The 115,343-nt window shown below is 60.7% G+C and carries 94 protein-coding genes, 1 other RNA gene and 3 pseudogenes (2 of these 98 only partly in view); 38 read left to right on the top strand and 60 right to left on the bottom strand.

Translation table 11 applies throughout. The annotated features are described in order from the left end of the window. From ACDH77_RS07535 to ACDH77_RS07510, 6 genes are all read left to right on the top strand, one after another. Positions 1 to 497 carry the 3' end of an ABC transporter transmembrane domain-containing protein gene (locus ACDH77_RS07535; protein ID WP_218558087.1) on the top strand. The gene continues 1,273 nt to the left of window position 1, outside the view, so the window shows 497 of its 1,770 coding nt (coding positions 1,274-1,770); its start codon lies beyond the left edge, outside the window; the stop codon is at positions 495 to 497. Positions 498 to 737: 240 nt separating this feature from the next. Continuing rightward, complete coding sequence (locus tag ACDH77_RS07530; protein WP_011346962.1) at positions 738 to 1,637, top strand: hydrogen peroxide-inducible genes activator; 900 nt, start codon at positions 738 to 740, stop codon at positions 1,635 to 1,637. 89 nt (positions 1,638 to 1,726) lie between these two features. Next, positions 1,727 to 3,415, top strand: coding sequence for an ABC transporter ATP-binding protein (locus ACDH77_RS07525; protein ID WP_011346961.1), 1,689 nt, complete (start codon positions 1,727 to 1,729; stop codon positions 3,413 to 3,415). Then, complete coding sequence (locus ACDH77_RS07520; RefSeq protein ID WP_011346960.1) at positions 3,399 to 4,484, top strand: efflux RND transporter periplasmic adaptor subunit; 1,086 nt, start codon at positions 3,399 to 3,401, stop codon at positions 4,482 to 4,484. Before ACDH77_RS07525 ends, ACDH77_RS07520 begins: the two co-directional genes overlap by 17 nt. Further along, positions 4,481 to 5,884 carry a TolC family protein gene (locus ACDH77_RS07515; RefSeq protein ID WP_011346959.1) on the top strand — a complete coding sequence of 468 codons (1,404 nt, stop codon included), beginning with the start codon at positions 4,481 to 4,483 and terminating at the stop codon, positions 5,882 to 5,884. Before ACDH77_RS07520 ends, ACDH77_RS07515 begins: the two co-directional genes overlap by 4 nt. Before the next feature lie 446 nt (positions 5,885 to 6,330). Continuing rightward, a complete protein-coding gene (locus ACDH77_RS07510; RefSeq protein WP_008577231.1) occupies positions 6,331 to 6,525 on the top strand; it encodes a hypothetical protein in 195 nt (64 codons plus the stop codon). A gap of 174 nt (positions 6,526 to 6,699) precedes the next feature. On the opposite strand, the gene ACDH77_RS07505 is transcribed toward ACDH77_RS07510, so the two are convergent. The 6 genes from ACDH77_RS07505 to hrcA all read right to left on the bottom strand — a co-directional run bounded on the left by ACDH77_RS07505 (position 6,700) and on the right by hrcA (position 14,254). Next, on the bottom strand, positions 6,700 to 7,821 hold the full coding sequence (locus ACDH77_RS07505) for a prephenate dehydrogenase (protein WP_122273089.1): 1,122 nt from the start codon (positions 7,819 to 7,821) through the stop codon (positions 6,700 to 6,702). After that, positions 7,818 to 8,726 carry a pyridoxal kinase gene (gene pdxY / locus ACDH77_RS07500; protein ID WP_008577235.1) on the bottom strand — a complete coding sequence of 303 codons (909 nt, stop codon included), beginning with the start codon at positions 8,724 to 8,726 and terminating at the stop codon, positions 7,818 to 7,820. Before pdxY ends, ACDH77_RS07505 begins: the two co-directional genes overlap by 4 nt. A gap of 524 nt (positions 8,727 to 9,250) precedes the next feature. Beyond that, positions 9,251 to 10,378: a molecular chaperone DnaJ gene (gene dnaJ, locus ACDH77_RS07495; protein WP_008577236.1), complete on the bottom strand. Its 1,128-nt coding sequence runs from the start codon at positions 10,376 to 10,378 to the stop codon at positions 9,251 to 9,253. Between the two features lie 160 nt (positions 10,379 to 10,538). After that, complete coding sequence (dnaK, locus tag ACDH77_RS07490) at positions 10,539 to 12,464, bottom strand: molecular chaperone DnaK (RefSeq protein ID WP_011346955.1); 1,926 nt, start codon at positions 12,462 to 12,464, stop codon at positions 10,539 to 10,541. Between the two features lie 141 nt (positions 12,465 to 12,605). Further along, entirely contained in the window at positions 12,606 to 13,124 is a 519-nt protein-coding gene (gene grpE / locus ACDH77_RS07485) for a nucleotide exchange factor GrpE (protein ID WP_003483633.1), read from the bottom strand. Between the two features lie 98 nt (positions 13,125 to 13,222). Then, a complete protein-coding gene (gene hrcA, locus ACDH77_RS07480; RefSeq protein ID WP_008577240.1) occupies positions 13,223 to 14,254 on the bottom strand; it encodes a heat-inducible transcriptional repressor HrcA in 1,032 nt (343 codons plus the stop codon). Between the two features lie 137 nt (positions 14,255 to 14,391). Between hrcA and recN the strand changes: the two genes are divergently transcribed. Then, entirely contained in the window at positions 14,392 to 16,056 is a 1,665-nt protein-coding gene (gene recN / locus ACDH77_RS07475) for a DNA repair protein RecN (RefSeq protein WP_031421941.1), read from the top strand. A 467-nt stretch (positions 16,057 to 16,523) separates the two neighbouring features. On the opposite strand, the gene fur is transcribed toward recN, so the two are convergent. Further along, positions 16,524 to 16,934 (bottom strand): ferric iron uptake transcriptional regulator, encoded by a 411-nt coding sequence (fur, locus tag ACDH77_RS07470; protein ID WP_005988392.1) that lies wholly within the window; start codon positions 16,932 to 16,934, stop codon positions 16,524 to 16,526. Between the two features lie 104 nt (positions 16,935 to 17,038). On the opposite strand from fur, the gene ACDH77_RS07465 reads away from it, so the two are divergent. Then, positions 17,039 to 17,434, top strand: a complete 396-nt coding sequence (locus ACDH77_RS07465; RefSeq protein ID WP_008577244.1) for an outer membrane protein assembly factor BamE — start codon at positions 17,039 to 17,041, stop codon at positions 17,432 to 17,434. Between the two features lie 268 nt (positions 17,435 to 17,702). On the opposite strand, the gene ACDH77_RS07460 is transcribed toward ACDH77_RS07465, so the two are convergent. Continuing rightward, positions 17,703 to 17,990: an RnfH family protein gene (locus ACDH77_RS07460; protein WP_008577246.1), complete on the bottom strand. Its 288-nt coding sequence runs from the start codon at positions 17,988 to 17,990 to the stop codon at positions 17,703 to 17,705. Between the two features lies 1 nt (position 17,991). Continuing rightward, positions 17,992 to 18,423: a type II toxin-antitoxin system RatA family toxin gene (locus ACDH77_RS07455; RefSeq protein ID WP_008577248.1), complete on the bottom strand. Its 432-nt coding sequence runs from the start codon at positions 18,421 to 18,423 to the stop codon at positions 17,992 to 17,994. Between the two features lie 60 nt (positions 18,424 to 18,483). Here ACDH77_RS07455 and smpB point away from each other — a divergent pair, with 60 nt between their 5' ends. Then, positions 18,484 to 18,987 carry an SsrA-binding protein SmpB gene (gene smpB, locus ACDH77_RS07450; RefSeq protein WP_005913721.1) on the top strand — a complete coding sequence of 168 codons (504 nt, stop codon included), beginning with the start codon at positions 18,484 to 18,486 and terminating at the stop codon, positions 18,985 to 18,987. A gap of 164 nt (positions 18,988 to 19,151) precedes the next feature. On the opposite strand, the gene ACDH77_RS07445 is transcribed toward smpB, so the two are convergent. Next, complete coding sequence (locus ACDH77_RS07445) at positions 19,152 to 21,599, bottom strand: S8 family peptidase (RefSeq protein WP_031421935.1); 2,448 nt, start codon at positions 21,597 to 21,599, stop codon at positions 19,152 to 19,154. 135 nt (positions 21,600 to 21,734) lie between these two features. Between ACDH77_RS07445 and ssrA the strand changes: the two genes are divergently transcribed. Continuing rightward, positions 21,735 to 22,131: a transfer-messenger RNA gene (ssrA, locus tag ACDH77_RS07440) on the top strand. Between the two features lie 308 nt (positions 22,132 to 22,439). Next, the gene (locus ACDH77_RS07435) at positions 22,440 to 23,765 is read left to right on the top strand and encodes a site-specific integrase (protein WP_372353895.1); all 1,326 of its coding nucleotides are present in this window, start codon (positions 22,440 to 22,442) and stop codon (positions 23,763 to 23,765) included. A gap of 427 nt (positions 23,766 to 24,192) precedes the next feature. Here ACDH77_RS07435 and ACDH77_RS07430 read toward each other — a convergent pair whose 3' ends face one another. Then, positions 24,193 to 24,567, bottom strand: coding sequence for a hypothetical protein (locus tag ACDH77_RS07430; protein ID WP_372353808.1), 375 nt, complete (start codon positions 24,565 to 24,567; stop codon positions 24,193 to 24,195). Positions 24,568 to 24,961: 394 nt separating this feature from the next. Next, a complete protein-coding gene (locus ACDH77_RS07425; protein ID WP_372353807.1) occupies positions 24,962 to 26,605 on the bottom strand; it encodes a MobA/MobL family protein in 1,644 nt (547 codons plus the stop codon). A gap of 489 nt (positions 26,606 to 27,094) precedes the next feature. On the opposite strand from ACDH77_RS07425, the gene ACDH77_RS07420 reads away from it, so the two are divergent. The 3 genes from ACDH77_RS07420 (at position 27,095) to ACDH77_RS07410 (ending at position 30,670) form a co-directional block, all read left to right on the top strand. Further along, the gene (locus ACDH77_RS07420; RefSeq protein ID WP_372353806.1) at positions 27,095 to 28,909 is read left to right on the top strand and encodes a protein adenylyltransferase SelO family protein; all 1,815 of its coding nucleotides are present in this window, start codon (positions 27,095 to 27,097) and stop codon (positions 28,907 to 28,909) included. After that, a complete protein-coding gene (locus tag ACDH77_RS07415; RefSeq protein ID WP_372353805.1) occupies positions 28,899 to 29,330 on the top strand; it encodes a toxin-activating lysine-acyltransferase in 432 nt (143 codons plus the stop codon). The genes ACDH77_RS07420 and ACDH77_RS07415 overlap by 11 nt, the downstream gene beginning before the upstream one ends. A 62-nt stretch (positions 29,331 to 29,392) precedes the next feature. After that, the gene (locus ACDH77_RS07410; RefSeq protein WP_372353804.1) at positions 29,393 to 30,670 is read left to right on the top strand and encodes an ABC transporter permease; all 1,278 of its coding nucleotides are present in this window, start codon (positions 29,393 to 29,395) and stop codon (positions 30,668 to 30,670) included. A 100-nt stretch (positions 30,671 to 30,770) separates the two neighbouring features. Here ACDH77_RS07410 and ACDH77_RS07405 read toward each other — a convergent pair whose 3' ends face one another. The 9 genes and pseudogenes from ACDH77_RS07405 to ACDH77_RS07365 form a co-directional block, all read right to left on the bottom strand. Continuing rightward, a complete protein-coding gene (locus tag ACDH77_RS07405; protein ID WP_372353803.1) occupies positions 30,771 to 31,355 on the bottom strand; it encodes a hypothetical protein in 585 nt (194 codons plus the stop codon). A gap of 116 nt (positions 31,356 to 31,471) precedes the next feature. Then, on the bottom strand, positions 31,472 to 31,996 hold the full coding sequence (locus ACDH77_RS07400; RefSeq protein WP_372353802.1) for a hypothetical protein: 525 nt from the start codon (positions 31,994 to 31,996) through the stop codon (positions 31,472 to 31,474). A 37-nt stretch (positions 31,997 to 32,033) separates the two neighbouring features. Next, entirely contained in the window at positions 32,034 to 32,849 is an 816-nt protein-coding gene (locus ACDH77_RS07395) for a hypothetical protein (protein ID WP_372353801.1), read from the bottom strand. Positions 32,850 to 32,955: 106 nt separating this feature from the next. Then, a complete protein-coding gene (locus tag ACDH77_RS07390; RefSeq protein ID WP_372353800.1) occupies positions 32,956 to 35,172 on the bottom strand; it encodes a peptidase domain-containing ABC transporter in 2,217 nt (738 codons plus the stop codon). Continuing rightward, a pseudogene (locus ACDH77_RS07385) lies at positions 35,169 to 36,466 on the bottom strand (HlyD family secretion protein). Before ACDH77_RS07385 ends, ACDH77_RS07390 begins: the two are co-directional and overlap by 4 nt. Positions 36,467 to 36,769: 303 nt before the next feature. Further along, positions 36,770 to 39,709 (bottom strand): peptidoglycan-binding protein, encoded by a 2,940-nt coding sequence (locus ACDH77_RS07380; protein ID WP_372353894.1) that lies wholly within the window; start codon positions 39,707 to 39,709, stop codon positions 36,770 to 36,772. Positions 39,710 to 40,449: 740 nt separating this feature from the next. After that, positions 40,450 to 40,911, bottom strand: coding sequence for a hypothetical protein (locus ACDH77_RS07375; protein WP_115676829.1), 462 nt, complete (start codon positions 40,909 to 40,911; stop codon positions 40,450 to 40,452). A gap of 39 nt (positions 40,912 to 40,950) precedes the next feature. Then, a complete protein-coding gene (locus ACDH77_RS07370) occupies positions 40,951 to 42,654 on the bottom strand; it encodes a type IV secretory system conjugative DNA transfer family protein (protein ID WP_372353799.1) in 1,704 nt (567 codons plus the stop codon). Positions 42,655 to 42,819: 165 nt separating this feature from the next. Continuing rightward, complete coding sequence (locus ACDH77_RS07365) at positions 42,820 to 43,161, bottom strand: helix-turn-helix domain-containing protein (RefSeq protein ID WP_372353798.1); 342 nt, start codon at positions 43,159 to 43,161, stop codon at positions 42,820 to 42,822. A gap of 150 nt (positions 43,162 to 43,311) precedes the next feature. On the opposite strand from ACDH77_RS07365, the gene ACDH77_RS07360 reads away from it, so the two are divergent. Both ACDH77_RS07360 and ACDH77_RS07355 read left to right on the top strand, forming a co-directional pair. Further along, a complete protein-coding gene (locus ACDH77_RS07360; RefSeq protein WP_115676827.1) occupies positions 43,312 to 43,623 on the top strand; it encodes a hypothetical protein in 312 nt (103 codons plus the stop codon). A gap of 48 nt (positions 43,624 to 43,671) precedes the next feature. Further along, complete coding sequence (locus ACDH77_RS07355) at positions 43,672 to 44,064, top strand: hypothetical protein (RefSeq protein ID WP_115676826.1); 393 nt, start codon at positions 43,672 to 43,674, stop codon at positions 44,062 to 44,064. 224 nt (positions 44,065 to 44,288) lie between these two features. Here ACDH77_RS07355 and ACDH77_RS07350 read toward each other — a convergent pair whose 3' ends face one another. The 4 genes from ACDH77_RS07350 to ACDH77_RS07335 all read right to left on the bottom strand — a co-directional run bounded on the left by ACDH77_RS07350 (position 44,289) and on the right by ACDH77_RS07335 (position 47,435). Next, positions 44,289 to 45,179: a MobA/MobL family protein gene (locus ACDH77_RS07350; RefSeq protein WP_372353797.1), complete on the bottom strand. Its 891-nt coding sequence runs from the start codon at positions 45,177 to 45,179 to the stop codon at positions 44,289 to 44,291. Positions 45,180 to 45,283: 104 nt separating this feature from the next. Beyond that, the gene (locus ACDH77_RS07345; RefSeq protein ID WP_372353796.1) at positions 45,284 to 45,784 is read right to left on the bottom strand and encodes a hypothetical protein; all 501 of its coding nucleotides are present in this window, start codon (positions 45,782 to 45,784) and stop codon (positions 45,284 to 45,286) included. A gap of 31 nt (positions 45,785 to 45,815) precedes the next feature. Further along, positions 45,816 to 46,940, bottom strand: a complete 1,125-nt coding sequence (locus ACDH77_RS07340) for a DUF4062 domain-containing protein (RefSeq protein WP_372353795.1) — start codon at positions 46,938 to 46,940, stop codon at positions 45,816 to 45,818. Positions 46,941 to 46,997: 57 nt separating this feature from the next. After that, positions 46,998 to 47,435 carry a hypothetical protein gene (locus ACDH77_RS07335; protein WP_179465965.1) on the bottom strand — a complete coding sequence of 146 codons (438 nt, stop codon included), beginning with the start codon at positions 47,433 to 47,435 and terminating at the stop codon, positions 46,998 to 47,000. Between the two features lie 632 nt (positions 47,436 to 48,067). On the opposite strand from ACDH77_RS07335, the gene ACDH77_RS07330 reads away from it, so the two are divergent. From ACDH77_RS07330 to ACDH77_RS07315, 4 genes and pseudogenes are all read left to right on the top strand, one after another. Beyond that, a complete protein-coding gene (locus ACDH77_RS07330) occupies positions 48,068 to 49,318 on the top strand; it encodes a tyrosine-type recombinase/integrase (protein WP_372353794.1) in 1,251 nt (416 codons plus the stop codon). 381 nt (positions 49,319 to 49,699) lie between these two features. Further along, positions 49,700 to 50,275, top strand: a complete 576-nt coding sequence (locus ACDH77_RS07325) for a hypothetical protein (protein WP_372353793.1) — start codon at positions 49,700 to 49,702, stop codon at positions 50,273 to 50,275. Positions 50,276 to 50,688: 413 nt separating this feature from the next. Further along, positions 50,689 to 51,432, top strand: a complete 744-nt coding sequence (locus tag ACDH77_RS07320) for an NYN domain-containing protein (protein ID WP_372353893.1) — start codon at positions 50,689 to 50,691, stop codon at positions 51,430 to 51,432. Between the two features lie 97 nt (positions 51,433 to 51,529). Continuing rightward, positions 51,530 to 51,778, top strand: a pseudogene (locus ACDH77_RS07315) (integrase); the annotation flags it as partial. Positions 51,779 to 51,843: 65 nt separating this feature from the next. On the opposite strand, the gene ACDH77_RS07310 reads toward ACDH77_RS07315, so the two are convergent. Next, a complete protein-coding gene (locus ACDH77_RS07310) occupies positions 51,844 to 54,552 on the bottom strand; it encodes a hypothetical protein (protein ID WP_372353792.1) in 2,709 nt (902 codons plus the stop codon). A gap of 342 nt (positions 54,553 to 54,894) precedes the next feature. On the opposite strand from ACDH77_RS07310, the gene ACDH77_RS07305 reads away from it, so the two are divergent. Together ACDH77_RS07305 and ACDH77_RS07300 are read left to right on the top strand one after the other, a co-directional pair. Further along, complete coding sequence (locus tag ACDH77_RS07305; RefSeq protein ID WP_372371863.1) at positions 54,895 to 56,211, top strand: radical SAM protein; 1,317 nt, start codon at positions 54,895 to 54,897, stop codon at positions 56,209 to 56,211. Positions 56,212 to 56,385: 174 nt separating this feature from the next. After that, on the top strand, positions 56,386 to 56,622 hold the full coding sequence (locus tag ACDH77_RS07300) for a hypothetical protein (protein WP_372353790.1): 237 nt from the start codon (positions 56,386 to 56,388) through the stop codon (positions 56,620 to 56,622). Positions 56,623 to 56,675: 53 nt separating this feature from the next. Here the strand turns inward: ACDH77_RS07300 and ACDH77_RS07295 are convergent, their stop codons facing one another. Further along, positions 56,676 to 56,891: a hypothetical protein gene (locus ACDH77_RS07295; RefSeq protein WP_372353789.1), complete on the bottom strand. Its 216-nt coding sequence runs from the start codon at positions 56,889 to 56,891 to the stop codon at positions 56,676 to 56,678. 311 nt (positions 56,892 to 57,202) lie between these two features. Here ACDH77_RS07295 and ACDH77_RS07290 point away from each other — a divergent pair, with 311 nt between their 5' ends. After that, positions 57,203 to 58,030, top strand: coding sequence for a DUF6216 family protein (locus ACDH77_RS07290; protein ID WP_372353788.1), 828 nt, complete (start codon positions 57,203 to 57,205; stop codon positions 58,028 to 58,030). 174 nt (positions 58,031 to 58,204) lie between these two features. Here the strand turns inward: ACDH77_RS07290 and ACDH77_RS07285 are convergent, their stop codons facing one another. Continuing rightward, positions 58,205 to 59,275: an ankyrin repeat domain-containing protein gene (locus ACDH77_RS07285; protein WP_372353787.1), complete on the bottom strand. Its 1,071-nt coding sequence runs from the start codon at positions 59,273 to 59,275 to the stop codon at positions 58,205 to 58,207. Positions 59,276 to 59,854: 579 nt separating this feature from the next. On the opposite strand from ACDH77_RS07285, the gene ACDH77_RS07280 reads away from it, so the two are divergent. Beyond that, positions 59,855 to 60,898 carry a hypothetical protein gene (locus ACDH77_RS07280; protein ID WP_372371862.1) on the top strand — a complete coding sequence of 348 codons (1,044 nt, stop codon included), beginning with the start codon at positions 59,855 to 59,857 and terminating at the stop codon, positions 60,896 to 60,898. Between the two features lie 71 nt (positions 60,899 to 60,969). Here the strand turns inward: ACDH77_RS07280 and ACDH77_RS07275 are convergent, their stop codons facing one another. From ACDH77_RS07275 to ACDH77_RS07250, 6 genes are all read right to left on the bottom strand, one after another. Then, positions 60,970 to 63,075 carry an N-6 DNA methylase gene (locus ACDH77_RS07275; RefSeq protein WP_372371860.1) on the bottom strand — a complete coding sequence of 702 codons (2,106 nt, stop codon included), beginning with the start codon at positions 63,073 to 63,075 and terminating at the stop codon, positions 60,970 to 60,972. After that, positions 63,072 to 64,214 (bottom strand): 5-methylcytosine restriction system specificity protein McrC, encoded by a 1,143-nt coding sequence (locus ACDH77_RS07270; RefSeq protein WP_372353892.1) that lies wholly within the window; start codon positions 64,212 to 64,214, stop codon positions 63,072 to 63,074. The genes ACDH77_RS07275 and ACDH77_RS07270 overlap by 4 nt, the downstream gene beginning before the upstream one ends. Positions 64,215 to 64,369: 155 nt before the next feature. Then, the gene (locus ACDH77_RS07265) at positions 64,370 to 66,154 is read right to left on the bottom strand and encodes an AAA family ATPase (RefSeq protein ID WP_372353783.1); all 1,785 of its coding nucleotides are present in this window, start codon (positions 66,152 to 66,154) and stop codon (positions 64,370 to 64,372) included. Continuing rightward, positions 66,151 to 67,071: a DNA adenine methylase gene (locus ACDH77_RS07260; protein ID WP_372353782.1), complete on the bottom strand. Its 921-nt coding sequence runs from the start codon at positions 67,069 to 67,071 to the stop codon at positions 66,151 to 66,153. Before ACDH77_RS07260 ends, ACDH77_RS07265 begins: the two co-directional genes overlap by 4 nt. Positions 67,072 to 67,428: 357 nt before the next feature. Beyond that, the gene (locus ACDH77_RS07255) at positions 67,429 to 68,919 is read right to left on the bottom strand and encodes a DUF6538 domain-containing protein (protein WP_372353781.1); all 1,491 of its coding nucleotides are present in this window, start codon (positions 68,917 to 68,919) and stop codon (positions 67,429 to 67,431) included. Between the two features lie 528 nt (positions 68,920 to 69,447). Next, positions 69,448 to 69,669: a hypothetical protein gene (locus ACDH77_RS07250; protein ID WP_008577251.1), complete on the bottom strand. Its 222-nt coding sequence runs from the start codon at positions 69,667 to 69,669 to the stop codon at positions 69,448 to 69,450. Positions 69,670 to 70,001: 332 nt separating this feature from the next. Here ACDH77_RS07250 and ACDH77_RS07245 point away from each other — a divergent pair. Beyond that, positions 70,002 to 71,477: pseudogene (locus ACDH77_RS07245) on the top strand (asparagine synthetase B family protein); the annotation flags it as partial. A 112-nt stretch (positions 71,478 to 71,589) separates the two neighbouring features. Continuing rightward, complete coding sequence (locus tag ACDH77_RS07240; protein ID WP_230201288.1) at positions 71,590 to 71,967, top strand: asparagine synthase-related protein; 378 nt, start codon at positions 71,590 to 71,592, stop codon at positions 71,965 to 71,967. A 171-nt stretch (positions 71,968 to 72,138) separates the two neighbouring features. Here ACDH77_RS07240 and ACDH77_RS07235 read toward each other — a convergent pair whose 3' ends face one another. Together ACDH77_RS07235 and ACDH77_RS07230 are read right to left on the bottom strand one after the other, a co-directional pair. Then, positions 72,139 to 72,315: a hypothetical protein gene (locus ACDH77_RS07235; protein WP_008577255.1), complete on the bottom strand. Its 177-nt coding sequence runs from the start codon at positions 72,313 to 72,315 to the stop codon at positions 72,139 to 72,141. 78 nt (positions 72,316 to 72,393) lie between these two features. Next, positions 72,394 to 72,642 carry a hypothetical protein gene (locus ACDH77_RS07230; protein WP_008577256.1) on the bottom strand — a complete coding sequence of 83 codons (249 nt, stop codon included), beginning with the start codon at positions 72,640 to 72,642 and terminating at the stop codon, positions 72,394 to 72,396. A gap of 199 nt (positions 72,643 to 72,841) precedes the next feature. Here ACDH77_RS07230 and ACDH77_RS07225 point away from each other — a divergent pair, with 199 nt between their 5' ends. Continuing rightward, on the top strand, positions 72,842 to 74,497 hold the full coding sequence (locus ACDH77_RS07225) for a diguanylate cyclase (RefSeq protein ID WP_033479294.1): 1,656 nt from the start codon (positions 72,842 to 72,844) through the stop codon (positions 74,495 to 74,497). A 192-nt stretch (positions 74,498 to 74,689) separates the two neighbouring features. On the opposite strand, the gene ACDH77_RS07220 is transcribed toward ACDH77_RS07225, so the two are convergent. Beyond that, positions 74,690 to 74,995, bottom strand: coding sequence for a hypothetical protein (locus ACDH77_RS07220; protein WP_057681589.1), 306 nt, complete (start codon positions 74,993 to 74,995; stop codon positions 74,690 to 74,692). 94 nt (positions 74,996 to 75,089) lie between these two features. On the opposite strand from ACDH77_RS07220, the gene ACDH77_RS07215 reads away from it, so the two are divergent. Next, on the top strand, positions 75,090 to 76,064 hold the full coding sequence (locus ACDH77_RS07215) for a sensor domain-containing diguanylate cyclase (RefSeq protein ID WP_005919921.1): 975 nt from the start codon (positions 75,090 to 75,092) through the stop codon (positions 76,062 to 76,064). 254 nt (positions 76,065 to 76,318) lie between these two features. On the opposite strand, the gene ACDH77_RS07210 is transcribed toward ACDH77_RS07215, so the two are convergent. From ACDH77_RS07210 to ACDH77_RS07185, 6 genes are all read right to left on the bottom strand, one after another. Then, positions 76,319 to 77,743: an efflux transporter outer membrane subunit gene (locus ACDH77_RS07210; RefSeq protein ID WP_031421916.1), complete on the bottom strand. Its 1,425-nt coding sequence runs from the start codon at positions 77,741 to 77,743 to the stop codon at positions 76,319 to 76,321. Next, positions 77,737 to 78,468, bottom strand: a complete 732-nt coding sequence (locus ACDH77_RS07205; RefSeq protein ID WP_057681590.1) for an SDR family oxidoreductase — start codon at positions 78,466 to 78,468, stop codon at positions 77,737 to 77,739. Before ACDH77_RS07205 ends, ACDH77_RS07210 begins: the two co-directional genes overlap by 7 nt. A 42-nt stretch (positions 78,469 to 78,510) precedes the next feature. Beyond that, positions 78,511 to 81,687, bottom strand: a complete 3,177-nt coding sequence (locus tag ACDH77_RS07200; RefSeq protein WP_372353780.1) for an efflux RND transporter permease subunit — start codon at positions 81,685 to 81,687, stop codon at positions 78,511 to 78,513. 178 nt (positions 81,688 to 81,865) lie between these two features. Continuing rightward, positions 81,866 to 83,056 (bottom strand): efflux RND transporter periplasmic adaptor subunit, encoded by a 1,191-nt coding sequence (locus ACDH77_RS07195; RefSeq protein ID WP_029819072.1) that lies wholly within the window; start codon positions 83,054 to 83,056, stop codon positions 81,866 to 81,868. Beyond that, the gene (locus ACDH77_RS07190; RefSeq protein WP_372353779.1) at positions 83,053 to 83,826 is read right to left on the bottom strand and encodes an SDR family NAD(P)-dependent oxidoreductase; all 774 of its coding nucleotides are present in this window, start codon (positions 83,824 to 83,826) and stop codon (positions 83,053 to 83,055) included. The genes ACDH77_RS07195 and ACDH77_RS07190 overlap by 4 nt, the downstream gene beginning before the upstream one ends. Next, positions 83,823 to 84,050, bottom strand: coding sequence for a hypothetical protein (locus ACDH77_RS07185; RefSeq protein ID WP_031421913.1), 228 nt, complete (start codon positions 84,048 to 84,050; stop codon positions 83,823 to 83,825). The genes ACDH77_RS07190 and ACDH77_RS07185 overlap by 4 nt, the downstream gene beginning before the upstream one ends. Before the next feature lie 128 nt (positions 84,051 to 84,178). Between ACDH77_RS07185 and ACDH77_RS07180 the strand changes: the two genes are divergently transcribed. Further along, positions 84,179 to 85,213 (top strand): LysR family transcriptional regulator, encoded by a 1,035-nt coding sequence (locus ACDH77_RS07180; RefSeq protein ID WP_005925689.1) that lies wholly within the window; start codon positions 84,179 to 84,181, stop codon positions 85,211 to 85,213. Positions 85,214 to 86,043: 830 nt separating this feature from the next. Here the strand turns inward: ACDH77_RS07180 and ACDH77_RS07175 are convergent. The 9 genes from ACDH77_RS07175 to ACDH77_RS07135 form a co-directional block, all read right to left on the bottom strand. Further along, positions 86,044 to 86,769: an OmpA family protein gene (locus ACDH77_RS07175; protein ID WP_372353778.1), complete on the bottom strand. Its 726-nt coding sequence runs from the start codon at positions 86,767 to 86,769 to the stop codon at positions 86,044 to 86,046. A gap of 272 nt (positions 86,770 to 87,041) precedes the next feature. Continuing rightward, the gene (locus ACDH77_RS07170) at positions 87,042 to 88,460 is read right to left on the bottom strand and encodes a cryptochrome/photolyase family protein (RefSeq protein WP_218488395.1); all 1,419 of its coding nucleotides are present in this window, start codon (positions 88,458 to 88,460) and stop codon (positions 87,042 to 87,044) included. Between the two features lie 105 nt (positions 88,461 to 88,565). Continuing rightward, a complete protein-coding gene (locus ACDH77_RS07165) occupies positions 88,566 to 89,996 on the bottom strand; it encodes a replicative DNA helicase (RefSeq protein WP_014089789.1) in 1,431 nt (476 codons plus the stop codon). Between the two features lie 221 nt (positions 89,997 to 90,217). After that, complete coding sequence (locus tag ACDH77_RS07160; protein WP_014089788.1) at positions 90,218 to 90,772, bottom strand: NADPH-dependent FMN reductase; 555 nt, start codon at positions 90,770 to 90,772, stop codon at positions 90,218 to 90,220. Positions 90,773 to 90,942: 170 nt separating this feature from the next. Beyond that, a complete protein-coding gene (gene asnB / locus ACDH77_RS07155) occupies positions 90,943 to 92,883 on the bottom strand; it encodes an asparagine synthase (glutamine-hydrolyzing) (RefSeq protein WP_014089787.1) in 1,941 nt (646 codons plus the stop codon). Between the two features lie 190 nt (positions 92,884 to 93,073). Further along, a complete protein-coding gene (locus tag ACDH77_RS07150) occupies positions 93,074 to 93,712 on the bottom strand; it encodes a glutathione S-transferase family protein (protein WP_218488394.1) in 639 nt (212 codons plus the stop codon). Positions 93,713 to 93,838: 126 nt separating this feature from the next. Next, on the bottom strand, positions 93,839 to 96,400 hold the full coding sequence (locus tag ACDH77_RS07145; protein ID WP_031421900.1) for a DUF3857 domain-containing protein: 2,562 nt from the start codon (positions 96,398 to 96,400) through the stop codon (positions 93,839 to 93,841). 61 nt (positions 96,401 to 96,461) lie between these two features. Further along, a complete protein-coding gene (locus ACDH77_RS07140; protein WP_014089785.1) occupies positions 96,462 to 97,637 on the bottom strand; it encodes an acyl-CoA dehydrogenase family protein in 1,176 nt (391 codons plus the stop codon). A 143-nt stretch (positions 97,638 to 97,780) separates the two neighbouring features. Then, positions 97,781 to 98,572, bottom strand: coding sequence for a glycine zipper 2TM domain-containing protein (locus tag ACDH77_RS07135; RefSeq protein WP_011346932.1), 792 nt, complete (start codon positions 98,570 to 98,572; stop codon positions 97,781 to 97,783). Between the two features lie 145 nt (positions 98,573 to 98,717). Between ACDH77_RS07135 and ACDH77_RS07130 the strand changes: the two genes are divergently transcribed. After that, positions 98,718 to 98,933, top strand: coding sequence for a DUF6116 family protein (locus ACDH77_RS07130; RefSeq protein WP_011346931.1), 216 nt, complete (start codon positions 98,718 to 98,720; stop codon positions 98,931 to 98,933). After that, positions 98,933 to 99,700 carry a TatD family hydrolase gene (locus tag ACDH77_RS07125; protein ID WP_014089783.1) on the top strand — a complete coding sequence of 256 codons (768 nt, stop codon included), beginning with the start codon at positions 98,933 to 98,935 and terminating at the stop codon, positions 99,698 to 99,700. Before ACDH77_RS07130 ends, ACDH77_RS07125 begins: the two co-directional genes overlap by 1 nt. A 56-nt stretch (positions 99,701 to 99,756) precedes the next feature. Here the strand turns inward: ACDH77_RS07125 and ACDH77_RS07120 are convergent, their stop codons facing one another. Then, positions 99,757 to 100,587, bottom strand: coding sequence for a ThiF family adenylyltransferase (locus ACDH77_RS07120; protein WP_011346929.1), 831 nt, complete (start codon positions 100,585 to 100,587; stop codon positions 99,757 to 99,759). A gap of 74 nt (positions 100,588 to 100,661) precedes the next feature. On the opposite strand from ACDH77_RS07120, the gene ACDH77_RS07115 reads away from it, so the two are divergent. Together ACDH77_RS07115 and ACDH77_RS07110 are read left to right on the top strand one after the other, a co-directional pair. Continuing rightward, positions 100,662 to 101,090, top strand: a complete 429-nt coding sequence (locus ACDH77_RS07115) for a cytochrome c (RefSeq protein WP_011346928.1) — start codon at positions 100,662 to 100,664, stop codon at positions 101,088 to 101,090. 132 nt (positions 101,091 to 101,222) lie between these two features. Beyond that, a complete protein-coding gene (locus ACDH77_RS07110) occupies positions 101,223 to 101,702 on the top strand; it encodes a glycine zipper 2TM domain-containing protein (RefSeq protein ID WP_007966687.1) in 480 nt (159 codons plus the stop codon). 138 nt (positions 101,703 to 101,840) lie between these two features. On the opposite strand, the gene ACDH77_RS07105 is transcribed toward ACDH77_RS07110, so the two are convergent. Next, a complete protein-coding gene (locus ACDH77_RS07105) occupies positions 101,841 to 102,056 on the bottom strand; it encodes a cold-shock protein (protein WP_003483561.1) in 216 nt (71 codons plus the stop codon). A gap of 227 nt (positions 102,057 to 102,283) precedes the next feature. Between ACDH77_RS07105 and ACDH77_RS07100 the strand changes: the two genes are divergently transcribed. Both ACDH77_RS07100 and ACDH77_RS07095 read left to right on the top strand, forming a co-directional pair. Beyond that, entirely contained in the window at positions 102,284 to 102,769 is a 486-nt protein-coding gene (locus ACDH77_RS07100) for a DUF456 domain-containing protein (protein ID WP_008577289.1), read from the top strand. Positions 102,770 to 103,028: 259 nt separating this feature from the next. Beyond that, entirely contained in the window at positions 103,029 to 104,162 is a 1,134-nt protein-coding gene (locus tag ACDH77_RS07095; RefSeq protein ID WP_008577290.1) for a phospholipase A, read from the top strand. 381 nt (positions 104,163 to 104,543) lie between these two features. On the opposite strand, the gene ACDH77_RS07090 is transcribed toward ACDH77_RS07095, so the two are convergent. The 3 genes from ACDH77_RS07090 to ACDH77_RS07080 all read right to left on the bottom strand — a co-directional run bounded on the left by ACDH77_RS07090 (position 104,544) and on the right by ACDH77_RS07080 (position 107,764). After that, positions 104,544 to 105,182: a carbonic anhydrase gene (locus ACDH77_RS07090; protein ID WP_029819060.1), complete on the bottom strand. Its 639-nt coding sequence runs from the start codon at positions 105,180 to 105,182 to the stop codon at positions 104,544 to 104,546. A 187-nt stretch (positions 105,183 to 105,369) separates the two neighbouring features. Beyond that, complete coding sequence (locus tag ACDH77_RS07085; protein WP_011346924.1) at positions 105,370 to 106,005, bottom strand: glutathione S-transferase family protein; 636 nt, start codon at positions 106,003 to 106,005, stop codon at positions 105,370 to 105,372. Positions 106,006 to 106,246: 241 nt separating this feature from the next. Next, positions 106,247 to 107,764, bottom strand: coding sequence for a fumarate hydratase (locus ACDH77_RS07080; RefSeq protein ID WP_031421890.1), 1,518 nt, complete (start codon positions 107,762 to 107,764; stop codon positions 106,247 to 106,249). A 298-nt stretch (positions 107,765 to 108,062) separates the two neighbouring features. On the opposite strand from ACDH77_RS07080, the gene ACDH77_RS07075 reads away from it, so the two are divergent. Both ACDH77_RS07075 and ACDH77_RS07070 read left to right on the top strand, forming a co-directional pair. Next, positions 108,063 to 109,943: an ABC transporter ATP-binding protein gene (locus tag ACDH77_RS07075; protein ID WP_008571412.1), complete on the top strand. Its 1,881-nt coding sequence runs from the start codon at positions 108,063 to 108,065 to the stop codon at positions 109,941 to 109,943. Between the two features lie 198 nt (positions 109,944 to 110,141). Next, positions 110,142 to 110,921, top strand: coding sequence for a ferredoxin--NADP reductase (locus ACDH77_RS07070; RefSeq protein ID WP_008571411.1), 780 nt, complete (start codon positions 110,142 to 110,144; stop codon positions 110,919 to 110,921). Positions 110,922 to 111,069: 148 nt separating this feature from the next. On the opposite strand, the gene ACDH77_RS07065 is transcribed toward ACDH77_RS07070, so the two are convergent. Continuing rightward, a complete protein-coding gene (locus ACDH77_RS07065; RefSeq protein ID WP_008571409.1) occupies positions 111,070 to 111,555 on the bottom strand; it encodes a glutathione peroxidase in 486 nt (161 codons plus the stop codon). A 373-nt stretch (positions 111,556 to 111,928) separates the two neighbouring features. Here ACDH77_RS07065 and ACDH77_RS07060 point away from each other — a divergent pair, with 373 nt between their 5' ends. Further along, complete coding sequence (locus ACDH77_RS07060; RefSeq protein WP_206516325.1) at positions 111,929 to 114,127, top strand: M3 family metallopeptidase; 2,199 nt, start codon at positions 111,929 to 111,931, stop codon at positions 114,125 to 114,127. A 240-nt stretch (positions 114,128 to 114,367) separates the two neighbouring features. Here the strand turns inward: ACDH77_RS07060 and ACDH77_RS07055 are convergent, their stop codons facing one another. Both ACDH77_RS07055 and ACDH77_RS07050 read right to left on the bottom strand, forming a co-directional pair. After that, complete coding sequence (locus tag ACDH77_RS07055; protein ID WP_008571407.1) at positions 114,368 to 114,868, bottom strand: MarR family winged helix-turn-helix transcriptional regulator; 501 nt, start codon at positions 114,866 to 114,868, stop codon at positions 114,368 to 114,370. Positions 114,869 to 114,934: 66 nt separating this feature from the next. Further along, positions 114,935 to 115,343: the 3' end of a DUF3298 and DUF4163 domain-containing protein gene (locus tag ACDH77_RS07050; RefSeq protein WP_127165951.1), read on the bottom strand. Its footprint extends 437 nt past the window's final position; only the last 409 of its 846 coding nucleotides appear in the window; its start codon lies off the right edge, out of view; its stop codon occupies positions 114,935 to 114,937.

Raw genomic sequence — 115,343 nt, 5'->3', positions numbered from 1 at the left:
ACATCGCGCTGGTACCGCAGCAACCTACGTTGTTTGCCGCCAGCGCCGCCGACAACATCCGCTACGGGCGCCTGCAAGCCAGCGATGCACAGGTGGAAGCGGCAGCGGCCGCCGCCGAAGCCGATGGCTTCATCCGCGCCCTGCCCCAGGGCTACGCCAGCGAACTGGGCGAGCGCGGCACGCGCCTGTCCGGCGGACAGCAGCAACGCGTGGCCATTGCGCGTGCGCTGCTCAAGGACGCGCCGATCCTGCTGCTGGACGAAGCCACCAGCGCGCTCGATGCGCAGAGCGAGCGCGCCGTGCAGCAGGCGCTGGAGCGGCTGATGGAAGGCCGCACCACGCTGGTGATCGCGCACCGCCTGGCCACCGTGCTCAAGGCCGACCGCATCGTGGTGATGGATGCCGGGCGCATCGTCGCGCAGGGTACGCATGCGCAGTTGATCGCCGAAGGTGGGCTGTATGCGGAGCTGGCGCGGCTGCAGTTCATCGACCAATGAGCGCCGCCAGGCGCCGTCGTTCCGGCGATGGCACCTGGCGCAACCAGCGAAACGACTGCGCCCACCGCGATGCGGGCGCGGCCGGTGCTCGGAATCGGCATGCGCCACTCGTACACTGCGGTTACCGCGGCTCGTCCGCACTCGCCGGACGCGCTGCCGCTGCACGCGCTAGCCGTACCTCCCCGTCTTGTCTCACCGGCCACGCCGGCCGTGCGCTCCCACGCAATCCGATGTGACCCCATGCCCCGCCCCAGAACCACCCTTCGCCAGCTGAGCTATTTCGTCGCGCTGGCCGATACCGGCAGCTTTACCCGTGCCGCCGAGCAGATGGGCGTCTCGCAGCCATCGTTGTCGCAGCAGATCCGCGCGTTGGAAGCGATCATCGGTGCACCGCTGTTCGAGCGCGGCGCGCAGGCGATCCTGACCCCGCTCGGTCGCGAGCTGCTCGACCGCGCACGCAGCATCCTGCTCGATGTCACCGATCTGGAAGAGGTCCGCGCCACCGCCGCCGATACCTTGATCGGCACCATTCGCCTTGGCGTCTCGCCCACGCTCGGCGCCTATCTGATGCCCAGCCTGGTGGCACGTCTGCATCGCGAGCATCCGGCCCTGCGCGTGCACGTGCGCGAAGGCCTGCCAACCGCACTCGCCGCCGACCTGAGCAGCGGCACGCACGATCTGGTCCTCGCGCAACTGCCGGTGGCCGGCCGCGGCCTGCACAGCGAGCGGCTGTTTCGCGAACTGCTGCATGTGACCATGGCGGCCGATCATCCGCTGCGCACCAAGGCCTGCATCACCCCAGCCGATCTGCGCGGCGCCAACTTGCTGACCTTGATGCCGGAATACCGATTGGCAGAACAGGTTGCCGCGATCGCCATGGACGTGGGCGCCAATGTCTTGCGCGATTACGAAGGCACCAGCCTGGACGCGATCCGCCAGATGGCCGGCATGGGCATGGGTCTTGCCTTGCTCCCGGACCTGTACGTGCGCCAGGAAATCCGCGAAGGCGACGACGTGGTGGTGCGGCCGGTCAAAGGCGGGCGCTACTATAGGGAGATCGGTCTGCTCTGGCGCCAGGGTGCCGGTCGCGCACCGGCCTTCGGTTTGATCGCCAATCTGTTGCGCGCGGTGGCTGCATAGGAAAATCCTATGCGGCACATAAGCGCGATGGCCTTGTTTGCGGGCCGGCAACTCGTCAATGCTTCACTGAACTCATCAACGGATATCGAATGGCGGCCAAGCGGATTGGATGGCGGGAAGCGGCGAGCTGGCTGACGGAAGTTGTTGGCCCGGACATGCCGTATGTGCGCCTGACCCTGGTGTACGGCGTTGCGATCAGCCTGCTGTCGCTGGCCACGCCGATCTCGGTGCAGTTGCTGATCAACAGCGTTGCCAACACCGCGCTGCCCACGCCGCTGTGGACCTTGTCCGGCCTGCTGCTGGGCCTGCTGCTGCTGGTGGCGGCACTGAGCGCGATGCGGGTGTGGGTGATGGCGCTGTTCGAACGTCGCCTGTTCGCACGCGTGGTGGCGGAAATCACCGTGCGCGCGGTACATGCGCAAAATCCGTTCTTCGCCGACCAGAACCGCGGCGATGTATTCAACCGCTACTTCGATCTGGTGGTGGTGCAAAAGGCAGTGCCCAGCCTGGCGGTCGGTGCGTTCACCATCGTGCTGCAGTCGGCGGTCGGCTTGATCGTCACCAGCTTCTATCACCCGTTTTTCCTCGGCTTCAACGCGCTGCTGCTGCTGACCATCTTCTCGATCTGGATGATCTGGTCGCGCGGTTCGATCCGCTCGGCGGTCGAACTGAGCCAGGCCAAACACAACGCCGCGCATTGGCTGGAAAGCGTCGGCGGCTCCAACGGGTTCTATAAATCCAGCCGCCATCTCAACTTCGCCATGGATCGCTCGGAAAAGGTGACCGCCGACTATGTCGACCGGCATCGGCGCCATTTCCGCTACACCTTCACCCAGACGCTGGCATTCCTGCTCACCTATGCAGTGGCCAGCGCGGCGCTGCTGGCGCTGGGCGGCAGCCTGATCCTGCGCGGCGAGCTGTCGATCGGCCAGCTGGTGGCAGCCGAACTGATCCTGAGCGCAGTGTTCTACGGCATTGCACAGCTGGGCAGCTACCTGGACACGTTCTACGACCTGGTGGCCAGCGCGGAGGAGTTGTCGCTGCTGTACGCCATCCCCCAGGAACGCCCGGTGCTTGCCGCCGGCGAGGCGCCGCGCAACAGCGGGGTACGCCTGGATGGGGTGGTGATCGAGGGCGCGCGTTTCGATTTCGCGCTGGAAGCCGGCGAGCAGCTGGTCACGCTGGCCGATGGCGGCGCCGAGCGCCTGCTGGCCATGGTGCTCAAGCGCCACGTCGTTCCCGACCGCGGGCTGGTGATGGTGGGTGGTGCGGACATGGCCACGTTCGATATGTACCTGCTGCGTTCGGAAGTCACCGTGCTCGACCGCCCGACCATCGTGGAGGTCACCATTCGCGAATACCTGGCGATGGCCTCGGCCGATGTGACCTCCGAAGCGATGCTGCAAGCCATCGATACGGTGGGCCTGCGCGCGCGCATCGCCGCGTTGCCGCAAGGCCTGGACACCCGGCTTGCCGCCTCCGGGTTCCCGCTGTGGATTGGCGAAGTCATGGCGCTGAAGCTGGCCAATGCACTGTTGGTGCGCCCGCGCGTGCTGATGCTGTCGCAGCTGTACGACCTGATCCCGGCCGAGCGCCTGACCCAGGTCCTGCGACGCTTGAAGGATGCAGGAACCACGGTGCTGCTGTGCACCGGGCGGCCGGAGGACATCACCCTGGATGGCTGGTTCCGGCTGGAGCCGGAGCGCCAGCAACGCTACGCCACACGCGCCGAGTTGATCGCATCCACGCAGGAGGTGCCGCATGCCGCACGCCCCTGATCGCATGGCGCATTTCCCGACCCTGGCGGCAATGCGTCCGCCCAGCATCGCCAAGGCGGTCGCCTGGATGCTGTTGATCGGCATCGGCATCGCCGCGGCGATCCTGGCACTGGCGCCGTGGGTGCAGACCGCCAGTGGCAAAGGCCAGGTCGTCTCGCTGGATCCCAGCGACCGTCAGCAACCGGTCACCGCCTTCGTGCCGGGCCGCGTCGAGCGCTGGTACGTGCATGACGGCCAGCATGTTTCCAAGGGCGACCCGATCGCGCGTGTCGGCGATCTGGACCCGGACCTGCTCACCCGCCTGGCCAGCGAGCGCGCGCAGGCGCAGGCGGAAATCGCCGCCATCCAGCAGTCGCGTGCAGTGGCCAGCATCGACGTGGCGCGTAGCAGACAATTGCTGGCCGAAGGCCTGGCCGGACGCCGCGACTACGAGCTGACCCAGATCAAGGTGGCCGAAGCCGACGCCAAGCTGGCCGAATCGCGCGCCAAGCTGACCCGCATCGACATCCAGCTGAATCGCCAGTCTGCACAGCTGGTGCGCGCCCCGCGCGACGGCCGCGTGCAGCAGCTCAATGCCGCCAGCGGCAGCGCCATGGTCTCGCCGGGCACCGTGCTGGCGGTGATCGCGCCGGAACGGGTGGAACGCGCGGTCGAGCTGTATATCGACGGCCGCGACGTGCCGCTGATCCGCCCCGGCCGCCCGGTGCGGCTGGAATTCGAAGGCTGGCCGGCGATCCAGTTCAGCGGTTGGCCGTCGGTGGCGCACGGCATGTTCGACGGCCGGGTGCGCGCCATCGACCCCAACGCCGCGCCCGATGGGCTGTTCCGCATCCTGGTGGAGCCGATGCCGGGCAAGCCGGCATGGCCGGCGCAGGAATTCGCCCGCCAGGGCGGCAAGGTGCGCGGCTGGGTGCAGGGCGAAACGGTCAAGGTCGGCTACGAACTGTGGCGCCAGCTCAACAACTTCCCCTTGGAATTCGGACGGCGCCCGGCTGCGGCCACGCAGGAAGAGAGCAAGGCCAAGCCGGCCGCACCCAAGTCCGAAGACGAAGCGACGGGTAAGAAATGATCGGCCGTCTTGTCGTCCTGTTGATCGCACTCAGCCCCGGTGCGGCATTCGCCCAGGCCGCTGCGCTGACGCTGGATGAGGTGCTGCAGTCCTCGGCACGCTCGGCACCGCAGATCGTCGAAGCGCTGGCGAAGGTGCGCCAGGCCGAAGGCAAGGGCATCTCGGCCGATGGCGCCTTCGACACGGTGTTCGACATCGAAGGCCGCTCGCGCGAGGCCGGCTATTACGACGGCAGTACGATCGAAACCGGGGTCAAGCGGCCGTTCGAAGAGAACGGCGGCTATTACTACGGTGGCTACCGCTCCTCGCGTGGCTCCTTCCCGATCTACGAGGACAAGTCCTATACCGATCGCGGCGGCGAAGTAAAGGTCGGCGCGCTGTACGCGCTGCTGCGCGACCGCGTGATCGACGAACGCCGCACCAAGCGCAGTATCGCCAGCACCGATATCGATGTGGCCAAGTACGAGGCGGAAATGGTGGCCATCGGCGTGCAGCGGCGCGCCGTGGATGCCTACCAGAACTGGGTCGCCGCCGGGCTGAAGTTGCGCGCCTACAACGAGCTGCTGCAGCTGGCCGAGCAACGGCGCAATGCGATTTCGCGCCAGGTCACGCTCGGTGCGCGCCCCACCATCCTGCTGACCGAAAACGACCAGAATCTGGTGCGTCGTCGCGCCTTGGTGGTGCGCGCGGAACAGGACTTCGCCAATGCGGCCAACGCCTTGTCGCTGTATTTGCGCGACGAGGCCGGCATGCCGCTGATCGTGTCCGCCGAACGCCTGCCGGCCGACACCTCGGCGCTGGAAGGACTGGCCGGCGCCAGCAAGATCACCGCGCCGGTGGAGCGCCCGGATTACCGCGCCGTGCTGACCCGCATCGACCAGGCCACCGCACGGCTGATGCTGGCCCAGAACGATCTCAAACCACGCCTGGATGTCAGCGTGGAAGTCAGCAAGGATCTGGGCCCGCCCGGCGTCGGCGGCCCGAACCGGTCGCTGACCGACGCCATCATCGGCTTCCGTTTCAGCGTGCCGCTGGAAAACCGCGCCGCCAGGGGCCGCGTGGCCGAAGCGCGTGCCGAGATCGAAGCGCTGGATCAGCGCAGCCGTTTTCTACGCGACCAGATTTCGATCGAGGTCGAATCGATCGTCATCTCGCTCAATGCCGCCGAGCGGCTGGCCAAGATCGCCGATGAGGAACGCGGCCTGGCAGACCGCCTGGCCGCGGCCGAGCGGCGGCGCTTCGAGCTGGGCTCGGGTGACTTTTTCCTGGTCAACCAGCGCGAGGAAACCGCCAACGACGCGCGCGTACGCCTGATCGATGCGCAGGCGCGCATCGCCTCTGCGCGTGCCGAACTGGCGGCGGCCACCGCCGACCGGGATGCCTTGCAGTTGAGTCGTTGACCGCTCGGCTGCGCGCCGGGCAGGCGGTGATGCCGGGCAATCGCGCGGTTGTGCGAGTGACTTGGCGATGCCGCAGCAGCATCCCTGGATTCAAGCAAAGCCTACGCAGCGCACGCACGTACGCAACCGTCACGCAGGTGGCTGGCTGATGACGCCCAGCGACGCTTCAGCGCGCTTGGCGCGTGGTCGAACCCGAGGTTGCAGCTGCCTGCCCCATCACTCCCAGGCAGCCGTCCATGCCACGCACGCGTACTCAGCCGCTTGTCGGCGTGGCCAAACACTGTCGCCACCGCGCCTGACGAGCTCAACCAGCAGGGCTCGCACACCTCACCGCATATCGACATCTGGGTAACACCTGCATGCGCATGCTCGCCATACCGGCTCGGCGCCGGGCGTGCAGTCCATCGCGATCTGCACTGCAAACTCAGGAACTTTCGGAGGTGCGTATGTCTTTCCGGCAATTTCCCGCAATCGGTGCAGATGGCGAGCCTTACGTCATCATCGAATTTCGCGACGAGCAACAACCGCGTGCAAACCCGCAGTCGGCACCGCGTTACGAGCTTCCCGACGGTCGACATCTGCAACGTCAGGGGCAGCGGTTTGTGACCGACGGCGGCGAGCTACGCCTTTCCGCGCTCTAGGTACGGCAGCCAAACCCGCGCTTCGTCACCTCACAGCCTGGTCAAATTTTGACCACCCACTGCCCGACCCTTGCGCTGCAAGGGCCGTGCGCAGTTATCCACACGCTTGTGCAAGTTTCATCCACACCCTGTGTGGATGAATTCGACCGCGTTGGGGCGGGCTTGGTCACGCCACTAGCTGCCGGAACGCTCCAGCACCCGGCCGATCCCGCTTCGGTCGATCTCGGTCGCTGCCTGCGCCAATGCGGCACGATCGCTCGCCACCTCAAAGCCAATCCGGAAATGCAGTTCGCCAACCGGCGTGCGCGACGAGTGGATCGAAGACAGGTTCACTCCATGCCGCTCGAACACATGCAGCAAGGCGCGCAGCGAGCCGGGCTGGTCTTCGGGCAGATACACGCTCAGTGTCAACGGCTCGGTGAGATCGGCCAGCAGGTAGCCCACGCGCTCGTAGGTGTAATTGCCTGCCGCAAGCGCGTCGTGCTGCAAGGCTTGCGCGTTGTCGTGCAGGAACTGGGTGCGGAACTGCGCACGCGCAGCATCGTCGCCCCGCGCCACCAAGGCACGCAGTTGCTGCAGCTGCTGCAGCAACCGGTCGAGCATCTCGCCCACATACGGGTTGCCGAACTGGATGTCTTCGTAGATCGAGGGGTTCAGCGAGAGAATGCGCGCGATCACCGCGGTATCCAGTTCGAACGATGCCGAGCGGTACGGCATCAGTGCGCGCAGCTCGCCCAGCAGCGGTGCGTAGTCGCGCAGGGTGCCGGCCTGCGCTAGGTGAGTGGCGTGTACCATCGCCTGCACCAGCGCCATCACGCGGTCATGGTGCTCCGGCGTTGCATACACGCATTCGGCCTGCAGCGCGCTGCACAAGTTCTGCACCCACGCCGACCAGCGCTGCAGCCGCCCTTCGCAGACCACCATCACGCGCCCTTTCAAGGTCGGCGATTTTGGCGGTGCGGTCATCGGATGCAGGCCGACCACGTCCGCCTGCGAGGTCAGCATTGCCGCGACCGGTGCCTGTTTGATCGAGGTGACATCCAGCCACAGCTGCGCGGCAGCGCGTGCGCCGGCGAGTGCCACATACCGCTCGATCAATGCGGCGGTATGGCGAATCGGCGCGGCGAAAATCAGTACGTCAGCACGCTGCGCCAGTGTGGCTTCGTCCATGCTGCCGCTGTCGGCCGGATCGAACCCGATCACGTCCAGCTGCATGCGCGTGCGCAGGAACTGCGCCAGCCAGCGCCCGTACGCGCCGGCGATGCCGACGATGCCGACCACCGGCTGCGCGATCATGCCAATCGCTCGACGGCAAATCGCGGCGTCCCAGCAAGTGCGGCCGGCGCCGCGGCCAGCACGTCGAACTCCTCGAAACCTGCGGCCAGCGTCGCTTCCAGCGCGCCATGCACGCCGCTGAGCGCGTGTCCCACCGCCTGCTCGAACGGCACATCGCGCAACAGGAAGCCAATCAGCAGCGCCATCAGCACATCGCCGGTGCCTGCCACATCGACCGGCAGGTGCGGGCTGGCCCAGCGATACACCGCCGCATCGCTGACTGCCAAGGTCACCAGCTCACCTGCGGCACCGGCCACGCTGTGTGCAAGTACCCATTGCGGCCCACGTGCCAGCAACGCGCGCGCGGCGGCGATGGCCTCGTCCTGCTGCAGGCTCGGCAAGCCGGTCAACCGCCCCAACTCGAACGCGTTGGGCGTCACCAGCCAGGCGTGCGGCAGCAGACGCTCGGCGAACACGCGCTCCAGCCCGGGTTCCACATATGGGCCGGTGTGCGTGTCGCCAATCACCGGGTCCAGGCAATAACGCAGCTGCGGGGCCTGCGGCAAGGTCTGCTCCAGCCAGTCGGCGAAGGCTTCGCCGTTGGCCAGGCTGCCGAAATAGCCGGACACCAGCATGCGTGCACGCTGCGGCAAGCCACGTTCGGTGGCGCCCAGCAACAAATCCGCCAGCCAGTCGGCTGGCAGGATGCGCCCGCGCAGGGTCGCGTAAAACGGCGCGTTGCTCAGCAACGTGGTGGGTACTTCGGCCACACGCAGTCCCAGCGCGCGCAGCGGCGGCACCGCAGCGCTGTTGCCGGCATGGCCATAGACCAATTGCGATTGCACCGAAATCACGTCGATCGGCGAAGGGCCGTCCGGACGCTGGCGGCGACCATGGACGAGGTGGCTGTCGGTTGCATCGCTCATGCGGGCGACCATGCTGGAGAGATGGCACCGATTATCCGCGTAACCTTGCCAGGATGTCGTGGAGGAACGGCATCACCGGCAGTGGGCGCTGCCGAACAGCACGCCCCTGGTCTTGAACACATCATGGCCAGATGCCCAAGCCCGCCGGCGCAGCGTGAGTGGCAATACGCTCGTTGAGCAAGGTGAGACGCCAAAAGACGCTCGACCGATGCTGCAGGCCAATGGCCGAACTGCACGATCAAGGACTGGCGTTGGCTCGCGTTGCGGGCGACAGCGTGCTGCGTCTGAAGGCAATGACGACGCGTCAAACACACACGTGCGATGTGCGGAGATGTCGCTGGAGATCTCGCAGTGGCGCTACTGAAACGCGCGCAGCTGCCCCGGCAATTCTCACGCTGACATCGCGTTGCGTCCGCAACTTCAACGCGTCGGCCGCATCGCGGGCAGCCTTCGGGACAACCCAAAAAAGAGCCCGACGCGCAGCAAGCCGCACGCCGGGCCATCGTGACATCACGCCGCCTGGGTCAGGACGTCATCCGATCCCAAAACCCCTTGACGCCGTCGATGAAGGTGGCCGACTTGGGCGAATGCTTGCGTGCATCCTCGCCGGTGAACGTCGCTTCGAACTGCTGCAGCAGTTCGCGCTGGTCGGCGGTGAGATTGACCGGGGTCTCCACCACCACGCGGCAATACAGATCGCCTTCGCTACGGCTGCGCACCGAACGCACGCCCTTGCCGCGCAGACGGAACAACTTGCCGGTCTGGGTCTCGGCCGGGATGCGGATCTCCGCTTCGCCGCCTAGGGTCGCCACGCGCACGGTATCGCCGAGCGCGGCCTGCGAAATGCGGATCGGCACCTCGCAATGCAGATCGTCGCCGTCGCGCTGGAAGATCGCATGCTCGCGCACCCGCACTTCCACATACAGATCGCCCGGCGGCGTGCCGGCCGGGCCGGCCTCGCCTTCGCCTGCAAGACGAATCCGGTCGCCGGTATCCACGCCGGCGGGCACCTTGATCGACAGCACCTTGTCTTCTTCCACGCGACCGGCACCGTGGCAGGTCTTGCAGGGGTTCTGGATCAGCGTACCGCGCCCGTCGCAATGCGGGCAGCTCTGCTGCATGGCGAAAATGCCGCGCTGGATGCGCACCTGGCCGCGCCCATGGCAGGTACCGCAGGTCTCGACCTTGCCGTCTTCCGAACCGCTGCCGTGACAGGGCGCGCATTCGACCAGCGTCGGAATCTCGATGCGGCGCTCGATGCCGGCGACAGCTTCTTCCAGATCCAGTTCCAGGACGTAACCAACGTCGGCACCACGTCGCGCAGCGCGCGGACCGGCGGCGCCACCGCCGAAAATATTGCCGAAGATATCGCCAAAGATATCTCCCATGTCCGGGCCACCCGGCCCACCGCCACCGCCCATGCCGTGCTCGAAGGCCGCATGGCCGTGCGCGTCGTAGGCGCGCCGCTTATTGCCATCGGACAGCACCTCGTAGGCTTCCTTGCATTCCTTGAACGCCGCTTCGGCAGCCGCGTCGCCAGGATTGCGGTCCGGGTGGTGCTTCATCGCACAGCGCCGGTACGCCTTCTTCAGCTCCTCGTCGCTGGCGCCACGGGCAACGCCCAGCACTTCGTAGTAATCGCGTTTGCTCATAAGCCGGGATTCGGGATTCGTGATTTGAGATTCGTTGAAACGCAAAAGCGGACAGCGTGTGCTGGTCCGCCCTGGCGACGCGACGCGTTAAGGATATCGGGACGGGAATCGGCAAGCTTTAGCGCTTGCCAATCCCCACTCCCGACTCCCAAATCACGGCTTACTTCTTGTCGTCCTTGACCTCGGTGAACTCGGCGTCCACCACGTCGTCGGCGGCCTTGGAGGCCTGTGCGTTGCCGCTGGCCGCATCGGCGTTACCGCCCTGCTCTGCCGCCGCAGCTGCTGCGTACAACGACTGGCCGGCTTCTTCCAGCGTCTTGGTGCGTGCTTCGATCTGCGCCTTGTCGTCGCCCTTCATGGCGGTTTCCAGATCCGACAGCGCCGCTTCCACCTTGCCGATCACATCACCACCGACCTTGCTGCCATGCTCGGTGATCGCGGTACGGGTGGCATGGATCAGACCATCGGCCTGGTTGCGGGCCTGCACCAGCTCCTGGAACTTCTTGTCTTCTTCGCGGTTGGCTTCCGCGTCGGCGACCATGCGCTGGATCTCTTCGTCCGACAGACCCGAACCGGCCTTGATCTCGACCTTCTGTTCCTTGTTGGTCTTCTTGTCCTTGGCCGACACGTGCAGGATGCCGTTGGCGTCGATGTCGAAGGACACTTCTACCTGCGGCATGCCGCGCGGCGCCGGCTCGATGCCGGACAGGTCGAACTTGGCCAGCGACTTGTTGAAGCGGGCCTGCTCGCGCTCACCCTGCAACACATGCACGGTCACGGCCGACTGGTTGTCTTCGGCGGTGGAGAAGGTCTGCGAGGCCTTGGTCGGAATGGTGGTGTTCTTTTCGATGATCTTGGTGAACACGCCGCCCATGGTCTCGATACCCAGCGACAGCGGGGTCACGTCCAGCAGCAGCACGTCCTTGACGTCGCCGGCCAGCACGCCGCCCTGGATCGCCGCACCCACGGCCACGGCTTCGTCCGGGTTGACGTCCTTGCGCGGTTCCTTGCCGAAGAAATCGGCCACCGCCTGCTGCACCTTCGGCATGCGGGTCTGGCCGCCGACCAGGATCACTTCGTTGATGTCGCTGGCGCGCAGGCCGGCGTCGTTCAACGCGGTGCGGCACGGCTCGATCGACTTCTTGACCAGGTCTTCCACCAGCGCTTCGAGCTTGGCACGGGTCAACTTGATGTTGAGGTGCTTCGGGCCCGACGCATCGGCGGTGACGTACGGCAGGTTCACTTCGGTCTGCTGGCTGGACGACAGCTCGATCTTGGCGCGCTCTGCGGCGTCCTTCAGGCGCTGCAGCGCCAGCGGATCCTTACGCAGGTCGATGCCCTGGTCCTTGTTGAATTCGTCGACCAGATACTCGATGACGCGGTTGTCGAAGTCTTCGCCGCCCAGGAAGGTGTCGCCGTTGGTGGCCAGCACTTCGAACTGCTTTTCGCCATCGACTTCGGCGATCTCGATGATCGACACGTCGAAGGTACCGCCGCCCAGGTCGTAGACGGCAATCTTGCGGTCGCCGCCGTTCTTGTCCAGGCCATAGGCCAGGGCTGCGGCGGTCGGCTCGTTGATGATGCGCTTGACGTCCAGACCGGCGATGCGACCGGCATCCTTGGTGGCCTGGCGCTGGCTGTCGTTGAAGTACGCCGGCACGGTGATCACCGCTTCCGTGACCTTCTCGCCGAGGAAGTCTTCGGCGGTCTTCTTCATCTTTTCCAGCACGCGCGCGGAGATTTCCTGCGGCGCCATGCGCTTGGCATCGCTGGTCTGCACCCAGGCATCGCCGTTGTCGTGCGCCAGGATGCCGTACGGCACGTGCGAGATGTCCTTCTGCACTTCGCCATCGGTGAACTTGCGGCCGATCAGGCGCTTCACCGCGTAGAAGGTGTTCTTCGGGTTGGTCACGGCCTGGCGCTTGGCCGAGGCGCCGACCAGCACTTCGCCGTCCTTGGTGTAGGCGACGATAGAAGGCGTGGTGCGATCGCCCTCGGAGTTTTCGATGACGCGGGCCTTGCCGCCGTCCATGATCGACACGCACGAGTTCGTGGTGCCGAGGTCAATACCAATGATCTTGCCCATGGATACGCTCCTGATGATTCTGTAGCTGTGTCCGGCGACGCCGGGTCTGGCTGAGATGTGGGGGTGGTGCGCAGGTGTTCAAGCCACCGGCGCACATCTGTGTTTCATGCCTGCGCCTGGCAGTTCAGCCGGCGCTGCGGTTCAGTCGTGCTTGGCCACGACCACCAGGGCCGGGCGCAGCAGGCGATCGTTGAGCAGGTAGCCCTTCTGGAAGACCTGCACGACGTGGCCCGGCGCAACGCCCTCGGCCTCGCCCTGGCTGATCGCCTGGTGCTGGTCCGGGTTGAACGGCTGGCCGACCGGATCGAGCAGGGTCAGGCCGTTGTCGGCGGCCACCTTGAGCAATTGCTTGTAGGTCATGTCCAGGCCATCGCGCAGCGGGCTGGGCTCGGTGCCGGCGGCGGTGAGTCCCGCGTCCAGGCTGTCGAACACCGGCAGCAGTTCGCCGAGCAGCTTCTCGTTGGCGAACTTGCGCGCGTTTTCCACGTCGCGGGCGATACGCTTGCGCTGGTTTTCCAGGTCGGCGCGCTCGCGCAGGGCATCGGCCTTGACCAGGGCGATCTCGCTGCGCAGCGATTCGATCTCGGCCTTGAGCGGATCGGTCTCGGGCGGGTTCTGGGACAGGTCTTCGGAGTCGAATTCGGGGTGGTCTTGGTTCATATGCAGTTCCCGGGCAAGCGGAACGCCCGCCCCAACGTCACCCCGTATATGGGCGCCCGCGCGTGTTTCAAGCAAAGCATCGCGCCGATCGATGCCGGTTATCGCGTACCGGGCGACTCCATGGCCGCGCCCAGCACGTCGGCGGCGGTCTGCACCAGCGGAATCAGCCGGTCGTAGGCCATGCGTTTGGGCCCGATCACCCCCAGCACGCCCAGCACCTGGCCATTGGCGGCGTAAGGTGCAGTGACCAGCGAGACGTCTTCCAGCGACACCATGCCGGTTTCTTCGCCGATGAAGATGCGCACGCCCGGCGCCTGGATGGTGCGTTCGAGCAGCTGCAGGATCTCGCGTTTGCTGGCGAAGGCCTCGAACAGTTCGCGCAGGCGATCCAGATCCGACAGGTCCTGCACGCCCATCAGCCGGGTCTGCCCGGCCATCACCATGTCCTCGGCATCGGCCGGTACCAGCGCCTCGCTGGCCAGGTCCACGCTGTGCGCCAGCAGTTGTTCCATCTCGCTCTTGGCCATGCGCAGCTCGCGCAGTAGGCAGGCGCGGATGTCGGCCAGCGCGCGCCCGGCGAACTGCGCATTGAGGTAATTGGCCACCCGTTCCAGCTCGGCCGGCTCGTAAGCGCGGCGCGGCTCGATCACGCGGTTTTGCACCTCGTTGTCGGCAAACACCAGGATCGCCAGCACGCGGCGCGCATCCAGCGCCACGAAGTCGATATGCCGGAACGCGAACTGCTCGCGGCGCGGCGCGCTGACCACGCCGACGAAGTGGCTCATCGCCGACAGCATCTGCGAGGCGCTGCCCAGCAACGATTGCGTGCCGTTGCCGCTGGCCAGCTCCGCGCGCAGGCGGCGGACTTCCTCTTCGCCAGGCGGCTGCATCTGCACCAGGCTGTCGACGAACACCCGGTAGCCATGCGCAGTGGGCACGCGTCCGGCCGAGGTATGCGGGGAGCTGAGCAGGCCGACGTCTTCCAGGTCGGCCAGGATATTGCGGATGGTGGCCGGGCTGACGTCCAGCCCCGCATGCTGGGCCAGCGTCTTTGACCCCACCGGCTCGCCGTCGCGGATGTAGCGCGCAATCAGGGTGCGCAGCAACTGGCGGGCGCGGGGGTCGAGCATTGGGGACTGGGACGCGCGCATGGGATCATCCGGTGAGACAGCGCATAGATAATGTCTGGCCCCGGGGATGGCAAGCGTCCGATTCCCCGTCTGCCCCTGCCACCCTAAGCTTCCCCAAAGCGTTCACACTCGACCTCATGCTCAGACACCTCTCGATCAAGGATTTCGCCGTTGTCCGTGCCACCGAACTGGAATTCGGGCCGGGAATGACCGTGGTATCGGGCGAAACCGGCGCCGGCAAGTCGCTGATGGTGGACGCGCTGGGCTTTCTGTCCGGGCTGCGCGCCGACAGCGGCGTGGTGCGTCATGGCGCCGAGCGCGCCGAACTTTCGGCCGAATTCCAGCTACCGGCCGAGCATCCCGGGCTGCGCTGGCTGGCCGACAACGAACTCGACGACGAGGCGCAATGCCAGCTGCGCCGGATCATCCGCGCCGACGGCGGCTCGCGCGCCTGGATCAACGGCCGCCCGGTCACCTCCTCGCAACTGGCGGAACTCGCCTCGAGACTGGTCGAAATCCACGGCCAGCACGAGCACCAGGCGCTGATGGCCCGGCACAGCCAGCTCGCCCTGCTCGATGCCTACGCCCGCAACAGCGCCCAGCGCGAGCAGGTGCGCCAGGCCAGCCAGCGCTGGCAGGCGCTGCTGGACGAGCGCGATGCGCTCTCCGCGCAGGGCGATGTCTCCGACCGGATCGGCTTTCTGGAACACCAACTGGCCGAACTGGAGCGCGAGGACCTGGACCCGGCCGCGATTGCCGCACTGGACGTCAATCACCGCCGCCAGGCCCATGCCACCGCGCTGATCGGTGCCTGCGACAGCGTCGCCCAGCAGCTCAACGGCGACGACGGCGCCAGTGCCCTGGGCCTGTTGCAGGACAGCCGCCACGATTTGTCGCGCGTGGCCGAACACGAACCGCGGCTGGCCGAAGTGGACGCGCTGCTGGACAGCGCCGTGATCCAGATCGGGGAAGCGCTGGCCCTGCTCGACCGTGTGCGCGACGACCTGGAGGCCGACCCGGCCCAGTTCGAGGCGATGGAGCGCCGCCTCGGCCGCCTGCACGACCTGGCCCGCAAACACCGCGTCACGCCGGACGAACTGGCCGCGCATCGCGACCACCTGAGCGCCGAAGTCGAGAGCCTGCGCGGCGCCGACGAGCGCCTGCAGCAGCTCGACAAGCACATCGAAACCGCCACCGGCGCCTGGCGCAGCGCGGCCGGCGTGCTCAGCGACAGCCGCACCGCCGCCGCCGAGGCGTTGTCGGCCGCGACCACCGCGCTGATCGGCGAGTTGGGCATGGGCGGCGGGCAGTTCCTGATCCAGCTACAGCCGCACGAGAGCCCCCGGCCGGACCCCAATGGCGCCGAACGGGTGGAATTCCTGGTCGCCGCCAACGCCGGGCAGCCCCCGCGCGCCTTGCGCAAGGTCGCCTCCGGCGGCGAGCTGTCGCGCATTTCGCTGGCCATCGAAGTGGCGGCGCTGGGCCTGGACAGCGTGCCCACCATGGTGTTCGACGAAGTGGATTCGGGCATCGGCGGCGCGGTGGCCGACATCGTCGGGCAGAAGCTGCGCGCGCTGGGCGAAGAGCGCCAGGTGCTGTGCGTCACCCACTTGCCGCAGGTCGCCGCCAAGGGCCACGCGCATTACCGGGTCAGCAAGGCGCCGGTGGACGGCATGACCCAGAGTGCGGTCGAACTGCTCGGCCCGCAGGCCCGCCAGGAAGAATTGGCACGCATGCTGGGTGGCGTGGAAGTGAGCAAGGAAGCGCGCGCGGCCGCCCGCAAGCTGCTGCAGAGCGCCTGAGCGGGACTGGTCGTTCGCAAGCCAGCGCGAAGGGCTTGATCAGGGCAGCCGGCACTGTTGGTGCTGTTGCGCCGGTGCGCCGGTAGCGGTAATCACGCGTGGCCCACCGACGCTGTGGATGCATAGGTTGCCGCTACCAATCGGCCACGTGGAGCTTCCCTAGGCCGTCTCCATGCACTCAGGCAACCTGGGCGGCCCCGCAACCTTCGTCCGCTTGCGAGAGGCTCCTTTCCACTGACAACTGCCGGCCCTCGTCAGCGAGGTTTCCTCGCTCAGCTGACCCGCTCCCTCCCCGCCAGCCAAGCCCCAGCATTCGCCGACAAGGCTTGCTTATCCCCGCTGGCGGGGGAAGGTGCCCGAGGCTGATGGTGGGAAGGTCGTGCATCGAATCCGCCAACACGCCCCCAGAACGCACAAGGCGGCCTGGGCCGCCTTGTAAAAGTAATGGCTGCTAGGAGACACCCAGCTCAGCGCGGACGCTTCTTGCGCACGTACAGCACCAGCGAGTGCTCTTCCAGTTCGTAACCATGCTTGGCGGCGATCTGGCGCTGCAGCGCCTCGATTTCCTCGCTCTCGAACTCGATCACATGACCGGTATCCACATCCACCATATGGTCGTGATGACCGCCGCGGTCCAGCTCGTAGACGGCCTGCCCGCCTTCGAAATTGTGCTTCAGCACCAGGCCGGCCGCCTCGAACTGGGTCAGCACCCGGTAGACCGTTGCCAGCCCGATCTCGTCGCCGTGATCGAGCAGTTGGCGATAGATGTCTTCTGCGCTGAGGTGATGCTGATTGCTCTTCTGTTCGAGCAGTTCCAGGATCCGCATGCGCGGATGGGTCACCTTGAGCCCGACTTTGCGCAGGTCGTGGGTTTCCATACGTTCTCCGTTCATTGGCGATTTAGCGCCAGCTGCCATCAAACGGGTCGCGGCGACCGGCGGAAGTGTATCATCGGCGTGATTTCCTCAGCACTTAATCCCCGATGCGTAATCTCCTGCTGGTCGCCGCCATTGCTCTTTCCACCGCTGGCTGCGGCATCATCTACAAGCAGCCGATCTACCAGGGCAATCTGATCAAACAGAACGCCGTGGAGCAACTGCAGGTAGGCCAGAGCAAGCAGCAGGTCAGTGCGTTGCTGGGCACGCCCTCGATCCCCGACCCGTTCCATGCCCAGCGCTGGGACTACACCTCCACGCAGCGCGTGGACCGTCTGGCGCGTACCGAGATCAAGAATTTCACCGTGTTCTTCGAGAACGAACAGGTCGCACGCTGGGAAGGCGACTATTTCCCGTCGCAGGACGAGCAACTGGCCAAAGCCGCGCCCAAGCAGTTCGGCCGCAACCTGGCCCGCGACAAGAAGAAGCAACGCGGCCGTTGATGCGGTTACCGGGCGGTCTCGTGATCGCTTGATCGGACCCAAAACGCATCCCTTCGAACGGATGCGTTTTTCGTTTTGCCCGATGCCAACAGAGCGCTTCAGTGACTCTACAGCGCTGACTCCCAGGACCGATCGATCGTGCTGTCTGTCGCATGTCTTAGTCCAAGCGCGCTCGTTCGAACTCAACCAACACGGCTGATTCTTCGAGACACGCCGTCAGCAGCGATGGCTTTGCAGCGAGTCTGCGTCGTCGCAGCGCTGGCAATCGCTAGCGGTTGGGGCCGGCTTTCTTGCTTGGTCCGGCACGCCTGCGGCGGGCTTCCTTCGGATCCAGCAACAGCGGCCTGAGCAATTCGACCCGGTCGCCGTCGCGCAACCCCTGCTCCGGCCGCGCGATCAGCCCGTGCACCGCATACGCGGCGGGGGCCCGCTCCACCGCCAGATCGGACATGGCAACGGCTTCGGCCACCGTTGCGCCTTCAGGCAATTCCAGGTGTACCGAGCTGTAGCGATCCGGCCAGGCCAGCACGACTTCGATGCGCATGCCGCTGCGCAACCTAGACGTCGCCGCGGTCGGCGACGCGCACGAAATCATTGACCATGCGATCGGCCAGGCCCTGAAACCCCAGCGCCAGCGCCGGGCCAAGCAGCCGCGAGCTGGTTTCGACCTCCAGGGTCAGACTCACCTTGCAGGCGCCCTCGCCCAGCGCCTGGAACTCCCACAGGCCTTCCAGGCGCTTGAACGGGCCATCGCGCAGGTGCATGACGATGCGCTCCGGGCGTTCAAGGATGTTCTCGGTGGTGAACCAGGTGCGGAACGACCCCAGCCCCAAATCCAGGCGCGCCACGATGTGCGCCTGGTCCTGCTCGAGCACATTGGCAGCGTCGCACCAGCCGAAGCGGCGCGGATAGGCGGCGACATCATTGACCAGATCGAACATGCGGGAGGCGCTGTGTTCGACCAGGGCGCTGCGACGGATGGTAGGCATTCGCTAACTTGTGAAAGACGGAAGATCGTTTGACGACACCGAATCGGCGACAATGGGCGGATGAGCAAGAAACAGACCAAGGATAAAGCAAACGGCGCGAAGGCCACGAAAACCATCGCGTTGAACAAGCGTGCGCGCCACGAATACCACCTGGAAGAACGCTACGAAGCCGGCCTGGCACTGCAGGGCTGGGAGGTCAAGGCGATCCGCGCCGGCCGCGCCAACATCGTCGACGGCTATGCCTATGTGCGCTCCGGCGAGATCTACCTGATCGGCGCACAGATCACGCCGCTGATCCAGGCCTCCACCCACACGGTGCCAGTGGAACGGCGCGACCGTAAACTGCTGCTGCACCGGGCCGAGATCGACAAGGTGCTCACCCGCGTGGAGCGCGAAGGCTACACCCTGGTGCCTACCGCGCTGTACTGGAGCAGCAACAAGGTCAAGCTGGAAATCGCCCTGGCCAAGGGCAAGCAGAATCACGACAAGCGCGACGCCGCCAAGGACCGCGACTGGCAGCGCGACAAGCAGCGCGTGATGCGGCGGCATAACCGCGATGCGTGATGAGCGGGGATTGGTGATTCGGGATTAGGGATTGGTTAGAGCGGCTGTGCGTGGCCTTTTGCACTGCTGTCCTGCGATCCACACCTGCAGAGCGGCGAGGCTAAGCCACACCGCTCTTGCCAATCCCCAATCTCCAATCCCCAATCCCGACTCACGGCTCCGGATCACGTCGCTCCCAGCATCCGCATCAAATTCGGCACTCCCCTGCCCTGCACATAGCGGTCGCGCTGCAGGTCGGTGCAGGTATCCAGCAGCAGTTGCTTGACCCGATCGGGGAAGCCGATGAACTCGCGGCGCGCCGACAGGAAGCCGGCCAGCACGCCGGAGACATGCGGTGCGGCCATGCTGGTGCCGCTCATCTCCACCATCAGGCTGGTCGGGTCGTTCGGGTCGAAGTCGTAGTAGGCCGACAGGATCTTCTCCCCTGGCGCGACCACATCCGGCTTGCTGCGGCCGTCGGCGGTCGGCCCGCGCGAGGAAAAATACGACACGCCATAGTTGTGCGGGCTGCTCTTGTGCACTGAGCCGACCACGATGGCGTCTTCCAGATTGCCCGGGTCGCTGATCGACAGATCCATGTTGGCGGCATATGCGTCACCGTCGTTACGCATCAACCAGGCCAGGCCTTCGTTGCCGGCCGCGACCACCACCAGCACGCCTTGCCGCCACAGCCGGCGTAATTCGTTGCACAACGGCGTAAACCCGCAACCGTAGCTCTCCGGGTCGAAGCAGCCGCCCAGGCTCAGATTGACGCCATGGATGACCAGCTCGCCGGCACGCTCGTTGATGTCGGCCACCTGCTGCACTGCCTTGATCGTCCACGAATCGCGGCCGTTTCCGGCATTGTCGAGCACCTTGAAGCCATACAGCTGGGTATCCGGCGCCATGCCGGAAAATTCCAGAGGACGGCCGGGCGTGCCGCCCGCCTCCGGGATCGACGCGCGGCACTGGCCGGCGATGATGCCGGCGATATGCGTGCCGTGGCCATGCCGATCGAGCCGGGTAAACGCCGTGCCATCGGCGCGGGTCAGCCGTTTGGGCGCGCCGCGCCGCGTGCAATCCCACTGTGCCACCACGGTGTCGCGTTCACCCTTGACGAAAAAATGCGGGTGATCGGCCACGATGCCGGTATCCATCACCGCCCAACCGATCTGCTGCCCGCGTGCGCGATACGCCGTGCGTGCCGCATCGGCATGCAGCACATTGCCCGACACATGGATCAACGCGCGTTTTCCGGCATCGCGCCACACCCGCCGAAAGCCCAACGCGCGGTAGCGATCCTGCAGCGACTCGATCTCGAATCGGGTCAGCCGCGCAGACACGAAACGCTGCAGGCTGTCTTCCAGCTCGATCGCCTCATCCAGCGCATCGCCGCTCAGGCCGGTGGTACGCGCAGCGACTTCGCGCACATGCTGCAACAGCAATGCGCGCACACCGGCAGGGTCGTTCCCCAACACACGCCGATCCAGCTCGATCAGCACATCGTGCCGGTACTCAGGGCCATGCGCTTCGAGCTGCTCGCTGAGGTCCTTGATCAGCACTGCATTGGACACCGGCTGATCGAAGCCCACACCCACGGCTTGGCGCACCGCGGCGCGCACCTGCGGAATGGACAGATAGCCCGAAGCCGAATGCGGGTTGTGCTGCCAATCCGGATTCAAACGCGCAGCGGCCAGGTTCTCGAAACGTCCTTTGGCATTGGCGATGTCGTCGGTGAGGTCCGGGTCCAGCGCGATCGGGTCGCGCGTTTCGGCCACATTGATCCAGCGCTGTACGCACTCGGGAAACGGCAATTTGCGCGTGCCGGTCCAGCGCTTGAACATGCTGCGCACCTGCGGCAAGCCCAGTGGCGAACCCAGGGTGAGGAACAAACTGACCTCGCAATCGGCGGGCTTCAGCTGGCGCAGCACATCGAAGGCGATCATCGACCCCTGGCTGTGCGCCACCACCACGAATGGCCCGCCCCCTGCGCGCAGCCGCTGCGCCAGACTCTCGCGCATCAACGCCGCACGTTCCGGCACGAAGAACAGGTCATGCACATCCTGCAACAATGCAGCCGAAATCAGCCGCAGCAACACCCGGTTGATCGCATCGATGGCGCCCTTGGCCTGCACGCTGCCGGACACGGACGTGCCCTGAAGCTCGTCCAGCAGCCGATGCAGATCGGTGCGTTCTTGCTCGCTCTGCGCCAGCGCGTCTGCCAACAGGTGCAGGTCCTGTTCGCCCGGCACCAGGCCAAGCGTACTCAAGGCGCGCTGCACGCTTTGATTGAGCGCCGGCCCCACATCGCGCGCGTCACAATTGCCCGGCTCGGCCACTGGATACCGCTCGCGATTGACCCAGTACGCCAGCCGCGTGCGCTCGCCCATGGGCCGCCCGAACAACGCCTTGTCCCACTGACAACGCAGCACATCGGCCGGCGGCTTGTTGCCGATGCCATGGATGTAGATCACCGTGCGCGCCTTGCCCTGCACGCGGGTCGCCGCGGACTCCTGGGTCCCGGCCTGCTGCGCGCGCGAAGCGCGCGGCCGCGCCGGTTGTTGCGTGCTTGCAGCCGCCTTGCGCGGCAGCGCGCGTGCAGGTTTCGAACGTGGGGGCTTGCCTGTCGCCATCGCTTCGCTCCTTCGTATGCAGACTGTTCCGTTCGGTACGGGACTGAAGCCACTGTAAGCGTTGCGCATCTCACCACTTGTGACAGGGCGCGCCGATCCCTACACTGACCCGGTCAGCGTTTTATTGCTTTCCCCGGGGGTGCACTGGTCTCGACGGGGGTCGCGAAGTCGCTTGGCGCATGCCGAGGGGGCAGCTTTCCTCGTTAATCCAGCAGCAAACTTTTAGTTGCCAACGATGACAACTACGGTTCGGACTTCGCTATCGCCGCTTAATTGGCTTTAGTTGTAGTTCTACAGCCGCCTAAGGCGAACCCCCGAACCTACTTGTGCCCGTGCTCGTAGGTGTAGGGTCATTATCACGGAACCATCGGTAGTGGCTGCCTGTCAGCTACCGGTCAGATAAAGCAGGCTGGTTTCCAGGTGCGCTTTGCCAACCGTGCTGCCTGGGAACGAGATCTAACGGAGGGCTAAGCATGTAGTGCTGGGGATGGAGTGCTTCCGGACGGCGGTTCGATTCCGCCCACCTCCACCATCTGATCGCGGAAAATAGCAGTAAGTGCTTGATTTCGCGAAGGTTAGGCCCGGGGTTTGATGGTCAGTTTGAGCCTGCGTTAGGTATCAAACGAGGTATCAAACCCCGTGCCGAAGCCTTATTTTTTGCGCCGCCCTGCTGGGCTCTATGTGCGCTTTTTCGTCCCGACCGACCTGCAAGCCCTCATCGGCTCGCGCTACCTTGTCCGTCCCGTTCGCTTGTCCCTGGGTGATGCTGCCCGCCTGGCTGTGGCACGCGTTGCTGTGGCACTCTCGGAAGCATTCGATCAGATGCGGCAGGGAGCGGGCATGCGGGACGATTTGCTGAGCCAGGCGCTGGCCGCGTTGCAAGGGAACGAAGCCCGCCCCTACACCATCAAGGTCGGTGGCGTGGAGCTCTCTGCCAACGGAGCTGAGGATCATGCTCGGCTGCTGGACGCACTGAAACACCTCCCTCTTCAGCAACTGGCTTCTGTGAAGAGCGCCGGACCGCTGCTGTCAGAGCGCGCCACCATCCACATCAGTGAAATGCGGCGTGTGGGGCGAAGCGCCAAAAACGTGCTCGATACCGAACACAGCCTGGGGCTGTTTGTGGCGCTTGTCGGCGACAAGCCGGTCGAGGACTACAAGACCGATGACGTCCGACAGTTCCTGGATGCGCTTGAGCACTATCCGAGCAACGCCACCAAGAAGGCGGTGTTCGCCGGCCTCACCCCTGTCGAAATCCTGAGCAAGGCACGGCAAGGTGGTCATGAACTGCTGAGCATGCGCACCAAAGAGAAGCATCGGGATCGTATTGCGTCCTTCTTCAACTCCTTGGCAAACGAAGACCTGATTAGCAAGGCGCCTCACAAAGCCATCCTCAATCGCGCCAAGTCGCTCACCGATGAGCCGAGCCGTGATCCGTTTAGCCAGGCTGAGCTCGAAGCGCTCCTCGAGCTGAATGCGTTCACGTCTTGGGCCAAAAAGTATCCGCACCGATGGTTTGGCACGCTGTTGGGATTTGCGACCGGTGCTCGGGTCAACGAAGTCGCGCAGCTCTATGTCGAAGACATCGGCAAGGTCGGTGACTTCTGGGGCGTGCATTTCCGTGGAGCCAAGCCGGATCAGCGCTTGAAGAACCCCCACTCCTCCCGCTTTGTGCCCCTGTCCACATCCCTGATTGAGGCTGGGTTCTTGGTCTATGTGGATGAGGTCAAGCGCGCAGGCTTTGAGCGACTGTTCCCGCACTTGCCCTACAACGCCGAAAACGGGTATGGCGATGCGCTCGGGGATCAGTTCCGGGCCTATGCGATCAAGCACGGGCTGACCCAACGGCTCAAAAGCTTTCATTGCTTCCGACACACCTTGTCCAATTCGTTGGTCAATGAGCACGGCGTGTCGCTTCCGATTTCGCAGCAAATCACCGGCCACGAGTTGACGCTTCCACCAGGCTTGAAGCACTACGTCGATCCACCTTCTGTCCCCGCTCGCTTTGCGGCCATTGAACGGTTTGGCCCTCCGCTTCCATTGCCCGCTTACACGCCAGGGCAATTTGACCGTGCGTTCAAGCAGGTTCGCCACATGGAACGACGGCGCGAGCAGGCGGCAAAGAAGAGAACGACCAAAATGCGGACAACCGGATGGAGGAATTAAAATTCCGGGAACCTAGCCCCAAAATCTTGGGCGCAGGATGCCAGCATCTTAGAGATTACAATTTAAGATCTGGCTTCGTGGGCGCACTCACGAAGCCATGGATTTTCTAGCAATAGAACAAAGCTAGTAAATTCAAAATACGCCACCCCAACTTTGGATCAAACACTCAGACTGAAGCTTCACCTAGACCAGTGGCACGGTGACCGGAGCACGCTTGTTGGCTTTTTGATGACCTTGCGTCTGTGCCTTGGCTAGTTATTACAGTCCTTCCATCACGAATGACTGGCCATTGCAACAAAAGCACGCAGCAAGACTTAGCAAAAAGCTGCTCCTCAAACCATACAGAGCAGCTTCTAGCGAAAAAAGACGCAGAATAGGCTTATAATAAAACCAGCCTTCGCGACGAGAATTCAACGACTGAAAACAATCATTCAGCCTCGAAAAGCTTATTTAAAATACCGTTCTTTTGCTCAATTTCCTGGGCAAGATCCCCTATCTTACCTCGCTCAATGACGGATTCAGTCATAGTCACGATAAGATCTTTATTTTCATCTATAATCAAAATTTCCGGCATGTAGCGCTCATAAGCCATATCATGCTCAGGATCAGGCATTTTCTTTTCAACCAATAAGATTTGAAATTCCTGACCTTTATTTTCGAATTTACCTTCATATTGACGAAACGAATAATCCGCATTGAAAATCAAATTCGAATTAGAATCTTTCTTGACTTGGCGCCAAGAAATTTCACCAGAATTTGTTTTATCCACTATCTTTTCAAAAATCTCTTCATACTTATTCATAGATCCTCCGAGGAATGCGAATTAGCATCTTCAATACCCTCTTTAAATTGAGCGAATTGAGCAAATTAAATAAATTTAAAGAAACATGAAAATCAGGGATCCTCCACCAGTAGTATCTCCAAACGTCATGGCCATCATCCTTAGAACCTAGGCTGACTTGGTGATAACACTAACAGCATTTTTAACTAAAAGGCAGCATGACAAAAGAAGCCCCGCATGCGGGGCCCCTGTGTCGCTAGCGTTGAAGTCTCAGTCTCGGCGCCGGGTGCCGATGGCGGGCGACGTTGTTCCGATCATTTGGCGGGAACCTTCTGCGACGACCCTAGTTTCCAGCCTAATGCCTGGGCGCACCATCAGTCTGCTGCGCAGTCAATGGTCAGAAATATCTGAGCCATCATAGACCTGGCTTGGGCGGACGGAACTTCAACTCCCAATGCCCGGCATCACCTTCGGCCTGTGGTGGAAGCGCATCATCGCCAGATGCCTCAGGCGTCAGCACCTCGATCGGCTGTGGGGCAAAATTCTTCTCCAAGGCCTCAGCCGCTTCCACCATCGCCTTTCGAGCCCGCTTGATGCGCCATTGCTGGATGGCCTGGATGCGAGGAGAGACATGCACCTTCGCACGCGCTAGGCGTCGGCGCGCTCGGCGAGCGGTTTGCGTGTTCGAAGAAGGGTCATGATCTGCAAGCTCCGCTTGTGCCTTCAACACTCTCATACGCGCGCGATGTGGCCGCACCATCGCGTGAACATAACGGCTGACCGCCTTTGCCAAGACTTCCGTTTCTTCAAACAAGAAGGGCCTTGTAGCGTAGCTATCCGTTCGCCGGCAGAGCAGGCTTGCGTATGCCTGCTGAAAAGCAGGCTCGACCTGGATCCCTGGGATCTGCCGCAATACTTCGAGAGACTGCTGCGCGACCTCTCGTTGCGCTTCGAGCCAGTCTTCGATGAGCTGCGCCTCCGCATTGAGCACCTCCGCGTCTTTTCGGCCCGAGGAACGAGCCAGACGCGTCACGCGACCAAGATGTCGGGTCTGACCGCTGTAAGGCGTGTAGAGACCCGCGCGTGGCGCTGGCGCACGCGCCAAGCGCTCTTTGATCTGCCGCACCCGCTCTGCGCCTGACAATCGCCCCGGCCCACCCGCTGCGCGCCCTTCCAATCCAGACTCTTTTGCGTTGGCCCGGTCCCGAAGTGCGGCCGCATGACTGTGAGATGGCGGCACCTCGTGCACGAGACTACCGCTTTTCTTCATGTGTTCAGCAACAAGCTTTGAAAGCGCTAATGCCGCAGCTTTCCCACCTGCACCTTTGACTTCTGCGGTGAACTTCGTTTTGCGCATCACCGCCACTTTGGCTTTGCCCAAGTGCTTGCCGGGCCGGCGCGTGAGTTCGCGGGCGCGTTCAAACTCCCCATTGCGCGCGGCCTCCTGCGCTTGTGCTCGGAGACTGCGATGATCCACACGAGCCGCGTTGCCGGCATTTTTCAGATGCGCATTGATAACCGTTGCGATGTCTTTGCGGATTTGCCGCAACGCTCGCGTTCCTCCGCCTTGTCGGGCGTCAAACTCAGCGCAGGCGCGCTCACCAAGCCCACCCGGACCGACTTTTCTGGCTGACATCAGCAAATGCACATGGTGGTTGCGTTGATCGCCAAGATTGCTTGGCGTGTGCACCGCAACCAGCACGGCGACTTGGAAGCGCTCGACGAGCAATTGACCCAGCGCCAAGGCAAGCACTCTGCGTTGGTGTGGATCGAGTTGATGCGGAAGCGATACTTCGACCTCTCGGCAAACGCGTGCGTTCTTGCGCGTCTCGGCCGCTTCGTTCGCGTTCCAAAAATACTGCGCATCAAAGCACCACTCGGGCGCTCCTTTCGGCGCAAGCATCTGATGGAAATCGACACCGCCTCGGTGGGAATAATTGTGACCAAGGCCCGTGCTTGTATCGAGCAGATCAAACCCTGCTCGGTAAGCCGCTGCTGCGACCGACGAGTCGCCGTTGCCTCGACTGAAAGACTTCATTGTTGCGTGATAAATCGCCATTTGTATAACTCCTGTTTGTGGAGCACACAAAGAAGCGGCAGAACATCCCCTGTCGAGAGATAAGCGAACTCGACAACAAAGAGATTTGAATCTCAGGGTTTTGAGGAGGCCGTGTTGCCTAGCGAAGCATAGCAACGAGGTGGCGAAAGCCACCGCACCAACGCACAGCGTTGGCGCACGGTTTCTGCAAAGCAGAAACCATAAGTGCGCTCTTGCTGTTTGATTATTTATTTAATCTTCGCGCTACGGTTGGGTCGGCAATTGCGCCCCCTACGTATTATTAATATTTATACTAGAAAATGAATAGAGCCTGTACAGATCTGATTTTGCAATGCCCTGTGCCGATTTCAAGGCAATGGTCTATGCAGCCGTGATGTCCCGTGGTTTTCGGAATCCAAGCAGCAGAAGGACGAACTGCCGTCAGGTTGGTAGCATTGCCAAAGCCGATCGAACGCGAAGTCGCAACAACTGCAGAAAGAAGGACGCGAAATGCCCAATGACTACTGGGACATGGATGACAAGAACGCCCCCAACCTGTTGAACCTCGCCAGCGTGAGCACTTCGATGCTCGTGCCCTTCCCAGTGGGAAAGCTGCCAGATGCTTCCGTGCTCTGGCTCAATGAGCGCTGGTTTCATGACTTGGGCATCGCCATCCACGACAAGCCCACTCGGACCAGCATCTCAGCGTCCTTGCTTGAACGCTTCGCCGTGACCTCTATCGAAGCTCACTGTGTTGCCGGCAGCTTCGGCGGACGGACACTGGGCGCTGATCGCTATGGTGGGAGCGGTGGGGCAATCCATGGAGGGAGTGGCCGCTGTGGCTCCGATGGCATGCTCATCGCCAAAGGAACCGGCCCCACGCCATTGGTCTCCGAGGCCCATGATTGGTCACACTCCCATGGCTGTCTCTATCTTTACGATGCCATTCGCGAGGCAGTTGCCAGCGAGATCCTCAACGCAGAGCTCCCCCACGGGGCAGTCCCCATCGTTGCCATCATCGATGCCGGCTTCTCCCTGGCACGCACCGATGCAGACGAACCGGAGCGGTGCGCCATTCTGATCAGGCCCGCTTTCCTGCGCTTAGCGCACTTCGAGCGCAGCCTGTATTTCGGAACATCAGGCAGCGCAAACAGCGATCAATTTCAAGATAGCCTGCGGGTCAAAGATGCCATCCACTTTGCCGACGAACACGCGCAGCTCGATGCCGGCAATCCCAACGGCCTAGGCGTTGACTTGTCTGAGCTCTACCTGCGCCTTGCCGAGCAGATTGCCGCAAGTCGCGCGCATCGCCTCTGGACCGGACGCCCGACAAGCGACAACATCACATTGAACGCGCAGTTCCTGGATTTCGGCGGCTTCCGCGCAGTTCCCAACTGGAAGCATGGCACCGATGGGCATCGTCACTTCTTCGGCGATGAGATGCGTGATGTTCGCCACTCGCTTCCCTCGCTTGCCTATTTCTTCAAGAAGTATTCCCGCTTTGACAAGGCAATCGCCAACATCGATCAGCTGCTTATCCAGATCGAGCATCACATGGAAGCTGCGTTTCTCCATCACTGTGCAGAAGCGTGTGCCTTGCCTGAGTCAAGCCCAGAGGCGTTGCATTTCAAAGCGCTCATTGCGCGCTACTACCGCGAGCAACAGCGCATTGACTATGCGTTCGATCAGCCCACGAAGCACGGCGAGCGCCACGATTGGCTCTCTGACCACCTCAGAGGCAAAGCAACCCGGGGGTCTCAGATTGGCGAGGAGATCGCAGCGTTCGTGCGCGCACTTCCGAACTCAGATCTTCATCTTTGTGCGGCCAACCGCTGGCTGAGACCACGACCACGCCTTTCCTATCGCGTCTCTAAGCGCCGCGCGATCAAGCTGGTGCGGTCGATCCTCGCCGATCGGTCGTCGGGACCCGAGCGGGTCTCGGTCTTTATCGCAACCGAGGTAGCGGTCTCGCGACGGGTTTGGAGAGGCTTACCACCACACTGGCTTGTCCTAGGCTACGCAAGCGATCACGTGTCCACCACCTTGTATTTCTTTGATACGCATCGTATGGCCTATACAGTCCAGCTGGAGGGGCCACGCGTGCATGGCGGAACACTGCTTTTCGGTGCCGAAGTCGCAGATGAGACACTCGGCATCACCAATTCTGGCCATCGAACCGTCGTGCTTGCCGACTGCGAACCCACCAGCTATCTCGTAGGTCTAGGCTTGAACGGGCGTGCAACAATTCCTGCCGCACTGCTCACCTTCCCAGACGCTGCCGTTGCAGCGCAGACATTGAGCTCAACCACCGCCCATGCAACCTAATGCCGTTGATGCGCAGGCGCTTGGCCTGGCAATGCAACTTCTGTTCAAGACTGATCGCAAGAGGTTCAGTATCGCAGCTGCCTATGTATGGCTATGGCCTGCGATTCGCCTAGGCCAGCTCGTGACGATCGAAGACGAAGATGGGGTCTGGACCGGCTACGCCTTATGGGCTTATCTGACGCCTGAAACCGCCAATCATTTGGTTCTGCAAGATCCCCCGTTCTTACCGATTAGCGACTGGAACGAAGGTGATCAACTCTGGATCCTGGATTTCGTGGCTATGCCAGGGCATCACCGACGCCTGGCGAAGGCACTCCGGGACCGCTTGCGCCCTCACTTCAAGCAAGGGCATCGCTTGGTGCGAGATAGGACGGGCGCTATCCTGGGAACCAAGACTTACACCCTTCGCAAAGATGGCTGAGGAAGACACGTTGCTTCCTTAATACGAATGGACGAACCGAAGCGACAAGGCAGTTGCAGCCCATGCAGGAAGTGACATCAAGGCCGACCAAGGCCTGGACTGGATTTTTGTTCCTGGGCTTCGGTTCTGGTTTGCCTTATCCGCTGATCGGCAGCAGCTTAGGCTATTGGCTCAGCGAAAAGTCGCTTTCGATCGCAGTCATCGGCGCCTTGGCTTGGACCGCCCTTCCCTACTCTCTCAAATTTCTCTGGGCCCGCCATCTCGACCAACGCCATGCGCCGGTCGTTGGAAGCACCATGGCGCACCGTCAGGGCTGGATTGTCTTGTCTTCGGTCATGGTCGCCCTCTCTCTCCTGGGCTTTGTCCTGAGCGTTGTCGCCGGCAGCCTTCCGCTGATTGCACTGAGCTGCATCGCAGCAGCCTTTGGCGGTGCGACCCTGGATGCCTCAGTCGATGCGTTCCGGATCGAAAAAGAGGCAGTGCACCAGCAGCCAGCCAAGCTCCTCACTGCCTACCAATTTGGCTACCGCATTGCTCTACTGCTGAGCGACGGTCTGGTGTTCTTGCTCGCAGCGCGGCTGTCCTGGCAAGTTGCTTATGCACTTCTGCTTCCCCTGATGTTGGTGCCTATCTGCGGAACGCTCTTTCTGCAATCTGCCCCCGATAGCGTCCTTACCCCAGGTCGCACGAGTGCGGAGAAGCAGGGGGCTCCGTTGGTGTCGCTTCGACCCTCCACGCTCCAAGGATGGATCGCGGTGGTCGTCTTCATCGGCTGCTATCGCCTACCGGACATTCTTTTGGGTCCCATGATCAATCCTTTCTTCTATGCCCTTGGCATTGGAAAGAGCGTGGTCGGATCCCTTCATATTTGGCTTGGGATCCCTGCGGCCTTCCTCGGAATTTTGGCTGCAGGCACAAGCTTGAAGCGCATGTCCTTGAGCACGACCATTCTTGTTGGCGCAGCTCTCCAAGCCCTTGCCCTCCTCGGTCTTGCATCGCTCTCGTCGAACGAGCAGTCTGCTGAACTGCTTTGGGCTAGCGTTATTCTTCAAAACCTTGCTAGTAGCTATACCGGCATAGCCCTGGTTGCTTACATGTCAAAGCTGGTCACGCTTGGACGCGCAGGTGAGCACTACGCTTGGCTAACCAGCTTTTACTCCATCTTCGGCAGGGTGCTTGCCGGCTTTTCAGGCCTTGCAGTGGCTTATCTCACCACGCGCTATGGACAAAGCCAGGGCTATGGCACTTTCTTCATCGGCATCTGCCTGATGTGCGTGCCTGCCCTCCTCGTCTACTTGCTCATCATTCGGAATAACTTGAAGGAGCGACCAGAGCCGTAAGTGCCATCACGCTGTTGCCTTGCAATGACCTTGGGCTGTTTACGAGAACATGTAATGCGTAAGCTCAGTCGTTATGCACAGGCCGGTGCAAAAATGAACACTATTTACTTGACGTTTGAGTGACAGCATCCAAACCATCACTCAGCCTCGTCGAAACCGTCAGCCCAGAAGCACAAGGCGAGGTCACGTCCGTCGTCGAGACATAGATTTTATACGGCCCTTTCGTCAATGTCGCTGGTTGGGTCCAAGCTGCATTTTTAATCACGGCCCGAGGCTCACGTATGCCTTCCACAAAAGCATATTTTTTAACGATATCACTATATCTTTCACAGCCTCGGGCTTTTTTGTCAGTAGAAATTACAGCTAGGGCAGCTACTGTCCAAGCCTGACAACTTTCATCACTGCGATGAACGCCGAAGCTCAACGCTGTTACCTGGGACTTCTGATCATTCAATGAAACCCGATAGTGACGACGAAGGGGCTCGTCTCTGACAATCTCGGTCTTGCCGGCTCTAATTAATTTGTTGACCTGAGACTCTTCAACAATAGCGCCGCTACTGAATAGCGACACCAGTTCGTCAAGCACTTTTTCTGAACCATAGGCGTCACCACAGAATGTGGTCGATACTAAAATAGAAAAGGCCACGATAGTTGAGGACCATACAATACTCTTATACAATTTCACTCCGGCCCTCATTGCATTTAAAGCGCTTCAAGTGTTGTCTTGAAGCCTGCCCAGGTGTCGGCCCAGATTAGCGCTAACCAATTAGATACCTAATTGGCTAGCACCAGCGGACCTCATCAGTTTCGACTTCTTGTGAGACCAAGCAAGCACTCGCCCTTCGAGCTCGCCTTTACATATACCGACGTTTCACCAAGATTGGTTTTATAGAAGACATCCTTACTAACGTCGGCGAGTGGCGCATGGGGATTGGGTGGCAGGACGTATGGGGTGAGCGCAAATTTCTGCTTGATCTTAGACACTTCATAACAGCGCCCAGGAGCGAGCTCCATATACATAAAACTCACTCCTTTATCGAGTTCAGGCGGGACCCTGAACTCAACGAAGGAGATCGCATACTGATCCCGCGTCTTGAACGTATTTGAGCGGAAAGCAATGTTCAATGATCGAATTGAACCCACCTGATGGAAATCACTGAGTCCAATTTCGCGAAAAAGCTCATAGTTTACCGACTTGCCAGGATCATATATTTTACTAATCACCTCATCCAAATTTAATTCCGAGTCTTTACTTTCAGCATGTGCGCCAGCACTCATTGAGAAAAACAGAACTACCAACAAGGCCAATTTAGATTTTATATACATAAGCACTCCTCTCACAAACTACAAATTTACCAGAATGTTACCCACCGGCAGGAGCGCGCGTCCTATCCCAGTAACTCCCATAATATTGCTCATACGTCATATCATCTGCAGTATCATTGGGCGTCCCATTTATATCAATTCGCTCGCCATTTCTGAAAGATTCGCCGATTTGCGCTGAAGCTGTATCCCAATTTATCTGACCAGCCTGATATGCGTCATATGTCGCATTATAAGATGCCACATTGGCGGGATTTGCAGGAATATTCAAACTTACTCCCTGCGCAGAAAGTTCTCGTTGGACAGCGATGGAATAGATTGTTGCTTCGCCTTCAGTAGCCAAGCCCATATTGATTGCTGACGCTCGATCTGCGACCGTATTCCACTCCCCATCAAAAAGCGTATGTCCCAGCTCATGCGTCAATTGTGCTGCGGTATCGCTCGGACTAGCGTAGGTTTTAACATATACAGTCCCGCCGCCCGTGGCAGCAGGATCCGTATGAGAATACGTATCAGTAGCCACTATTTTAAAACCCTTCGACTGCGCCACCTGAACCAGCCCTTCCAGGGTTGCTGACTTATTAACTATTACATCGACCTCTGCACCTAGATCCGTCGTCGTATTTTTGTCTGTTGGATCCGGGAGGCCGCCGCCGCCAGTGCCGGGAGGCGTGATTGGCCCCGGCTGCTCAACTGGCGGTGAAGGAGGAATAGTCGGAGGCGGACTCGGAGGTGGACTCGTAGGCGGGTTAACCACAATTGGTGGAATCTCAGTGGGAGGTTCGCTTGGATCGACGTCCGCAGCGGCGGCTGCACCTGCCACTAGTAACAGCTCTTCGTTTGTCAATTCTCTCATTACAGCGCTCCATCCTGTGAGTAGATTTTTTTCCTGATCGTTTTTTCTATTGAATGTTCCATATCTCTTTTTCCTTTGAACTTATTTTGATAAGCGTTGTAACTCCTCATTGTTGACTGGACTTCTCAGCCGTTTCCCCGGCCTCGTCCTGTTCAAATTTGCTGGGCTGCTCTTTGATCAAAGGCCTTAGGATCCCGCCCACAAAGAGATAGTGCATATCGCACATCCGAGAGATGTTCTTGTCGTGCGTCACGATGACTGTGGTCGCGCCAATGCTCCTGATGTTCTTCATCAGCTGTATGCCCATCTGCTCATCAACCCCAGTTGTTGGCTCATCCATCAACAACAACTTGGTGCGCCTGTAAAAGGCTCTGGCCAAGAAGATCCGTTGTTTTTGACCGCCTGACAGCGTATTTCCCAAGTCGCCAACTCTGGTGTTGAAGCCCATTGGCATACGCTGAATATCATCGTGAATGCATGCCAATTTCGCGGCCTGCACGAGGCGTTCCTGGTCAATGTGCTCATCGAACATAGAGATTTTTTCCGACAGCGTTCCCGACAACAGATTGTCTCCCTGCATGACGATGCTGACCTTGCTCCGGTAGCTCGACTTACCGACCTTCCGTAGATCCTCTCCATTGACCAAGAAGTCTCCGACTTGAAGATCTTCAAGCCCCGCCAGAACGCGGATGAGTGTGGTCTTGCCCACGCCTGAGTTCCCGACGATCGCAATCACTTGGCCTGCCGGAGCCCTGAGCTGCAAAGCGCTCATGATCCACTTGTCCGTGGACGAGTAGCGGAAGTAGCCATTGACAATGGCAATGGTAGGCGCGGCATCTTCCAGCGCGCCGTTGCCATGCAAAAACGACTCAGGCTCGCTGTGGGTGATGTCTGAAATCCGCTCGGTGTGCAAGCGAAGCAGCCGCAGCTGCATCAAGTAGTCAGCCAGGTTGATGCTGCGCTGGCTGAACTGGGTCGCATAGATCAGAAAAACCGTCAGCACCCCAATCGTCATATCCCCACTGAGCACCAACCGGGTGCCTTCCCAAATTACAAAGATGCGGCACAGGCCCTGGATGAGAAGCTGGACAGAATCAAAACCAATGCGGATCCGCTCAGCCCCGATGGTCGCGTTGGTCGCTTTCGCGCTGTAGTTCGTAAAGCGCGACGCCCAAAGCGCTGACTTGTTGAACAGTTTGATGGGCTGGATGCTTCGGACCGTCTCGTAGAGCAAGCTTTGCCGGCGTGCATCGATGTTGATCTGGTCGAGGTTGGCCTCTTTGAGTTTGGCGTAGTAGGCGTAGCGCGAACCCACATAGGCAATGGTGAAAGCCAACAAGGCGAAGGAAAGCGGCGCGTCGTAGCTCATCAAGAGCAACAACATGAGGAAAGACATCACCCCATCGATGACCGCTTCCAGCATCTTCGTCGTGAGTGACTGCTGGATGGAGTAGATCGACTGGAAGCGACTTGAAATATCCCCGGTATGCCGCTTCACGAAATACGACTGGGGTAGCGACACCAGGTGACGGAACAAGTTGCTGCTCCACCGCAAGCCGGTGGTGGAAGAGATCCACAGCAAGGTCCACTTCCTGGCAACGGTTAGGACGAGTTGGACCAAGAGCACGATCGAAAAGCCGATCGCCAATGTGGTGACCAGGCCATCGTCCTTGACGCTGAGCACCTGATCCATGGTCAGTCGCAGATACTGCGGCGCAATCAGCGCACAACCTTCCAAGAAAAGCGCCAAGATGCCCACAACCCAGAACGCGGGCACCAGGGACCGAAGCGAGCCCGAAAGATCGCGAAGCGACACCGATGGCACGCTCTTGATCTTCTTGAAGGCCGGGCCTGGATGCGCTTCCAACGCAATGCCGCTAAAGAGTTCATCGAACTCGTTGAGCTTGATCTTCTTGACGCCTGTTGCGGGATCGCTGATGTGCACATGCCCGCCCCGCACAGCCGTCAGCACGACAAAGTGTCCGTGGTGCAGATGGACCATGCAAGGCAGCGACAGCTTGGGCAGTTCGTAAAGTTCCAAGCGAAGCGGACGCGTTGTGAGCCCATTGGCATCAGCGATTTCAATCAGCGAAGCGAGCGTTGCCCCACTGGTTGACACCGTAAAGCGGTTGCGAAGCTCCCCGAGGCTCGTTTCATGGCCATAGTAGGAAAGCAGCATCGCAATGCAGGCCAAGCCGCATTCACTGGACTCCGTCTGGCGGATATGCGGCACACGGCGCTTTGATGAGAACACCAGGCTTGGTTCAGCAGAGCGATCCGGCTCGGCATCGCCATTGGCGGATGGTGGCAAGACGTCCTTCATCGCTTTTCACCCGTCAAGCGCGACCCCATGGTTTGGAAGGGGTCGAACATCCACTCCCAGATCTTTCGGCCCTCCAAGATCAGTTCCGCGTCCACCTCCATCCCCGGCAGGAAGGACTTTGCTTCTTGGGCGACTCCGATGGTTTGAGAAGGCAAGGCCACCTTGGCGGTGTAAACCGGCTCGGTGGGTGACTGGCGACCATATCGGCGCTCCAACTCACCGAGGGGACTCGTTTGCGTCGACAGCGATGCGATGCGCCCCTGGATGGCGCCATATTTTGCTTTCGGGAATGCGGCGATGTTGAGCAGCACCTCAGTGCCGACATTCACATGTCCGATGGCCCTGGAAGGAATAAGAATTTCAGCTTCGAACACCGACTCGCTTGGGGTGATGGACGCGATGATCGAGTCGGTGCCAATGCGCTGACCTTGGGATGCATAGATTGCTGCAACGGTGCCGCTCAAGGGTGAGGTGATGGTTTGCAGACGATCGGACTTGGCTCTTGCCACTTGATCTTCGATCGTGGATTTCTCACGCTCGATCTCACTCGCTTGTCTGCTGGCGGTTGTCTTTATCTCGGTGATTTCACCCAGCAATGCGGCACGCTGATTACGAAGTGTGGACTGCTGCGCGCGGGCATCCTGGATCTCCGCCTCTGCATCCAAGAGAGCATTTTCGTAGGTGAGGTAGGTGTATTTGGACACATACTTCTCAGCAAGCAGCGGCTCAATGGTCTTCAACAGTTCTTTGTTCTTGGCGTATTTCTTTTCCAAGATTGAGATCTTGCGAGCGACTTCCTGCATCGCACCGCTCGTTTCTTCGACTTGACGCGTCAGTTCCCGCTCGCGCTGGCCGGAAAAGTCATGCGTTTGCAATTGCTCCTTGGTCAGCTCTTCTGATCGGGTGAGCGCACGCTTGATCGTCTCATCGGATAAAGAGCGACCCGCTTCGTTGGTGATGTCGGCTGACAGCTCCGCAAGCACTTGGCCCTTGTTGACCAAGGATTGGGCTTCAATGTCGTTGAAAGGATGAGGCCAGGCGTTCCACTGCGGATGTCCACTCGCCCATGCGTCGAGATGATCTGGCCCGACACGTGCTCCCGCTTGGAGTAGGACGCGGTCAGAACAAACGTGGCCAGCAAGAGGAAAAGCACACAGCCACAGCCGATCCAGATCCGGATGGACGAGGGAAACGCATCTTTTAGGTCGCCGAGTGTGGAAGTTGTCTCCGGCCCCTTTCGCTTGCGAAAGAGCGGTTGTTCTGCGTCATCCGTCTGACCTGACTCGCTATCCATAGCACCTACACTTCGAGATCTACTGCACAACTTGCGTGAGTTGAGGCTACCCGCGCAGACATTAAAATTACATTTGCGTTTTGTTGATCTGGCGTTGGCATTGGCGCCAAACCTAAGGTTGCAAGCCCCACGTTATTGCTTTTTCAGCAACCAAGGGTTGCGTCAAGCGAAGGTTCGTTGCGCAAAGCGCAGCCACACATTGCGGAGTCGGACCACGGCGGATAGCGCAGAGAACGCGTCAACATCAACTTAGAGCACGTGCTGCTCCTAGTCGTTATCACGGCGATCTAGGCTTCCACCACATCAGCCACCGCCCCCATCACCACTGGACGCGTCTGACATCATTTGCTGCTGAGAGTGGGCAGCGAGCGTCATTACGGGGCCTGTTGGGTTCTTGTCGATTTCTTCGCGCTCGCGCTGGAACTGCACCATCTCCTGCGCCCGTTGTTGATCCAATGCCTCCGTCTTCTGCAAGGTCTCCTTGATGCCAGGCGATGGCGGGTTGAGCGCGGTTTCCGAGTGAAAGCCGGGCGTTTTTCCAAAGACAAAGGCGACATCATCTTGGATGGTCACTTTGCGGAGTTGATCCGCGCGCTCGATCCCTGACTCTTTGACGGCATGGAGCACTTCGGCGGTTTTCTCATCGGAGGTGCCTTTCGGAAGTTGTGCCTGGATGGCAGAGAACAACGCGTAATCCCGATGATTAGAGGGAAACGCCTGCTGAGCGACATCTTGGAAGGGCCTCGCTTGCTCGACCCGGTCCTCATCGTTCATACCTGGGTTTGAACGCCCACCAGCCCCACCGAAGCTCGGCGATGACGTATAGGAGGACGACGTGCGCTCAGGCAAGACGATCTCTGCCGGCGCTTCGCTCTGTGTTGGGATTGCCGGCGACGGCGCTCGCACCGCCTCTTGCTGCGTTGCCTGCAATAGAACAGCCGATGGCGCGTCGTTCTGCGGCATTCCTACTCGGGCTTGCTGCTCGCTGCCCTGCTCCACTGCTGCATTTGCCGATGCAGGCTCCGTGGGTTTCAGAGCTTCTCGGCGCGCGTGTTGTGCCTGGGACAATGCAGCATCCAAGTCTTGGCCGGCAACGCCCGTTGCCGGCAAACCTTGTTCCTGCTGGAACTGCCTCACGGCATGTTCGGTCTCTGGACCGTAGTGCCCGTCTTGCGGCACGACCTGGCCGTTTGGACCACGCGCATCCACTTGCTGCAAGCGATATTGCAAGAACTCAACCTCTTGCCCTCGGTCGCCCAGGCGCAGCCCTTCCACTTCCTGAAATGACGGCGGCGTTGGAACAGTTGCCTGGGTTGGGGTTTCCTCACGAGACGTGAGAGCTGATGAAGGCGATCCGACACTCGGCGCAGATGCGCTTGCAGAAGCTGGCGCCACTGCCTCTGCCTTCGGCTGGACTGCGCCGGCTGCCGAGGGTGCGGCAACCTCAGGTGTTCGGGTTTCTTGGGGTTCGCGTTGCGGGATAGGTTCGGGCTTCGGTTCGGCAGGCTTGGCAACCGGACGAGTCTCTTCCTGCACTTGCGCATTAAGGGGTGCAGGCACCATAACTGGGGCCGGCGTTGCCGTCTCCGCAACAACAGGCCCCTCGGGTGCGCGTGCAGCGTCTCGATCCCGCTGCGCCTCAATGGCTGCCTGAGGCGCTTGGCTTTCGTCTACACGCGGAGCTGTGACCGTCATTGCTGCGAAGCTTGCGACCTGTTGCGCTTCTTGCGTGGAAACACCCTGCCGATTGGCCTCCCGCAAGGCTTGCTCATAAGCGTCACGTTCTTGGGGCGATTGCGCTTCAATGCGCAGCTCGGGTGCACCCGTCGAAGGTGGTTGATCCTGCCGAACTGATTGCACCTGCCCAAGTGCCTGATGGATCTCATCAGTGCTGGTCGTTGCTGCAACACGCACCACACCATCGGCGTCACGGCTCAAATGCTGGATGGGGCTGTCCACCGAGTATTGACCGGTCGCATCACGCTCCAATGCCAAAGAGCTGGTCGCTGCATCGATCCCGTTTGCCTCACGTGTCCGTTGCACCGCGAGCTGGATCGCGCCTGCGTTCTGAGCATTAGGCGCAACGCCATAGGCGGCATACGTCGCTTCAGTATTGGCCTGGTCTTGTTGCTGCGCCGTTGGCGTTTGCCGCGCGGGCATCTGTGCCATCGCCTGCGCATGCTGCTCCAAGGCCGGTTGCAAGCGTTCACGCGTTGCATTGAGTTCCAACGGGACATTGCCTTCGGCAGCAACGCCATCATGCCGCCATTGGCCTTGCGTATCGCGCTGATACTGCCTGCCGTCCGATGCTTGCAGTGAGTCGGGGTTTAAGGCGGCTTGCACGGCCGCTGGCAAGGGGCCAAAGTCGTCCCAACCATTGCGCTGATAAGCAGCTTGATACGTCGCGGCAATCGCAGCTGGGCCACGGGCAATGTTGGCGTCAATCACCTGGGCTGCTTGCTGGTCCAACGCGGCACTTCGCTCGGGGCTTGCTGGATCCACCGTCCAGATGGGACGATCGTTCCGGTCGACTTCATCGGCGACCATCCGTGACCACTGGCCACTTGCCGGATCATGCCTCCAATCCCGTGCGTAGAGATGCGCCGCATCTGCGTCACTGGATGGCTGCACATAGGGATTACTGGGTTGCACCTTGCCCAGCGCCTGCTCGGTCGCTTCGCTACTGGCGTGATAGTTCAGCTCGCGCGCTTTTTCTGGCAGCGCGAACATGCCCTGCTTCTGTTGGGTATCCACGCCATCGTTTTGCAGGTCGGCTTTTTCTTGGCGAAGCCACTGGCTGCCGTTGAACTCCCAACTCACGCCCTGCTTGTCGGTCTGTGTATAGATCTGGCGGTTGTCCCAGAGCGTCACCGCTTTGTCGGCAGCAGCACTGAACAAATAACCATCGGCCACCACCAGCGCGACGGGCCCGGCGCCGGTTGTGCCAACAACGGCGGCGGCGGCGGCGCCTCCCGCCCAGCCGCCGGCACCTCGGGCAGCAAAGTGCAACGCTTCCGAACGCGCAGCGGTGAGGTTGTCTTGTGCCAACAGCGTGCCAACACGCTCGCCGGTTTGAGACGCATCGTAGGCGGTCGCGGCAACACCCAAGCCCGCAAGCCCTGCTGTCATCCCGGCGCGACGCAAGCCTGGGATCTCAGGCTCAGGCGTGGTCTGGATATTGCGTCCCTGCCACTCATCCCAGCGCTGCTGACCCGCTTGGGCATGCTCGGTTGGCGGTTTCATGCGCTCACTGAGCGGAAGCGTGCTCTGGTCTAACGCCTTCGATGTTCCTTCAATGGCCGTTCCACGAAAATACTCTCTGTTGTCGAGCCTCAGAACTTTGTTCTCGCGGAGCGCATCATCACTGGCTGGGATGCGCAGCATGCCCTCGTGTTCACGCGCACGGGCCACGATCAGCTCAAAGGCTGCTTGCTGACCGAGCCGGTCTTTCACACCGGCCAGCGCTTCACGCGGAAGGCCCTCAATCGAGGTGACGTTTGGATTGGCAAGAATGCGAGGCACTTCAATTTCGCCAAAGACACGGCTTGGCTGAGCGTCGCCCACGATGGCATGAACCTCACCTACGGTTGCATCTGCAAACCGTCCAGACGCATCTGCCCAAGGACCTTGCGTGGGGTGGTAAAGCCACTCTGTGGCAGGCCCCCGATGAGACCCATCTATCAGCTCACGAGGCGAAATTTCGTAGATGTCGGCGAGCGCGGTATAGAACTCGCGGGAATTCAGAAACTTCGATGCCTGGCTTTTATCGATAACCCGGATGTCTTCGCCAGATTCGATCATCGATCCAATGACATCAGTCGACCAGATGTCCTTCGCTGCCGGGCCACTATAAAGAACAGTGACCTTGCCTGAGGCATTTGCATCCACCTGAGCGGCGAGCGACCGCAGCGATTCTGGTGTTTGGTAATCGCCAGGGTTCTGACGAATTCTATCGATTGCGTCCTGGGCAGATATCGAGCCATTCACACCAAGCACCCCTCATCGACTTCAAAAACGATGTGGTAGTCCGTGTTCCTGGAATGGACGCCAAAATCCTTGTATGCAAGCAAGGCTTCTTTGAGGTCAACTATGAATCGCTCCTTGTCGGCCTTGAGATGCTCAGGCAGTCCCTCTCCTCCATTGATCCACATCAGTCTCCAATGGGACCAGCCGGGCTGACCTCGCGCGCCTCCACCGTCGACCAAATCCAGTCTCAGCGTCAGGAGCTCTCCATGCCAATAGAAGGAAAATTTCGTCTGGTTTCTGACTTCAATTTCAGTGCCGCCACCGTTTGCGACATTGCGCAAATACATGTCGCGATCACGATCAATTGTCCAGTCTCTTGCATTGGTGCCACCGACCACGAAGTCTCTGTCGATCGCTTCTAGGTCGTATTTAACAACATCTGGCTCAGGAATAAATTCATTTACAAATGGCATCTTCATTTCCCGGCAATGGCTTGGATTTTTCGTCAAGAGCTAATTTCATGAGCCCGAGACGGCGGCAGATAATTTCTTCACCTCGGCTTTTGGGAGCAGCCGTTTGGTGAAGTAGGTATCTTCGTAATACTTAATCTTCTCGCAGAGCACCGGGCTTGGGATGCCTTCATAGAGGAAGACCTCCTTGTCAAAGCCCATCGCTTTCAACTCTTGCGGCAGCATCAAGGCACGGCGTTGCTCGGTTTCGGAGTAGGACACACTGCTTTGCTTGCCACTCGTGTGCGACTTGTTCTTCTTGCGCACCGTGGTGTAGCCAAGCATGTCCGAGTAGTCGTTGGCGTCTTGCTGCTCGCGTGGGGCGTAGACGATTTGCAACGCATGGTTGGTGATGATCGTGCGCGAGACATCCTTGCCATAGGTCGCGTCCAGCTGCGCCATGCTCTGGATGATCGGCAGCAAGCGGATGTTGTAGCCGGCCATGTAGCTCACCGCGCTTGCAATGATGTCGACCCGGCCGATGGACGTGAATTCGTCCATCAGCAGCAAGCACTGGCGTTTGAGCGCCGGGTTGTTCTGCGGCAATTCTTTGGTGTTGAGGTTGATGAGCTGACTGAAAAGCAGATTGATCAGCAAGCGGCTTTCGGCCAGCTTGTTCGGCTGGATGCCGATGTAGATGCTCATCTTCTTCTTGCGCACATCGGTGAGCAAAAAGTCGTTGCCGCTGGTGGCCGCATCCAGGATTGGGTTGATGAACTGGTTGAGCGGCTCCTTGAACGTGCCCATGATCGAGGCGAACGTCTCTTCGGCTTGCGAGAGCAAATTGTCGAACGCCATCTTGGCGTCGCGGCCCAGGAAGTCGCGCTGAGAAAGCTTTTTAAGGTAGCCCTTCAAGTCGCTCCCATCCCCAGACGACACGCGATAGAGCAAGCCAAGGGTTGGGAACATCCAGGTGTCTTTCGGGTGCTTGCGCTTGATCTGATCGTCCAAGCTATCGAACAGATAGAGCGTAAACGCCATGAAGGCGTTGCGCGCTTGGCTCACCCAGAACTTCTGGGCGTCAGAGCCGTCTGGATAGAGCATCGCCGCGATACTCATCAGGTCCGACACGCGAAAGGCGGGATCGGGCGAGATGTAGCTCAGTGGATTCCAGCGGTGGGTGCGCCCGTCTTCGGCAAAGGGGTTGAACAAAAAGACCTCTTGGCCTTGGCTCTTGCGCCAGCCGGAAGTCAGATCGAAGTTTTCCTGCTTGATGTCCAGGACCACCACCGAGCCTTGGTAGTCGAGCAAATTGGGGATGACGATGCCCACCCCCTTGCCCGAACGCGTGGGCGCGGCCAGGATCACAAACTGCTGGCCGGGCAAGCGCACCAACTTGCCGCCGTGCTTGCCGACCACGATGCCGGTTGGCGACGGCTTGAGCATGTCCTTCTTGGCCAGATCACTGCCGGAGGCAAAGCTCGCGTCGCCATGCAAGGCGGCGACCTTTCGCTTGAACAGCGGGATCAGCAATGCGATCCAGGCCAGCAGCGGCACACCGAAGCCGAGGGCGCCAGCCAGCTTGATCTTGGTGGCATAGGGAGCGAACTGCGGGAGGTCGAGCGCTTTGACGTAAGACCAGTAGGTGCCGACGGTGAGAGGACCGGCCACCTTCAACAGCATCAGGATCAACTGACCGGAGAGGTAGACCCCTGCGGTGAGGGCGATGAGCAAGAGCGCGATGGCGACACTGAGCTTGATCTTGCCGGTCATGACGCGCTGCCTTCCATCTGTGATCCCTGGCTTGTTTGAAAACGACCGTCCGCTCGCAAGATTACAGGATCACATCGCCCGCTTAGATCGGATGGGTGTTGGCATCTGTGTAGGAATTGTCTGATCTGCACGCAGGCCAAGACACCAGCAGCGAGGTCCGATGCACTATGGGCTAGGCGGATCGCTGCGCTGGGCTTTGAGCTGCAATTCGGCGACGACCTTTCGCTGCTCCTCGACGGAGAGCTTGGCGAGCGCTTGGATGGCGTCTGCCACCTCATCGGTCTCGGCGAAGAAAGCAGCCAGTGGCATGCCGAGGGCATCGGCCAAGCGCTTGGCGGTGCGTAAATCGCACTCGTTGACGCCGTGCTCGTAACGATTGATCCGCGTGCGGGCCACCTCAGCGGCTATCCCGGCTGCCACACCTAAGGCCTCTTGGGTCAGCCCAGCAGCCAGGCGCGCCTGTCTTAGGCGGTTGGCAAAGATGAGGCGAGCGTCTTTCGGATCCAAAAAGTGACCACAGGCATGCAATGTGACGAACGAGCATGGCGCCTCCCACTTGTGGTGTCTGTTACTTTTTCAGTAACATGGCCGCGCGTCAAGTTCAAGCCTTCCCATTGCCGAGGCACCGCCCTCTCCTCGCCCCCCTTAGGAATCTGTATGCGCAAAGCACGCCTTGCCGTTGTCGGGATGTTGATCGCCTTCTTGGGTGCCTGCTCGGGAGGTCGCCCATCGCAGTCTGAGCGGGAATTTGCCTTCTTGCAGTTCGTCAAAGAGAACAGCAATGACGAGGCCAGGATCGAAGACTTCAAGAGCAACCAGTGCCAAAAGGCGGACGGTGCGCCCAGCTACACGTGCGATGCCAGCGCCAAGGTGAAGGCCTTGGGTCAAGACTTCGGCAATCAAATGGACGGGGTCTACACCTTCACCAAGGTGGGCGGCACTTGGAAGATCACTGCCCGCGTCCAATAGCCGCCGTTGGCGATCAACGGCGATCCCATCCTTTCCTCAGGAACTCACATGACGGTCGGCACTTTTCTTACCCTGGTCTTCTTCGCTGGCTGCGCCGCGATCTTCTTGGTGCTTGCCAAAACGGTGAAAACGCGCAGTGACAACGCAACATTTGACCATGACTTCCAGCGGTTTTATGGCTACAAGAACACGCGCATTGCTGTGTCAACAGCCCGCTCATCGATCAAGTTCAAAGCCGGCAATCGCATCAAGGCGTATGCGCTGAGTGATGTCCGGTCCTGGGAAAAGCACTGGCACAACTACAATCGCGAAGGGACGCTGACGCTCAATGTCAAAGACATCGATCATCCCGTGTGGACCATCAAGTTCGGCAACGAGACCGAGATGAACCGGTGGTATGAGCTGGTCAGTCAGGCGGTCAACGAAAAATTGAAGCTTTGACCGAGCGACCATTGGGCTAGGCGACTGGGCTTGACGGCGAAGGCTTCTCTGCTACGAATCGAAGAACCACAACACTGGATTCGTCATTATGTCTTCTGCCGTCCACTCCCCCGCTATGCCCCTCGACCAGCAAGAACATCAACTCCGCCAAGCTCATGTTGAAAGCTGGATCGCCCAACAAAACGCAGCCGGCTTTGGCGTTGACCAGCACATGGCAGACGCCCTCAATGCGTATCTTGATGGCCGCTTCGATCTTCTTGGTTTGCTGACAGAGCTTCGTCGTCCCTACTTGAACTGAGCCCGCCAGTGGGTGACAACATGATGGGCACCTGCGCCACCGAAGCCTCATTAACAGAAGTGTCCATGCCTGGCCCTTGGTGCTCACGCTGGGCCTGCTCCGCCGTGTGGCCATCCGGCACGCTCAACAGTCGCCCATCTTGGCGGTAGCGGGACAGAAGCTGTTCGAAGCTTGCTTGTCCTTGGACAAAGACCCCGTTGCCTCGCATCGCCCCTAAGCGTTCCGTCAAGGGCCGATGCTCAAACGATTTTCCAATGCCGGCTTGGGCAAGGTGTGCATTGATCCGGTCAGCGATCATGGCGCGGATCCACTCGACTTCCTCCTTGCCATTCATGCGCCCGTCTAGCACACGCGTCTTTGTCGTCAGCCCCGAGGCTTCCATTTTTCGCGTCGTGGCGAGCAAGTGGCAATAGAAATATCGCGGATCGTCTTTGATTGGGCGATGGTGACTCGCTTGCAACGCAAAGCCAAAGCGCTCAATCAGGCGATGCGCGATATCGAGCACTAACTCCCAGCGCTTGGGGTCATCGAGTTCGTGCGGCAGCGCAACCGCGAAGTCTCGGCAGACGGTGCTGTTGCAGCGTCGCTCTGCAGCTTCTGCAGCGGCCCAAAGGGTTTGCGGGTCATCCGCCCATGCCGGCGAACCAGGTGGTGCCACGCAACGCGACTGGATGATGCCCGCCCTACCCCGGTAGTCGTGGCGCGCACCTGAGGTGGGATCGGTGAGCAGATAACCACCGCGATATGCCGCTGCGGCAAGCGCCGAATGCCCTTTGGCTCGGCTGTAAGTTTTGATGCGGGTGTGATAGATGGCCATGTGTGTTTCCTGAGTCAAAGTTCATCAGTTCTGACTCAAGATTTAGCAAGGCTCAAGAGCGTAAGACAGCTATTTTCGAGGGTTCTACTTTGCCTGTTATGGAATCAGGACATACTTCGATCGACCTCAAAGATCCGCCCCAAGCTCACGAAAGGCTGGGCGGGATGACAAAGCTCAACACTCCATTTAGCAAAGCGCTTGACCGCACCACGGGGATGGTCACCAAGGGGCTGTCCATGCATGCCAAAAGCGATCTTGTCGCCGTCTCCCCATTGGCTAGGCATCTGACCAACTACCACAGGCCCCACTGACGTAAGTGAGAGTGATGCTGTATCCACCACATCATGCGCTGGGGGCACTCCGTCCTTCACTGACGCGAACCATTCGAACGGTTCGGCTAGGGTCACACATGGCCCCATGCCATCTCCCACCTTAAAAAGCGAACCTGCGCGCTCGCCTTGGAGCATCAAGAAAGCGAGAACAGGCTCGGCTTCTTCCTGCTGATTGTTGACTAACAGCACCCAACTCTCTCGGAACAGAAAGATGCTGCCAGGCGAAAGATCATTGGGAAGCCGATCTGCAAAAGCTTGTGCGGGAACGCTCATTGATTTCTCCCGGTTGATGTCCTACTGGATCTCAGTTGATCCAACGACGGCGCAGCAGCACGACCAGATCTTCTCCCATTCGCTGAGCGTCCATGGATAGCGCTTGCCTGACTTGGTGGGCCGGTGAAAGGAGCACCGGTTCTTGATGCTCTCCCTGTCGCCAAGGCACTTGCATGCTGTTAGGACTCGCTTCGTGCTCTGCGCGGGTCCTCCAAGCACCAGCATGCTCTCCCAGCAATCGCACCGCAGGAACGACATGGCTAAGCCGTTCGGTGGGGTCAATCTGACCCAGAAGCCAAGCGGCATAGGCGATCGCCGCTTCGAGCTTCTCAGCGACGCTTTCTTCCAAGACGACCGGTAGCCCCATGCCGCGCTCTGGCGGTGGAATAGGCAAACTGATCAGGACATCTCCGTTGGACCAAAGTCGGATCGACGCGCCGTCACTACGCTGCGCTTCCTGGACCAACACGAGCGCCTCACCGTTCAAGCCCGCCTTCATCCCCAGGCTCCGATCAAAAACGGCTGGGACTCCAAAGAGTGCATGCTGTTGCATAGCATCCAGAAGGGGCTGAGCTTCCATCTCGGCGGGGCGAAGCACTGTTGTATCCGGTCCAGCTGCAACAGCAAGCTGCAAGACCGTGCCACTTTGCTGATAGCCGCGCTCGATCCGTGGGAAGAGCGTCAGTGCACGATCGCGCAATCCTGTTGGATCGAGGGGCGCCACGGCCTGCGTCAGCTGAAACTGATGGATGGCGCGAGTTGCCTTTTGTCCCAGTTCATCGGCTGAGACAAAGCCGTCCCAGAGCTGACCACCTTGCCAATTGCCGATTTCTCTAATTAAATCGGCTTGATCCGGTTCCGCTTCCATGCCCGACTGCACGAACATCAGGAGTGGCTTACGGTTCCGGGCCTCATACACCTCTTCGTGCGTCGCCGAGACGCCTCCTGCCTGCTTGGCGCCGTAGCGAGGCCCAAGAACGAGGATGACAAGGTCCGCCTCGCGCACACCATTGAGGCATGCGACTTGGGGAGAGCTGGCTCGGGCGCCGAAATCCTCCGCCATGATCGCCTGGTGGCCTAGCAACTCGATCGCCTGCTTGACCGCTGCTCGCTCGGCTTCCATTCCGGTGATAAGCGAACTGATGAAGATTTTCATATCGAACCTCCTTAGTCAGCAGACGATATCCAGATCGCGGCATTCTCAAAATGAAGACTAGGCCTTTTGAGAAGTGAGGTCCAAGCGACGCTCTGTTCGGTCGATCAGCGCCTTCTGGCGCGTGATGTAACCCTCTCCCTTCCTCAGGCGCGCGATCATGCCAAGCGGATAAATCACACACCCGTAGATCGACAGGCCAAGCAACCCTAGCCCTGGCACGATCCACTTCGCTCCGTCGGTCATAAAGGCCAGTGGGGCAAGCATGATCGCAATGCCCAAGATCCCAAAGCAGCAAAGCACTTGGATTAGCAGGAACTGCACAATATGGAACTTGTCTTGGCCAAGGTGCTCAATCTTCCGCAGCTCAGCTCGATTGATAGCTAGGCTTATCCGATCGTTCCAGAAGATCGCTTTGCCGTAAGCCCAACGCGCTAAGTAGATGACTGTTGAAGCCACCACGCCACCGATCACCGCTTGTGCCAACCAGTTGTCCATGCGTTATCCCCGTCAGTGAGTTTACGGGCTCCTGAGGTCTGCGTGTCAGCCCCTGCCCCAGGGCTGATCTCAACCGAGTTATGTCTCAAATTCTGCGACTCCCACAAACTGACCGCTATCGGTCTGGAAGGACGAAACTCGGATTGCCTAACTGCCTTCTTAAGATAGATTAGATTAGGCAAGCCGCAGCTCATTTATCTGGCGTTCATTTTATTTGCGTGAGATATCTCTCGCTTTTCGTCATTTTGTTACTTTTAAACACTACAAGCGCATTGATGGTTTAAAGCCCTTTTATATAACTGCAATCATTGGCCTATATAGCTTGTCGATGAAATATTTTATGAAAGTCAAACTGAAAATACAGCTGTTTGAATGGCAATTATTGAGATCGCCTTAGGCAATCATCGGCACGAAATTTCTGTCCTATTTTATCATTGACAGAAAATCCCCTCCCCTTATCAAACGTCTACCTCCTTAAAATTGGATTGTAGATGCACTTTAAACACTCTCAACTTCACAAGTATTTGCAGCACCCCAAAGGTCAGTTATTTATCCGAAGCATTCGCATCGGCAAGGTCGAATTCAATGACATGGTCGTTCAAGACCGAGCCGGCGCGCTTCACCTTCAAGACTTGGTCCAAGCGACTTATGACCATCATGAAAAGCTGCGACGGCTTCGCCGATCCGGAACTCGCTATCCAGAACCCCTACCCCTTGCCACTCCGGCGCGGCTCCTTTCTGAAGAGGTCGACGACTTCCTCAAAGACAAAGAGCGGCAGAACCTTCGCACCACTACGATTGATGCTTATCGTCGGACGCTTGCCATACTGCAACGCGTGAGCGGCAACACCTCCGTTGCTCGGATCGAGCACACGCACATCTACCAGATGTGGGATCTGCTGCGATGGGCGCCCGAGGACTTCATGACCAACCCCAAACATCAGGGATTGAGCGTCGAAGCCTTGATCGCCAAGGGTCAACGCCAAGGGCGGGCGCAGCCAGCCAACGCTACCTTGGAACTGCATCGGCGCTTCCTCGCGTCCTTCTTCAATACCCTCGTCAAGGCCCGTGCCATCCCGCACTCGCCCATGGATGCGTTCAAGCCCGCCAGGGAAGAACTACTGGCTGACCAGGACGAGCCAGAGCGACTGCTCTCACCAGAAGAAATCCAGAAGATCTTCAACCCCGAGACCTTCCTGCCCTGGGCCAAGAAGTATCCGCACCGTTGGTGGTGCCCGCTCATTGCGCTTTACACAGGCGCCCGGATCAATGAGATCGCGCAACTCAAAGTTGCCGACATCGTGCAAGACCAAGGCGTGTGGTGCTTCTCGATCCAGAAGACCGTCGATGAAGACCTGGCGCAAAGCGCTGGCAAGCGCAGCCGACAAAGCCTCAAGGGCAAGAGCGCCATCCGTAAGGTGCCGATCCACGCAAGCCTCATCCAGGCAGGCTTCCTCGACTTCCTGGCCGACATCAAAGCGTCCGGCCACCCACGCCTCTTCCCCAACCTGTCTGCTGGCACCTGCCGCAAGACCGGTGAGCCTAACGGGCGCTACAGCCAGGGCTTCGTCAACCAGTTTGCGGCCTACTTGAAAGGCCTAGGTTTTGGCAAAGGAATCGGATCGCACGCCTTCCGCCATACCCTGGCAACAGAACTCGATGCCAAGGGAGTGCGGGTAGAGCACATTGCGCTGATCACAGGTCACGCGCTCAACAAGAAGGCTCCCGTTCTGCAGGACAACTACGTGCACAAGTCGGCCGGCAACACCCGGAAGATCCAAGTAGAAGCGCTCGGCCACTATCAGCCGGCTGTGACGCTGCCGAGCTACGCGCGTGGGCAGTTCAAGGAGCGGCTGAGGAAGGGAGCGAGGATGTATCCCTAAAAAGAACCATGTTAGCTACCAACACCATGCTGCACAGATGTGGCATGGCTTGGGAACTTGTTTAGTGTAGGGGTGAGTCACCTCATCACCAGGGTTTCCACGATCAATTCCCAAATCGGGCTAGACCCTACGAGCTGGGCGCGACGGCTCACCACTATCAAGGAACAACTACCGAGGTCTGCATTGGAGCTTCCTCCCGCCCCCCAGCGAGTTTGATGAGCGGCAACAAACCTGCTAGCCTTCGTGAAGGTTTAGGCTACCTCCCTGCTGCGTGGGAAAAGTCTGACGTCACCCAGGTATCCATCTCCTTTGTGGCCGTTGAAGCAAGCAGCATGCTCTGAAAGAGGCACCGAGCTTCTTTGGCCAATACGGGAGTATGTGATGTTCCAAGCTCAAGACATAGTTCGTGCTTTCAAGTCCGGCGCCTGTTGCATGCGCTCAGATGACTCCAGTCATTGTAAGAGCCTTGAGAAGTTTGCCAAGGATCTTGGCTTTAAGAGCTACCACGCATTTCGTCGAAGCATCGAAGGCCACGGCCCTGACGAGCTTGGCGTGGTGTCGGTCGGGCTCATGCGCAAGATTTGTGCTCGCAGAAACATCTCACCGGACTCGGAATACTTTGAGTTCCAAGCGCTGCAATCTGGAATTACATTTTATAGCCACTGGATAGGCTGGGATAGCAGTGGTGATGAGGTGCGCGTGCCCCGACCGATTGGGGGAGAGTCGCGCGTCGACCTGCTCAGGGATAATTCGCCCAACCCTGTCTATGTCATAGAGACCGATCTTGAAGCAACGGTCTGGCGCCAACTTTGGAGATCCACCGCCCTTCTTGAAGCTAGTGTTGCTCACCGGCTCTTTCCATCATCATTCAACAAACTTCACCTGGTTAGTCCTGATCCACCCTACTCTCGCATCCGGGCACGTTCCAGATACAACAACAATCTTGCGCCGGTTTGACGGGTTGAATTGTTAGGCGAGGCGAAACGGTGGCTACTTGATGATTTCTTGAAGCGATAAGGCCGGCGAAAGCCGGCCTTATCGGCATCCACTTCGATCTACACCGACAGAACCGACGTCCACTGGTGAAGAAATTTTGAATTGTTTTACATCAAGTTGGGATCAATGACCGGAATCAAGTTCAGCCTCACCAGGCTCATCTTTACTTGATTGGCTTGCCTGACATACTGGGGGACAGACAAATCCACAAGCGGCGTCGACAGGATCAAGGTGCTACTCCTTAGCGTTCAAGCCGCATCACTGAAAGAGAACCTAGCTACTCCGCGTAAAATAGTGGCGCGGCATCAGCAGGATGCCTGACCCAAGAAGGGTGAATAGGTATGGCACACCAACAGGATGCAACAGTCGCGGTTATGATCGACTGCGACAATGTAGCACCAGCGATCATCGATTTCGCGCTCCTTATGGCAGCGCAAGCAGGTCGTGTGATCCTTCGGCGGGGTTATGGAAACAAAGCAACACTCAGCAACTCTTGGGAACAAGCATTGGTCCGGCAGGCGTTCACCCCATGCCTCCAATACCAATACGCGTCTAAGAAGAATACTGCTGACATCGCTCTGGCTCTTGATGCTCAAGAAGCGCTGTTCGACAAGCGTGCAGAGGTCTTTTGCCTCGTCACCAGTGATTCGGACTTTGCATACCTTAGTCGCAGACTGAGAGAGCGAGGAGCAACGGTTTTCATAGTGGGCGAGGCAAAGACGCCTGATGCCCTGCGTAATGCTTGTGATCGATTCTTTGAATGGAGTCCGGAGCAGGCAGCTGCGGAAGCGCCTGATGCGGAGACACCAGAAGCAGAACCTGCGGCTCCTACTCAACTCAAGTCTGTCGCTGTGTCTACCCAATCGGCAAAGATCAAGCGTCGGCCACGATTTGTCGTGGAAGCTGTCTCTCTGCTTGCAGCGGGAACACCGGATGGCAGAGTCAGCGTGAGCGCGCTGAGTCAGTATTTGAAACGTGCAGACTCAGCCTTCTCTCCAAGTGCCTACGGGCACTCTGGACTCGTTGACATGTTGAAGACCTATGACCTACTCAAGCCCCATCGAGAGGAAGGTGGCCATTGGACTGTGAGTCTGGCGGCTGCGCATGATGCCCAATAGATAGAGCAAAGCCGAGGGCCGGCTTTCAGCTCCAAGCCGCCTTTTTGAGCCAAATGTGGCAGCAATAGGTTGGGCTCACAGAAGCCTCAGTTGCGAGCGCCACATGCTTGCCACAGAACTCGACGCCAAGAGCCTGCGGGTTGAGCACATTGCCTTGATCACGGGCCATGCCCTCAACAAGAAGGCGCCAGTGCTGCAGGACAACTATGTCCACAAGTCGGCCGGGAACAGCCGGAAGACCCAAGCCGAAGTTCTCGGCCACTATCAGCCGGCTGTGACGCTGCCGAGCTATGTGCGTGGACAGTTCAGGGAGCGGCTGAGGAAGGGAGCGAAGATGTATCCATAAAAATCAGCCATATACCAGCGACAGACTTTTCGCACCTACAGCGCATGCCCTATAGCCCAGTCTCTTTAAAGCAAAAGACTATTGAGCTTCTCGATCAGACCGGGGTTATTGGTATGCAAAAGACCCTCGTTGATATCACAGGACGGATCTTGATTTAATGCAATCCTTACCTTAGCGCGCTGCAGCAAGAAACTGCTGCGATATTTAATATTGTTGCCATGCGCCCCTTGGACAGACTCATTGACCAGATCCAACGCTTCGTTGGGCTTATTCAACTGGAGTTTCACTTGTGACAAATTATGTGCCAGCCAGATCCAACCATTTCTATCCTCGATTCCCTCAAGAATGACCTCAGCCTCAGGGTAGCGACCGAGCTTATAAAGCACTTCCCCCCATTTTCGCTTCTGATAAGAATCCGGAACTTTCAACGTTTCAAATGCTTCGAGCGCACGATTGAGATAATCGGCCACGTCGCCCTCACCAGCTGCAAGCTGCATTATTTCGGCATAACTACCGCGACTTTGATCGTCATCAAGCATCCATGGGGTCGGTTCGGGAAGACGAGCTAAAACTGCATCGACCCTGTCTGGTGCGGACCAAATAATAGCTCGAATGAAACCTGCGACAGAATGGTAGCCCTGCGGTAAACCAATTGCAGCACTATACAAAGCTTCCGATAAAAATATTTCTTCATGCCGATTGATAAGATCGCCAGCCCAAGTTTGACGCGCGCCATTAAGTGCATCGCCTAACGCCATCAGCAGGGAAGGAGAAATGCTTTGACCGCTCAACTTCTCGTTGATTATTTCAGACGCATATTTCTTCGCCGTCTCGTGGCTGCTATTGTTTCTAGAAGCAAGCCGCAAAAGTTGCAGCTTAGCTTCATTCAGCGAGTAGTTGGCAACCACTTCTTCGAACAAGCTATAACTTTCGGCATATTTACCTAAAGCAAGGAGGGTTTTCGCATGATGGTGCTTGATCTTAGCAATTTGTATTGCACTAAGGCTAGTCATAGCCAAGAGATCTTTAAAAGCAGGAATGACGGACTCCAACCATTTAACGGCATCATGACGACTCAGCGATTGTTGGAGATAACGTTCCTTTGCTCTAATCGACTCAAGAACGACCAAAATGGCAACCTCGTTCTCCTCCGCACTCAGCGATCTGAGCCGACGCGCCTCTTCTAACGGGTTGGGTAAAATATCTATTGGAACAGCGCTTCTCACCCAAATCGTAGCCAGAGCATAAAGAAAAGCTGGACGACGATCGCCATTAACGACATTGCTAAATATTTTCCCCCTTAACTGGGAAGCAATCAGCTGCAAACCGTGACCATCGGCGCGAATTTGCTGAATAATAAAATCTTCAAGTTGAGCGTCAATCTGGTCAGACCTCTCTTTCTTGAGCCAGTCTGGCGATTGTATAGATTTAAAAACGATGTCGTGAATACGAATAGACGCAACACCTTCAGGAACGCTAAGGCCATGCCTTTCGAAAGCTCGAAGACGGAGCGTACCGACAACATGTTTAAAAAAGGCGCGATCACAGTGACTCTGACCAGCCCACCGAAAGAGCGAAAGTTCCTCATCGATAACCGGCTTTAGGCGCCCGAGAATGCGATCAGCTAACCGTGCCCCTTCAAACGGCATTTTAGTCAAATGATCGCACTCCTTTGCAAGCTCGCTCCACGTTATCCCCTCGCGCGCAGCGGCATTAAGGAGAGTTAGGCTAAGCGGATGTCCCCCCACAGTCCGCCATATCTTTTGAAAAGTCTTGTTAGATGGTTGCGCATCTAGATCTTTACCAAGTAAAGCACGGGCTTGACCTTCGTTCATCGTAGGCATTGCAAAAGCCTCGCTCGAAGCATGCTGCCGAGTAATCAGGATGCGCGAATTTGATCCACACAACTTAGCGAGCTGTTCAACCGACAGGCTTGGATCAGCATCGTCTAAGACCAGAAATGTACGGTTTTTCATGAGCAGGGCGCTCACATTGCGCTCAGCTCCACCACGCCTGACCGGCACAGATGAGAGCCGCTCAACACTCTCAATATCCCGACCACTGACCCAAAATCTATAATCAAAGCGATTCTCACTGCGCAGCAGACATGCAGCAGCTGCTTGAGACTTGCCGATGCCGCCAATTCCACTGATCTCAACACAAGCTTCGCTTTCAAGGCGACGATCCAGTTCAGCATCAACATTTTCGTTTTTAACATATAGCAGACTCAGCGGTGGAGCTTTCAACGAAGCAGGATGGTCATCCCGGATCTCGGCAAGGACAGGTAGATGTAGGGCAAGATCATCGATTGCTTCATCGCGGAGCATCAGAGTATCAATAATGGCCTCTGCGATAGCGCGGCTGTCCATCAGATGAAGACGTCGTTCGATCATGCGCTTCTGTTGGATGGCTTTAGTCATCATCGCTTCAATCGCACCTGTTCCTGCTCGCTGCGAAGATAAGAGATATATATCTTTAGCAGCCGGCGCCAATACTAACGCGTGTTCTAGGTCACCCCAGGGCTTAATCATCGCACCAGAGAAATAGGCCTTCGTAATCGAAGCCTCAACAACCGTCCGGCCATCCTCGGAAACAGCATCAAGTGCTCCTCCGACCGGGCTGCCGCCTACCGATGACCCGCGTTGCACCAGCTTGACATCGATCAATCTCTCAACCAGGACCACCCCGAAACGTTCGAATATTGAGCCTGGCGCCAACGCGCTGAGCGAATCGATCACGCGCTGAATAAGCAAATTGCGAGTTTGGGGATTCATGCCGGACTGAGGATCTCAGATCATTCAAAGGTGTGAGCCGGCCATTGTGTTACTCTTCAGTTGTTTAGTAAAGATATAGCTTGGATAAATTGTCAAATTTTTTCCTGGCGATTCGGCTAATTAAGCCTTACGATGTCCAGGTCGTTCACAATTCCAATGTAATTTCATATTTGCACATCTTAGCAACTAAGGCTGGCATCTTTTCTTGACCCATGTGAAGAAAAGATGCCATCCGAAGTGGCGGGAATGTCCCCTCCAGCTTGATAGCCCATTTGAATGAAACGCTCAAAGACAGTTGTATTCGTATCCGCCGGCATGTTGTCACCCAAGAAACGCGACCACATGCTCGCACGCCGGCAACTCTATCTCAATTACGGCGCCCTATCGCTCGCATCTATTTTGGATGCAACGGGAACTACTACGCTGCTTGTGCATGGAGAACATAGCGAACCTGCTGATGTGCTACGCATGCTCCTCGAAAAGAGCGTATTTCCATCGAAATTTCCTTTGATGCTATCAATTCCAAGTTTTTATGCTCTTCCATGGGCTATGTTATTTTGTCGTCTTGTGCGCAGTGCTGATCCGGATGTCAAGATCATTGTAGGTGGAAGATGGGTAGTAGGTCCGGATCCTGATTGGCTGCGAAAAAAAATGCCCGAGGCTGATCTATTCATTCCAGGTCTTGCGGAGCCAATCATCGCAAGCTTACTTACAGAGGCGCCAGACATGCGCAGCCTCCCTTCCCCTACACCTGATTTCGTACTGAATCATCCACTCGTATCAGGGTTTGAACGGTATCAGCCCAGTATAGAAGCCTCCCGTGGATGTGGCATGGGTTGCGCTTTCTGTGAAGAACGGGATATTCGGCTCGAAAAACTTCGCTCGCCAGCCCAAATAACCAATGCACTTATCGCAGTTTCTAAGCAATATGGCGGCGGTGAGATTCGACCTTACTTTCAATCTTCGATGTTTGTTCCTAGCGAAAAATGGGGAGTTGGTTTAGCGAAATCCATCAGAGAGGCTGACCTAGATGTCTCATGGCGAACGGAGAGCCGAGTGGATGCACTCATGCCTGGAACAATAGCTTCTCTGGCGGCAGCAGGAATGAAGGTTCTCGATCTTGGGCTAGAAACTGCATCGCCCACACAGATTCTAAATATGCGAAAATCGCCAAATCCGGAGCGTTACTTAGATCGAGCGTCACAGCTACTCAAAGCATGTAGCGAGCACGGCATCGCCGCGAAGGTCAACGTCTTGCTTTATGCCGGAGAAACGTCTAAGACCCTAGACGAAACGCGATCTTTTCTTGATGAGCATAAGGAATCAATAGCTGGAGTTTCAGTAGGTCCCGTTGTTGCATATGGCCCTCCTAGAACCGCGAATATTCTTTTGGACGAATGGTCGAAAAGTGGTGCTTTTCCCGTAGACTCGAATAGCGCAGACGAGACCGGGATATCAGCAATTCATCTCAGCAGCGATTTCGACGCAAAGTCCGCTGAGAACGCAAGTTTAGAATTGTCTAGACGCTATATGGATGCAAACGCGTATTTCAACCTAAAAAGCTTCTCTTATTACCCCCGTGATTACACCCGAGCAAACTTTGAAATTGATATCTCGGACAGCGATATCCTGCAGCTACCTTTCCGTACTGCACAATGACCCTCACTTTATTCAATAAATGACTATCATTCCTGCGCGGAAGCTTCATTGACGCGCTTTAAACCACGTTCCATCAATGAGACTGAATTCACAAATTCAGTTCCCACGCAGGGGTATGCTGCAACACGTCGAATCGTTTAAAACCCGGCTACAATTCTCTTTTGGAGGCAAAAAATGCGGGAAGAAGGCGAGCTAACTGATGATGACCACGGGCAGCTGGACGACTTTTTAGCCAATGTCTTGGATCAGCATAAGGATGGGGAACTCAGTCGTGGCGAAGCGATTGGGCTTATTGCTCACGTAATGGCTGCATTGGACTTGCACAATTACTCCGAAGCGAGATCTTGGTTTGCTAATCACAGGAAATTTATCGAAGAGGGCAAGCGAATCACCAGATCTTCCGGCCGCTGACGGATTCGCGAGACCAGCGTATAGCAAGGCAACACCCCTACAGTACGCAGCGGTCAAATGCGCCCGCCGCGCGGCTTCGTGTGTGATTGCGAAGCTGTGTCCTTCGACTCGATAATCTCTTTCAACGAAACGCCGATTACGTCTTTCTGGTTGGGATTTCCCGCAATCTCTGCCTTTGCGTAGTGCGCCATTGTTTCAATTTCATTTTTGGCGTCCTTGCACCTAGCATTTATCGCTTCAAGAATAGCTGGGCTGATACCGATGTCCATCTACACTTCTCCTGCTGACGGTGCTTTAGTTCACCTAAGATCATACACCCCAGTATAAACTTCCCTTGTGTGCAGGATGTAGATATTGCGCACGAAGACATCGCCTGCCTAGTCTGATATCGTGAGGCAACCTCTTCGTTCATCAAGTCGCGCTCGCGATTCCGGCATCCCCATATCCAATAGCACAAGCGCGACCGTCCCTTAGGCAGAGGTTTATCACCTATCCGGATCTGAACTAGTTGCTGCAATACCACGCTAAAGAGCTCCGATCTTGTGCCGTTAACGACCTACCCAAACTCTATGGAAGTATGATGGGAACGACTGCCAGTTGGAACGAAATTGCCACAGTAGCTAGTGCAGCTCTCCCTGTCTTGGGTATTTCCATCGTTGCAATCTATCTTTGCTATAAATCCGGAACGCTTCACCCCATCCGGAATCGACTGATGCGGCTTTTCATCAGTCGCGAGGACATCGAGCAAGGTCTGATTCGAGATAGCCTCTCAGACCGTTCCGCTGTTGTCTCTTTTGGGATGATCTACGGTATCCATCTGGACACCCCTAACGAGGTTGAGGCACTTATCACAGGTGCACGCGCGCGCAACATCCCATTACATCTCATCGGTCATGCCGGCAATGCGTTTGATCGCCACACGCTCAGCATGAAGGCGGGAAAGACGCCACGGCGCTGGCTTGATGCCTTGATCATTATCACTATATTTAGCGCTTATGCCTGCGCCCTAACCCTCACGGCATCTATTTTCACAAAAGACGTTCTGATCCGCATCAAAGCAACGGATACAGTAATGTGGATGTCAACAAAAGATAGAAAGGCACGAGATATTTTCAATAACGACACATTTTTTTTCGCAGAAAATAAATGTGCATCCGATTCTTCCAAGATTGAATCACTTCCAGCGCCAAGCGATCAGCGTGCACACGACACCTCCGTGCTTTGCTCAATTTGGCGCTCACCAGAGGCACAAGCAGAGATTAAGAACACTCTAACTCTGCAACGAGTAGCCTCAGGTTCTTTGGCACTGCTGTGCCTGGCGCTACTCATTACGTCTGCACGCTCGCTTATACGGCGCAAAGCGATCCGTAGACTCGAACAGATCGCCCCTCCATCATCTTCGATTTAATCGAATATACCCCCATGTAAATACCATCACGCGCTCGCTGTAATGCATATTTGGAAGGTAGCCCACCTCCGAATCGGCTGATAAATATCTTGTAGTCACAACCTGCTTCCGACCTAGGAACCTCCTATGTAACGCTCTGAACGCAGACGGAGCATCGGAGCAGGAGCGAATTTTTTAGAGGCGAGACACGCGGGGCACTTGGCAGCTCACCGTGTTCGAGAGCTTGGCTTGGCCGCGCGCCCTATTGCGCTCGTTGGATTGAAGCTCCCGATGCTGTTTGATCGCACCGACTCTGACAATTGCTTCATCGAGCTTGGCTTCGTTCTCTTCGTCGGTGATCAAATCCCGCACGTGGTCCAAATTGACCCGGCGAACAAGCATATCCGCCACCTCATCGTGGTCATTTCGGAGCGCTGCAACCAAGCCTTCCTCTGGATATGACGCCTTATTTGCGAACTCCAAAACTGACTTGACGATTGAGGCATTGCCAGCGGTCGCCGCAGCGAGCATTGCTTTCCGACCAAAATCACGTGGTGCATGCCCTGTTCGGACGATCGCCCAAAGTATCGTGCGCACCAGCTGTTCATAGCCTTGCTCAGCAGCAACGTTGAGCCCCAAAGTGTAGGTATCTTCCGGATCCGGGAGACTGGCTTCTATCAAAAACTCGATGACTTCGGCATGGTTGTTCTCTGCCGCCGCCGCAAAACCTTGCTGCGCACATTGGATCTTCGATGAATACGGCAGCAGATGCTTGACCACGTCCAAGTGGCCTTCTCTGCATGCAGCGATCAGCGCGCGACTGTCCCTAGCCTTAGCATCCGAGCATAGAATCAACTGAAAAACGACATCAGCGTTGCCATGGGATGCAGCCTCATACAATGCCTGAGAGTCGCCTTGCAGTGGGTTGCAATCTTTGAGCAAGAGTTTGACGCACTCCACATGGCCCTGTCTCGCCGCCACGCAAAGGGCGGCATCATCTGTGGCATCGCAAAGCGGAATAAGCTTTTTGACAAGCCCGGCTTTCCCCAATTTGGCGGCGGTCTTCAAGGGCTCGTTCTCCCACGAGGGCTTCAACAGCGGCAAGAGCTGTTCGACGACAGCCTCCCGATCAATGCTGATCGCCTCAACGATGGCCATTCGAGCAGCCTCGTCGGTGTCCGCCTGCGCTCGACAAAGCTCGCCCACCCCCGTTGCACTATTGGACTGAATGGCCTTCTTTACTTGCTGCTTGAACAATTTCTTCATATAGACCTCTCTTATCAATATAGGGCAGATCAGTCTATCGTCAAGGCACGGCAGTCATGGACATCTTATTTAAGATAATTGACAAAAATCAAATCAATAATATCATTTCAGATTATTATTAATTTTCTTGAAACATGAAAGCCCAGTTAACAATTCTAGAAGGTTTTGGGGTTTCGTCGAATTTTGACGAGAACCGGCGTCTCTGGCTGACCACTCCGAATCACAGCAATGCGAGAACTCGCGTTTTTCGCCACCGTTCCAAAGCCATACGTTACTGGGATAACCTCGCCCATGAAAGGTATGAAGATCTGAACAATATCAAATGCTTCGATGATCGCCTGCAAATATGTGGATCTGAAGAAAAGGATGAGTTTGCATCTTGGATCAGAAATGAAATAAAGGGCTGCCCTGTTATCTATCAACGCATCATTTTTGACCCCTCCCCCACTCCTCGTTGTTGGAGGCTCCTCGTCCGAAAATACGTTGGGATCTGGGGCCCTGTTGATCGTGACTGGTTTCAAGAATGGCAGAAGAAGCAATTTCCTGTATAATTTCCAAACAGTAACGATGCGAGGTCCCATGATGGCAACGCTCGATCTACACCAGTATGTGCAACAACGTCTTCAAGGGGTCAATCAGCCGTATCAGCTTAACGCGCTCGGCGCAACATTCCAGATTGCACTGCTTGAACTTCTGACTAGCTGCGTCCTGACAGACAAGGACGAAGAAACGATAACCGCATCGCTGCTCGGCGCTTTCGCTGCAACAGCTCCTTGGTGCGTCGAGGCCTTTCACACCGTCTCCTCGCCCTCGCTCGCCTGGATCCGTCATCCCAAGAGTGGAAAGCACATCTTGGCTGAGCCAGGAACCGGGGCTGACTTTGCTTTGATTATTCGAGTCAGCGCTAACCAGTTTCGCGTAGCGATATTCCAAGCAAAAAAATCGAAAAGCCGCGGTTTCAGTGTGGATCACATCTCTCCGGCGAGAGCGGCACCTAAGAAGCATCCAGAACCACAATTCTTGCGCCTGGCTGATCATGGTTTAGCTGTGCTTAAAGCTGTAGGTAAGAGATTACCGAGCTTCACACAATTGGGCTGGGTGCACTATCTCGTCTACGAGGATCTGGCTTTTACGTGTAGCGAACTCACCGCCTATCAACCGATCTACGCGTTTTACAAGAATGCAAAGCAGGTGGTTCGCGCCAGCGTAATTAGTTCACTTCACTCAGGAATAACGAAGAAGGAAATCACTGCTCTTTTTGAGAAAGAGTGGAAATTGCACCTTCACGCGGACGTTTTAAAAGCCAATAACGCCGTTGACTTTTCAGCTTTACTTACCGCTGGCGCGACGAAATTTGCCCCACCAAAGCGGGGCTTTCTCGAATTAAACAGCATTACAGAGGTTCAAGCATTCCTCAACTGCGCGATCGATTTCATGGATGTATACGAGTGCACCGATGATCCCTCACTTACGCCCATCCCTACCACGAAAAACGCTCAAAATCGTAGTGCACGCTCAAATTTGCAAAAGATGCTCTTGAATCAATCTTTCAGACAAATAGATTCTAAATTCGCCTCCCCACCTCCTCCACAGGTGACAGGCAAAGTGCCTGGCATGAAATAACTAAAATCCAGATAAAGCAAAGCACCAGGCTTCCCCATCTCCAACCGTCACGCTAGAGGCATCTATTTCACTCAGAGCGAAGCTTTGAACGCGACTGCCTCGGTGACATCAAAAGCACGCGCATCGGCGGTGAAATGTCTCCAAAAGCCTCGCCGCTCTTTAACAGAACGATCGTAAATAACTTTGAGATGCGAGACGTCAAGACCGAGCCCGGTCGCCACCGTTATTTCAATCGTTGATGCAGCCTCAATGTAACCCATCGGCCGAAGCTTTTTTGCAGTTGCGTGCCAAGGTGGGGAGCGCAAATCCTGAGGAGACAGTCCCGCGCGAGGGCTGTGGACACAAATGCTCCAAGCAGCGGCAGCGATCAGTTCAAGCTGACTTGCTGAAACGCGTGGCCAGACGAGCCCCTCCAAGATGAACTTGTTGAGGTGCAGCCCACTGATCATGCGGCGAGCGATCCAATCGAATACCATCGAATTCAATATGCCCAGACCAGCATACGCACTCAGCGCGTCTGGAAATTCAAGCACTGGCGCCGTGTTACCGCATTGCCAGCCTTCTGGCACTAGGCTGGCAATCATGGTTCTTGTGTTGGTTGAAGCCGTGACATCGCAGAACGCTACGCGCGGCGGAGCGTTCATTTCCACGGGCATCACATACTGTGGTGTGCACAGCGCAAGTGGCCTATCGCCATTGTCTTCCCAAACCGCAGTGCGCCCCGAGCCGGACACCCAGCTTTTCTGTGCACAATCATAGGCACCCACCAGCCGGCCTTCCATCAAGGGGGAAAGCACAACTCCTTTTTTATTGCGGAATGTTCCATCCCTTAGCTTGGTTAGCCGCTCTTTACTCACATGCTGAAAGCGGTCTCTTCCGAGACTCAAATCAACTTCGCGGCGATAGCGCACCCGACCCAGAGGACCAGGCTCAAACAGAGGAGTGCCTGAACTCAGAGCAGTTCGAAGCACATCCAACTCACGATTATGCGACAGCTCTGGAATGACGTGATATTTGCCGCCAATTAAGGCGATGTCGCTACGCCGGAGCGGGATATGGGGCGCGTCAACCTCGCTGGGCTCCGTCGCAAAACTGCGCACCGACAACCGCTTAGTGCCTGCATTGGAACGCGTCGCTGCCAGAAGACCGAACTTGTAGCGCCCGTCGATTGGGAAATAGCCCGCACGGTTTTCATAGCCAGTCCACCGGGCGATTTCGAACTGTTGGAAATAGCGCTCTCGCAGTTCAGCCATACCCGCGTCAGACGCAAAGGCCGCCGGCAAAACCGCACCCAGTCGGCCACCCTCGACAAGAAGGTGAGGAACAAGCTCAACGAAACCCTTGAAGAGATTGCGGTCCCCTTTACCCTGGGCACTATAAAGTGGCGGCAGTCCAGGCGCTCCTTCTCCCCAGACCGACATGCGCTTGACTGTTCTCGCTCGCCCTTCGTCGCCTTCCAAGCCAACGCTATGACGCAGCGATTCCCATGGGGGATTCATAAGGACTACGTCATACAGCTCTTGCCCAGACCACCAATCACGCGTGAGCGCGTTATCCAAGCGGATGTTTTCACTGACTTGTTGAAGGCTCACACCGGCATCAGCGCCAGCTAGCCATAGCAGGAGACAGCAAAGCTCTCTTGCACGCGGATCAAGCTCGACACCATGCAACGAGAGGATGAAACGTTTGAGGTGGGATTTACTGCGCAGCCGGCCCCGCTGTTCGATTGCAGCGAGGAGCAAATTTCCTGCACCGACACTCGGATCGACTATCCGATGGATGCGATCCTCTGCCAAAGGCTCCAATGTGATCCGCGCTAGCGCTGCGGCAAATGCGTCATGCGTGGCATATGCACCCAAGCTCTTTTGAGTGCTGGATGCTCGTTGATAGGAAGCCGCCCAGGAGTGCATCCCTTCCGGCGCTTTACCCAAATAAGAAGCACTCAGTGCAAGTTCGGCAACCCGTTGCCAGTCGTGACTGTTGCCACCGAAATCAGGCAGGGGCGACAACGCTAAATCGACGATCGCGGATCGCGCATTCGCGCCAGTCCAACGTTTTGCCCCTTCCCTCGCGCCATGGCGAGATGCAGCAGCAATCAAAAGGTTAGTTGCCCGAAGCGGCTCCTCTGGGCAAACAAGTTCAGCAGCCCTATATACAGCGTCCCAAGCTATTGTCATGGCAATGAGGCAACCAAAGCGTCACTCGCGCTGTCCCTCGCTGTATCAACGCTGTCAAGAAATGCAAGCAGCTCAATTGCCTGCGACTCAGCTTGAATGGGAGAGCGATACTTGAACAGATCTAACCCAACAGCCACAAGTTTCCTGGGAGTGTCACCGAACCCACAAGTATCCCACACCTGATGAGGAAAGGCTGCTGGATAGATCAGAACGGAGAGCGGTGCTTGGCAGGCAGCAGCGGTGCTGAGCGCTTGGTAGATGTGCCCTCGCTCAGGAACCCGCTGGTCAAACGCGACATACTTCGCCTCGAAAGCAGCCAACACCCGTCCCTCCTCAATGAGAAGCGCGTCAGCACTCGGATTGAAGGCTCGACCCACACCCACGGGAGACAGCAGCTGCGCCGTGCTCTGCATTTGATAAGTAAGCGCTCTTCCTTGGCGAGCAGCAACTGCGACTAGCGATCGGAGTGTTCTTTCCAAAAGGGTCTCCAAAAGAGGCCAACCCTCAACCGCCAATCCAAAGCCTGTGTGATGACCCGCAGCCCCCAACAATGAAGTCTTATTCAGGATTGCATTGGCAAGTGACCACGCAGGCTTATAAGCACTCCACTGCTCCGGGAGCGCTGAACCCGCCCTAGCCTGGCTACTTGTGCCATTTGGGCCACTGCCTGGCGCTAGATCTCGAACCAATCGACGCAACCCGTTGCTAACGCGTGATTGGGTAGACGCAGTAGCGAGAGCCTTCGCAACGAAAACTAAGTTCTGCGTAAAGATATTGTCCGATACAAGAAGCGTCCGCGAAACGGGAAAGATATGAGGACGCCACAGCGCTGTCCGCGCCCAACGACTTACATTCAGTGTCCCTTGTAAGTAAGGAAGCTCGGACTTCCGACGCTCCATGATGGCAATTGGCCCCTCTTGTCGAAAAGCCCGCTCTAAGCGATTGAGGTAGATGTCCGCCAAAACATCGAGCAAGGTGGCATGCGTCCGACTTGTCCCAGCCCTGCGCTCACCCGCGATATGGATGCCCTCGTCCCCCGTTAGAAGAGATACAACGGCCGTTGCCCAATCTTCGTTAGTGCCGACCTTAGGCGAAACTTGGATTGTCAAACCACGCCCAAGATCAATGGTCCCAAGCACATTTTGCAGGCGCAGGAGTCCACCCTGCTCATATAGCAGCTTGAAACTTGGTCTTAATTGAAGGCGAAGTAATTCTACTGCCGCCCTCAGTCGCTCTGCATCTGCATTGGATAGCGCAAAGTCTACCCCCTCAGTGACCTCAATAGTCCTCACCGTCAATCACGAGCAATTGCGAGCAAGACACGGAGCTGCCTCGTCGGATCGAACGCGCTGATTTCTCGTAAAACGAGCCTCTTAGGAGCGATACTAGCGAGGGCAGACGGTGCCGAACGCCAATAGCCTAATGCGTCTTCGGGAGCCTCTCGATCACTGGAAACTCCGGTTGAATCTTTGATTCCCAAGACCACTGCTAAAACATCATCTTGATCAAGAAACGTCGCGCGCAAAGTCGGAACGATTTTCGTGTCCATAGCAATAGCAAGGAGATGCAAACGCTCAGCAGTGTCGCCTATACCTACATTCCAAATGAAAGCATGTCCCAGTAAGAAATCCTCACCCAAGCAAAACTCAATGCGCTCATTAAGGGTTCGAAGAACTCGAACAGCAAGCAACGCGACATCATCCGGCGTCCAACCGTCAGCGCTCTGGCTTGAAGGAAGATCCCTATCAGCGTTCCCGACATCTTCAAGCAGGCGTTTCACCAACAGATCATAGTCGGGGCCCACTCGAATGACGCTAAAGCGACGGCGCATTGCAGCATCAAGCGGCGCAACCGAGCGATCGGTGCTATTCATTGCGGCCACAATGTGGAGCCCTGCCGGAAGCCTCAATTCAGAATCGAATTGCTCCTCTTCTGCCTCGTCCCGCCTGTAAATCGGGGCAACAGACATCTCTTGGTTAGGGTAAGGACGGGAGATGTATGAGCCAGCCCTTCCCGCGCCAGAACGTTTATCGCCATCCAAAAGTCCGAGTGTGTCGCCAAAAATCGCAGCAGCAGAACCACGATTGAATTCATCTAAGATCAAGAGCGCCTTTCGTCCAGGATCAGCGGAAGCCCAGTGGCCCAAAGACAACAGGGGCCCAGCCTTAGCTTCAAGCTTGATTGCGCCCTTGCTGGTTGAGCTAGGAAAGAGTCCGGCTACGAACTGCTCGTAGCTATACGCGGGGTGAAAAACCAAAGCCTCGCTTCGCAAGTCAGAAACAATCTCTTGTTCCACCTCCGAGCCATCGGTCCAGTTGCCGGGCCAAGAATCCGGATCAAATTGCGGAGCCTTGGGAATTGATCGATAGTGTTCCCGCAAATCTTCCAAAGCGACGCTCTTGCCGGTTCCCGGCGGGCCGACAAGGAGCACATTCGGTTCGCGCTCCAACGCTTCGAGCACCGCTTTGACGACCCCCGGAGCGCGAGGCTCCCGCTTCTTGGGCTCTTCCCATCCTATCGCTCCGAGCCCAGCACTTGGGGGCAGCGCTTCGATAGCAGCTACGACCTCCGAAGGGAGCTGATCCAATCCGCGATCTTGAAATTCGGCTGGTGGGTTTTCAAAGTAAACTCGGGTATGAAGCTTTGCGCCTTCATCCGCCAGCTTTACAGCAATTAGCCAGGGCTTTGTGTTGTGGCCATTTATCGCATCAAACACTGCGTTTGCGTCGGCCTCTGCTTGCAGATCCGCAGCCCCTTCCAAGCTTATTTCTGGACGCGAACCGACTTGACCGACACGCCAAGGAGAAGGCGGCTTGTTCGTGTCCCATCCCAAGTGGAGACGGTCGGCGGAAAATAGGAGGTAGCCGTCTATCTGACCGCCATCAGGCCAAGCATAGGAAAGATTGACTCGATCGCCAGCAAATCCTAGCGCATCAGCAACTATCGAAGCTGCCTTTGCATTAATCTGGAAGTAGTCCTTGCTGTAACTACTACTGCTCCGCAAGCGCCCATAAAGCGCCTTAAAATTGGATAGGGTGTATCGCGCAAAGATCACGGCACGAACGCGCTGCTGGCTCATCGATTCGGCCCTCCTACAACAATGACTTCTGGCGAATCCTTAGGCTGAATATGTCGTTTAGCCTGAGCTGAGACCGAGCGACGCGTGGTGAACGAATAAACCTTGGCGTGAGAGAAAATTTTACGAATATGCTCATTGTCCCTATTTGAAACAATCCAATGCACACCTCGCTTGGTTAGGCCTTCGCATAAAAAAGCCAGCTCTTCCAAATCGGTTATTCGGAAGCGCCTCCCATTGTAGCCAGCGAATTTACTGGTATCAGAAATAGGCAGATATGGCGGGTCCATATAGACAAAATCACCAGGCTGTGCACAGGCAATTGATTGACGGAAATCTTGCTCCACGATTTCCGTATCTTTCAGTGTATCTGCTACCGCTTTCAAAGATGCAAATTCAATACCTCTGAAAGCACGTGCGCCCCAGGGCACGTTAAATACACCCCAGCGATTTTCCCGCCAAAGCCCATTCCATGAAGTCTGATTCAAATAAAAGAATCGAGCGGCACGCTCAAGAGCTTGCGTCGGAGCTTCGGCGCGAATGACATAATACTCGTCTTCCCCCTGCCTATCCAGGTAGGGCTGAAGGCGATTAAAGAGAGCGCGAGGCTTTGCTTGCACTGCCCGCCAAAGATTAATGAGCTCGCTATTTAGATCGGATAGATAGCACTGCTGCGCACGCGATCGTACCGCAAAAAAAATTGCGCCGGAGCCTAAGAACGGCTCATGAAAGTTTCTAAAATTGGTCGGAACATGGGGGAGAATTGCACTCAACAATCGTGTCTTACCACCTGCCCACCGCAAGAAAGGCTTACATTGAGGCCGGTCATAAAGAACCTCTGAGAGCCCCAATTCTTCACCTGCAATAGACCCCAGCCCTTCATCTTGAACGGACAAAAAGCGGGAAATAGCTTCGTTCATTATTTTTTAACCGCTATGTGCACGACTGACGTCGATATTTGTTGAATTCTCAGCAGTCGCACGACTCTTACGACCAGATGGTGGAAATACATCCGCATGGTTCTCAGCGTCAAAATATCCCTCGATGAGAACCTCTAACATGTTGGACAACGTCCTATGTTCCCGACCAGCTGCTTCGCGCAGAAGCTCTTTAACCCGGGGGCTCATCCTCAGATTCACGACCTCTGTCTTGCGCTCAGACATGCGCCTCACCCTTGTCTTTACAATGTGTAGACGATACAGGCTCAAACTCGCTCCTTCAATGCACGCACGGCAACCTGGTTGCAGCATGGAGCCTCGCAGAATCACAGACTGAGACTAGTTAGCTCGTAGCTTTTCGAAGATGGACCTAAGAGCAGCGCCATTGAGCCCATATCCGAGCCGCCCCAGGCCGGGAGAGTGTGTGCCTAGGCCGCGTAGCTTTTCGGTTACGGTGAAGTCCCTGCTGTAAGTCGCATGATGCTCATCGTCTAGCTCGTGCCCCACAATCTGCGCACGCAGCTCTGACGACACACCAAGACCTTGCAGCTCTTGGATGAGGGTCTTTCGCAAAGAGTGGAACCCGCGCTTGGCCTTAGGCCAGTCTTTGCCGATCTCGCCCAGATAGCGGCTAAACGCCTTCGTGATCCAGTTCCCCTGCCCGTTCACGGCGTCTGCTTTGGCGTGCGGGAACAAGCGCTTGTGACCAGGAGCCTTTCGGCTCTCAACCCAGTCCCAAAACCCAAGCGCCAGCAAATCCGGATGGATTGGCACCGTGCGAAGACTCACTTCGGTTTTGACCTTCTGGTGCTCTCCCTCGTCCGAAATCCGGATGCAAGGGATGTTGTCCTCCTTGAACACATCGGCCACCAGCAGCTGCCCCACCTCGGAGGCGCGCGCCCCGGTGTAAAGCCCGATGAGCACCGCCCAGCGCGCGTTCGGCGAGAGCCGTGGGAAGTTGACTGGGCAAAAGACGGCATGAATTTGCTCACGATCAAAAACCTTAAACCCAAGCTTCCGTCGAGCCCGCCGCTCCCTTGCCGAATAGCTCACATGACCCTTGGCCGGGTTGTCGCCTCTAGAGTAGTGACCAGAGACCATCGCCCAATCGAAAAATCCTCCCTTCCCGCCCACGTAGCTCTGCTTGTTCGTCAGCGTTGGCGTGGACGCGCCCTCCTTCCGCATCTGCTGATACCAGCGAGCTAGGTCTGACCGCGTGATCGTATGGATCTTCGTCTTCTCACCCAGGTAGTCCACCAATGCTTGGATGGCCGACTTCTTGATGACATAGGTCTTGGGCAAGGTGCGGCCCTTCAAGGTCGCCAACCACGCATGCCGCGCCTTCCCAAGTGTCATTGGCTCAAGGATCGAGCCGAGCTTGGCGGCATACGCTGCGATGGCCAGTGGCGATGCCGGCAGTGGGACTGGTCGTTCGCCTTCCGAGCCGAGGCCTTCGTGGAGTTCTCGAAACAGCCTCACGCCTTTGGTGCTGTCGATTTGCCAGCGCTCATGCACGGTTCCGTCCGGCGTCCTGGTTCGATGCAAGGTCAGGTTGCGGAAGGGTGTTGCAGCAGAGGCGGATGCCACCAAGGCGGAAGCGTCTGCCTGACCGCGTCGATCCAACCCGTCGTCCCGCAACCGCGCGAACAGCCGCTCGTAGTGCGATGCCAAGGTGGCCGCGCGCAGTTGCGCCTCTTCCAAAACGGTCGTGTGCAAGGTGCGCTTGATCGCCTGCAAGCCGAGCAGCGGTTGGAGGTCAGCGGGAACCCGCCGCCGAAAGGACCATCGACCGGAGGGCAACGAACGCGACAAATACTGAGGGATACGCATCAACAACGAACCGGCTGCGCGCTGCTTTGCCTCTCTTGGAGCTTCGATTGAGCTCCGAAGAAGACGACAGCGCGGACCGATCAACCTCTCAAACCGAGTGCGGGGGCAGCACTATCGCCGAAGGCAACTGGTGGTCAAGGTTGCGGCTTCGCTTTGCGCGAGCCGCTGTCAGCAGCCGTGGACTTGGTCTATCCCTAGCCCCTTAGGCGGTCTTGGAGTGCGGCAAGCCAATACGCGACAGCAAGCTGCACTGCTGAGCAGCCGTCTCAGAGGGGGGCTACCGATCAAGCGGTGCAGCCGGCTGGCCTGCTGCATTTGATCGATAGCGCCATTCCCCACTTCCTCAGCTCAGGACTTTAGGTATCATTCGAGGTATCAAAGCAGGCCCAGCTGGAAGACCCGAAGTGCTTTAGGGTCAATAGCTTGCGTAAGGGCGTCTTCAGGCTCCGCCCACCTCCACCAATGAGTGGACCGATGAGGTCCTGAGAAGGCCGGGAACCCCCGTAAAACAAGGGTTCTCGGCCTTTTTCATGTGCGACGCAGTGCGCAGGTGAACGTATCACGCCATGCGACGCTGGGGACATCTGGGGGCATGCAGCCAATGGCCAACGTCGATACCCCCACGATGCCCTCGCCCACCTTGCGATATGCCGCGCCAAAGCTGCGCTCGGATTCCGCCAGCACCGGCAAGCGGTCCGGCATCCCGATATCGACTTCGATGAGCCGATGCCGGGGCGCCTTGTCGGCCACGATCTCCGCAGGGCGCAGTCATTGGTTGCCGGCGACGTGGCGGGCGAGAGAGCGATCAGGCAAACGCCATCTGTCACCTGTTCGAGTCATCGCTGCGCCTGGTTGCACGCGGCCATCCACGCGCTCGACATGACGCAGCGCACCGGAGCGACATCGATGCAAAGTGCTCAAAAAAACAGCGCCCTCTCAACCGTTCCTTGATCATTTCCAGGCGGAATCCACATACGACCGGCCCACCATGCGCGCCGCACCGGATCGGGAACGACGTCGCCAGCAAGTCGCGTTGCCCGGCCCAGTGCACCTCTCTATATGGTCAAGGGCGGACGGGTCAGATGTCGGGTATCTGTGGATTGTGGTTGGAACCAAATTCTCACAAAGACAGCAGCACGCTAGGACGGCGTGGAAGTGCGATGGTTGCTGTGATGAAGCACCGTGGAGATAAAGCGTGTGTGGCAACCGTCGTTGACACGCCCCTGGTACTTGCTGCATGCGGGAGCTCTGGCACCCCGGGGACTCGCATGGGCTTTTCTACCGATGGTCGTTATCTTGTCGCTCTGGCTGGACGCGCCAATGGCCTCTCGCCGCTTTACAGCACACCAGAGGCTTGTGAGAGCAACACCTCTGCCGCAAGGATCGCGCAAAGCATTCAGTCGTTGGGGCTGCAGCGAACCCTAGAGCTCATCGATGGCAGCTTCTGCCTGGCCATTCTTGATCGTCGATTACACACGCTGTCGCTAGTGCGCGACCGCATCGGTCAATGCAGCCTGTACTACGGCTGGACACATCAGGGTTTTGTGTTTGCTTCTGAACTCAAAGCGATCGCTTCCTCTCATGGCTTCAGTAACTTGATCGATCGGAATGCGCTGACGCTCCTGCTGCGATACGGCTACATTCCATCGCCATATAGCATCCATCGAGGCATCTTCAAACTAGCGGCAGGAACCATTCAAGTTTTCAGCACGCTGGATGTGGAACGCGGTGCGCCTCATCACGACCCCAGCGAGGGGGCGCGCTACTGGCATCCGAAAAGAAATGTCAGCAACTTAATCCAAGCAAGAGAGCATGTGACCGAAGAGCGTGCGATCAGCCGCCTGCAGGATGCGCTATCGATGGCGGTTGACCGCGTCAGCGATCGCAAGACTGGTTCATTCCTGTCGGGAGGAACCGATTCCAGCCTCATCACGTCCCTCCTGCAGTCGCAACGCTCAACACCTGTCGATACCGTCACCATCGGATTTGAGGATGCCGACCACGACGAAATGGATTGGGCACAAAAGGTTGCAAGCCATCTAGTTACGCGGCATTTCCAACAACGCATCAGCGATCAGCAGGCCGTGGCCGTTCTGCCGGAGATATCGGAGGCGTTTTGCGAACCCTTTGCGGACTCGTCCCAGATTCCGACACTGCTTGCAGCAGGCTCCGCGCGCCGCCAAGTCAGTCACATGCTGACAGGCGATGGAGGCGACGAATTGTTCTTCGGCCATGCCGCGTATGCGCGTGCACTGCGCAATGCGCGCCTGAGCTCCATGATCCCGGACACGCTGCGCTGTTCGCTGCGTCGCCGGGGCGTCTACACGAAGGAGTCGGCCCGTTTGGGCGGATGGCGAGCGGCCCTGGGGGAGACAATCAGCCGCGCGGTGGAAGAGAGCTACCTGCTCAGAGTCTCGCGTTGGCGCAACCCCCGTTGCGCCGTGCTTGGCTCCATGGAGTACCCCACGATCTATGACACGCCCATGGAGCAGCTGACCGTCGGATCCCCAGGCGAGCGCGTTCTCTTTATGGACATTGCCATGGAACTTGGGGAAGGACTCATGACCAAAGTCGACCGCGCGTGCATGCTGCATGGCCTGAACACGTCTTCCCCCCTTCCTGGATCAGCAGGTATTTCAGCTGGCCTGGCAGATTCCGCTCAAGCTCAAAATGGTTCGTGGGGAGCAAAAATACATTTTGAAGCGCCTGCTCGAACTGTATCTGCCGCAGGAGCTTATCTATCGACCCAAGCGAGGCTTCGGTGCGCCTGTCGGCCGGTGGCTACGCGGCCCCTTACGCGAGTGGGCTGAAGACTTGTTGACACCTTCAAAACTTGAAGAGCAAGGCGTCTTCGACGTCGGGGTGGTGACGCATCTCTGGCAAGCGTTCATCGCAGGTCAACGAAAGTGGCACACGCATCTTTGGCCCATTCTCATGTTCCAGGCTTGGCAGCAACGCTGGCAGCAGCGGCCCTCCTTTTGTGTGGACGAGGCGTGCCATCGCGATCCAGAAGGTATAAGCCACCTCACCATTGAGGCGTTCGTTTGACAGCGAGGTCACCGAAAGCGCTTGCGCGTTGCGACATGCGTCAGTGCGTGCTGGGGCCCTGCCCACCCGCTTCAACCTCGCCCCAGAGATAAACGGACAAGGCCGGGATTTCCCGATGCAGAGGTCAGACGTTGGCCATTGCGAAGGACGAAGCAGACTGCGCGCGCTGCGTCAGTTAGTGACGCGCGCGGCATGGTCGGGCTCATCGCGACGAACGAGGGCGCCTGCCCGGTCGTCGGCAGCTGCACACCGCGGGGCGGCATCGCCGCGGAGTTGATCGAACAAGGCCAGCAACGCGCTGGCTTCGTGTTGCAGCAACGCCAGTGCGCTTTTATTGGGCTCTTCCATTGCACTTGCTCCAGAGACGCTCGACGGCGCCCTGATCAAACCCGAGCAAATCGCGTGCCAGCCGTCAGGGCTTCCCGCTCAGGCGTACTCGCGCTGCTCTTGCGCCTTGGCGTGCATGGCTTCCAGCGTGACCATGCCGGCAATCCGGGCGGCTGCAATGGCGCTGCGATGGTCGGGAAAGGTCGACGACAGCGCGGCGCCTGCCAGGTTCGCGCCGCGGCCGATGCCGATCTGCGCAATATCCCAGCCTGCCACCCAGCCATGGGCGGGGGTATCGCCTTTGACGGCATGACAGGTGAGTTGGTAATTGCCTAGAAAAATGACCAACGGGCGCCCTTTTCGGTGACTGCTTGCCAGCATACCGCCACGACGCTGCTTCCGGGGGCAATGTGCCGTCTGCCAGCTGACTCGGCAAGCGAAGTGGAGCGTAGGCACGCGGCTTGCATCGGCCTCGACCAGACAATCGTGCCGGGGGAACGCGGTGTTGACCAAAAGAACCAAACGTCGTGCTGCCGGGGCCTTGCTGGTGGGTGGGCTGATCTTTGTCCTGATCGGCGTGGGCGGGTACCTCACGACGCAGCGTTCGCTGTCGGACGCCGGCTGGGTGACGCACACCCAGGAAGTGATTGCCAGCATCGACGAAATCCAGGCGGGCATGCTGTCGGCGGAATCGTCGGCGCGCGGCTATGTCTTGACCGACAACGAGGCCTTTCTGGGCGTGTATGCCGATGCGATCGGCCGCCTGCCCGAGCGCATCGTGCGGCTGGACGCCCTGGTGCAGGACAACCCGACGCAGCGGCGCAATGTGGTCGTGCTGAGCCGTTTGGTGGACGCGCGCCTGGTGCAGATCGACGAGTTATTGCATAGCTATCGCAAGCAAGGCCTGGATGGCGCGCGTGCTGCCATCGCGCGCGGGGTGTTCCAGACCTCTTCATCGCTGCGCCGCCAGGTGCAGACCATGACGGAGCTGGAGCGGCAGCAACTGATCAGGCGCAATGCAGCCACCACCCGCAGCGCACAGTGGGTGCTGTGGGTGACCGTGATCGGCATTGCCAGTGGCTTGCTGGTGATGCTGTTGGCGTACCGCTTGTTGTCGCGCGAGCTGGAACGGCGTACGCGTGCCGAAAACGACGCCAGCCGGACCAGCGAGCGCCTGATCGAGTCGTTTGCCGCACTCGAACGCACCTCCGCTGGCCTGGAGGCGCTGGCACGCTACTCCGGGTTGCTGCAGAACTGCCGCGATGCCGAAGAAGCGCTGGAAATCACTGCACGCACGATTGCACCGCTGATTCCCGGTGCCGCCGGCGCGGTCTACTTGCTACGCGCCTCGCGCGATCGCGCCGAACAGGTGGTCGCCTGGGGCGAGATGGCAGACGACGCCAGTGCCAGCATCGCGCCGGACAACTGCTGGGCGCTGCGCCGCGACCGCACCCATGTGGTGATGGACGCCGGCCAGGGCATGCTGTGCCAGCATGCCGGCGTCAACCTCCCGGCGCATGCGGCCACCGCCTGTATTCCGCTATCGGCGCAGGGCACGCAGCTGGGGATGCTGGCATTGCGTAGCGAAGACCCTGACGATCTTGCCTCGCTGACCGTGGCCGAGGCGGCAGCAGAACAACTCTCCTTGGCGCTGCACAACCTGCGCCTGCGCGAAACGCTGCGCCAGCAATCGATCCGCGACCCGCTGACAGGCCTGTACAACCGCCGCTATCTGGAAGAAACCCTCAGTCACGAGTTGGCGCGCTGCACGCGCCGCGAGCTGCCCTTGTCGGTGCTGATGCTGGATGTGGATCACTTCAAGCGGTTCAACGACCTGCACGGGCACAGCGGCGGCGACCGCGTGCTGGCGGCCATTGGCGAATTGTTGCTGGCGCAGACGCGTGGCGAGGACATCTGCTGCCGGTACGGCGGCGAAGAATTGACGATCATCCTGCCCGAAGTCGATCTGCCAACCGCGTGCATGATGGCGGAGAAATTGCGCGCCGGCATCGAGGCCCTGCAGGTCATGGGCGATGGCGTCTGTCTGCCGAAGGTCACCGCCTCGTTCGGCGCGGCCAGCTTTCCCGCTCACGCCAGCACCGTGGCCTCGTTACTGCAACGGGCGGACGCGGCGCTGTATCGCGCAAAGCAGGGTGGCCGCAATCAGGTCGTGAGCGCGGATGTGCTTGCATCCGTGGCCTGAACGCAAGCAGCCGGGCGTGCTGCTGCGGTCTGTCGCAGAGGCCTGTGTCGCGCGGTCGACGCTCAGATCCACATCGCGCGCGCTTGGCGAACCCGGGTGCGAGCGCCTGAACGAAGATGCTCGGATCATTCGCCGGCGCGCGCATTGCAGCGACGAACGCTCAGGCACATGCGCTCATGCCAAGACCAGGCCTCAGCCGCAGGCGTGGCCCGCGTCGTCGGTGGGGATCAGGCCCGCACCGGCCAGCATGCCGTCGATACGCGTGCGCACATAGTCGGCATCGTCCTGCGCGGCGCTGCTCAGGATCGCTTCGGCACGCGCCTGAAAATCCAGATAGTCGAAATCCGCATCTTCATCTGCCGACAACTTGGGCAACTCTTCCTGCAACGCGTCCAGGCGCGTGGCCAGTTCTTCGCGGGTGGGCATGGCAGACTCCGACAACCAAAACGATACGTTTGCGGCAGCGCCGTCAAGGATGTGCGAAGCCTTGCGCTGCAACGCTTCACTTTCCTACCCGTTGCGGCGATGAAGACACGCTCAACTTTGACCGCACTTTGCCGATAATGATGCCGACTCCTATCGAACCTTCCCTGTGATCCTCCACCTGCGGCGGGATTTTCGACTCGGCATCGTCAAGATGCTCGGGCCAATCACCGCGCTGTTGCTTTGCCTCTATGCGGTGTATTTGGCCATGACCGGTCAGGTAGTTGCGTGCCTGGTCACCGCGGCGCTGGGCGTGCTTGCGGTATGGCGCGGCTGGCAGATGCGCAGTGCCGAAGACACCGGCGCCGGCGGCGTGTGGCTGGCGTCGATCAATGTTGGCGGGTGCCTGGTGGCGTGCTGGACTGGTGGCGATGGCGCCCTGCCGTGGCTGTTCCCGGTGCTGGCCACCAATTATTTCTTGTGCGGGCCGCGACGCGCGGTGTTGTTGAGCTTGCCGCTGCTGGCCGCCTTGTTGTTCTTGCCAGGCTTGATCACCAGCCCCGGCCAGGGCGTGTCGACGATCGTGGTGACGCTGGTGACGCTGGCGGTGGGCTACGCGTTTTCGCTGCGAATGCAGGACGACCGCGTGCACCTGGAAGAACTGGCCTCGCTGGATGCGCTGACCGGCTTGCCCAACCGTCGCATGCTGGAACGTGCGCTGACCCACCAGATCGATCAACGCCAACCGCACGACCGGCTCAACAGCCTGATCATCCTGGATCTGGATCACTTCAAGGAGGTCAACGATCTGTACGGGCATGCCGCCGGCGATGCGGCGCTCTCGGATCTGGCCACCATCCTGCGCTTTGAAGTACGCGAACCGCACCAGGTCTTCCGTTTTGGTGGCGAAGAATTCGTGGTGCTGCTGCGTGCCGGCTCGCTGGCCGAACTGGAAGCGGCCACCGAACGCCTGCGCAAGGTGATACGCAACGGCTTGCGCGGACCCGGCGGGCGCATCACCGTCTCGCTGGGCGCGGCGCGCCACGATGGCGAAACGCATTGGCAGGACTGGTTTTCGCGTGCCGATGCAGCGCTGTATCTGGCCAAGAACGGCGGACGCGACAGCGTGCGGGTCGCCGAATAGGCACCTGGCGGCATGGAAGCGTCCGGGTCTGCGTAGGCATACGCACCTGACAGATGGGTTACGCCTTGGTCGCGAATGCGATGGTGGTGACGAAAGCGCCGGTAGCGCGCCTGTCAGCCGAGGTGCGCGAACTGGCGGCGTCGGATGCATGGCCAGTATCGCCAGCCATCGCCCGCACACGTTCGACCGCCCCGTTTAGCTCTGACGCTGCAGCCAGAACTGCGGGGCGACCCACTGGCCGCCCCGCACGTCGTTCAACGATTGACCACGGCCACCGGTGCAGCAGGGGCTTGGTCCTGCTTCCAGCCACCGAGCGCCTTGTACACGCCGACCACGCCGACATTCACCGCCGCTTCGGCCTGCGCCAACGCATCGTCGGCCGCCAGCTGGGTGCGCTGCGCATCCAGCAGGGTGAGGAAGTCTTCCGAGCCCTCGCGGTAGCGGATCTGCGCCAGCTGCTCGGCACGCCGCGCGGCATTGGCCTGCTCCACCACGATGGCCAGGCGCGCCTGCTGGCGGCCATAGCCGATCAACGCGTTTTCGGTGTCTTCCAGCGCCAGCAATACGGTTTGCTGATACTGCGCCAACGCACCTTCGGCCTGCGCCTTGCTGGCACGCAAGCGCGCACGCACGGTGCCGAAATCGAAGGCGGCCCAGCTGATCGACGGGGTCACCGACCAGGCCTTGGCGTTGCCTTCGGTCAACCTGGCTGCGTCGCCGGTGAGGAAGCCGACGAACCCGCTCACGCTGATGCGCGGAAACAGGTCGGCAGTGGCCACGCCCACTTGCGCGGTGGCTGCCGCCAGCCGGCGCTCGGCGCCGCGCACATCCGGACGCTGACGCAGCAAGCCGGCGGTATCGCCCAGCGGCAGCGGGCGCGCGAACGCCGGCATCTCGCGCGCGGCCAAGGTGGCATCCAACGCATCCGGTTGCTGGCCCAGCAACACAGCCAGACGGTGGCGGTATTGCGCCTCGGCGGTTTCCAGCAGCGGAATATCCGCCTCGATCGCCTTCAACCGCGCCAGGCTGCTCTGCACGTCCAGCTCGCTGCCGGCACCCAGATCCCATCGGGTCTGGGTCAGCTTCTGGGTGTCGCGCAGGTTGGTGAGCGTGCGCTTGGAGACGTCCAAGCGCTTCTGGGTGCCGCGCAATTCGAAATAATTGCGCGCCACTTCGGCAGCAACGGTGACCTGCACGTCCTGCAGGTTGGCCTGCTCGGCATCCAGGTCGGCACGCGCGGCCTCCGATGCACGCCGCTGACGGCCGAACAGGTCCAGCTCCCAGGCCGCATCCAGACCGAGCGTGGTCTGCTCGGTCAGAAAGCGCTGATTGCCGGCGATCACCTGCTGCTGCTCGCGACGATCGAAGCTACCTTGCGCGGTGATATGCGGCGCCTGATCCAGGCGGCGCTCGACGAACACCGCGCGCGCCTGCTTGACGCGCGCCACCGCGATGCGCAGGTCGTGGTTGGCGAACAAGGCGTCGCGCACCAATTGCTCCAGCACCGGGTCGTCGAACTGCGACCACCAGTTGCCCACCGGCGACTGCGCGCTGTATGCCGGGTCTTGCGCGCCTTGCAGCGTCACCGCCGCCGGCGGATCGGGGCGGTAATCCGGCCCGACCGCGCAACCGCTGAGCACCAGCGCAGCCAGTGCCACGCTCAGGAAGTTTCTTACCATGGCAACACCTCTCCCAGATGGGTAAAGCTGCCGGTGGCACCGTGCGCATCCAACAGCGCCATTTGCACGCTGCTTTGCGCGCCCTGCTCCACTTCGATTTCGCCGCCGCCACCGTTCATGTCGGTTTTGACGTAACCCGGATGCACCGTGTTGACCTTGATGGCTGTGTCGCGCAATTCGTAGGCCAGATGCACCGTCCAGCTGTTCAACGCGCTCTTGGACGCGTCGTAAGCAGGAATCTTGAAGTCGTAGATCGGCGAGCCGGGCTGGCTGTGCAAGGTCAGCGAACCGAGGATGCTCGACACGTTGACGATACGCCCGGCCAGCGAACGACGCAGCAGCGGCAGGAAGGCCTTGGTCACCTCGACCACCGCGAACAGATTGGTGTCGAAGGTGCGCTTCCACACCTCCAGGCTCTGCTGCGACGGGGTGCGCTGCATGTCCTCGATCATGATGCCGGCGTTGTTGATCAGGATGTCCAGATGACCATGGCGCTGCTCCACCGTGCCCACCGCGGCAGCAATGCTGATGTCGTCGTTGACGTCGAGCTGGATGGCCTCCACCGGCAGGCCTTCGGCCTGCAACTTGAGGGCCGCGGCCACGGCGTCGTCGCGCTTGCGGCCGGCCAGCAGCGTGTGCACGCCGGCGGTAGCCAATTGCCGAACGGTCTCCAGGCCGATGCCGCGGGTTGCGCCGGTGACCAATGCGATCTTGGTGTTGCTCATGTGTAAATCCTTCGAATGTATGTAGGGGGAAGCGACGCGCGCTTAGGCGTTGACGTGCGCGTGATCGTGGGCAACCGCGGGCGGTGTCGCGGGACCGCGACGGGTGACCCACTTGCGCAGCGCCACGTAGAACACCGGAGTCAGGAACAGGCCGAACAAGGTCACACCCAGCATGCCGGCGAACACCGTGATGCCGGTGACCGAGCGCACTTCGGCGCCGGCACCATGGCCGAACACCAGCGGCACCGTGCCGGCGATGAAGGCGATGGAGGTCATCACGATCGGACGCAGGCGCAGGCGGCAGGCTTCCAGTGCGGCTTCGACAATGCCCTTGCCGTGCATTTCCAGTTCCCGGGCGAACTCCACGATCAGGATCGCGTTCTTGCACGCCAGGCCCATCAACACCACCAGACCCACCTGCACGAACACGTTGTTGTCGCCATTGGTGAGCCACACACCGAACAGCGCAGACAGCAAGGTCATCGGCACGATCAGGATCACTGCCAGCGGCAGGGTCCAGCTTTCGTACAGCGCAGCCAATACCAGGAACGCCAGCAACACCGCCATCGGGAACACGATCAACGCCGAGTTGCCTTGCGTGGACTGCTGATAACTCAGGTCGGTCCACTCGATGTTCATGCCGTTGGGCAGCACCTGCGGCGCCATGCTGGACAGCTTCTGCATGGCCTCGGTGGACGACAGCACGCGCGGGTCCGCTTCGCCGATGAGGTCGGCGGCCGGGTAGCCGTTGTAGCGGATCACCGGGTCCGGGCCGTAGGTCTGGCCCAGCATGACCATGCTGCCGATCGGCACCATGTCGCCGTTGGCGTTGCGCGTGCGCAGGTTGGCGATGTCTTCCACGCTATCGCGGAACTGTCCATCGGCCTGGGCGATCACCTGATAGGTGCGACCGAAGCGATTGAAGTCGTTGATGTAGGACGAACCTAGATAGGTCTGCAGCGTGTCGAACAGATTGGTCAGCGGCACGCCCTGCGCCTTGGCCTTGTCGCGGTCGACCTTGGCATCGAGCTGCGGCACGTTGGCCTGGTAGGTACCGATCGGGAACTGCATGCCCGGCGTTTGCGAGATCGCACCGGACATCGCATTCACCGCACTCTGCAACTGGCCATAGCCCAGGCCGGCACGGTCCTGGATGTACAGCGAGTAGCCCGAGCCCTGGCCCAAGCCAAGAATCGGTGGCGGCATGAAGGCGAACGCGAAGCCCTGCTGGATCTGGCTGATGCGTGCGTTGATTTCCGCATTGATCTGCGCGGCGGTGCGGCTGCGCTGACTGAACGGCTTGAGCGTCAGGAACACCGTGCCGGTATTGGGCGTATTGGTGAACTGCAGCGGGTTCAGGCCCGGGAACGCGATTGCGTGATCCACACCGTCGGTCTGCAGCGCGATCTGGGTGATCTGGCGGATCACCTCATTGGTGCGCTCCAGCGACGACCCTTCCGGCAGTTTGGTGCCCGCAATCAGATACAGCTTGTCCTGGGTCGGAATGAAGCCGCCCGGCACCAGCTTGAACATGAAACCGGTACCGACCAACAGCAGCAGGTAGACCACGAACACCGCACCCCGCTTGCCCAGCGCACGCGACACCGCGCCTTGGTACTTGTGCGAGCTGGTGTTGAAGAAACGATTGAACGGGCGGAACAACCAGCCGAACAAACGGTCGATCAACCGCGACGGACCATCCTTGGGCGCGTCGTGCGACTTGAGCAGCATCGCCGCCAGCGCCGGCGACAAGGTCAGCGAGTTGATCGCCGAAATCACCGTGGAAATGGCGATGGTCACCGCGAACTGCTTGTAGAACTGGCCGGTCACGCCCGACAGGAACGCCATCGGCACGAACACCGCGCACAGCACCAGCGCGATGGCGATGATCGGCCCGGACACTTCGCGCATGGCCTGATGGGCAGCCGCCAATGGGCTCAGGCCTTCTTCGATGTTGCGCTCGACGTTTTCCACCACCACGATCGCATCGTCGACCACGATGCCGATCGCCAGCACCAAACCGAACAGGCTCAGCGTATTGATCGAAAAGCCCAGCAGGTACAACGCAGCGAACGTACCGACCACCGACACCGGTACCGCCAGCAACGGAATGATCGAAGCGCGCCAGGTCTGCAGGAACAGGATCACCACCAGCACCACCAGCAGCACCGCTTCCAGCAGCGTGTGCACCACCGCGCTGATCGAATCGCGCACGAACACGGTTGGGTCGTACGCGGCCGACCATGCCATGTCCTGCGGGAACTGCTTTTCCAGTTCGGCCATCTTGGCGCGCACCGCATCGGACAATTCGATCGCGTTGGCACCGGGCGACTGGAACACGCCCATGCCCACCGCGTTCTGGTTGTCCAGCTGCGACCGCAGGGTGTAGTTGCCGGCGCCCAGCTCCAGGCGCGCCACGTCGCTCAGGCGCACGATCTCGCCGCTGTTGCCGCTGCGGATGACGATGTTGCCGAACTCTTCTTCGGTGGTGAGGCGGCCCTGCGCATTGATCGAGAGCAGGAAATCGCTCTTGTTGGGCATGGGTTCCGCGCCGAGCTGGCCGGCGGAGACCTGCACGTTCTGCTCGCGGATGGCGGCGACCACATCGCTGGCGGTGAGCCCGCGTGCGGCCACCTTGTCCGGGTTCAACCAGATGCGCATGGCGTAGTCGCCGGCACCGAAGATCTGGATCTGTCCCACGCCCGGCAGGCGCGACAGCTCGTCCTTGACCTTCAAGGTGGCGTAGTTGCTCAGGTACAGCGAGTTGTACTTGCCCTTGGGCGAGGTCAGATGCACGACCATGGTCAGCGTCGGCGATTGCTTCTGTGTGGTCACGCCCTGGCGACGCACGTCCTCGGGCAGACGCGCCTGCGCCTGGCTGACGCGGTTCTGCACCTGCACCTGCGCCTGGTCCGGATCGGTGCCGGGCTTGAAGGTCACGGTGACCACCAGCACGCCGTCCGAGCCGGCCACCGACTTCATGTACATCATGTTTTCCACGCCGTTGATGGCTTCCTCAAGCGGCGTGGCAACGGTCTCGGCGATGACCTTGGGGTTGGCGCCCGGATACACCGCGCGCACCTGCACGCTCGGCGGCACCACTTCTGGGTATTCGCTGATCGGCAGCAGCGGCATGGCGATCAGGCCGGCCGCGAAGATGATGATCGACAGCACCGCGGCAAAGATCGGCCGGTCGATGAAAAAACGGGAAAAGTCCATTGGGATGGTCCTGAAAGAGGTTGCCGCCGGATGGCGGCGCGGCACAGCGGCCCCGGGCCGGCCTGATGACGAGGCCGGCAGTCATGAGCTGTGATGCAGCGATACAGCAGTACAGCCATTGCAGGTGGTGCGCTGTCGCCAGGCAGGCGCGACAGCGCGCAACGCGCGTTGGCGATCCCTAGTTGGAAGCGGTGCGCTTGTCCGCCGCCGGCGCCATGGCCACGGTCTTGGCGTCCACCGGCATGCCGGGCATGAAGATCTTCTGCACGCCATCGACCACCACGCGGTCGCCGGCGGCCAGGCCGCTACGCACGATGCGCAGACCATCGGCACTGCGGCCGAGCTCCACATCGCGGCGCTGCGCCTTGCCGTCCTTGTCCACCACGTACACATACTTGCGGTCCTGGTCGGTGAGCACGGCCTTTTCGTCGACCAGCATGGCCTTGAACTGGCCGCTGCCCAGCAACTGCACGTGCGCATACAACCCCGGCGTGAATTGCCGTTGCGCGTTGTCCAGTACCGCGCGGACGCGGATGGTGCCAGTGCTGCGGGTCACCTGGTTGTCCAGGAAATCCACGCGACCGGTGTGCGGGAAGCCCTGCTCGCCGACCAGCCCGATCCGCACCGGCAACTCGCCGCCACGTTCGTCCGGGCGCTCGCCGTTGCGGGCCATCTGCGAATAGCGCAGGAAGGTGCCTTCGTCGGCATCGAAGTAGACGAATACCTTGTCCAGCGACACCAGGGTGGTCAGCACGCTGGCGCTGTCGCCGGCCGTGACCAGGTTGCCGGCGGTGACCATCGCACGCCCGGCGCGGCCGTCGATGGGAGCGCGCACGCGCGTCCAATCCAGGTTGAGCCTGGCGGTGTCCACCGCGGCCTGGGCGGCCTGCAGGTCGGCATCGGCCTGATCGGCGGCGGCGCGGCGCTGCTCCCAGGTTTCGGTGGAGATGGCCTGCTGCTCGGACAATTTGCGTGCGCGCGTGGCTTCGCTACGTGCCAGCGTGGCCTGGGTGCGGGCACGCACCAGCGCCGCGTTGGCACGCGCGAACTCGGCGCGGTAGCTGCGCTCATCGATGGTGAAGAGCACATCGCCCTTCTTCACCTCTGCACCTTCGGTGTAGTTGACCTTGTCGATATAGCCGGACACGCGCGGACGCAGTTCCACGCTTTCCACCGGCTCGATGCGGCCGCTGAATTCGTCCCACTGGCTGATCTGCTTCATCAACACCGGCGCGACGCTGACGCTGGGCGGCGGCGGTGCGCCGGTCTCGGCGGCCTTGCTGCCGCAGCCGGCGAGCACGACCGCAAGCACGGCGCCCGCCAACACGGTACGCAAGGGAAAACGGAACGGGGTGGCGTTCGTGGTCATGGGGAAATCTCTCGGGTGGGGATGGGAAATTGCAGACCGGCCAGCCGGCTGGCCGACGGTGCGGCCGGCGGGCGACGACTCACGGTCACGATGGCTTGTCCGGGCTGGCCAGGCCCGGCAATCAGGGAAACAGCGGCGCGGCCGACGTCCACGGCGCGGATCCATTCCGGACAGGCGTCCTTGACGCGGCCGGGCGTGCAGACCGGCTGCTCGACCGAGAGCAACTGCACGCGGACGCCCAACGGCTTGGCTTCCTCGTGCAACACCTGGGCAAGCATGCGGGTGGCTGAGGCCGCAACCGAACGATCGCCATGCGCCGACCAGGCGCGCAGCGCGCACGGACTACCAAGCAGCAGATAGCGGCCGCCGCCGTCGGCCTCGGCCAGCAGCGGCAGCAGGTGACGGGCGGCAGCCAGATGCGGCAGCACGTCGCGCTCCAGGCGACGACGCAGGGCGGCCACCGGCCGATCCACCAGCCGCCCAGCCTTGGGCGGGCTGCCCAGGCTGGCGATCACCGCGCCCAGCGGTCGTTGCCGCTGGGCCAGTTCGGTGGCCAGGCGCTGCGCAGATGCATCGTCGGCCACCGATCCCTGCACGATGTCCAGCAGCGGGGAATGACCGTGCTGCGCACGCAGTGCATCCAGCTTGGCGGCGTCGCGCCCAATCACCACCGTTGGCATACCGGCGTCCAGCAATGCAGAGACGATGCCCATGCCCACGTTGCCCGCGCCGCCAATGACGGCCGTCTCGGATTGAACCATCCCGCTCATGGGATTTTCGCTCCCGAGATCGGGATAATTCCACGGCGCGCCCAGCGCGCCTGCAGTCCAGTCCGCTGCGCAGGCGCGCCGCCAGCCTGCCGCCGTGGCGAGCTGGAGAATTCGCGCAAGGCACTGTCGTACGACCGTTTTTCCGTGGAAACGACCGGATCGAAGGCGCTTTCGATTGCACTGCGCTGACTGGAAGACACGCCGAAAACGTTGCACAACCACATGGCCGTGCTCCTGCATGGAGGGGATGCCGCATAAGTTAGGCTTCAAAGCAGCACTTGATTAGTCCGGATTTAGGGGAATAATCGTCCCGCAAGCGGTCTAATCCCTCCTGCCCCCCGGAAGGCATCCCATGACTCACGATCTCAACGACACCTTGATCTTCGTCAAGGTGGTCGAACAAGGTAGCTTCATCGCCGCCGCCAATGCGCTTGGCCTGCCCAAGACCACCGTCAGCCGCAAGGTGCAGGAACTGGAAACCCGGTTGGGTGCGCGCCTATTGCATCGAACTACCCGCCGCATCGGCCTGACCGAAGCCGGCTCGGTGTACCACGAACATTGCCAGCGCATCGCGCGCGAACTGGAAGAAGCCGAAAGCGCGGTGGGACAGCTGCAATCGGGCCCGCGTGGCTGGCTGCGTTTTACCGTGCCGTATTCGCTGGGCATTACCTGGATCGCGCCGTTGCTGGGCGAATTCCACGCGCAATACCCGGAAATCCAGCTGGACATGCATCTGGGCAACGAGAAGCTGGACCTGATCGGCGGTGAAGCCGATCTGGCATTGCGCGTTGGCGCGCTGCCCGACTCCAATCTGGTGGCGCGCAAGCTCGGCAGCTTGCGCACCCAGGTGTTCGCCAGCCCCTCCTACATCGAACGCTATGGCGAGCCGCTGCATCCGGACGAATTGCAATTCCATCGCACGCTCGCCTTGCGCAAGAACCGCAACGTGCACAACAACCGCTTTTTCTGGTCGCTCAGCGACGGCAGCGATGTACGCGATTTCCCGGTCAATCCGCTGATGGTGGCCAACGATCCGGCCGCGCTCAACGGTGCGGTGTTGTGCGGCGAAGGCCTGTTGCTGACTGGCGATGTGATGGCCAAACCGTTCGTGCAATCGGGCCTGGTGCGTCGCGTACTGGCCGGTTGGACCGGGCCTGAGGTGGACTTCAACGCGGTGTTCGCCGGCGGCCGATTGGTGTCGCCGAAAGTGCGGGCGTTCGTGGACTTTTTGGTGACGCGCATGAATTTCGATGCGGATTACATGATGGCGCAGTGCCCTGCCCGCCTGGCCGCACAAAAGGCCGACAACGATGCGAAAGTCGAAGTGGGCGCAGACGCGGAATTGCGTGCCGAAGGCAAGCGAATCCTGGAAAACGTCACGGCGTAGTGCCGGATCGACTGCGCCGGCGGTGGTTGCCGTCTGGCGCAGGCCATAAGTTCATCGATGCAACTCAGTGAATGCATCTCTGTCACCACACGCGTACGCCGACGACAGCTCGGTCGCTTTGCAGATGATCTCACTGCCGTCAGCGGTGAGTTGGGAAAGATCGAGACGTCCGTCGTGGCGTCGTCGGATGCGATCACCCGATGAGCGCAAAGCCGACTCGGTCGCGCGCGGTGCCCTCGCCGCTCGCGGGACGCGTCGTCAACCCATCCATGGGGGCTCGATGGCGGCATCCATGCCGCCAACGGTTCCGCAAGCGGCGAGGACACCGCGCCAGAACGTTGGTCGGTCGCTCGGAAAGCGGCCCATCGTAGGAAAGGTGGTGGAGATACCTTCTCGCCTGAGCACTGCGAGCTAGCCGCGCCTCCTTAAATCGCTAGCGAACGCATCTATCGCTTGCACAAATACAGCGACCAACTCGACTGGTCCTTGCCCGCTCACCGTCGCGGGACCCTTGGCGGCATGGATGCCGCCACGGAGCTTACATGGATGTACTTGCAGCGTGTCCCGCGATGGTGGGCGGGCAAGGGCCCTGTAGCAACACTCAGATCCGCGCTTTGAAGTTCCACAGTTACGCCGACACATTCGCGCCGATGACGTGAGAAAGATCGAGACCTCAAAGCGTGCAGACCAGCCGTTCTAAGCTCAAGCGATTGATTAGCTGCTCTTGATCACACCATGCAGCAAAAAACAGGCCGCTTTCGCGGCCTGTTTTGCGTACATCAGTACATCGCGGGTGAGTCATCCGACCCGCCACGATTCACTGCATCCCATCAACGCATGCCGGCGTTGCTGGCCGTGCCTTCCGCACGCAGCGGGATCAGGCGGATTTCGACGCGGCGGTTCTGTGCGCGGCCGGCATCGGTGCTGTTATCGGCGATCGGGTAACGCTTGCCGGCGCCCATGGTTTCCATGCGCTCACGCTGCACGCCTTGTGCGGTCAGATATTGTGCGACCGCGCCGGCGCGTTCTTCGGACAGACGCTGGTTGACCGCGTCGCTGCCGACGCTGTCGGTATGACCGACCACTTCCACCATGGTCTGGCTGTACTCGCGCAGGGTAGACGCCACGCCATTGAGCGCGCTGTAGAACTGTGGCTTCAATGCAGACTTGCCGAAGTCGAAGGTGATGCCGTCGGGCAGGTTCAGGGTGATGTTGTCGCCCTGGCGCTGCACTTCGATCCCGGTGTTGGCGGTGCGCTCACGCAGTGCGCGCTCCTGGCGATCCTGGTACTGGCCGATTGCCGCACCGCTCAGTGCACCGATGCCGGCGCCGACCATGGCGTGCTGACGACGCTCGGTAGCGCTGTCGCCGGTGAGCAGGCCTGCAGCCACACCAATGGCCGTACCGATCAGCGCGTTACGGCCGGTCCGATTCTGCTGTTGCGTCTGCTCGCCGTATTGGTCGCGCTGCACATACGAGCCGCCGGTGGCGCAAGCGGACAGCGCAATGGCGCTGGCCAATGCAACGGCAAGACTCTTGGTGGCTGCTGGGGACATGGTGCTCTCCTATGGCCGGACCATCCGGCGCTCAATCGTGTGCGCGAGGATAAACAGGCCCACGCGACTGGCGCATGATGAAAACTGCCGCAACCCACGTGTAACGGGTGTGCCATTCAGGAAAACGTTTTCGGCGATGACGCGTGCACGTGCGCCGTCACATGAGCCAGCGCACGGCAGTACACAGGGCGCATTCCATGCCCTGTTTCGCTCATCAGACAGCGTTGCGAGCACCGTCCAGAAACAGGCACACGCGCATCGATCAGCAGCGACTAGGCGCGCGATTTCGCATACGCGGCCAACGCCGCATCGCGGCCCTCGGCCAAGCCGATGATCGGATTGCGCGGATACTCCGTTGCAAAGCGAGCCAGCGACAACGGATGCAACCATGGCGCGAAGCGTTCCTTCACCGCGAGCTTGCCCAGCTCGGGCACCCAGCGCGTGATGTATGCCGCATGCGGGTCGAATTTTTCTGCCTGCGTCACCGGATTGAACACGCGGAAATAGGGCGCCGCATCGGCGCCGGTACCGGCCACCCACTGCCAGCCAAGCGTGTTGTTGGCCAGGTCCGCATCGACCAGCGTGTCCCAGAACCAGCGCGCGCCTTCGATCCAGTGGATACGCAGATGCTTGCACAAAAAACTGGCGACGATCATGCGCACGCGGTTGTGCATCCAGCCGGTATGCCAGAGCTGACGCATGCCGGCATCGACGATCGGAATGCCGGTGCGGCCGCGTTGCCAGGCCTGCAATGCAACCGGATCGACCGTTGCCCAATCGAATCCTGCAAAGCGCGGGTTGAGATTCTGGTTGGTGGTGTCCGGGAAGTGATGCAGCAGGTGATACGCAAAGTCGCGCCAGCCCAGCTGCCGGATATAGCCATCGATTTCCGCGCCATTGCGCGCAGTGCGATGCGCCTCCAGGGTACTGGCAATCCGCCACGGCGCAATCTCGCCGAAGTGCAGATGCGGCGACAGTTGCGAGGTGCCGACGCGATCGGGGCGATCGCGGTTTTCGCGATATCCCGACAACGCGCCGTCGATAAAGATCTCCAGCATTTCGTGCGCGCCGGCTTCGCCGGGCTGCCAGTGCTCCCAGAAGCCCTGGTCCCACTGCAAGCCTGGTACCAACTGCAGCGTGTCGAGCGCATCGGTCTTCAAGCTCGCAGGCAGCGGCGGCAGGCGACGCGGCGCATCCATGGCGGCGGGCAATTGCAGCTGCGTCAGCGCATTGCGCCAGAACGGGGTAAACACCTTGTAGGGGCCGCCCTGCTGCGTGGACAACTGCCACGGTTCGAATAGCAGCGCGGCATTGCAGCTCTGCACCTCGATGCCGCGCTCGCGCAGGTCGCGCTTGATCTGCGCGTCGCGCGGCTGCGTGGCCGGCTCGTATTTGCGGTTCCAGTACACCGCCACCGCACCGGTCTGCGCGATCACCTCATCGAGCACCTGCGCGCTGTTGCCGGAGCGAATGACCAGGCCGCTGCCGAGCGCGCGCAGGGCACCGTCCAGCGCTGCAAGCGAACGATGCCGCCAGGTGCGCGACGCGGCGCCAGGCGTCCATTCGCCCTCTTCGTGCGGCGCATCGATGTACAACGGAATCGGGTGATGCCCAGCATCGAGTGCGGCGCGCAAGGCCGGGTTGTCTTCCAGACGCAGATCGCGACGGAACCAGACGATGGCGTATGACATACGAGCTCGGCAGCAAACGGTGAGGCTGCGCAGCATAAGCCAGCGGGCGCAACGATGGCGCGATGCCGGGCGGTGGATGACCACCCGGCCGTTCCCCGGCAGCGCTTACTCGAAACTGCCCACCGAGTCGTGCGCCAGGTTGTCGAAGCGGGTGTACTCGCCGAAGAACTTCAGCTTGCACGAGCCGGTCGGTCCGCCGCGGTGCTTGCCGATGATGATTTCGGCCAGGCCCTTGTCCGGCGAATTTTCCTTGTTGTAGTAATCGTCGCGGTAGATGAAGACGATCATGTCCGCGTCCTGCTCGATAGCGCCCGACTCGCGCAAGTCCGCCATCACCGGGCGCTTGTCGGTGCGCGTTTCCAACGAGCGGTTGAGCTGCGACAACGCAATCACCGGCACGTTGAGCTCCTTGGCCAGGCCTTTCAGCGAGCGCGAGATTTCCGAAATTTCGGTCGCGCGGTTTTCGCTGTTGCCCGGCACCGACATCAGCTGCAGGTAGTCGATGACGATCAGGCCCAGGTCGTGTTCGCGCTTGAGCCGGCGGCACTTGGAACGCAGCACTTCCGGCGACACGCCCGGGGTGTCGTCGATGAAGATCTTGGTTTCCTTGAGCATCTTGATCGCGCCGGTCACGCGCGCCCAATCCTCGTCTTCCAGCGCACCGGTACGCAGGCGCTGCGCATTGATGCGGCCATTGGAGGAAATCAGGCGCATGGCCAACTGCGAGGCCGACATTTCCATCGAAAACACCGCCACGCCCTTCTTGGACTTGATCGCGGCGTATTCGGCGATGTTCAGCGCAAAGGTGGTCTTGCCCATCGCCGGACGCGCCGCCAGGATGATCAGGTCGGTCGGCTGCAGGCCGGCGGTCATCGCATCGAAATCGGTGTAGCCGGTCGGCAAGCCAGTGATGTTGCCGCCGTTTTCGAAGCGGTTGCGCAGCTCTTCGAAGGCATCCTTCAATGCCCCGGGCATGGCCACGAAATCGGTGCGCCCGCGCGCGCCGGCTTCGGCGATCTTGAACACGGCCTTTTCGGCCGAGGACAGCAACTCGACGCTGTCGCGCCCTTCCGGCTGAAAGCCGTCGTTGACGATGTTGGTGCCCACCTCGATCAACTGCCGCAGCACTGCCTTGTCGCGCACGATTTCCGCATACGCGGCGATGTTGGCCGCCGACGGTGTGGTGCTGGCCAGCTCGATCAGGTACGCACCATCGCCCACCTGCTCCAGCTTGCCCTGCGACTCGAACCATTCGCCCAGGGTCACTGCGTCGAACGGACGGTCCTTCTCGTTCAGTTCGCGAATCGCGCGGTAGATCAGCCGATGGTCGCGCCGGTAGAAGTCGTTTTCGGTGAGCTGGTCGTTGACGCGGTCGAACGCGTCCGGCGCCAGCATCAGGCCACCCAACACCGCCTGCTCGGCCTCGACCGAATGCGGCGGTACCCGCAACTGGTCCAGACGCGGCTCGGGACGATCGTAATCGTCGTCGTCGCGATCGCGACTGCGCTTGGAACGGAAACCAGGACGAGCGGACATGGACAAACAAACCTGACGCGGGGAGACGAGGGCAGGAAGCATAGTCATCGGCGCGGCCGGCGACCATGCACAACTCTGTGGATAACTGGTGTATAGCCGGTGCATCCACGTGCTACGCGCCGGCCGTCGCAGATGCCGAGACCCTTGCGCCGCTTGGGTTTCCGCCCTCGCCCAGGGCCCAACGGGGCGCCGCATTGACGCGCGGCGCCGCTGTGGTCAACTCAGCGCTTGAGGTGCCCGATCAGGCCCAGGAACTGGTCGATGAAGCCCTGCAGGAACTTGCGGCTGTCGGCGTTGGCGATCTGGTCGTCGGGCCCGAACAGGCCGTCCTTGTATTGCAGGAACACTTCCGGCTGGCCAAGCACCTGCATATCCAGATACGCCAGCACGTTACGCAAATGCTGCTGCGCGGTGGCAGTACCGATCGCGCCGACCGAGATGCCCACCACCGCCGCCGGCTTGCCGGCAAACGCGCTATCGCCGTAGGGACGCGAGCCGGTGTCGATGGCGTTCTTGAGCACGCCGGGAATGGAGCGGTTGTATTCGGGGGTGACAAACAGCACCGCATCGGCAGCGCGGATCTGCTGCTTCAGCCGCGTGCCTTCGGCGGGATAATCGCCGTCGCGGTCCTGGTTGTAGAGCGGGATATCGCCGATCTCCAGGTACTCGAACACGGCCTTGTCGCCGGCCAGGTGCTCCAGCGCGCGTGCCAGCTGGCGGTTATACGACTCGGCGCGCAGGCTGCCGACCAGCACGGCAATGGTGAGCTTGCTCATGGGGAATGCTCCGTGGAAACAGGGCCCCACCCTACCCAGCCGGATGCTCAGGGCCGGTGAAACGCCGCCGGCGTCTGTAGCGCAAGCGGCGGTGCGTGCACGCGAGCGCGGCACCGTCCAGAGGGGATTTCGCCCACGCCGGCCCGTGTGCAGACCACAACCTACAGGTGTCAGCGCACCACGGCCGCACGCTGTTCGCGCCAGTGTGCCTGCCATGCCTGGAACATCAGCACCGTCCATAGATGCGTATGCCATTTGCGCTCGCCACCGTTGAAGTCGCGCCACAGGCGGGCCACGCTGTCGGCGGCGAACACGCCTTCGCGCTGCAGGGCGCCGTGCGCCAGCAGATCGTCCGCCCAGCCGTGCAGGTCGCCACGCAGCCATGCGCTGACCGGGGCGCCGAAGCCGCGCTTGCCGCGGTACACCATTGCGTCCGGCAGGTAGCGGCACAGCACGCGCTTGAGCAGATACTTGCTCACTCCATCGCGATATTTCAGCGACAGCGGCAGCGACCACGCGAATTCGGCCACGCGCCAGTCCAGCAGCGGCGCGCGCGCTTCCAGCCCCACCGCCATGGTGGTGCGGTCCACCTTGCACAGCAGATCGTCCGGCAGGTAGGCGGCAAAATCGGCCAGCATCATCGCATCGGCCGGGGTGCCGGACCCATGCAGCGGGTCGGCCAGGCTGTAGAAACTGTCGGGCTCGGTGGCACCGAGCACCACCGCGGCCGGATCGCGCCAGCGCGAAATGCGGTTGCGGTAGATGTCGCCGATGCCACGTGCACCGGCCTCGGCCACCAGCGCGGCCAGGCCGCCAGTGCGCGAAGATTCGCCATTGCGACGCGCTGCCACCGCCATCAGGCGACGCAGCGGGCCCGGCACCAGGCCATGCATGCGCCAATTGCGCAGTGCGCGCTGATACCGTCCATAGCCGAAGAACAATTCGTCGCCACCATCGCCTGACAGCGCCACCGTGACCCCGCCGCGCGCCAGCCGTGCGACCAACGCCGTCGGCACTTGCGAGGCATCGGCGAAGGGTTCGTCGAACATGTCCGGCAGGCCCGGCACCACTGCCAGCGCATCGGCGCCGCTGACATACAGTTCGGTGTGGTCGGTGCGCAGATGCGTGGCCACTTCGCGCGCCAGCGGCGCTTCGTCGTGATGCGAGCCTTCGAAGCCGATGCTGAAGGTGTGCACCGGCTGCGCGCTTTGTGCCTGCATCATCGCAGTGATGATGGACGAGTCGGTGCCGCCGGAGAGAAACACGCCTACCGGCACATCGGCCACCATGCGCAAGGCCACCGCATCGCGCAGCACGCTATCCAACTGCTCTTCGGCCTGCGCGTCGGTACCGGTGAACGGCGTCGCCAGCGCGCGCTGCATCGCCTCGCGGGCGTTCCAGAACGGTTGCTGCGCCTGATCGGGACGATGCGCGGCCGCGCCGGCTGCAACGGCTTGTGCATCCATGCGCAGCACGCGGCCGGGCATCAGCTTGAAGGTATGCTCGTGGATGCAGGCCGGCGCCGGGATATAGCCCAGCCGCAGCAGCAGCGTGAGCGCATCGCGATCCACGCCGTTGTCGAAATCCGGATGCTGCCACAAGGCCTTGAGTTCGGAACCGAACACCAAGGTGTCGCCGGCCCACCCGTAGTACAGCGGCTTCTTGCCGACGCGGTCGCGGGCCAGGAACAGGCAGTTGTCGCGCTCGTCCCACAACGCAATGGCGAACATGCCGTTGCAGCGGGTCAACGTCTCGTCCAGGCCCCACTCCACCACGGCCGCCAGCAGCACTTCGGTATCGGAGTGGCCGCGGAAGCGATGCCCAAGCGCGGACAGCGCTGCGCGCAACTGCGCGAAGTTATAGACCTCGCCGTTGTAGGCCAGCACGTAGCGGCCGTCTGCCGAGCGCATCGGCTGATGGCCGAGCGGCGACAGGTCCAGAATGCTCAAGCGCTGATGCGCCAGCGCTACGCCGGCCTGTGCATCGCACCAGGTGCCGGCATCGTCGGGGCCGCGGTGGCGCAAGGCGGCCCCCATCGGCCGCACCAGCGCATCGAGCTGTTCGCCATGCAGGCGCGGCGAGGCCAGCAACATTCCTGCCAATCCGCACATCGTCAGCGCTCCTGCCGGCCGGCCACGGGTAAACGGGCGGCGCAGGCACGCGTGACGCCTTGGATCCGCGCAAGCAGGCGCACGGCGAATGGCGATGACGATGGCGATGGCGATGCAAGAGAGCAGAGACAAGCGTCTGCCCGGCACGCAGCGGTATGGCCATCAGCCACGTGCAGATCGCGCAGACAGCTCATGCCGCCACCGATGCAGCTGCCGGCATCGGCACGAAACGCGGTAAGCCCTGCACGCGTTGTATCCACGCACCAATCGCGGGCAAGCGCTCCAGATCGAAACCGCCGTCTTCGGCGCAATGGGTGTAGGCAAACAGTGCGATATCGGCGATGCCGTAGTCGCTGCCGGTGAACCAGGTGTGCTGCTGCAGATGCTGCTCCATCACCGCCAGCGCCTGCTCGCCCCGCGCGCGCAGCTGCGGCAAATCGGCGCGGCGTGCGGCATCGCGCGGCGTCCACAGGCTGATGAACCGCGCCACTGCCACATATGGCTCATGGCTGTATTGCTCGAAGAACATCCAGCTCAATGCCTGCGCGCGCTGCCACGCATCGGTGGGCAGATACGGCGTGCCTTCGGCCAGCCAGAACAGGATCGCGTTGGATTCGGTCAACACGCGGCCATCGTCGCGCTCGACCATCGGCACCTTGCCGTTGGGGTTCTTGGCCAGATATTCGGGCGTGCGGGTCTGCCCGGCCACGCTGTCCACCTCGACCCAGTGATAGCGGCTGCCCAACTGTTCCAGCAGCAGGCGCACCTTGTAGCAATTGCCGGAACTGGACATGCCATGGACGGTCAACGGGGGACGCACGCTCGACATCTGGCTGGCTCCGCGGCAGCAACGAGGGGGCTGGCAGTGTCACAGCCCCGCGTGCCTTTGCAAAGCCCTGCACGCAGCAGCGGCGCACCGATGCCAGGGTTGCGTGCACTGCCGCGCCGACCTGCGTCAGGCCAAGGCCACCACCGCCACCGGCACACTCAACACCGCGATCAGGATGCCCAGTGCCGCCACCGTCAGCGCCCAGGCGCCGAACGCACGCGTGCGCGCACAGCCGGCAGCGGCGGCAACGGCCTGCACCGAGCAGACCGACCACCACAGCGCCCCCAGCATCAGCAGCAAGATGCATGTCGCCAGTTGCGCCATGCCGGCCGGATCGGTCGCGCCGGTGCGCAGCAATGCAACCTGGCCCTTGAGCGCGACCACGGCCGCCAGCAGGCATACCAGCCACGGCAAGGCGCAGCCGGCCATCGCCGGCAACACCTGCCCAAGCTGGGCGCCGCTGCCCATCCACCGCAGGATCTGCGTGAGCAGCACGCATCCCAGCAAGGCGATTGCAACCACGACAATGACCCCACCGGCCTTGGCCCATAGCGGCAGCGCGTGCAGCCACACCCACGCCGACAGCAGCGTGGTCGCCGCAAACACCGCCCAGGCGCTCCAGCGCAACCGAGCATGCTGCGGCATCCGGGCCACGGTGGCATGTGGATCGAACATGATTCCGCCCAGGCCACCGCCGCGCCACCAGAAAAAGCACGCCACCAGCAACGACACCAGGGCCACCAAGCCGGCCAGCGGGTAGCCGAGCGCACGCCAGTCGGGAGGCTGCGTGCGCCGCTGCGGCCGGAGATCGTGATTGAAGTACAGCAGGTCGCGCGCGCGTTCCATGTCGGCAGCCGCGCGCGCCACGCCATTGGCCGGAATACGGTCGGTGAAGCGCTGCCACTCGCCCACGATGACCAGCTTTCCCTCGCGCATCGCGATGCTGCGCGAAAAGCGGAACCACGGATTGGCGACCACTTGGGTATCTGCCTCCACCTGGGTCGCCGGGTCGCTGTGCACGCGCACGGTCTGCCGCGCCAGCCGCGGTCCGCGCAGTGCCAGCGGGCTCTTGCGCGGCTCTTTCGGTAACGCATCCATCCATTCGCCAAGCTGGAACAACGGGAAACCCAGCTCATCGCCCTCCTTCGCTGGCCACTCCAGCCGGTAGGCTTCGTGCGTGCGCACATTCAGCGGGTCGGCAGCGTCGATGCTTGGCACGCTCACCTGAGTCAGCGCGGTGTAGTACTGCTGCATGAATTCCAGATAGTGCTCGCCCACCGTCTGCGCACCATCGTCGTCGAAGCTGCTGGCGACACGCTCGCCGCGGCCCTGGCGATAGATGGTGTCCACCGTGAAGCTTGCCCAGCGCTGCGGCTTGCGCAGCGAAATGGAGATTTCTTCGTTCACTTCGATCTGCGGCAACGCAGGCATCGGCGCAGGCACTTCAACCAACGTGTCCTGCCCTGCAATCACGGGCAATCCGCGCACGAACGGCAGTGGCCGCCGCTGGGCCAACGGGCCCTCTTCGCGATCGCGCGTGGCATCCACCCACACCTCGCCCTGCGGCAGATGCGCCCGCACCACCACATGATCGAAGGCGTACGGACTGGGCAACCGCTTCTCCAGCCCATGCCCCTTGTCGCTGTTGACCAGCACCGGCTCGGCGCGGATGCCGGCCAGCTGCAAGAGTGCGATCAGCAGCGTCGCCTTGTCCTTGCAGTCGCCGTAGCGGTTGCGCAGCGTTACTTCGGGCGCGTGCGGGGCGTGCGAGTTTTCGCCCATGTCCAGGCCGACGTAACGGATCTCGCCCTGCACGAACGCCACGGCGCGCAACAACGCGCCCTGCGGGTCGTCGCTGCGCAACCCCAGGCTCTGCGCCATCTTGGCGGCCACCTGCGTCTGGTTGAATGCACGCGGATACAGCTGCGCCGCCCAGGCCGCCACCGCACCCCAACTGCCGGCGGTGGACACTTCGATCACGCCATACGGGTCCACATCGTCGGGCGCGTCTTTTTCTTCCTGCACCGCCGCGATATTGCTGGCCCCGATATCCAGTTGCGTCACCCCATCGAGCGTGCGCACGTTCCGGCCAAACCCCGGCGCGCTGATGCGCCACTGCAGCGGCATGTCGGCCCGATAGCGCACACGTACCCGGCGCTCGCCCAGCGGCACGCCGTAGCGCGCTTCGAACACGTCGTAATAGCCCTTGCCGAACACCGGATTGCTGCCACTGATGGTCACGCCATAGTCAACGCGATCGCCCACGCGCAGATCCGGCAAGGTGATCGACAGCGTCAGCGCACCATCGATCAGGCCGTTCTCCAGCCCGCTTTCGCGCCGCAATCTGGCGTAGTGCGCCTGCGTGCGCATATCGATGCGCTTGCCGGCGCGCCAGACCTCCAGGCTGTTGAGTTCCAGCTGCTGGTACTGCGGCTGGTAGTCGATGGAAATCTGCCCGGCTTCCTCCAGGCTCTTGGCCCGTTGCACGGTGTAGCTGAGCCGGCGGTAAGCCTGCGGCACGCGGCCGGTCAGATCGACCTGGTCGGACACCAGTTCATAGCGCAGCCCGGCAGCGCCAGGCACGTTACCGGGAACGGCATCTGCCACCACCCAGCCCGGCGTCGGCGCCATGCGCGGCGCCTCGTTGGCCCATGCCGGCACGATCCCGGCGCCGGCCAACAACCACATCGTGCAGAAGACGCCGCACAGGCGTCGCATCACATCCCTGCTGATCAAGCCCCACTCCTCGTCAAAACGCATTGAGTCCTGTCAGCGCACGGCCCACCACCAGCTGATGCACGGTTTCGGTGCCTTCGTAGGTGATCACCGATTCCAGGTTCAGCGCATGCCGGATCGCCACATGCTCGGTGGTGATGCCGGCCGCGCCCAGCAGGTCGCGGCATTCGCGCGCCACATCCAGCGCCATGCGGCAATTATTCCATTTTGCCAGCGAGATCTGCTCCGGCTGCAGCGTCCCGGCGTCCTTCAAGCGCCCGAGCTGCAAGGCGAGCAGCTGGGCGGTGGAAATCCGCCGCGCCATGTCGGCCAGTTTGATCTGCGCGCTTTGCGTGGCGGCCAGCGGCCGGCCGAACAGGATGCGCTCGCCGGCATAGGCCAGCGCCTCGCGCAGGCAGGCCACCGCCGCCCCGATCGCCCCCCAGGCAATGCCGTAGCGTGCCTGGTTGAGGCAACTCAGTGGCGCCTTCAAACCGGCCGCCCGCGGCAACCGCATCTGCTCGGGCACGAACACATTGTCCAGGAACAGGCCCGAGGTGACCGACGCACGCAGGCTCATCTTGTGGCTGATGTCGTGCGCGCTGAAACCGGCGCTGTCGGTTTCGACCAGAAAGCCGCGCACGCCATCGTCGGTATGCGCCCAGATGATTGCCAGCCCCGCGATGCTGCCGTTGGTGATCCACAGCTTGGCGCCATTCAAGCGCCAGCCATCGCCCTCGCGCACCGCGCGGGTGGTCATCGCAGCCGGGTCCGACCCGCCCTGCGCCTCACTGAGGCCGAAACAACCGATGACCCGGCCGGCGGCCATTTCCGGCAGCCAGCGCTGCCGCTGTTCGTCGCTGCCGTAGGCGTGGATGGGGTACATGCACAACGACGATTGCACGCTGACGAAGCTGCGCAGGCCGCTGTCGCCGCGCTCCAGTTCCTGGCAGATCAGTCCGTAGCACACCGCGCCCAGGCCCGCACCGCCGTCGCGCGGCGGCAGGCTGGCGCCCAGCAACCCCAGTTCCGCCAGTTCCGGGATCCACTCGCGCGGAAAGCGTCCGGCATCGAAGGCATCGCCGATGGCCGGCACCACCCGCGTATCGGTAAAGCGCGCGACAGCGTCCTGCACCGCCCGCTCTTCGTCGGTGAGCAGCGCGCGTACATCGAACAGGTCATCGGGGCGCACCGGCATGTTGGCTTCCATCGCAAGCTGAAAGCTCGATTATCTGCCAGTTGCCGGCCGAACATGGCAGTGCACCCGTGCGGCAATGGCGCAAACGAAAAGAGCCGGCATTGCCGGCTCTTTTCTCACTGCTGCGCTGACTGCGCGGCGCGGCGGCTTACACGTTACTGCCGGGTGCTCAAACCGTCCTGGCGCACGTTGGAATCGCCCGCCGTCGATGCCATCTGGGTCACCAGTTGGCCATCGACCACCGGCAGCCGGTCGCTGGTGGGCTTGTCGTTCATGCGCACGGTCTTTTCAAACCCGTCGTAGCGGTAGGTGACGTCATAGGCCACCACGTTGTCGGCGTCGCCCAGCGAGATGCGTTCGCCCGGCTTGCTGTCCATGCGCATGGTGCCGGTGGTGCCGTCGGCATTGCGATAGGTCACGTCGTAGCCCACCACGCGCGAGGACTGCGAGTTGGCATTTTCGGTATGGCATTGACGCTCGGTGCGATCGACGACCCGGCCACCGACGTGGTTGCGGTCGATGCGGTTACCGATGAAGCCGCCACCCACCGCGCCTGCGGCGGTCGCCAGCTTGCGGCCGTTGCCGCCACCGACCTGATTGCCGATCAGGCCGCCGATGACCGCACCGGCCACGGTGCCGCCGACGTTACCGTCGCGCTCGGGCAGACGCTCCTGCACCACGACATCGCGGCACACCTCACGTGGCGAGGTACTGGTGGTGGTTTCGCGAATGGCGTTGCTATTGATCACCTGCGCGTACTGCGGCTCGCGCTGGGTGATGGGGGCGACCTTGACCACATCTGCATATTCCAGGCCGCGCGGCGCCGGCTGGCCGTTGGCGACAAAATCGCCGGACGATGGGCGGTTATTCATGAAGGCGGCAGTGGCGACGCCTCCGACCAGCAAGGCACCAGCAGCGACCAGTATAGTTGTCGTATTGCTCTTCATTACCAGCTCCCTGCGGACGCACCGCGTTGTTGACGGCCGTGATTCCAGCATGGGAACCCTGAACGAAAAGGCGCTCGCTCATGAACACGACGGTTAAGTTCAGCTAGCGGTTACTTCATGCATCTCTAACAGCCGGAGCATTCGCATGCGAAATCCCTTGACCGCACGCGCGCTGGACTGGGCCAGCACGCTGCGCTATCCCACCTTGTTCAAGTTGGCTGCGGCGCTGTTTCTGATCGACGTGGTGATGCCGGACCCGATCCCGTTCCTGGACGAAGTGCTGTTCGGCCTGACCACGCTGCTGCTGGCCAACTGGAAAACCCGCAAGGCGCCGATGCCGGCACCGGCGCGCCGCGACTGATGCAGTTGATCGACAGCCATTGCCATCTGGATGCAGGCGAGTTCGACCACGATCGCGCGGCGGTGATCGCGCGCGCGCGCGCCGCGGGCGTCATGCAGCAAGTGGTACCGGCGATCACTGCTGCCAGCTGGCCGGGCCTGCGTGCGGTCTGCGATCAGGCGCCTGGTCTCTACCCCGCTTATGGCCTGCACCCACTGTTTCTGGACCAGCACCGCCCCGAACACCTGGAGCTGCTGGCCGAGTGGATCGAACGCGAGCGGCCCTGCGCGATCGGCGAATGCGGCCTGGACTTTTTCGTCGACGGATTGGATGCGCAGGCGCAGCGCGCCTATTTCGATGCTCAGCTGCAGTTGGCCAAGCGCTTCGACCTGCCGCTGATCGTGCATGCCCGCCGCGCCACCGAAGAAGTCATCGCCCGCATCAAGGCGATAGGTGGCCTGCGCGGCGTGGTGCACAGCTTTGCCGGCAGCCCCGAGCAGGCGCAGCAGTTGTGGAAACTGGATTTCATGATCGGCCTGGGCGGCCCGGTGACCTACCCGCGTGCCAATCGCTTGCGAAGGCTGGTCGCCAGCATGCCGCTGCAGCACCTGCTGCTGGAAACCGACGCGCCGGATCAGCCCGACGCCGGCAACCGCGGCCAACGCAACGAGCCGGCGTATCTGCGCACGGTATTGGACTGCATCGCCCAGCTCCGCGCGCAAGACCCTGCGCACATTGCCGCGCTCACGTCGGCCAACGCACGCAACCTGTTCGGCCTACGGCGCTGAGCGCAGCGTGCGCATCAGCGCGAGCGCCCGGTCAGCACGACAGCGCGCAGGCAACATCACGACGCCGCAACCGCCTCGGCTGCCGGCGCCGCGGCCTTGGGCTTGGGCTTGAGCAACATCTCCAGCGCCTTGCCCACTGCCACGAATGCAAAGGTGCCGGTGATATGCGTGGCCGCGCCCAGCCCTGCCCCGCAATCCAGCTTGAGCGTGGCATCGGCATCGAGCTGCGGACGGATGCCGCAAACGCTGCCATCGGCCTGCGGGTATTTGACGTTTTCCAGCGAATACACCGCGGGCACGCCAAAGTAGCGCTGCGGGTTCTTGGGAAAATTGAATTCGCTGCGCAGCTTCTTGCGGATCAGCGCCAGCATCGCATCGTGCTCGGTGCGCGAGACATCGCGCACGCGCACCAGCGTTGGGTCGGTGCGCCCGCCCGCCGCGCCCACGGTCAGCAGCGGCAACTTGCGCCGACGGCACCAGGCGATGGTTTCCACCTTGACCCGAAAGCTGTCGCAGGCATCGATCACCAGGTCGAATTCCTCACCCAGCAAGGTCTCGATATTGCCCGAGGTCAGGAAAGCCTCGACCGCGTCGGCTTCGATGTCCGGGTTGATCGCCACGCAGCGTTCGGCCATCGCGCGGGCCTTGCTGCGACCGTACTGACCAGCCAGCGCCGGCAACTGCCGGTTGGTGTTGGACACGCACACGTCATCGGCATCGATCAGGCGAATGTGCCCCACCCCGGTGCGTGCCAGCGCCTCGACCACCCACGAGCCCACCCCACCCATGCCGACCACCGCCACGCGGCACGCCGACAGGCGCTCGACGGTGCCGACCCCATACAGCCGGTCGATACCGGCAAAGCGTTCACGCCATTGTGCTTTCATCGGCCTATTTTACGCGCCCCGTCCAGGGCGCGCCCACGCTGCCGCAACGAACGTTGCGTCCCAGGAGCCACCTTATGCACGCCCCGCCTCCCACCCAATCCCGCGCGGCCCGCTACGCCTTCATGCTGGTGCTGGGCCTGCTGATCGGCCTGGTCGCCACGGTCATGGTGGCCAACGCACTACAGGCGCGACGCGACCCGGTGCCCGACAGCCTGATGCAGATCATGGCCTACCAATTACGCGCATTGCGACCGGGCGAAGGCGTCGCCTGCGCGCCGGCGCAGCAACAGCGACGGCTGCAATCGTTGCGCCTGCTGGCAGACGAAGTCGAGCCGGCCTTCCCTGCAATTGGCGAGGACCGCCGCTTCGGCGAGCACGCACAGGCATTGCGTGCCGCGCTGGATCAGGCCCAGGGCGTAACGCTGACCGATTGCAGTCAGCTGGGCCAACTCCACACCCGCATCTCCGATGCCTGCGAGGCCTGCCATCGCGACTTTCGCTGAGGTTGGATGAATACGACGCTCGGGTTTCGTTAAGCCTGCAGTGCCGCAGTTGGCAGGCCGTTCACCTGGACCATCACAGGATGGCGTCGCCGCGGCCCCGGCCGCCTTTTCGAACCACCCCGGAGAGATCTCATGAAAACCCGACTGCTCGTCATTGGCCTGGCTGCAACCGCGACCCTGGTTGGCTGCGCCACCTCACAGCCCCAGTACGGCAGCTATCGCGGCGACCGCGGTTATGACCAGGGCTACTCGCAGACGCAGCGTTGCGTGGATTGCGGCATCGTGACCCGGATCGACGAAGTCGGCCCGACCCGTACCGCGCCGACCGGCACTGGCGCCGTGCTGGGCGGCATCGTGGGCGCGGTGGCCGGCCGCCAGATTTCCAAGGAAACCGGCGGCAGCACGGGCAACAAGAATGTTTCGGCCGTCGCCGGTGCCGCTGCCGGCGCGCTGGCAGGTAACGCCATCCAGAACAATGTCACCAGTTCCAGCTTCGACGTGCAGGTGCGCATGGACGACGGCCGCGTGATCGTGGTCAACCAGCGCGACCTGGCTGGCGTGCGCGAGAACGCGTACGTGCGCGTGGTCAACGGCAAGGTCGTGTTGCGCTGATCCATCGGCTCGGCGGCGCAGACGCAGCGCCAATGCGTCGCCAGTTGGCAAGGGCCGCGGACAACACGGTTGCAGACAACAAAAAGGCCCGGTGACGGGCCTTTTTGTTGCGTGGCCGATGCGCTCCGGGCAACCGGCTCAGACCACCTGCACTGCATCGGCCTGCAAGCCCTTCTGGCCTTGCACGACCGTGAAGCTGACCTTCTGACCTTCCTTGAGACTCTTGAAGCCCTGGATCTGGATCGCGCGGAAATGCACGAAGACGTCTTCGCCATTTTCGCGGCTGATGAATCCAAAGCCCTTGGCATCGTTGAACCACTTCACGACACCATTTTCGCGTTCGATGTTGGACATCTCGACTGACTCCCTACGACACTGTGATGGACTAGCGGTGGTGGCTGTGATTGCAAGGAGGAAGCGAGGTACAAGGATGTAGCGGATCAGGCGATCTACCGCATCAGGCCACGATTCACGGTGACCTTTGCAAACAGCAGCGGCTGCAACTTAACCCGCACAAAATGAATTTTCAAGCACCTCTTGCGCCTTTTTGTCAAGCCTGAATTAGGACCTGCGTAACCCTCATGGACACTGCCGTCGTTTACTACGTCTTGGCCACAGCGCTGGTGCTGATCGGCCTGGCTGGGGTCATCCTGCCGGCCCTGCCGGGCCTGCCCCTTGTGTTCGCCGGCCTGCTGGTCGCCGCCTGGGCCGACCATTTCACCCACATCGGCTGGGTGACGCTGGTCGTGCTGGGGTTGATCACCGCGCTGTCGTACCTGGTGGACTTCCTGGCCACGCTGTACGGGGCGCAGCGGGTAGGTGCCAGCAAGCTGGCGTTATGGGGTTCGGTCATCGGGGGCATTGCAGGCATTTTCTTCATGCCGATCGGGCTGTTCGTCGGTCCGTTCGCTGGCGCCTGGCTTGGCGAGTATTACCAGACACGCAAGTCCGGCCAGGCCACCAAGGTCGGTCTCGGGACCTGGGTCGGCATCATGCTTGGCACCGCCACCAAACTGGCGCTTGGCCTGTGCATGCTGGGCGTGTTCGCCATCGGCTGGTTTTTCTAGGGCTCTGGAACGGCTCCACGGCGGTGCACGCGCTCCTAGTCCAGGACGCGCGTAACAGCCACATGCGCTCACTCCACTGACGCGTGGCGGCCACGCTCCATGCGCATGCCCGCTCTACGGCAACACGTCGCAGGCACAGACTGAGCGACCGGATTCGATCGAATGTTATCTCGCCGTGTACACACGGCGTATGCAGACGCGACCGTTAAGCTGCGCATCTCTGCGCCTGCCTGGCGCCTTTCCCTCGGCCAGACTGCCCATGTCCAAGCACCACACCCGCCCCCTGATGCTGATCGCACTGGCCGCCGCGCCATTGGCCCATGCGCAGGAAATCGCACCGCAGCCGGCCTCGCCGCAAGCCTGCACCTCGGTGACGTCCGATGCCGCTCGCCTGGCCTGCTACGACAAGGCACTGGGCTACACGCCGCAGCAAACCGCGGAGGCAGATGCCGCCGCGCAATTGGCCAAGCAGAAGGAGGCCAGGCCCGACGATACGCGCACCATCAGCCGGGTCGGCGATTTCTTCCGCGCCGACGGCCAGGACCAGCCGAAAGAAGAAGCCGTGGCCAATGCCGGCCGTGGCTCCTTGCTGGACCGCCGCTGGGAGCTGGCCAAGGATTCCAAGCTGGGCACCTTCCAGCTGCGCGGCTACAAGCCGGTATACCTGTTGCCGGCATTCTGGACCAGCGACACCAACCGCACCCCGCAGTCGCCCAATCCGGCCAACTCGGTCAACACGCCGCAACAGCTGGACAGCACCGAGCTCAAGTTCCAGCTCAGCTTCAAGACCAAGGTGGTGGAAGACCTGTTCGGCGACAACGGCGATATCTGGATGGGCTACACCCAGAGCTCGCGCTGGCAGGCCTACAACGCCGATGCGTCGCGCCCGTTCCGCGAGACCAATTACGAGCCCGAAGCGATGCTGGTCTTTCGCAACAACTACAGCATCTTCGGCTGGAAGGGCCGCATGAGCGGCATCAGCCTCAATCACATGTCCAACGGGCGCGCCGACCCGCTGTCGCGCTCGTGGAATCGGGTGATCCTGAACTTCGGGCTGGATCGGGAGAACTGGGCGCTGACACTGCGCCCGTGGTTCCGCATCAAGGAAGACCGCGCCGACGACAACAATCCTGATATCGAGGATTACATGGGCCGCGGCGATGCGACGCTGGTGTACAACAAGGATGGTCACGAATTCGCGCTGATCGCACGCCATTCGCTGCGTGGCGGCGACCGCTCGCACGGTTCGGTACAGCTGGACTACGGCTTCCCCATCACCAACCTGTTGCGCGGCCATGTGCAGGTATTCGATGGCTACGGCGAAAGCATGATCGACTACAACCACAAGGCAACCTATATCGGTGTGGGCGTGTCATTGCTGGAGTGGTTCTAAGCGCAGCTCACAAAACTACTGCATTCACCGCCAGCCGCATTCGGCCGGTGCGCGGAATGGCATGTACGACTCGTACACTGCCATTCCTGTGCGCCATCCTCGTGGCTGGCGACTCCACTACGTTTTGTGAGCCGCTGTCGGCGCGGCGACTAGTTGCGGCAACTCATGACCGGCGCTGATGTCAGCTGAATTCGCGTACGTCGCGGTCCCGTCGCATCATGCGCCGGAGTTAATCGACACGCCGCACCGAGTCAATCCAATCAAAAAGCCGGCATGCGTGCATGCCGGCTTTCATGTTCTTTCAAACCCTGTTTGCAAGACGCTTGGGACTCCCCACAGCTGCGGCAACACCGCTATTGCCGCGGCTTTCTTGCAATCGCCTCAGACGTCGAAAAAGTCCACCTTGCCGTCCTGCAAGGTGTAGTACGCACCGACCACGCGCACGTTGCCGGCACGCAATGGTTCGAGCAACGCAGGCTCCGATGCCGCGCGCAAGCGGTCGACGGTACGTTTGACGTTGGCCTTGACCGAGTCGGCCAGCAGGTCGGTACCGCCCTTGGCCTTGGCGGTCAGCACCGCCGGAACGATCGGCTCGATCATCGAGCCGATTGCGCCCGGGAAGAACGTGTTGTTCTCCACGACCGACACTGCCGCCGCCACCGCACCGCAGCTTTCGTGGCCCATCACCACCACCAGCGGCACGCCGAGCTGGCTGACCGCATATTCGATCGAACCGAGCGCGGTGGTGTCGACAGTATTGCCGGCGTTGCGGACGATAAACATTTCGCCCAGGCCGCGGCCGAACAGCAACTCCGGCGGCACGCGCGAATCCGAGCACGACACCAGGATGACGAACGGGGTCTGGCCCAGCGCAAGCTCCAGGCGGCGCTTGCTGTCGGAGATCACTTTCTTGGGGCGGTTTTCGACGAACGCGTTGTTGCCGTCACGCAGAATCTGCAGCGCCTGCTCGGCATTCAAATCGGTTTTCTTGGACGGCGCCGCGCGCAAGGCGAACGGCAGGGATGCGGCAGCGGCCGCGATCGGCGCGCAACAGGCGCACTGAAGCAATTTTCGACGCGATGCGGAATGCGACATGGACGAGCCCCCTGCTCTGTGGTTGGTGACGCGATCGTACTATGTGGCGGACGCGACCAAACGGGCCGGATGGAGCGTCTGCGATCAAAAGACGCAGTCCGCGGGCGCAGGTTCAGGTCCAGTCCGTCAGGCCCTCCCGGCGATAGGTTTCCTGGAACGCTGGGCGCGCCTTCATCCGCATTGCATGCGCCCGCAGCGCAGGCCAGGTATCGGTCGGCCGCGGCATGTTGCGCGACCAGCGCATCAGCATGGTCAGCATGAAGTCGGCCGCAGACACGGTTTTGCCGAGCAGATATGGGCCGTGGGCCTGCAGATGCGCATCGACCTGGGTCCAGGCCGCTTCGAGCTTGCGGCGGGCGTGCATCTGCGCCGCCTCGGCCTGCCCGGCCCCGGCCGGCTCGCTCGGGTAGAACCAGGCGCGGTACGCCGGCTGCAGGGTGTTGGCGCAGAAGAACATCCACTTGTAGTACGCCGCACGCTCCGGCGTGCCGACTGCCGGGGCCAGCCCGGCCTGCGGATGCAGATCGGCCAGCTGCAGCACGATGGCTGCGGCTTCCGTGAGCACTTGACCATCGAGCACCAGCGTGGGCACCACGCCGGCGGGGTTGAGCGCCAGATACTGCGGCGATTTGTGCTCGCCGCGTTCGAAATCCAGCGGGTGCAGTGCGTGCGGAATATCCAGTTCGATCAGCAGCCAATGCACCACCAACGCTGCGGTGCTGGGGGAGTGGTACAGCGTGGCGACCATGCGGGCTCCGGGATCCGTAGGAACAGGCGCGCGAGGCGGGCAAAGCCTGCGCGGCTCACGGCGATTGTGGTTGTTTTTACCGGGCTGTCGAAGACCTGTGTGGTGCAATCACCGCTGCGCCGGCGCGCGCACCGACATCACGACGCCCTCCACACGATGCCGCATGCGCGCATCGTCCCTGCAGCTCACCGGCACCGGCCACATCCGCGCAACGGCGGTGCAGCCGGCTCGATCGCCGCCGTTACTCCACCACCACCGGAATCTTGCCGATGCGCGACTGCCATTGCCGCGGGCCGGTCTTGTGCACCGACTCGCCGCTGGAATCCACCGCGACCGTCACTGGCATGTCCTTGACCTCGAATTCGTAGATCGCCTCCATGCCGAGGTCCTCGAACGCCAGCACGCGGGCGGCCTTGATCGCCTTGGACACCAGATACGCAGAACCACCGACCGCCATCAGGTAGACGGCCTTGTTGTCGCGGATCGCCTCGATCGCCGCATCGCCACGCTCGGACTTGCCGACCATGCCGAGCAGGCCGGTCTGCTCCAGCATCTGCCTGGTGAATTTGTCCATGCGCGTGGCGGTGGTCGGGCCAGCCGGGCCGACGACTTCGTCGCGCACCGGATCGACCGGGCCGACGTAGTAGATGAAGCGATTGGTGAAATCCACCGGCAGGGTTTCGCCGCGGTTGAGCATGTCGATCATGCGCTTGTGCGCGGCATCGCGGCCGGTCAGCAGCTTGCCGTTGAGCAGGATCGTCTCGCCCGGCTTGAAGCTGGCCACTTCCTCGCGGGTGATGGTGTCCAGGTTCACCCGGCGCGCATTGGTCGGGTTGTAGGTGAGCTTGGGCCAGTCTTCCAGCGACGGCGGATCCAGCATCACCGGGCCGCTGCCATCCAGGGTGAAATGCGCATGGCGGGTGGCGGCGCAGTTGGGGATCAGCGCCACCGGCAGGTTGGCGGCATGGGTCGGATAATCCTTGACCTTGATGTCCAGCACGGTGGTCAGGCCACCCAGGCCTTGCGCGCCGATGCCCAGCGCATTGACCTTCTCGTACAGCTCAAGCCGCAGCTCTTCGGCACGGTTGGAGGCGCCGCGCGCCTGCAGGTCGACGATGTCGATCGGTTCCATCAACGCTTCCTTGGCCAGCAGCATCGCCTTTTCGGCGGTGCCACCGATACCGATACCGAGCATGCCCGGCGGGCACCAGCCGGCGCCCATGGTCGGCACGGTCTTGAGCACCCAATCGACGATGGAATCGGACGGATTGAGCATGGCGAACTTGCTCTTGGCCTCCGAACCGCCGCCCTTGGCCGCGACGATCACTTCCACATGGTGGCCGGGCACGATCTTGGTGTTGACCACTGCCGGCGTGTTGTCGCGGGTGTTGGTGCGTTTGCCGGCCGGATCGGCCAGCACGCTGGCGCGCAGCTTGTTGTCGGGATGGTTGTAGGCACGGCGCACGCCTTCGTTGACCATGTCTTCCACACCCATGGTGGCGTCGTCCCAGCGCACGTGCATGCCGATTTCCAGGAACACGGTGACGATGCCGGTGTCCTGGCAGATCGGGCGGTGGCCCTCGGCGCACATGCGCGAATTGATCAGGATCTGCGCAATGGCGTCCTTGGCGGCCGGCGATTCTTCGCGCTCGTAGGCGGCGGACAAATTCTTGATGTAGTCGACCGGGTGGTAGTAGCTGATGTACTGCAGCGCATCGGCGACGGACTGGATGAGGTCTTCCTGCTTGATCGAGGTCACGGCTGGCTCTACGGCTGGCGGGGGTGCAATCCGGGCATTTTAGAGCAAACCGCAGGCGCGTCCGGCGGCGGCGTCTATCGCTACGATTGACTGATGCGGTCTTTGGCCGGTCGTCGTCGGCGCAGCGCTGCGGCCGTGCTGCGGTGATGGCAAGCGACGAGTCCACGGACCGTTGCCGGCGCACCGGCTGGCGGTGAGCCCTGTGCGCCAAGGCGAGCCCGCGCCTGCGCGCGGGCCCTGGCCTTTCCTGCCGCCAGCCAACACCCCGCGCCCACGCCGGGCGCGGCACACTAGCGCGATGTCAGCTTCCCGTTCCGGCGCCACTGCGCCTGCCGCTCCCCGTACCGGCCCTACCCTGCGCGAGCGCCTGGATGCGCTGCGCAATCTACCGCCGTTCCTGCAGCAGATCTGGCAGACCAGCCGCTGGCTGAGTGCCAGCAGCATCGGCTTGCGCGTGCTGCGCGCGCTGATGCCGGTGGCGACGCTGTACATCGGCAAATTGATCATCGACGAGGCGATCCACCTGGTCGGCCAGCCGTCGGCATTCGACTCGTTTGCGCAGGCCCTGGGCAGCGGCCGCCTGAACCGGCTACTGGAACTGCTGGCGCTGGAACTGGCGTTGGCGATCGGCTCGGACCTGCTCGGCCGGCTGGTCGGCTATGCCGATGCGCTGCTGTCGGAGTTGTTCAACAACGCTGCCAGCGTGCGTCTGATGGAACATGCCGCGCAGCTGGATCTGGAGGATTTCGAAGACCCGGACCGGCAGGACAAGCTGGATCGCGCGCGACGCCAGACCATGAACCGCATGAACCTGATGAGCCAGCTGTTCGGCCAGGTGCAGGACGCCATTACCGTGATCAGCCTGGCGGTGGGCCTGGTGGTCTATGCACCCTGGTTGATCGTGCTGCTGGCGGTCGCGTTGATTCCGGCCTTCATCGGCGAGGCGCATTTCAATGCGCTCGGCTATTCGCTCAACTTCCAGTGGACGCCGGAACGGCGCCAGCTCGATTACCTGCGCCAGGTCGGCGCCAGCGTGGAGACGGCCAAGGAAGTCAAGATCCTCAACCTGCACCGCTTCCTGATCGCGCGCTACCGCCGGCTGGCCGACAAGTTCTTCCAGGCCAACCGTGCGCTGGCACGCAAGCGCGCAATGTGGGGAGCGCTGCTGGCCGCGCTCGGCACATTGGGCTACTACATGGCCTACGGCTACATCGCCTGGCGCACGGTGCGCGGCGACTTCAGCATCGGCGACCTGACCTTCCTGGCCGGCAGTTTCCTGCGCCTGCGGCAATTGCTGGAAGGCTTGCTGATCGGCTTTTCGCAGGTCGCAGGCCAGGCGCTGTATCTGGACGATCTGTATTCGTTTTTCAACATCGTGCCGGAAATCCGCTCGCGCCCGAACGCACTGCCGGTGCCACGCCCGATCCGCCAGGGCTTCGTGTTCGAAGACGTCGGCTTCCGCTACCCGGACGCGGAACAGTGGACGGTGCGGCACCTGGATTTCGAACTGCGCGCCGGTGAAGTGCTGGCGCTGGTCGGCGAAAACGGCGCCGGCAAGACCACCCTGGTCAAGCTGCTGGCCCGGCTCTACGACCCCGACGAAGGCCGCATCCTGCTCGATGGCCACGACCTGCGCGACTACGACCTGGACGACCTGCGCGCCAACCTCGGCGTGATCTTCCAGGACTTCGTGCGCTATCACCTGAGCGTTGGCGAAAACATCGGCGTGGGCCAGGTGGACGCGATGGACGACACACCACGCATCCGCGCCGCCGCGCAACGCGCGATGGCCGGCGAGCTGATCGACAGCCTGCCCGACGGTTACAACCAGCTGATCGGGCGGCGTTTCAAGAACAGCGTGGATCTGTCCGGCGGGCAATGGCAGAAGATCGCCATCGCCCGCGCCTACATGCGCGATGCGCAGCTAATGATCCTGGACGAACCCACCGCCGCGCTGGATGCGCGCAGCGAATTCGAGGTGTTCCAGCGCTTCAAGGAGCTGTCGGACAACCGCACCGCCGTGCTGATCTCGCACCGCTTCTCCAGCGTGCGCATGGCCGACCGCATTCTGGTGCTGGCTGCTGGCCGCATCGAGGCCAACGGCACCCACGAAGAGCTGATGGCGCAGGGCGGCCGGTATGCGGAATTGTTCGAATTGCAGGCGGCGGGGTATCGGTGAGGCAGGGATTCGGGATTGGGGATTGGTAAAAGCTGCCGGCTCATCCGCGAGCCCGGCGCGCTCAGGATCCAGGATCTGCTCTTGCGAATTGCGAATCCCCAATCCCGACTCCCGAATCCCCGCACCCAAATGAGAGTTCATCTCATTTGGCCAGCTTGAGGTAGAATTGGTGCGTACTCCTCCCACGACACGACCGGTATGTCTTCCGCTTTTGGCGCCGAAACGGTGCTTGAGGTCCGTCATTGGACCGATGCCTACTTCAGCTTCACCACGACCCGTGATGCCGGCTTCCGTTTCGAAAACGGGCAGTTCGTGATGATCGGGCTGGAAACCGAAACGCGTCCGTTGCTGCGTGCGTATTCGATCGCCAGTGCCAATTGGGAAGAACATCTGGAGTTCTTCAGCATCAAGGTGCCGGACGGCCCGCTGACCTCGCGGCTGCAGCACATCCAGCCCGGCGACAAGGTGCTGGTCGGCAAGAAGCCCACCGGCACGCTGCTGATCAGCGACCTGCACCCCGGGCGCAACCTGTATCTGCTGGGCACCGGTACTGGTCTGGCGCCGTGGCTGTCGATCATCAAGGACCCGGAAACCTACGAGCGTTTCGACAAGGTGATCCTCACCCAGGGCGTGCGGTTCGTGCAGGATCTGGCCTATCGCGATTACTTCGAACGCGAATTGCCGCAGCATGAATTCCTCGGCGACCTGCTGCGCGAGAAATTGCTGTACTACCCGGCGGTCACGCGCGAAGCCTTCGCCAACCAAGGCCGTTTGACCGAGCTGATGGCCGATGGGCGCATGCAGCAGACACTCGGGTTGCCGACACTGGATCCGGCCAACGACCGCTTCATGATCTGCGGCAGCCCGCAGATGCTGGCCGACCTGCGCACCCTGCTCGATAGCCGCGGTTTCCAGACCTCGCCGCGCATCGGCACGCCGGGGCATTACGTGTTTGAGCGTGCATTCGTCGAAAAGTGATGCGACGCGTGCAAGACCCGCGCGGCGCGGCGTTTCATCTGAAGAACCCGAGATCGTAGGAGCGCCCCCGGGCGCGACCAGGCGTTACCGGGAAAGCTTCGTCGCGCGCGGGTGCGCTCCTACGGTTCCACTCCCATGCCCTGCCGGATCATGCGCCCAGCGCGCGCTCGATGTCGGCGGCCAACGCTTCCGGCTTGGTGGTGGGCGCATAACGTTCCAGTACGCGGCCGTCGCGGCCGACCAGGAACTTGGTGAAGTTCCACTTGATCGCTTCGGATCCGAGCACACCGCGTTGTTCGTGCTTGAGCCATTGCCACAGCGGATGCGCGCCGTTGCCGTTGACCTCGATTTTTGCTGCCAGCGGAAAATCCACCGCATAGTCGAGCGAGCAGAACTGGCGGATCTGCGCCGCATCGCCCGGCTCCTGATGGCCGAACTGATCACACGGAAAGCCGATCACCACCAGCCCACGTTCGCGATAACGCTGCCACAGCGCCTGCAGCCCCGCGTATTGCGGCGTAAACCCGCACTTGGAGGCAACATTGACCACCAGCAGGACGTTGCCGGCGTAATCGCGCATCGACTGGGTGCGACCTTCCAGGTCGGTGAAGGCGAAGGTGGAGATGTCGCTCATGGTTGCCCTGCAGTGTGCGAGACGGGCAGCGTACCGTAGCCGCCTGCACGACGGCCATGCGGCGGGGAAAGATTGCGAAGGGCAGTCGTGCGGCAGATCGCCTGCCGCGCGACACGCCGGGATCGTCAAGCAGACGCCCCGGCAGCTCGCCGAGGTCGCCCGAAGACCGCTAGCTCGTACTGCCACAAAGTGCGACGGGCACACTGTCGGCGGCGGTACAGGCCCAGCTTGCATCGACTCGCGCGATTGCAGGGCGAGCAACGGTTGTGCCCGCCTGATCGCGTCGCCTTGGCTTGGCAGCCATGCCTTTTGTCACACGCCTGTCCCGACGGGCTGGGTTAGCCTCGGCGGTTCGCACTTTGGAGCAACTCTCTTGACCACCCGTCTCGCTTTTGCCCTGGCCGCCTCCCTGGGACTTGCCATGCCGTCCTACAGCATCGCCGCCCCCGCTGCCACGCAGGCCGCCACCCAAGCCAATCCCTTTTTTGCCGACAGCACGCTGCCGCTGCATTACCCGCAGTTCGACAAAATTAAGGACAGCGATTTCGCACCTGCCTTCGATGCCGGCATGGCCGAACAGTTGAAGGAAGTGGAAAAAATCGCCAACCAGAAAGCCAAGCCCAGCTTCGACAACACCATCATCGCGCTGGAAAAGAGCGGCGCCACGCTCGACCGCGCCACCACGGTGTTCTTCAATCTGGTGGGCGCAGACACCAACGACGCACGCAAGAAGTTGCAGGCCGACTATTCGGCGAAGTTCGCAGCGCACCGCGATGCGATTTCGCTCAACGGCAAGCTGTTCGCACGCATCCAGACCTTGTACGACCAACGCGCCACGCTGGGGCTGGATGCGCAAGGCGTGCGCCTGGTCGAGAAGTACTACAGCGACTTCGTGCGCGACGGCGCCAAGCTCTCCGACGCCGACAAGACCACGCTCAAGGCCATGAATGCCGAGCTGGCCAACCTGGGCACCACCTTCAGCCAGAACGTGCTGGCCGAAGTGAATGCTGCCGCTGTGGTCGTGGACGACGTCAAGCAGCTGGACGGTTTGTCGCAGGAGCAGATTGCCGCCGCCGCCGAAGCGGCCAAGGCGCGCAAGCTCGATGGCAAGTACGTCATCGCCTTGCTCAACACCACCGGCCAGCCGCCGCTGACCCAGCTGAAGAATCGCGAGCTGCGCAAGAGGATCTACGACGCCTCGGTGTCGCGCGGCAGCCACGGCGGCCAGTACGACAACACCGCGCTGGTGTCGCGCATCATGAAGCTGCGCGCCGACAAGGCCAAGCTGCTGGGCTTCCCCACCTATGCCGCCTACTCGCTGGAAAACCAGACCGCCAAGACGCCCGAAGCGGTCAACGCGATGCTGGGCAAACTGGCGCCGGCCGCGGTGGCCAATGCCAAGCGCGAAGCCGCCGATCTGCAGGCCATGATCGACAAGGAACAAAAGGCCGCGCGCAAGCCGACGTTCAAGCTGGAAGCCTGGGATTGGGCCTACTACAGCGAGAAGGTGCGCCAGGCCAAGTACAATTTCGACGAATCCCAGCTCAAGCCGTACTTCGAACTGAAGAACGTGCTGGAAAACGGCGTGTTCTATGCGGCCACTCAGGAATATGGCCTGACTTTCAAACAGCGCACCGACCTGCCGACCTACCGCGACGACATCACCGTCTACGACGTGTTCGACGCGGACGGCAAGCAGCTGGCGATCTTCATTGCCGACATGTATGCGCGCGAATCCAAGCGCGGTGGCGCATGGATGAACTCCTATGTGTCGCAGTCGGAGCTGACCGGCTTCAAGCCGGTGGTGGCCAATCACCTCAACATTCCCAAGCCGCCGGCCGGCCAGCCGACGCTGCTGACCTGGGATGAAGTGACCACCATGTTCCATGAGTTCGGGCATGCGCTGCACGGCATGTTCTCCGACGTCAAATACCCGTATTTCTCCGGCACCAGCGTGCCGCGCGACTTCGTCGAGTTCCCCTCGCAGGTCAACGAAATGTGGGCCGACGAACCATCCATCCTGAAGAACTACGCCAAGCATTACCAGAACGGCACCCCGATGCCGCAGGCATTGCTGGACAAGGTGATTGCCGCATCCAAGTTCAACCAGGGCTTTGCCACCACCGAATACCTGGGTGCGGCGATGCTGGATCAGAACTGGCACCAGGTCAGCGCCAGCCAGGTACCGGACGCCGCCGGCGTGATGGCATTCGAAGCCAAGGCGCTGCAGCAAGACGGCATTGCCTACGCGCCGGTGCCGCCGCGCTACAAGACCCCGTATTTCAGCCACATCATGGGCGGTTACGCGGCAGGCTACTACGCCTACATCTGGTCGGAAGTGCTGGACGCCAACACCCAGCAGTGGTTCAAGCAGCACGGTGGCCTGAGCCGCGCCAATGGCGATCGTTTCCGCAAGACCCTGCTTTCGCGCGGCGGTAGCGTGGATGCGATGGAGCTGTTCCAGAACTTTGCCGGGCATGCGCCGCAGATCGAGCCGCTGCTCGAAAAGCGCGGTCTCAGCGCGCAAGGCGGCGATGGTGCCACTCCGGAATCGCCGCAGTCCAAGCCGTAGATCCGGCTGCACGATCCGCGCGCGGTCATCGGGCCGCGTGCTTGGCAACAGGATCGGCATGTCCCCTGCGGGCATGCCGATCTCGCACACCAGACGCGACATCCAGCTGCTCGCGATGGTATCGGCAAGTGCTTGTTTGAGGACCGATGAGCTGACACGCCGCCCTGAGCGATCAGGGCGGCCTTTTGCTGGCTGCGTTTGCAACGCCTTATCGCACGCGCAACGCGCAACGCGCAGTGCTTAGAGTTCCACCGCGTCCACGCCATCCAGGAGCTTTTTCAGCAGCTTCTCCAGACGCAGCTGCTCGGCCTCGCTCATGCTGGCGGTCTCTGCATGCAACAGCGTGCAGGCATCGGGCAACAGGCTTTCGATCAAGGCCGAGCCTGCGGGCTGCAGCGTCAGTACGATCTTGCGCCGATCCTCGGGGCTGCTGGTGCGCGAGATCAGGCCTTTCTCGCACAGTTGATCGGTCAGCCGGGTGATGTTGGCCGGCTTTTCGCTGGCGGCTTCGGCTACCTCGGTCGGAGTGATCGATTGCTCCGGTGTGCCATAGAGCATCATCAAGATCTCGTATTCCGGCGGACTGAGGCCATAAGGCTTGAGTCGCACGCACCCGAGCGTATGCAGGCGCTTGTAGAGATGCTTGATCAGTCTCACCAATATTGCCGGCTCCCGCGGGAACGCCGGATAACGCACGCAGGTGTGGTCCACGCGACTTGCGGTTGGATCGAAACTACTCATATCACCCGTTGGAGTACGTTGCTGAATGGCCGGGCCATTCAATCACATCATGCGCGATGCGACACCTCAGCGCGCGAAGAGATGTACATATTCCGGTGCGACCGAAGGCAATAATGTGGAGGCAGCGACCTCTGCCATCTGCGTGCCATCCGAGTAGGGACCAACCTGATAGGGCGCAAATACAAAGCGCACGGCAGTGATCTGCCCATTTGCATTCAATACCGGTACGAACTGCGCAAAATTCTCCGCCTGCGCGGCGGTGCCTTCGGCAATCATGCGATCGGCCGAAGCCACCTGCTCAGCCTGCTCTTCTACCGGCACGCGATCTTGCTGGACACGCTGGGTCGCTGCTGCATGCAATTGCGCCGCGACCTCCCGGCCGATCTTTTCCCAGCCTGCCGGATCCGGAATCAGCGCTTGTGCGGTCAATTGCTTGCGCTCCTTGACCAACCAGACGAAGCGCGCCACCAGAGGC

The organism is Xanthomonas axonopodis pv. maculifoliigardeniae (assembly GCF_041519315.1).
Classification (GTDB): domain Bacteria; phylum Pseudomonadota; class Gammaproteobacteria; order Xanthomonadales; family Xanthomonadaceae; genus Xanthomonas; species Xanthomonas euvesicatoria.
The sequence above is the reverse complement of the archived record's forward strand: the minus strand, read 5'-3'. Positions and strand labels throughout refer to the sequence as shown.

Excerpts from the sequence above, each read along its gene's own strand:
- ACDH77_RS07320 (WP_372353893.1), top strand. The coding sequence starts at position 50,689 with ATGATCGACTGCGACAATGTAGCACCAGCGATCATCGATTTCGCGCTC.
- ACDH77_RS07515 (WP_011346959.1), top strand. The coding sequence starts at position 4,481 with ATGATCGGCCGTCTTGTCGTCCTGTTGATCGCACTCAGCCCCGGTGCG.
- ACDH77_RS07255 (WP_372353781.1), bottom strand. The coding sequence starts at position 68,919 with ATGCGTATCCCTCAGTATTTGTCGCGTTCGTTGCCCTCCGGTCGATGG.
- grpE (WP_003483633.1), bottom strand. The coding sequence starts at position 13,124 with ATGAACCAAGACCACCCCGAATTCGACTCCGAAGACCTGTCCCAGAAC.
- ACDH77_RS07430 (WP_372353808.1), bottom strand. The coding sequence starts at position 24,567 with ATGAATAAGTATGAAGAGATTTTTGAAAAGATAGTGGATAAAACAAAT.
- smpB (WP_005913721.1), top strand. The coding sequence starts at position 18,484 with ATGAGCAAGAAACAGACCAAGGATAAAGCAAACGGCGCGAAGGCCACG.
- ACDH77_RS07400 (WP_372353802.1), bottom strand. The coding sequence starts at position 31,996 with ATGTATATAAAATCTAAATTGGCCTTGTTGGTAGTTCTGTTTTTCTCA.
- ACDH77_RS07210 (WP_031421916.1), bottom strand. The coding sequence starts at position 77,743 with ATGGTAAGAAACTTCCTGAGCGTGGCACTGGCTGCGCTGGTGCTCAGC.
- ACDH77_RS07190 (WP_372353779.1), bottom strand. The coding sequence starts at position 83,826 with ATGAGCGGGATGGTTCAATCCGAGACGGCCGTCATTGGCGGCGCGGGC.
- fur (WP_005988392.1), bottom strand. The coding sequence starts at position 16,934 with ATGGAAACCCACGACCTGCGCAAAGTCGGGCTCAAGGTGACCCATCCG.
- ACDH77_RS07065 (WP_008571409.1), bottom strand. The coding sequence starts at position 111,555 with ATGAGCGACATCTCCACCTTCGCCTTCACCGACCTGGAAGGTCGCACC.
- pdxY (WP_008577235.1), bottom strand. The coding sequence starts at position 8,726 with ATGAGCGATGCAACCGACAGCCACCTCGTCCATGGTCGCCGCCAGCGT.
- ACDH77_RS07235 (WP_008577255.1), bottom strand. The coding sequence starts at position 72,315 with ATGGAAGAGCCCAATAAAAGCGCACTGGCGTTGCTGCAACACGAAGCC.
- ACDH77_RS07200 (WP_372353780.1), bottom strand. The coding sequence starts at position 81,687 with ATGGACTTTTCCCGTTTTTTCATCGACCGGCCGATCTTTGCCGCGGTG.
- ACDH77_RS07380 (WP_372353894.1), bottom strand. The coding sequence starts at position 39,709 with ATGAAACCGCCAACCGAGCATGCCCAAGCGGGTCAGCAGCGCTGGGAT.
- ACDH77_RS07410 (WP_372353804.1), top strand. The coding sequence starts at position 29,393 with ATGCAGGAAGTGACATCAAGGCCGACCAAGGCCTGGACTGGATTTTTG.
- ACDH77_RS07520 (WP_011346960.1), top strand. The coding sequence starts at position 3,399 with ATGCCGCACGCCCCTGATCGCATGGCGCATTTCCCGACCCTGGCGGCA.
- ACDH77_RS07085 (WP_011346924.1), bottom strand. The coding sequence starts at position 106,005 with ATGGTCGCCACGCTGTACCACTCCCCCAGCACCGCAGCGTTGGTGGTG.
- recN (WP_031421941.1), top strand. The coding sequence starts at position 14,392 with ATGCTCAGACACCTCTCGATCAAGGATTTCGCCGTTGTCCGTGCCACC.
- ACDH77_RS07140 (WP_014089785.1), bottom strand. The coding sequence starts at position 97,637 with ATGGAAGCCAACATGCCGGTGCGCCCCGATGACCTGTTCGATGTACGC.
- ACDH77_RS07265 (WP_372353783.1), bottom strand. The coding sequence starts at position 66,154 with ATGAGCCAGCAGCGCGTTCGTGCCGTGATCTTTGCGCGATACACCCTA.
- ACDH77_RS07125 (WP_014089783.1), top strand. The coding sequence starts at position 98,933 with ATGCAGTTGATCGACAGCCATTGCCATCTGGATGCAGGCGAGTTCGAC.
- ACDH77_RS07415 (WP_372353805.1), top strand. The coding sequence starts at position 28,899 with ATGCAACCTAATGCCGTTGATGCGCAGGCGCTTGGCCTGGCAATGCAA.
- ACDH77_RS07205 (WP_057681590.1), bottom strand. The coding sequence starts at position 78,468 with ATGAGCAACACCAAGATCGCATTGGTCACCGGCGCAACCCGCGGCATC.
- ACDH77_RS07310 (WP_372353792.1), bottom strand. The coding sequence starts at position 54,552 with ATGAATCCCCAAACTCGCAATTTGCTTATTCAGCGCGTGATCGATTCG.
- ACDH77_RS07195 (WP_029819072.1), bottom strand. The coding sequence starts at position 83,056 with ATGACCACGAACGCCACCCCGTTCCGTTTTCCCTTGCGTACCGTGTTG.
- ACDH77_RS07120 (WP_011346929.1), bottom strand. The coding sequence starts at position 100,587 with ATGAAAGCACAATGGCGTGAACGCTTTGCCGGTATCGACCGGCTGTAT.
- ACDH77_RS07360 (WP_115676827.1), top strand. The coding sequence starts at position 43,312 with ATGCGCAAAGCACGCCTTGCCGTTGTCGGGATGTTGATCGCCTTCTTG.
- ACDH77_RS07345 (WP_372353796.1), bottom strand. The coding sequence starts at position 45,784 with ATGAGCGTTCCCGCACAAGCTTTTGCAGATCGGCTTCCCAATGATCTT.
- ACDH77_RS07335 (WP_179465965.1), bottom strand. The coding sequence starts at position 47,435 with ATGGACAACTGGTTGGCACAAGCGGTGATCGGTGGCGTGGTGGCTTCA.
- ACDH77_RS07370 (WP_372353799.1), bottom strand. The coding sequence starts at position 42,654 with ATGACCGGCAAGATCAAGCTCAGTGTCGCCATCGCGCTCTTGCTCATC.
- ACDH77_RS07390 (WP_372353800.1), bottom strand. The coding sequence starts at position 35,172 with ATGAAGGACGTCTTGCCACCATCCGCCAATGGCGATGCCGAGCCGGAT.
- ACDH77_RS07145 (WP_031421900.1), bottom strand. The coding sequence starts at position 96,400 with ATGTGGTTGTTGGCCGGCGCCGGGATCGTGCCGGCATGGGCCAACGAG.
- ACDH77_RS07160 (WP_014089788.1), bottom strand. The coding sequence starts at position 90,772 with ATGAGCAAGCTCACCATTGCCGTGCTGGTCGGCAGCCTGCGCGCCGAG.
- ACDH77_RS07355 (WP_115676826.1), top strand. The coding sequence starts at position 43,672 with ATGACGGTCGGCACTTTTCTTACCCTGGTCTTCTTCGCTGGCTGCGCC.
- ACDH77_RS07525 (WP_011346961.1), top strand. The coding sequence starts at position 1,727 with ATGGCGGCCAAGCGGATTGGATGGCGGGAAGCGGCGAGCTGGCTGACG.
- ACDH77_RS07420 (WP_372353806.1), top strand. The coding sequence starts at position 27,095 with ATGCCCAATGACTACTGGGACATGGATGACAAGAACGCCCCCAACCTG.
- ACDH77_RS07445 (WP_031421935.1), bottom strand. The coding sequence starts at position 21,599 with ATGGCGACAGGCAAGCCCCCACGTTCGAAACCTGCACGCGCGCTGCCG.
- ACDH77_RS07435 (WP_372353895.1), top strand. The coding sequence starts at position 22,440 with ATGCGGGACGATTTGCTGAGCCAGGCGCTGGCCGCGTTGCAAGGGAAC.
- asnB (WP_014089787.1), bottom strand. The coding sequence starts at position 92,883 with ATGTGCGGATTGGCAGGAATGTTGCTGGCCTCGCCGCGCCTGCATGGC.
- ACDH77_RS07295 (WP_372353789.1), bottom strand. The coding sequence starts at position 56,891 with ATGGACATCGGTATCAGCCCAGCTATTCTTGAAGCGATAAATGCTAGG.
- ACDH77_RS07070 (WP_008571411.1), top strand. The coding sequence starts at position 110,142 with ATGTCTTCCGCTTTTGGCGCCGAAACGGTGCTTGAGGTCCGTCATTGG.
- ACDH77_RS07325 (WP_372353793.1), top strand. The coding sequence starts at position 49,700 with ATGTTCCAAGCTCAAGACATAGTTCGTGCTTTCAAGTCCGGCGCCTGT.
- ACDH77_RS07340 (WP_372353795.1), bottom strand. The coding sequence starts at position 46,940 with ATGAAAATCTTCATCAGTTCGCTTATCACCGGAATGGAAGCCGAGCGA.
- ACDH77_RS07105 (WP_003483561.1), bottom strand. The coding sequence starts at position 102,056 with ATGTCCAACATCGAACGCGAAAATGGTGTCGTGAAGTGGTTCAACGAT.
- ACDH77_RS07300 (WP_372353790.1), top strand. The coding sequence starts at position 56,386 with ATGCGGGAAGAAGGCGAGCTAACTGATGATGACCACGGGCAGCTGGAC.
- ACDH77_RS07100 (WP_008577289.1), top strand. The coding sequence starts at position 102,284 with ATGGACACTGCCGTCGTTTACTACGTCTTGGCCACAGCGCTGGTGCTG.
- hrcA (WP_008577240.1), bottom strand. The coding sequence starts at position 14,254 with ATGCTCGACCCCCGCGCCCGCCAGTTGCTGCGCACCCTGATTGCGCGC.
- ACDH77_RS07150 (WP_218488394.1), bottom strand. The coding sequence starts at position 93,712 with ATGTCGAGCGTGCGTCCCCCGTTGACCGTCCATGGCATGTCCAGTTCC.
- ACDH77_RS07260 (WP_372353782.1), bottom strand. The coding sequence starts at position 67,071 with ATGAACGAAGCTATTTCCCGCTTTTTGTCCGTTCAAGATGAAGGGCTG.
- ACDH77_RS07075 (WP_008571412.1), top strand. The coding sequence starts at position 108,063 with ATGTCAGCTTCCCGTTCCGGCGCCACTGCGCCTGCCGCTCCCCGTACC.
- ACDH77_RS07135 (WP_011346932.1), bottom strand. The coding sequence starts at position 98,572 with ATGAAGAGCAATACGACAACTATACTGGTCGCTGCTGGTGCCTTGCTG.
- ACDH77_RS07130 (WP_011346931.1), top strand. The coding sequence starts at position 98,718 with ATGCGAAATCCCTTGACCGCACGCGCGCTGGACTGGGCCAGCACGCTG.
- ACDH77_RS07505 (WP_122273089.1), bottom strand. The coding sequence starts at position 7,821 with ATGATCGCGCAGCCGGTGGTCGGCATCGTCGGCATCGCCGGCGCGTAC.
- dnaJ (WP_008577236.1), bottom strand. The coding sequence starts at position 10,378 with ATGAGCAAACGCGATTACTACGAAGTGCTGGGCGTTGCCCGTGGCGCC.
- ACDH77_RS07425 (WP_372353807.1), bottom strand. The coding sequence starts at position 26,605 with ATGGCGATTTATCACGCAACAATGAAGTCTTTCAGTCGAGGCAACGGC.
- ACDH77_RS07175 (WP_372353778.1), bottom strand. The coding sequence starts at position 86,769 with ATGTCCCCAGCAGCCACCAAGAGTCTTGCCGTTGCATTGGCCAGCGCC.
- ACDH77_RS07465 (WP_008577244.1), top strand. The coding sequence starts at position 17,039 with ATGCGTAATCTCCTGCTGGTCGCCGCCATTGCTCTTTCCACCGCTGGC.
- ACDH77_RS07055 (WP_008571407.1), bottom strand. The coding sequence starts at position 114,868 with ATGAGTAGTTTCGATCCAACCGCAAGTCGCGTGGACCACACCTGCGTG.
- ACDH77_RS07115 (WP_011346928.1), top strand. The coding sequence starts at position 100,662 with ATGCACGCCCCGCCTCCCACCCAATCCCGCGCGGCCCGCTACGCCTTC.
- ACDH77_RS07170 (WP_218488395.1), bottom strand. The coding sequence starts at position 88,460 with ATGTCATACGCCATCGTCTGGTTCCGTCGCGATCTGCGTCTGGAAGAC.
- ACDH77_RS07110 (WP_007966687.1), top strand. The coding sequence starts at position 101,223 with ATGAAAACCCGACTGCTCGTCATTGGCCTGGCTGCAACCGCGACCCTG.
- dnaK (WP_011346955.1), bottom strand. The coding sequence starts at position 12,464 with ATGGGCAAGATCATTGGTATTGACCTCGGCACCACGAACTCGTGCGTG.
- ACDH77_RS07530 (WP_011346962.1), top strand. The coding sequence starts at position 738 with ATGCCCCGCCCCAGAACCACCCTTCGCCAGCTGAGCTATTTCGTCGCG.
- ACDH77_RS07275 (WP_372371860.1), bottom strand. The coding sequence starts at position 63,075 with ATGACAATAGCTTGGGACGCTGTATATAGGGCTGCTGAACTTGTTTGC.
- ACDH77_RS07285 (WP_372353787.1), bottom strand. The coding sequence starts at position 59,275 with ATGAAGAAATTGTTCAAGCAGCAAGTAAAGAAGGCCATTCAGTCCAAT.
- ACDH77_RS07165 (WP_014089789.1), bottom strand. The coding sequence starts at position 89,996 with ATGTCCGCTCGTCCTGGTTTCCGTTCCAAGCGCAGTCGCGATCGCGAC.
- ACDH77_RS07455 (WP_008577248.1), bottom strand. The coding sequence starts at position 18,423 with ATGCCTACCATCCGTCGCAGCGCCCTGGTCGAACACAGCGCCTCCCGC.
- ACDH77_RS07185 (WP_031421913.1), bottom strand. The coding sequence starts at position 84,050 with ATGTGGTTGTGCAACGTTTTCGGCGTGTCTTCCAGTCAGCGCAGTGCA.
- ACDH77_RS07290 (WP_372353788.1), top strand. The coding sequence starts at position 57,203 with ATGGGAACGACTGCCAGTTGGAACGAAATTGCCACAGTAGCTAGTGCA.
- ACDH77_RS07350 (WP_372353797.1), bottom strand. The coding sequence starts at position 45,179 with ATGGCCATCTATCACACCCGCATCAAAACTTACAGCCGAGCCAAAGGG.
- ACDH77_RS07395 (WP_372353801.1), bottom strand. The coding sequence starts at position 32,849 with ATGAGAGAATTGACAAACGAAGAGCTGTTACTAGTGGCAGGTGCAGCC.
- ACDH77_RS07095 (WP_008577290.1), top strand. The coding sequence starts at position 103,029 with ATGTCCAAGCACCACACCCGCCCCCTGATGCTGATCGCACTGGCCGCC.
- ACDH77_RS07280 (WP_372371862.1), top strand. The coding sequence starts at position 59,855 with ATGATGGCAACGCTCGATCTACACCAGTATGTGCAACAACGTCTTCAA.
- ACDH77_RS07510 (WP_008577231.1), top strand. The coding sequence starts at position 6,331 with ATGTCTTTCCGGCAATTTCCCGCAATCGGTGCAGATGGCGAGCCTTAC.
- ACDH77_RS07305 (WP_372371863.1), top strand. The coding sequence starts at position 54,895 with ATGCTCGCACGCCGGCAACTCTATCTCAATTACGGCGCCCTATCGCTC.
- ACDH77_RS07240 (WP_230201288.1), top strand. The coding sequence starts at position 71,590 with ATGGTTCGTGGGGAGCAAAAATACATTTTGAAGCGCCTGCTCGAACTG.
- ACDH77_RS07180 (WP_005925689.1), top strand. The coding sequence starts at position 84,179 with ATGACTCACGATCTCAACGACACCTTGATCTTCGTCAAGGTGGTCGAA.
- ACDH77_RS07375 (WP_115676829.1), bottom strand. The coding sequence starts at position 40,911 with ATGAAGATGCCATTTGTAAATGAATTTATTCCTGAGCCAGATGTTGTT.